Here is an 84,702-nt window from a genome sequence, read left to right on the forward strand (position 1 = left end):
ACCTCGAAGATGTGGTGGCCGCTGCGGCGAACCTACGGCCGCGGCCCGAGATCGCACTCACCACCAACGGCCTGGGACTGGCGCGGCGAGCCGGTGCTCTGGTGGCCGCCGGGCTCGACCGGATCAACGTATCTCTGGACACCGTCGACCGCGCCCACTTCGCCGAGATCACCCGGCGGGACCGGCTGCCCGACGTGCTCGACGGCCTCGACGCCGCCGCGCGCGCCGGCATGGCGCCGATCAAAGTCAACGCGGTGCTCGCGCCCAAGGTCACCGGCGAGGACATCGTCAACCTGCTGCGCTTCTGCCTGCAACACGGCTACCACCTGCGGGTCATCGAGATGATGCCGCTGGACGCCGACCACAACTGGAGCCGCGACGCCGGGCTCGGCGTCGACCAACTGCTGGAACTGGTGCAGGCACAGTTCACGTTGCGCGTCGATCCGAAACCGCGCGGCTCCGCACCGGCCGAGGTGTGGCTGGTCGAGGAGGGGCCGGACAGTCCGGCCGGCACGTTCGGCATCATCGCGTCGGTGTCGCGGCCGTTCTGCGGCGACTGTGACCGAACTCGGCTGACCGCCGACGGCCAGATCCGCAACTGCCTGTTCGCCGCCGAGGAGTCCGATCTGCGGGCCCTGCTGCGGGACGGCTCCGACGACGACGCCATCGAGCAGGCGTGGCGGGCTGCGATGTGGACCAAGAAGGCCGGCCACGGCATCAATGATCCGGACTTCATCCAGCCGGACCGCCCGATGAGCGCGATAGGAGGCTGACTCATGGCCCAGCAGGTGAGCGACACCACCGGAGTTGCGGTGACCGTCCGCTACTTCGCCGCGGCTCGCGCGGCGGCGGGAGCCGACTCGGAGACCGTCACCGTGCCCACCGGGGCCGGCGTGACCGAACTCACCGAGGCGCTCGCCGGTCGCAATGAGCGGCTGGCGACCGTGTTGAACCGATGCTCCTACCTGCGGGACGGGGTCGCGGTGCGCGATCACGCGGCGGCGCTTCAGCCCGGCGAGACCATCGACGTGCTGCCCCCGTTCGCCGGCGGATAGCATGATCTACGTCACATAACGAATTGATTACGGACTGACAACGGCTTGGTAGCGCCCTCTTTGACCTGCACAGATGCAGCCACTACCTGGTGTTTTTAGAAGAACCGGCAGTGAAAACACCCCGGAGCGCTAAGCGTGACGAGCCCGGTAAGACCGGTTACGGTACATCTCCGGGTGCATCGAAAATTTTCCGGTCGATCCACCTTTCCCCTCTCGTAGCGCCGAGCTCCATCCAACGGGGCGGGGAATCCGACGAATACCTGATGGATGGAGGCGGGGGACCCACCGGGTCCGCCGCGAGCGGACCTGGGGCCACAACCGGTTCCTTGGGGTGAAGCCATACGACGCACCACGGTGCGCCACGGCCGGGCAATCTCATCAGCCCGCACCCGACGCTGACCTCGCAGGCGTAGACAGAGAGGAATTCACCACCGTATGAGTGGACGGCATCGCAAGCCCACCCAGTCGAACGTCAACATCGCCAAGATCGCCTTCACCGGTGCCGTGATCGGTGGCGGCAGCCTTACCCTCGCCGGGCACGCGGCCGCAGCCACCGATGACGAATGGGACCACGTAGCCCGGTGCGAGTCCGGCAACAACTGGGGCATCAACACCGGCAACGGCTACCAGGGCGGCCTGCAGTTCTCGCCCAGCACCTGGAGCGGCCACGGCGGCAGCAAGTACGCCCCCTCGGCGCACCTGGCCAGCCGCGAGCAGCAGATCGCCATCGCCGAGCACGTGCTGGCGACCCAGGGACGCGGCGCCTGGCCGACCTGCGGCCGCGGCCTGTCCGGCGCGTCGCAGCGTGAGGTCCCGGCGGCCCCCGCCGACGCCCCCATCGACAACCCGGACGTCAACGGCCAGACCGTGGCCATGGACAACCCGATGGCCCCGCCGCCGGCCCCCGAGCCGGCACCGTGGTGGGCCCCGCCGGCCCCCGAGGCACCGGCACCAGCCGAGGACGCCGCCCCGGCGGCTCCGGCAGGCTGGCTGCCGCCCGCTCCGGAGGCTCCGGCTCCTGAGGCCCCGGCACCCGAGGCTCCCCCGATCGCCGAGGACCTGCCGCCGGCCCCTGAGGCTCCGGCCCCCGAGGCCCCGGCCCCGGAGGCACCCGCGCCCGAGGCACCGGCCCCGGCCGCCGAGGACGTCCCGCCGCCGGCCCCCGAGGCACCCTGGTGGATGCCCCCGGCTCCCGAGGCTCCTGCTCCCGAGGCGCCCGCGCCCGGCGACGAGGTAGCCCCGGCACCCGAGGGTGAGAAGGCGCAGGCCGTCTCGGTCGGCTTCCACCAGCAGCTGTGGCAAGCCATCCGGTCGGAGAACGTCAGCGGCAACGACGCGCTTGCCGCGTTCGCGCAGCAGCCCAGCCGGGTCGCATAGCTACGCAGAAGCAACGAAGAAGCGGGGGCCGGATATCCGGCCCCCGCTTTTTCGTATCTCGCCGCTGTCAGGCCGAGCCGACCCACTCCTCGGTGTCGTCGGCGAAGAACTGGTGCTTCCACACCGGCAGCCGTGCCTTGATGGTGTCGACCAGTAGCGCGCAGGCCGCGAACGCCTCCCCGCGGTGATCAGCCGCCACGGCGGCCACCAGCGCGGCATCACCGATGTGCAGGGCACCGATCCGGTGGCTGGCCGCCAGCGCGCGAATCCCGGGGGCCTGTTCGGCGATCTCGGCCAGCACGTCGGCCATCACCTGCTGCGCCGTGGGGTGCGCGGAATACTCCAGCCGGGTCACCGATCGCCCATGGTCGTGATCGCGGATCATGCCGACGAAGCCGACGATCGCCCCGGCGGCCCGGTGGCCCACCAGGTCCTCGTGTTCGCTCAGCACGATGGGCTGCTCGGTGACCGCCGCCCGCAGCACCAACGCACCGGTGCCCGTCATCGGTCGTGATCCCCGCCGGCCAGCTGATCCAGGGCATGCTCCAGCACCTCGGCGAGTACACCGAGCCCGTCGCGCACCCCACCGGACGAGCCCGGCAGGTTGACGATCAGGGTCCGCCCGGCCACTCCGCACACGCCACGGGACAGCACCGAGGTCGGCACCTTCGGCAGCCCCGAGCGGCGGATGGCATCGGCCAGTCCCGGTATCTCGTAGTCCAGCACGGCGACCGTCTGCGCCGGGGTGTCGTCGGTCGGCGAGATCCCGGTCCCCCCAGAGGTGATGACCAGGTCGACGGGCGCGGCCACCGCGGCCCGCAGCGCCGCGCCGACGGCCTCCCCGTCGGGAACAACCTCCGGTTGTGCCGGTGCGAAGCCGCGCTGCGCCAACCAGTCGGCGATGATCGGCCCGGTGCGGTCGGTGTACACCCCGGCCGAGGCGCGAGTGGAGGCGATGATGACGTGGGCGGTCCGGGCGCTCGGGACACTCATTGGCGCTCCCATGCCCCGGTACGTCCGCCGTCTTTGCTCAGCACCCGGATGTCGTCGATGACGGCAGCGCGGTCGACGGCCTTGATCATGTCGTAGAGGGTCAGAGCAGCGACGCTGACCGCGGTCAGCGCCTCCATCTCCACCCCGGTGCGATCGGTGGTGCGCACCGAGGCGGTGATGTCGATCTGCGCTTCGCCGATCGCAAAGTCGACGTCGACACCGGTGAGCGCCAGCTGGTGGCAGAGCGGGACCAGATCGCAGGTGCGCTTGGCGGCCATGATGCCCGCCACCCGCGCGGTGGCCAGCGCGTCACCCTTGGGCAGCCCGCCGGCCGAGATCAGCTGCACCACCTGCGCGGTGGTGCGCAGCACCCCGGCGGCGACGGCGGTGCGTTTGGTGGCTCCCTTGGCGCTGACGTCGACCATGTGGGCCGCGCCGCGTTCGTCGAGGTGTGAGAGCGGCCCGGTCATGGCGGTCACCGGCTACCGGTTGACGGCGGTGACCGGATGCAGGTACGGCAGAGCGTCGGACGGGAGCGGGAAGACCACGTCCCCGAACGGCGACAGGGCGCCGGCCCGGTCGGTGCGCAGCTCGCTCACTGCGGGTTCGCCGTCGGTCTCGGGCCACCCGTTGTCGACGTACCGGTTCTTGTTGTCCTGGTTTGCAGCCACGGCTTCCATTCTGACAGGTCGCGATCGGCGTCGTTCACCGGTTGGGCCTTACGCTGGTCGTCGATGACCGAACACGCCCGGGGTATCCCGCTGGGGTCGTGGCTGGCCGACCTGCCCGACGAGGGTCTGATCCGGCTACTGGAGCTGCGGCCCGACCTCGCCCAACCGCCGCCGGGCAGTATCGCCGCCCTGGCGGCGCGGGCGCAGGCCCGCCAGTCGGTGCGGGCGGCCACCGACGAGCTGGATTTTCTGCGGCTCGCGGTCATCGACGCCCTGCTGGTGCTGGAGGCTGACACCGCCGCGGTACCGGTGGCCGCGTTGCTGACGCTGATCGGTGCGCGCGCGCCCGCCGACGCGGTGCACGGGGCGTTGACCGACCTGATCCAGCGGGCGCTGTGTTGGGGTTCGCCCGGCCCGGGCGGTGCGCTGCGGGTGGCCGCCGAGGCGGGTGCCGGCCTGCCGTGGCATCCGGGCCAGGTCACCCGCGAGGACCCGGTGACAGATGAGCAGATGCCGGTGCTCATCGACGCCATCGCCGACCTCGACGCACCCCAGCGTGACCTGTTGGACAAGCTCCTGGCGGGCTCCCCGATCGGCCGCACCCGTGACGCCGCCCCCGGGGCGCCGCCGGAGCATCCGGTGCCGCGGCTGCTGGCGGCGGGACTGCTACGCCGTATCGACGACGACACGGTGATCCTGCCCCGGGTGGTCGGGCAGGTGCTGCGTGGTGAGCAGCCGGGTCCGATCGCCCTGCGACCACCCGACCCGGTGGTCTCGCAGACCACGGCGGCCGACGTCGACGCGGCCGCCGCCGGAGCGGTGCTCGACCTGTTGCGCGAGCTCGACCTGATCCTGGCCAGCCTGGGCGATGCGCCGGTACCTGAGCTGCGCAGCGGCGGGCTGGGCGTCCGCGAAGCCAAGCGACTGGCCAAGACGACCGGCGTCGATGAGACCCGGCTGGGCTTGCTGCTCGAGGTGGCGGCCACCGCCCGGTTGATCGCCTCGGACTATCCCGACCCTGCCACTGTCGACCAGCGGGAGTGGCCCGACGCAGACGGCCCGTACTGGGCGCCGACGGTGCTCGCCGACCGGTTCGCCGAGCGCCCCACCGCCGAGCGCTGGCAGCTGCTGGCCGCCACCTGGCTGGATCTGCCGGCCCGGCCGGGCCTGATCGGCAGCCGCGGCCCGGACGGCAAGCCGCGGGCGGCGCTGTCCACGCCGCTGTTCTCCACCGCCGCCCCGTTGGATCGACGACTGCTGCTGGGCATGCTCGCCGAACTGCCGGACGGCGCCGGGGCCGACGCCGTTTCCGCGTCGCAGGCATTGATCTGGCGCCGGCCGCGCTGGGCGAATCGACTCCAGCCCGGGCCGCTGGGCGAGCTGCTCGACGAGGCCCATGCGCTCGGGTTGCTGGGCCGCGGCGCGATCAGCTCCCCGGGGCGTGCGCTGCTGGACGGCGTCCCGAATGGCACCAATCCCGCAGCGGCCGCCACCGCAGCCATCGCGGCCATCTCGGCCATGACCAAAGCGCTGCCCGAGCCGGTCGACCATTTTCTGGTGCAGGCCGATCTGACCGTGGTGGTGCCCGGGCCGCTGAAACGTGAGCTCGCCGAGGAACTGGCCGTCGTCGCCACCGTCGAGTCGGCCGGTGCGGCAATGGTGTACCGGGTCTCCGAACAGACCATCCGGGCCGCCCTGGACGTCGGCCGGACCGGCGCGGGTCTGCACGCGTTCTTCGCAAAGCACTCGAAGACCCCGGTGCCGCAGGGGCTCGCCTATCTGATCGACGACGTAGCGCGCCGGCATGGACAGCTGCGGATCGGGATGGCGGCGTCCTTCGTGCGCTGCGAGGATCCGGTCCTGCTGGCCCAGGCGGTCGCGGTGCCAGCCGCCGAGGCGCTCGGCCTGCGGGTGTTGGCCCCGACGGTGGCGGTGGCGCAGGCCCCGATAGCCGACGTGCTGGCGGCATTGCGCGACGCCGGTTTCGCCCCGGCCGCCGAGGATGCCACCGGAACGATCGTCGACATCCGGGCGCGCGGGATGCGGGTGCCGACCCCCGCGGAGCGCCGCGGACATCGGCCGGTCACCGGGCCCAGCGGCGAAAGCCTGTCCTCGCTGGTCCGGGTACTGCGCACGGTGACCTCGGCGCCGTTCGACAACATCCGCCTGGAGCCCGTGACCGCGATGATCATGTTGAGGCGCGCCGCCTCGGAGGGGTCCACGGTGCTGATCGGCTACGTCGACCCCGCCGGGGTGGCCACCCAGCGGGAGGTCTCCCCCGTGCTGGTCCGCGGCGGCCAGTTGGTGGCGTTCGATTCGACCTCCGGGCAGATGCGGGACTTCACCATCCACCGCATCACGTCCATCTCGTCGACCGAACAGTGAGTTTGTCGGCATCTTCCGGATAATGGGCGCCATGCGCGCTGCCGACGATGCAGAGCGCCAGCGATGAGGAGGAGCAGCGCCATGAGCGGTGCCGATGGGCCGTTGATCGTCCAATCCGACAAAACCGTGCTCCTCGAGGTCGACCATGAGCAGGCCGGCGCGGCCCGCGCCGCGATCGCGCCGTTCGCCGAGTTGGAGCGCGCCCCCGAGCACGTGCACACCTACCGGATCACCCCGCTGGCGTTGTGGAACGCCCGCGCGGCCGGCCACGACGCCGAGCAGGTGGTCGACGCACTGGTCAGTCACTCCCGCTACGCGGTGCCGCAGCCGCTGCTGGTCGACATCGTCGACACCATGGCCCGCTACGGGCGTCTACAGCTGGTGAAGAGCCCGGTGCACGGCCTGACCCTGGTCAGCCTGGATCGCGCCGTGCTCGAGGAGGTGCTGCGCAACAAGAAGATCGCCCCGATGCTCGGCGCCCGCCTCGATGACGACACCGTCGTGGTGCATCCCAGCGAGCGGGGCCGGGTCAAGCAGATGCTGCTCAAAATCGGTTGGCCCGCAGAAGATCTGGCCGGCTACGTCGACGGCGAGGCACATCCGATCGAGCTGCGCCAGGACGGCTGGGAGCTGCGTGACTACCAGGAGATGGCTGTCGACTCGTTCTGGGCGGGCGGCTCGGGGGTGGTGGTGCTGCCGTGCGGCGCCGGCAAGACACTCGTCGGCGCTGCGGCGATGGCCAAAGCCGGTGCCACCACGCTGATCCTGGTCACCAACACCGTCGCCGGCCGGCAGTGGAAACGCGAGCTGATCGCGCGGACGTCGCTGACCGAAGAGGAGATCGGCGAGTACTCCGGGGAACGCAAGGAGGTCCGGCCGGTCACCATCGCCACCTATCAGGTGATCACCCGTCGCACCAAAGGCGAGTATCGGCATCTGGAGCTGTTCGACAGCCGAGACTGGGGGCTGATCATCTACGACGAGGTGCATCTGCTGCCCGCGCCGGTGTTCCGGATGACCGCCGACCTGCAGTCGCGGCGGCGCCTCGGGCTGACCGCCACCCTGATCCGGGAGGACGGCCGGGAAGGCGACGTGTTCAGCCTGATCGGGCCGAAGCGCTACGACGCGCCGTGGAAGGACATCGAGGCCCAGGGCTGGATTGCGCCGGCCGAGTGCATCGAGGTGCGGGTCACCATGACCGAGAGCGAGCGGATGACCTACGCCGTCGCCGAGCCGGAGGAGCGCTACAAGCTGTGCTCGACGGTGCACTCCAAGATCGCGGTGGTGCGCTCGATCCTCAAACAGCATCCCGGCGAGCAGACCCTGGTGATCGGCGCCTACCTCGACCAACTGGAGGAACTGGGCGAGCAGTTGGACGCCCCGGTGATCCAGGGCTCGACCCGCACCGCCGAACGCGAGCGGCTGTTCGACGCGTTCCGCAAGGGTGAGGTGTCCACCCTGGTGGTGTCCAAGGTCGCCAACTTCTCCATCGACCTACCCGAAGCGTCGGTGGCCGTGCAGGTCTCGGGCACCTTCGGATCCCGCCAGGAGGAGGCCCAGCGTCTGGGCCGGCTGCTGCGCCCCAAGGCCGACGGCGGTGGGGCGGTGTTCTACTCGGTGGTCGCCCGCGACAGTCTGGACGCCGAATATGCCGCGCACCGGCAGCGGTTCCTGGCCGAGCAGGGCTACGGCTACATCATCCGCGACGCCGATGACCTGCTGGGTCCCGCGATCTAGGCGACCCGCCAGCACGGCACACGCTCTGAGTGTGGAATTGCCGCTAGCCTCGAAACATGGCTCTATCCAAGGACGAACGCGAACGGTTTCTCGCCGAGCCGCGCATCGCGGCGCTGTCGGTGGATGCCGGCGCCGGCCGCGGCCCGTTGACGGTGCCGATCTGGTACCAGTACGTCCCGGGCGGCGAGCCCTGGATCCTGACCGGGGCCACGTCGCGCAAGGCGCGGCTCATCGAGGCGGCCGGATGCTTCTCGCTGATGGTGGAGCAGGCGGAACCGACACTGCGCTACGTCGCCGTCGACGGTCCCGTCAGCCGTATCGAACCGGGCACCGAAGATCATCACGTCGAGCTGGCCCACCGCTACCTGCCAGCCGAACGGGCCGAGCGGTTCCTCCAGTTCGCGCTGGCCCAACTGGGCGAGCAGGTCGTCATCTACCTGCGGCCGCAGCACTGGGTGTCGACCGATCTGGGGGCGATCTAGGCGCCATGACGGCCAGGCGGTTGGTGTTCCGGGGGATGTATCGGGCGGGTTTCACCCCGTGGGATAGCCACGCACTGGCCCGCGGACTGCGCAACCTGGTCGAGACCGACACGAGCGTGGCGTTGTCGCCGGGCACCGCGCTGGATCTGGGCTGCGGCACCGGAGACAACTCCATCTACCTGGCGCAGAACGGATGGCAGGTCACCGGCGTCGACTTCGCTCCCCGGGCGCTGCGCACCGCCCGGGCCAAGGCCCAAGCCGGCAAAGTGTCGGTGCGGTTCGTCTGCGCCGACATCGCCCAGCTCGCCTCGGCCGGTCTCGGTAATGACTTCGACCTGGTGACCGACAGCGGCTGCCTGCACGGGATGAACGACCACGACCGGGCGGTCTACGCCCAGCAGGTCAACGCGGTGACCGCGCTCGACTCGCGGCTGCTGATCGTCGCATTCACCCCCGGCGCGTTGTTCGGAGTCCGCGGTATCGACCAGGCCGAGATCGAACGGCTCTTCGGTCCGGAGTGGGAGCTGATCACCTCCGGCGACGAGCCGAACTATTTGCCGGCCAACAGCGGCCAGCCGGTGCGGCACTACTTGTTGGCCCGCCGGGCCTGAGCTTCAGGATCCGCAGGCACTGGGCAGCAGCATCATCAGCGGCCACAGCAGCACTCCGGCCACCGTCGCCACCTCATAGATGCTGTTGGGCGGTATGCCGAACTGCTGCTCGGCCCGGGTTTGCAGGAGTTCCACGCCGTCGGGGCGCAGAAACAGGCACACCACCCCGATGACCACGTAGAGCAGGCCCAGCCACAACGCCGTCTCCAGCAGCTTCCCGACGGTGATACTCACCCGGTAGTCCAGCAGACGCGAAATCCCCCGAAGCCACGAGGGTTCGGGGGATTCCACGTCTTTTCCGGTCTGTTCCCGCCTGGCTACAGCAGCGAGGCCGGCGGGTTGAACCGGTCGCCGTAGCGGGCGGCCAGTTCCTTGGCCCGTGCCACGAAGCCGGCCTTGCCGCCGGGGTAGCCGACGATGTACTGGTGGGTCCCACCGGTCCACGGCGGGAACCCGATGCCCATGATCGCGCCGATGTTGGCGTCGGCGGTCGAGGTCAGCACACCCTCGTCGAGGCACTTCTGCGTCTCCAGCGCCTCGGCGAACAGCATCCGGTCGATCATGTCCTGCAGCGGCGGAGTGGAGCTGCCGGACTTGAACGTCTCGCGCAGCCCCGGCCACAGGCCGGTGCGCTTGCCGTCGACGTACTCGTAGAAGCCCGCACCCTTCAGGCGTGACGGACGACCGAGCTCGATCATCTTCTCGACGACGATCTCGTTCATCTGCTTCTCGTAGCTGCCGCCGGCCGCCTCGACGCCCTCGCGGGTGGCGACGGCGATCTTGTGCATCAACTCCAGGTTGAGCTCGTCGGAGAGCTGCAGCGGTGCGGCCGGGTAGCCGGCTTGCAGACCGGCCTGCTCGATGCTGGCCGGCTCCACTCCCTCGCCCAGCATCGCCAGCGCCTCGTTGATGAAGGTGCCGATGACGCGGGAGGTGTAGAAGCCGCGGGAATCGTTGACCACGATCGGGGTCTTCTTGATCGCCAGCACGTAGTCGAACACCCGGGCCAGCGCCTCGTCGGAGGTCTTCTCGCCGCGGATGATCTCCACCAGCGGCATCTTGTCGACCGGCGAGAAGAAGTGGATCCCGATGAAGTCCTCCTGGCGCTTCACGCCGGTCGCCAGACCGGTGATCGGCAGCGTGGAGGTGTTCGACCCCAGCAGGGCGTTGGGCTCGACGATGTCCTCGATCTCCTGGAAGACCTTGTGCTTGAGGTCCTGGCTCTCGAAGACCGCCTCGATCACGAAGTCGACGCCCTTGAGGTCGTTCGGGTCGGCGGCCGGGGTGATCTTGTCCAGCAGTGCCTTTGACCGCTCCTCGGTGGTACGTCCGCGCTCCAGAGCCTTGGCTTCCAGCTTCTCCGAGTAGCCCTTGCCCTTCTGTGCGGCCTCCAGGCTGACGTCCTTGAGCACCACGTCGTAGCCGGCCTTGGCCGACACGTAGGCGATGCCCGCGCCCATCATCCCGGCGCCCAGCACACCGATCTTCTTGATCGGGGTCTGGCCGATGCCGTCGGGCCGACTGCCGCCGCCGTTGATCGTCTGCAGATCCAGGAAGAACGCCTGGATCATGTTCTTGGCGACATGGCCGGTGATCAGCGAGGTGAAGTACCGGCTCTCGATGCGGCTGGCGGTGTCGAAGTCCACGGCCGCGCCCTCGACTGCGGCCGACAGAATGGCCCGCGGCGCGGGCATCGGCGCACCCTTGAGCTGCTTGCGCAGCAGGGCCGGGAACGACGGCAGGATCGCCGCCAGTGACGGGGTCGACGGGGTGCCGCCGGGCATCTTGTAGCCCTTGACATCCCACGGCTGGGTGTGCGAATCCGGGTTGGCCTTGATCCAGGCCTTGGCGGCCGGCACCAGCTCCTCAACGGTCGGCAGCACCTCGTCGACCAGGCCGATCTCCTTGGCCTTGGCCGGCTTGAACCGGGTGCCCTGAGCCAGCACGTTCATGAACGCGTTCTGGATGCCCAGCATGCGCACCGTGCGGGTGACACCGCCGCCACCGGGCAGCAGGCCCAGGGTGACCTCGGGCAGACCGAGCTGGCTGCCCTTGGCGTCCGCGGCGATCCGGTGATGGCAGGCCAGCGCGATCTCCAAGCCCCCGCCGAGTGCCGCGCCGTTGATGGCGGCGACGACCGGCTTGCCCAGGGTCTCCAGGGCACGCAGATCCTTCTTGATGTTCTCCACCTGGTCGAACGCCTGCTGAGCGTTCTCCGGGCCGACGTTGATCATCGCCTTGAGGTCACCGCCGGCGAAGAATGTCTTCTTCGCGCTGGTGATGACCACGCCGGTGATCGAATCCTTCTCCGCCACAAGGCGTTCCACCGCGTTGTGCATGGACTCGCTGTAGTGCTCGTTCATCACGTTGGCCGACCCGGTCGGGTCGTCAAGGGTCAGCGTGACGATGCCGTCAGCGTCTTTATCCCACTGGATGGTGTTCTCTGCCATTTTCAAAAACCTCTCAGACGCGCTCAATGATGGTGGCGACGCCCATGCCACCGCCGATGCAGAGTGTGATCAGAGCGCGGCGGGCACCCCGACGCTCCAGTTCGTCGACCATGGTGCCGGTGATCATCGCGCCGGTCGCCCCGAGCGGGTGACCCATCGCGATGGCGCCACCGTTGACGTTGAGCTTCTCATCCGGGATGTTCAGGTCCTTCTGGAACTTCAGCACCACGGAGGCAAACGCCTCGTTGAGCTCGAACAGGTCGATGTCGTCGACGGTCAATCCGGCGCGGTCGAGCACCCGCTGGGTAGCCGGGGTGGGGCCGGTGAGCATGATGACCGGGTCGGCGCCACTGGTGGCAGCGGCCACGATCCGGGCCCGCGGGGTCAACCCCTGCTCCTTGCCCGCCTTTTCCGACCCGACCAGCAACAGCGCAGCGCCGTCGACGATGCCGGAGCTGTTCCCGCCGGTGTGCACGTGGTTGATCTTCTCGATGAAGTGGTACTTCTGCAGCGCCACGTCGTCGAAGCCGCCCATCGCGCCGACCCCGTCGAACGCGGTCTTGAGCTTGCCCAGGCTCTCCACCGTCGAGCCGGGACGCATGTGCTCGTCGTGGTCGAGGATCACCAGGCCGTTGCGGTCGCGGACCGGCACCACGGACTTGGCGAAGTAACCGCCGGACCAGGCCGCGGCCGCCAACTCCTGGGAACGCGCCGCGTAGGCGTCGACGTCCTCGCGGGAGAAGCCCTCGATGGTGGCGATCAGGTCGGCGCCGATGCCCTGCGGGACGAAGCCGATCTGGTAGTTCGTGTCGGGGTCGCTGGCCCAGGCGCCGCCGTCGGAGCCCATCGGCACCCGGCTCATCGACTCCACACCGCCGGCGAGCACCAGGTCGTCGAAGCCGGCCTTCACCTTGGCGGCGGCGGTGTTGATGGCTTCCAGGCCGGAGGCACAGAACCGGTTGAGCTGCACGCCGCCGGTGGTCTCGGGCATGCCGGCAGCCAGCATCGCGGTGCGGGCGATGTCGCCGCCCTGGTCACCGACCGGTGACACCACGCCGAACACGGCATCGCTGATCTGGTTCACGTCCAGGTCGGGGTTGCGGGTGCGCAGTTCGTTGACCAGGCCGACGGCCAGGTCGACCGGCTTGACCTCGTTCAGCGCCCCGTTGCGCTGCTTGCCGCGCGGGGTGCGAATGGCCTCGTAGATGAAGGCTTCTTCGGACATGGCTGGAGTTCCTCTTCAGTTCGATGCGGATTCTTCGATTGCGTCTGCTGGGAGCGTAGTCCCCTACTTTCCACCCTAACAGGACAGCCTATCAACCGGATGGTTGGGCACTATGGGGCCGACGTTCTGCGGGTTGACGCCGCCTGACTCCTAAGCTTGCCGGTTATGACGGTGTCGCGGTTAGCGCCCTATGCCACCACGATCTTCGCCGAGACGTCGGCGCTTGCCGCCCGGATAGGCGCGGTCAACCTCGGCCAGGGTTTCCCCGACGAAGACGGACCGCCGGCCATGCTCGAGGCCGCCCGATCCGCGATCGCCGATGGCGTCAACCAGTACCCGCCCGGTCTGGGAATTCCGCCCCTGCGGGAAGCCGTCGCCAGTCAACGCAAGCGGCACTTCGGCATCGACTACGACCCGGACACCGAAGTCCTGGTGACGGTCGGCGCCACCGAGGCCATCGCCGCCGCGGTGCTCGGCCTGGTCGAGCCGGGCTCAGAGGTGATCTTGCTCGAGCCGTTCTACGACTCCTACTCCCCGGTGGTGGCGATGGCCGGAGCACGGCGGGTCAGTGTGCCGCTGGTTCCCGACGGCCGCGGCTTCGCGTTGGATGTCGACGGGTTGCGCCGCGCCGTCGGTCCCGCCACCCGGGCGCTGATCGTCAACTCGCCGCACAACCCGACCGGGACGGTGTTCACCGAAGCCGAGCTCGCGGCAATCGCCCGCATCGCGGTAGAGGCCGATCTGCTGGTCATCGCCGACGAGGTCTACGAGCACCTCGTCTACCCGGGCCCCGAAGGACGCACCCACCTGCCGCTGGCCGGCTTCGAAGGGATGGCGCAGCGCACCGTCACGATCTCCAGTGCGGCGAAGATGTTCAACTGCACCGGCTGGAAGATCGGCTGGGCCTGCGGGCCGGCGGAGCTGCTGGTCGGGGTGCGGGCCGCCAAGCAGTACTTGAGTTACGTCGGCGGGGCGCCGTTCCAGCCGGCGGTGGCGTTGGCACTCAACACCGAGGACGCCTGGGTGGCGACGCTACGCGCGACCATGCAGGCCCGGCGGGACCGGCTCGCCGACGGTCTGGCACGAGTCGGCTTCGAGGTACACGACAGTTTCGGCACCTATTTTCTGTGCGCCGACCCGCGCCCGTTGGGCTACGACGACAGCACGACGTTCTGCGCCGACCTGCCGCATCGGGCCGGGGTGGCAGCGATCCCGCTGTCGGCGTTCTGCGTGCCCGCGGCGGACGCCGTGGCGCCCGAGGTCTGGAATCACTTGGTGCGATTCACCTTTGTCAAGCGGGAGGACACCCTCGATGAGGCGCTCCGGCGCCTGGAGATCCTGCGCGACGGGCGGGTCACGGCTCGGTAGCAGCCCGGTCGCCCATCACCTGCTGCCGCAAGCCTTCGGTGGCGGTGGCCAGGACCATGTTGCTGGCGCGGCGGACCAGAAACGCCGGGATCGGCCCGGAAGGCTCGACGGTGATATCGAAGCGCACCCGGGTGCTGTCCGGGCCTTCCCTGGTGAGGGTGTACTCGACGTGCTGGGCGCGCTGCTGCGTCGTCGCCTTGGCATCCCAGACCACCCAGTCCGGCCCCCAGTGGTATTCCAGGATCTCCTTGTCCACCAACCCCAGAACCTTGATGGTGGCGCGGACGTGGTGGGGACGTCCGTCGTCGTATTTGTCGAGGATCTCCACCCGCTTGTGCACCGGCGACCAGGACACCAGATCGGACACATTGGCGAGCGCGTCGAGGATTTTCTCCGGCGGCGCGTCAATCACAATTTCCCGCGATGCTCGAACAGCCACTACATCGAGCCTAGCCCGGCAGGCGGCCCCGGGCGGGCTTTGAACGAAACCGCAGTCAGCCGCCCTTTTTGACCTTCAACACCTGCGTCCGTAGGCCGTCGGTGGCGGTCTTCATGCCGCCCTTGAGGGTGCTCTTGAGCAGGAACCCCGGGATCGGGATCGACGGGTCGACGTTCATATCGAAGCGAACCTTGGTCTTGTCGCCCTGCGGGGTCAGCGTGTATTTAGCGTCCTGCGCCTTGAGTTGGCCGGCCGACACCAAGGTCCACGCGACGCTGTCGGCGGTCCAGGTGTATTCGATCACCTGCTCGTCGGTCATGCCGGCGGCCTTGATCCTGTTTCGCACCCGGCGCGGCCGACCGTCGTCGTGGGTGTCGAGCACCTCGGAGCTCTGGTATTGCGGCGACCAGGACGGCACGGCCTCTATGTCGGCGAGGACATCGAAGATCTCCTCCGGGCTCGCTTCGATGACCACTTCGCGGGAATCCTTGACTGCCATGGCTGGCACGATAGCCAGCCGCGCGGTGGCGCGCGGGGAATTGCGCCGGAGACGGATGCGTCTCGTCCACCGGGTTGCGGTGGCACGATGGAGGTCATGCACGTGACCGTGAGGATCGCCGCACCGCTGCTCGCCGTCGCGGCATTGGCCGCCGCACCCGCCGCCCATGCCGACGACGCCAGTTATCTGGCGAAGGTCAACGCATCGCCGGTGGCGATCCCGGTCGCCGATGACGTCAAGGTGACGTCAGGGCACTACATCTGCGCCCAGTTGCGGATGTACGGCCACACCGGCACCTATCGGTCCGGCATCTCACCGGGTGACCTGGTGCGCCAGCTGACCAACACCTTCTACTACAGCCCCGAAGCGGCCGAGGTGCAGATCCAGGCGGCGCAATCCGAACTCTGCCCGGAGACGTTGCGGCCCTGAGGATTTCAGGGCTAGCCGAGGCCGAACCCGGCGCCCGGGCCGCCCTTGGCGTTGACGTCGCCGAGGATCTCCTTGAACATCACGATTCCCGGCCCCGACTGGTCCAGCGGCGCGGCCGGGACGGATCCGTCACGGACCATGCCGATGAGCAGGTTGTCGATGGTGATCGGTGATCCGTCATCACCGGGTTGCCACCACTCCTCGCCGGCGGAGTCCAGTCCGGCAAGAACGACATCGAAGCAATTGAGTCCGGTGCCCCGGCCGAGTTTGCATGCCTGCTTCGCCGCGACGGGTTCCGGCGCGACAGGTTCAGGGCTGGCAGGTTCGGGGTTGGCAGGTTCTGGGCTGGCAGGTTCTGGGCTGGCAGGTTCTGGGCTGGCAGGTTCTGGGTTGGCCGGCTCTGGGCTGGCAGGTTCCGGGTCGGCGGGGCCGAGGCCGTAAATCCCGAAGCCTTCGTAGTCAGCGATCGGCTTCACCCTCGCCGGATCGAACTCGATCACCGCATAGGTGAGAGCGTCGTCGGCGGCTACCACCTTGCCCACGGCGCCGTGATCTTCGGCGCCCTCTGCGACGACCTGCGAGCCGGGTCCGCCGCAGTGGGCCGACGTGAAACCGATCAGTCGACCGGCGCTGTCGTGGCCGATGGCGGTCAGCGTGCACAGCGTGGCGTCGTTGAGGGTGATCCCGGCGCCGCCGCCGAGCAGAATTTTGTCATCAGGGGCGGCGCTGGCCGCCGCCAGGCCGGACGCGATCAAGGCGGCGGCGGCAGTGAGGACTGCAGCCGTCCGCTGAGGGGATGCACGGTGCACAGCGGCCCAGTCTAGGGGCCGCCCGCTGTCGAACCGCCGCCGAAACGCGGCAGGTGGCGTACGGTCAAACGCGAGCCGCTTCATTGTCAGCGGTGGCCACCCAGACTCGCCACGGTCGGCCCCCTCGGGCAATTGTGATTCCTCGGCCTACCCGTACCCACGGGCCAGTCGAATCCGACCGTCAGGGAACAGCCCGTGGATTGTGAGATGTGGTGCGAAACTTAGACATACGAAGACCGGTTTCCGTTCGTGACACGTGCGTCAGTGTGATCACCGGGCGCGCCCGGTGTCAGCGGGAGCAGCTGCGATGAGCCATCCGATCGGCGGGACACGCCGTGCCCGCCCTATCCGCCTCACGGTTGCGCGCGAGCTCGGTCGCGACATCGACGGCGCCTGGTGGCCGCGGGTTGATCGCATCACCAATGAATTGCCGAACCTCGTCGCGACCCTGACTCCCCTGCTCGGAGAGATCACCGCTATCGATGTGAATTGGTCACCACTGCAGCGACCACCTGACCTCAACTGGCCGGGCTGGGAACGCAAACGCCAGCACGTGATGACCCTCAGCGGCACGCAGGCTTGCGTCAACCTGCTGGTCATCTCGTATGCGACCCGCAGCGCACTCGCCTTGATGGTGATGCGCTGCGCCGCCAACCTGCCCATCGAAGCTGCGGACCGCGACAAGTCCGCATGCCTGACCGCGGGATCGGTTCTGCGGTCCGCTCGGCAACAACGGGACGCTGTTTCCGGTTAGCAGCCCTACCGGGATAAACCGCGAAGATCGGAAGTGGTGGCCAGGGCCGGGATCGAACCGGCGACCTTCCGCTTTTCAGAACGGCGGTCTAACGTCTGCCCAGGTCGGTGCTGAGTGCCACCGTCCAGTGACCTGGGCTTTCAGTCCACGGCGGGGGTGCGTGGTGGGCAGAATGGGTCACTCGTGGGTCATTCTCGCGGGTCACTGTGGGTCGCCTGGGTCACCTGGGTCACGCCGCCGTGCTCTGCTGGACGACGGTGAAAACCGCGCCGAGTGGGTGCGGGCCGGTTAGCTGAGGCGGTTTTACCGCGGCTTGGGCAGGGCGGTCACCCGGCCCAGCGCGGCCGAGCCGTCGCCCGGAACACCTCGGTGGCGTAAGGAGCTGGCGGATCGATCCGGCGGTGACTGTGCGATTCCTCGGCAACAAGGAAAGCCCAGTAGTCCGCGGCGTCACGGGGGCCGATCGGGGTGCTCGACACGGTTTCCTCGGCGAGCACCGTCGGCGGCATCAACAACGTCACCGGCGACACGTCAAGCGCGGCGCCCAGCTGGATCAGGTCATCGACATCTACTCGCCGGCGGCCGTTTTCAATTTCACTAACCCAGCTGCGGTGCACGGTGCGGCCGAGTTCGGCGAGCCGCTCAACGAGCTGCGCAGCGGTGATACGGAGTTCAGCGCGCCGGCGCTGAATGTTTCATTATCGTTTAACTCGATAGGAAGAGGGATCGGGGGCGTTACGTCGACGTAGACACAACCATGGCGGACGTGCCACCATGGTGTCATGACTGCCGCTGCCCAAGACTCCAACATCCGCACCGCAGGGCTGACTGTGCGCCTGCCCGTCGAACTTGCAGACGCGCTGAAGAACTACGCCTTCGTTACCGGGATTTCGGGCAACGAGGTCATCAAACGTGCGCTCGTCGAGTACCTCAAGATCCACGGCCGCGAGGACCTGATGCGTTCAGCTTTCGAACGCGTGGTTGAACAGCACCGCATTGCGCTGGACAAGCTAGAAGACATGTAAATGACCGTCTACCTCACCGCTGCTGACATCCTGCGCATCAACGAGCAGCATGTTGGTCCGGATCAGCTTCGTGACTTCGGGCTCGTGGACAGCTCAGCGATGCGCCCTCAGGTGAGTGCGTTCGGCGCAGATGCCTTCCCCTCCATCCACGAGAAGGCCGCGGCGCTGTTGCACGGTCTCGCGCGTAATCACCCGTTCGTCACCGGAAACAAGCGGACCGCGTGGACTGCGACGGCGATGTTCTACCTGGTAAACGGCTACAACCTGCCTATCGACGCCGCCGACGTCATCGGTCTGACCACTGACGTCGCGGAAGGACAGCTCGGCGTGCAGGACATCGCCGCCCTGCTGAAGACGTGGGCGCAGCCATTCCCGGTGAGCGACGACTGGATGGGAACCGAATAACCCCGGCGCACACTACTTATATGACCCCGCCCCGCGCCGTCTCCTGGGTCGTTGAGCACCAGGACGAGATCGCTGCGGAGTTCGAGGCCTACGAGCCGCGCCCGGAAGACGAGCGGGATCCCGCAGCTGCTGCGCGCCGTGGCCACCACCGCCGTGGCCGGCCGGTACAGCTGGACGCTGATCGGATCCTCGCATCACCGAGCCAGCCTCGCTCGACGCGGGCTGCGACGGCACGACACAGAAGGTGACTCGCAATGAAACTCGTACTCAGTCTGGTCTTTCCGCTAGTCACCGCTCTGGCATGCGGCGCGTCAAGCGATCGCGTTGAGGCCAAGCCTGACGCGCCACAAGACCCGGCGCTCATCGCTCGGTTCACGACCGTGATCTGGCCAACAATTTTGAATTACCGGCACTACGGGCAGGGCGATCCTCAGTCACCGCCGGGACCGGACTCCGAGATGGCTAAATTCAATTCAGTGGTTGACAGCGCCAACCAGGCGGGCGCTGTGAAGATCCAAGCCCAAGGCATAGGCGAACTTCTCAACACCCGCGGCGTTTCGACGGGCGAAACCGACCACATAGCCCTTGCGGCCGCCACGATCTCGTCACTGTCCGCGGGGGACGCCAGCGTGATCGCCTGCTACACATACAACTTCACCGCCCGCAGCGAATGGCCACACACAAACGACCACCCCGTTCCGGGGGTATCAGAAGTCACATTCGCCCTTCACAAAGGCGACGATTGGTTGGTGCGCAACATTTCCAACGATCACGCGGTGCCGGGCTGCGGGACCGCGGACTGAGCGCCTGAAGCCTGGGCCTGTCCGAGCCACCCCGAGCCGACGCTGAATTCCGCTGGCCGTGATCCTCTAATACAGTTCCCTCATGACCTCCCCCGCACCTTTGAAGGTCACCCCGGGCGGTCTGCACGAGCTGGCGCAGCGGTGTTCAGCGGTGGCCGGTGCGGTCTCCCCGACTCTGCCCGCGGTGAGCGCGTCGGGATGGCAGTCCACCGGTGCAGCCGCGAGCACGGTCAACGCGAGCATGAGCAGCACCGGCACCGCATGCAAATCCCGGATGACGGCCAACGCCGGCAAGCTCACCGCCGCGGCGGGCGCCCACCAGAACCAGGACGACCACGGCGCGCAGCGCCTCACCGCCGTGGCATCGCAGCTGCCCTCCGGGTCCGGCGGCGACGGCGGCGCCGGTGGACTCCCGCCCGGCCTCACTCCACTGGCCCCCCGCAGCGCGGGCGGTGACGGCGGGGCCGCCGGGCTCGGGACAGGCCGGTAAGCGGCGATGCCCGGATTGCCCACCCTGTCGCAGGTCCGCGCCGCGAGCTGGGAGCACCTGCGGACCAACGCCACCGCCTGGCGCAACCTCGCACGCACCTGGGAGTCGGCGTTCACCGAGGTGAACAACTCCTCGCTGCGCCCCGGCGGCACCGACTGGACCGGTGCGGGAGCTGAAGCCTTCCAGGACCGCGCCTACCGTGACCTGGTGAAAGTCCGCGGCCCCGCCGACATCGCGGAGAAGGCCGCCGGGATCGCCGAACGCGGCGCCGACGCCCAGGACGGCAACAAGCGATCAGTGCTCGACGCCGTCGACGAAGCCGAAAGAGACAACTTCCAGGTGGGCGAGGACTACACCGTCACCGACACCATTACCTGGTACAGCTCCGCCGCCGAGCTGGAGCAGCGCGACCTCGAAGCCGAGCGCCACTCCGATTTCATCAAATCCCAGGTCCACAAACTGGCCGGCGACGAGGACGACATCGCCCGCAACCTGTCCACCGCCACCGCGGGCCTGCACGAGTTCGGCTTCGGCGACGAAGGAGCCGACGGCGGGGCGGGTGGCGACACGGCGCCGGCGAATAACCGTTTCCCGCTGTCCCCACCTGATGCGCTCCCGCCACCGCGGCTGCCTGGAACTAATGACGACCCGTGGAAACACGGCGGGGATCAACGGTGGTCTTCGCAAACCTCGGCTCGGCCCAAGGAGATTGCGGTACTCGCTGCTGCCGAGGAAGAGATGACGAGAAATCAGCAGCCAGCAGCGAGAGGAATGCTGGAGCACTACCTGGGGAATACGGGAGCTCCCAAACAGTTGCCGCCGGAGCTTCTCGACTCTTGGCTATTGGACGGGAAAAACGGCTACGGCGACCGTTTCCTGTCGCCGCCGCAACAGATTACTGGCAACATCAACAACGTCACCCAGCAAGCGTATGAAGAAGCTCGACGAACCGGAACGGCTGTGACCCTGAGCGGAACTACGGACTGGCAGACAGTAGCGGGAAGCGACGGTGACCACGTGCGGACGCTGGGTCACTACTCGTTGTCAACCGCGTACAACCTAACCATGAACCCCGATGGCACATATGCGCTGAGTTATCGCAATGACGTCTACGACTGGTACAACTTTGCGACGCATCCCTACGCCAGCGGTACAACACAACAGATTTCCTCCTGGGCACATGACCTTCAAGCCGCCGGACTGGCACAGGACTTTCTCATAACCGGGTCCAGTAGCGTGCACACGGTTGAAGGCGCGGTGCGCTAGTGCCACGCATGCACTTGATCGCCATTACGATCGCGCTTCTCGTTGCCCAGGTCCCGACCGCTTGCGGTTTCGACAACGTCACGAAGGTATCGACTCAGGACATTCCCATCGACGACGCGGTGCAGAAGATCAACGGTGCCGCCAAATGGGCACACCTTCCAACATCTCTGGTTCCGTTGGAAACCACCGCACACCAGACCAACGCACCTATGGAGACCGACACCAGCATCACACTGGCGTTCAAGGCTCCGCGAGCTGACATCGACAGCTACCTGGCCGCCATGCACGCCCGCAAGGACTACACCCTGGTTCGACCCGCGAATGACTGTCCCCCGCCGCCGAGCGAACAGACCCTGGTACGGGAACCACCGCCGCCATCACCCGAGATGTGGTCTATCTCCGGAATCTTCGAACGCTGCGCCGCCCTCGAACAATGGCAGATGTACAGCGATGAATGGACCACACGAGGAACGACGGTCGGAACGTTGTACCGCCAGGCGGGCATTCACCCAAGCGGCACAGAATCCATCAACGTACTTTTAACGCTAAGCGGACACAACCTGTAACCCCGGAGGGCCGGCGCTGATCTCAGGTTGCTGCAGCGGACGCTCGGGCACGCATCCATCACTGTGACCGCACACACCTACGCCGATCTCTACGACTCAGAACTCGACGCTGTGGCGAATGCACTCGACGCACTGAGCAACACCGCTAATAAGGAACCGGATTACAACCCGCCCGAGGATGGCCCACCAGAGGCCCACCCGGGAAGTTAGCCGACAATCGACAACGAGCTGACACGACACGAAATCGCTGGACAATGCGCTAAAACTTAGGTGGCCAGGGCCGGGATCGAACCGGCGACCTTCCGCTTTTCAGGCGGACGCTCGTACCAACTGAGCTACCTGGCCGGAAGGCACGTGGTGCCTCGCCGCATAAAGCGACCCTGACGGGACTCGAACCCGCGACCTCCGCCGTGACAGGGCGGCGCGCTAACCAACTGCGCCACAGGGCCTTGCTGTTCGCTCCGCGTCGTCACCGCGGTGCGAGTACCCCCTACGGGATTCGAACCCGCGCTACCGCCTTGAAAGGGCGGCGTCCTAGGCCGCTAGACGAAGGGGGCCAGAACCGAATCTCTTCGGGGACTCGCAACGTGGCCACGTTGGGAGCTTCGCTAGCTTAGGGCACGGCAGGCCCAATCCTCAAACGCGGCCCCGCTCGGGACCGATCGGGAAGGCAGTATTCTGTTCCGGCACGGCCCCTATAGCTCAGTTGGTAGAGCTACGGACTTTTAATCCGCAGGTCGCAGGTTCGAGCCCTGCTGGGGGCACCTCACCGCGGTCCGGTGGTGGCGGCACTGCCGCCTCACCGGGCCACCCGCTGTGACGATTTTCATACGCCCGGCCCGGGCAGCGCGGCGCTCAGGTACGTCATGTCGTCGAATGCCACCGCCAGCTCGTCGTCCCCGTACTCCAGGCCGGCCTCGGCGTAGAGGTCGCGAACCTGGCGGCCCGACACCGTCCAGCCACCTTGGGTCAGATATTCGACGATGTGGTTGCGTTCGCCGTGATAGATCAGCTCGCCGATCTCCACCTGGCAGCCGACGGATTGCAGCTTCTCCCGGTGCTCACGCCAGGCCGGGCTGGCGAAGACCGTGGTGTCCTGAATGAACTCACAGGCCAGTCGGCTACCCGGTGCGCTCAGGCCGGTGATGGTGTCGAACAGGGCGTCCTGGGCGTCGGGCTGCAGGTAGACCAGCAGACCCTCGGCGCTCCACACGGTCGGAGCCTGCGGGTCGAATCCGGCGGCCTTGAGCGCGGCCGGCCAGTCGTCACGCAGGTCGATGGCGACGGTGCGACGCTCCGCGGTCGGCTCGGCGCCCAGGTCGGCAAGGGTAGTGGTTTTGAAGTCGATCACCGCGGGCAGGTCGACCTCGTAGACCACGGTGCCGGCCGGCCAGTCCAGCCGGTAGGCGCGGGAGTCCAGCCCGGCGGCGAGGATGACCGCCTGGCGGATGCCGCTCTGCGTCGCCGCCAGGAAGTGCTGGTCGAAGAACCGGGTCCGGATCCCCATGCCGTGGCCCATCCGGACCGGGTCGAAGTCGTCGCCTTCGGGCAGCTCCACGTCTCCATCGATCAGCCGGGTGAAGAAGTCGACGCCGACCGCACGCACCAGCGGCGCCGCGAACGGGTCGTCGATCAGTTTGTCCGGGCCCGTGGTGGCCAACGCGCGCTGCGCCGCCACCATGGTCGCGGTCGCCCCCACACTGCTGGCCAGGTCCCAGCTGTCACTGTCCGTACGCGTCATCGTCGTGCCTTCCGAATATGCCAACCAACCAAACTATTAGACAGGCTACAGAGCGCGGCTGTGCTGGTACACCACGTCACCGGCGATGATCGTCACGTCGACCAGTCCGGCATCCAGCGCGGCCGGGTCTCCGGCCAGCACGCACAGGTCACCGGGCTCCCCGCCGGCGATCGTGCGCGGCGTCGCGGGCCGCTCGGGCCGGCCGGTGAACAGCTGTAGCGCGGCGCCGGCAGATATCCGCTCGGCGGGGCCCAGCACGGCGCCACTGGGCGTGCTGCGGTTCACCGCGGCCCGCATGGCCGCCCAGGGCTCGCCGTCGCCGAAGGGCGTGTCGGTGGAGAGTGCCACCGGGATTCCGTTGTCCCGCAACGACGCCAGTCGCCATAGCTCGTGGTGCCGGTCGGGTTCGATCTCGGCGAGGTAGTCGTCGCCGCGTTCGGCGACGAAGTTGGGCTGGGTGACGACGGTGATCTGCAGCGCAGCGAGGTCGGTCAGCCGGTCCTCGGGCACCATCGCCGCGTGCTCGATGCGGTCGTCGCGGTGCGTCCCGGCGGACTGCCATGCCGCGACGGCGACGGTGAGCTGGGCGTCGGTGACGCAGTGCAGGGCCACACCGTGGTCGCGACTGTGGTTGTCGCACAGGGCTTTGGTCAGTGCATCGAGGTCCAGGCGGGCGTCGTCGAGGATGATCTTGGCCGGCCCGAGCGTGATCCCCGGCGCCGCCGCGGTCCCGGCGGGCGCCATGCAGTGCAGCCGCTGCCGCAGCTCGCCGCCACTGCGCGCCGCCGCGAACACGGCGATGTCGGCGTCGGTGTGGCCGGGGGTGGCTTCGGTGATCCCGGTGACCCCGAAGGCTGCCAGCTGCCGGCTCAGCCGCGTCAGCGACGGCTGCCGCTGCGGCAGCTGGGGTACTGGGTCTCCGTGCGCCCGCATCAGCCGGCCGTCCGGGTGGTCGGTCATGCCGATGCGGGCCAGCCCGGCGGAGTTGAGCACCCACATTGCGCCGCTGCGATGCGCTACCCGTACCGGCACCTCCGGTGAAAACCGATCCAGCAGTGCGGCGTTGAGTTCCCCCGCGACCGTTTCGTGATAGCCGTAGCAGCGCACCCAGCCGTCGCGGTCAGCCGTCGCAGCGCGCAGCGCGGCGGCCAGCTCGTCGAGCGTGTGCACCTGCGGCGGGCCCACCCGGACCGAGTCCAGCGCTGCAGCCGCCGACCGCACATGCAGGTGGTGATCGTGCAGCCCGGGAATCACCGTGGCGTTGCGCACGTCCAGGACCTCTTCGCCGCGGCGTGCGGTCAGCTCCGGCGCAACCTCCTCGATCGTGTCACCGAGCCGGATGTCGACCGCCGATCCGTCCAGCAGCACCGCCCGCTGGATCAGCACCGCGACGCCGCATCCAGAAGCTCGCCGACTCGTGCATTGTCGGCCCCCAGCTGCGGGCCGCTGCCCTCGATGCGCGGGCGGGCGGGCGGCAACACCTCATGCTCGACGGCGGGGTGCAACGGCAGCGCGGCATAGCGCGCGGCGACGGCGGCCAGGGCGAACGTGATCACCTCGCCGCCACCGCGAGCCAGCGAATCGAGCACCGCGGCGGCGGCCTCGATACCGGTGAGCGGATCGGCGATGGCGTCGCCGCAGAACACCGGGTCGCCGGCGGCATCGCAACCCACCAGCCCGCCCGCCACCGCCGCGTCATCGCCGAACCCCGGCGGTTCAGCGAGGCTCGACGAAGGAGAGGCGAAGCTGGGACCGCCGCATGAACCCGGCGGTTCAGCGAGGCTCGACGAAGGAGAGGCGAAGCTGGGACCGCCGCATGAACCCGGCGGTTCAGCGAGGCTCGACGAAGGAGAGACGAAGCGGGGACCGCCGTACGAACCGGGAGCCTCGGCGCCGTGTGCGGTGATCTGCAGCCACACCCGCCCCGGCCGGCCCGCCACGTCGAACGGCCCCAGCCCGCGGCGGGCCAGTGCCGCGGGACGCGAACCCTCCAGCACCACGTCGGCCGCCTCCAGCAACCGGACAAGAAAAGCAGCATCACGGTCGAAATCGACCGCGCAGGACAGCTTTCCGCCGTTCATCCAGTCGAAGAACGCGCTCGGCCCGCCGCGGGTGCCGTCCGGGCGGGACGGGCTTTCCACTTTGACGACGGTGGCGCCGGCCTGCGCCAGCAACTGCCCGCACAGCGGGCCTGCCCACAGCGACGTCAGGTCGACAACAAGGGCACCGCGCGGCCCGCGGTCTGCTCCCGGGAATCCGACTCGGCGGATCGACGGCGGCGCGGGGGCGGTCTCGCCCAGTGCGGCGGCGGGAAGATCGAGCAACCGCGCCCGCGCCACCACCTCTGCCGCCGGCCTCTCCCCCGCCCACGCCGCGATCGCCGCCCACGGCTCTGGGCAGTCGGATTCGATCAGGGCGGGCACGGCGTCGAGATCATCGGCGCGTGACAAGGTGATCGCCCACCAGCCGTCGGCGGCGGCCAGCAGCCGGGAGGCTCCCCCGGCCGAGACGCGACCGGCGCGGGTCCAGCCGAGGAGCCCGGCGCGCCCGGCGAGCAGCGTCGCGGCGTCGGCCCCGATGCCCGTCGCGGCGTTGACGCGGTCGAGCGTCCGCGCGGCCTGCTGCAGCACCGCGGCGCGGGAGAAATCCGGTCGGCCGTCGGGCTCACCGGTGAGCCAGGCCAGCCCCGACGCGCCCCAGGCAGCCCCGGTCATCAGGGTGTCCCGACCTCGTCGACCAGGCCCCACCGCAGCGCGGTCGGGGCGTCGATGGTGCGGCCCGACAGGACGAGATAGGCGGTGCGCCAACGTCCGATGCGGCGGGTGATGCTGACGGTGCCGCCGGCGCCCGGTATCAGCCCGAGGTTCAGCTCGGGCAGGCCCAGTACCGCCTCGGGGTGTGCCCGCACCCGGCCGCAGAAGGCCGCCATCTCCAGCCCGCTGCCCAGCACCTGGCCGTGGACTTCGGCGCGGCAGCGCGTGCCGAGCCGGACGGTCAGCGCGTCCAGCGCCAGCGCGGGGCTGTGGCGGGTGCGGGCCAGGTGAGCGCTGGGCACATCGGTGAAGCTGCCGAACTCGGCGAGGTCTCCGCCGCTGCAGAAGGACCGGCCGGACCCGGACAGCACCACCTCGTCGATCGAGGTGTCGGCGGCGGCGACGGCCAGCCCGTCGAGCAGGGCGGCCCGCATCGCGTTGTCGAAGGCGTTGTGGCGTTGCGGCCGGTTGAGCCGCAGTAGCAGGGTGTCCCCGTCCCGGTCGATCAGCACCGGGTCGATGCCGTCGGGCGTCGTCGCCGGCCCGCGCTCGGCCAGCCAGCCGGCGAACTCCGGGCCGGCCTGCAGCACCGAATAGGCCAGGGATTCGGTGATCACTCCGGAGACCGCCGGTGCCGCCGGATCCAGCGCGCGCAGCACGTCGTCGCAGATCGCCGCCGACTGCGGCCGGCGCCGGCACCGGTCGACGATGTCGGCCAGTGCCTCGCTCACCGATCCGACGGTGATCACCCGGCGATCGGCCGCCTCGGTCTCCGAGAGGGTGAAGGTGGCGCGCTGCAGCCAGTGTTCGGCGTGGGGGGCGTCGAATCGGGCGCCCGTCGCGATGAGGATCCCGGCGCCGGGCTCGGCGTCGGGTGGTTGCTCATCGAGGTCGACCACGCAGATCATGACGCACGTCAGCGTACCGATGGACGGTCCCGATCCGGCTCCCGCCGGTAGCGCAACTATCAAAAAATGATAATGTCGTTCTCATTCACGACGCATTACGGGGAGCCGAGCGGTGAGCATTTCATTGTTGCTGGAAATGGCGGTGTCGGGCGACCCGGATCGCGTCGCCGTCGTGTCGGAGACCACCCGCTACACCACCGCGGAGCTCAACGACCTCGCCGACGCCGGCGCCGGCGTGATCACGGAAACCGGCGCGGGCAGTGTGGCCTACATCGGGATGGGCGGCGACATGCTGCCGCTGCTGCTGTTCTCCGCGGCGCGGGCGGGGCTGCCCTTCGCGCCGCTGAACTACCGCCTCAGCGGCCAGGCGCTGCGCGAGCTGATCGGCCGGCTGCCGCAACCGCTGGTCGTCGTCGACAAGGAATACCTCGACCTGATCGGCGAGATGGGTGACATCGGTGTCGGCCAGATCGATTCCGACACTTTCTGTGCCCGCACCCGCACCACCAGCCCGGAAGTGCAGTGGCCGGATCCCGAAGACGTCGCTGTCGTGTTGTTCACCTCGGGCACCACATCCGCACCCAAAGCCGTTGAGCTGTCCCACAACAACCTGACCAGCTACGTGACCGGCACGGTCGAGTTCGGCTCCGCCGATCCCTCCGACGCCGCACTGATCTGCGTTCCGCCGTACCACATCGCCGGCGTCGGAGCGGCGCTGAGCAACCTGTACGCCGGGCGCAGGTCGGTCTATCTGCGCCGCTTCAGCGCCGCCGAGTGGATCCGGCTGGTCAAGACCGAAGCGGTGACCACCGCGACGGTGGTTCCGACGATGCTGGAGCGCATCGTCTCGGAACTGGAATCCCACCCCACCCCGCTGCCCGCCCTGCGCAACCTGGCCTACGGCGGTTCCAAAGTGGCCCTGCCACTGGTGCGCCGGGCACTGGACCTGCTGCCTGACGTCGGCTTCGTCAACGCATACGGCCTGACCGAGACCAGTTCGACGGTGGCGGTGCTGACCCCCGAAGACCACCGGACGGCATACGAGTCCACCGACGAAGCGGTCCGGAAACGGCTGGGGTCGGTCGGCCGCCCGGTCCCCGGCGTCGACGTCGTCATCCGCGACGACCAAGGCCGGGTGCTCGAAGCCGGGCAGCCCGGGGAGCTGTTCGTCCGGGGCGAGCAGGTCTCGGGCACCTACACCGGCATCGGGTCGGTGCTCGACGCCGAAGGCTGGTTCCCGACCCGCGACCTCGCGGTGCTGGACAGCGAGGGCTACCTGTTCATCGTCGGACGCTCCGACGACACCATCATCCGGGGCGGCGAGAACATCGCCCCCGCCGAGATCGAGGATGTGCTGGTCGAACACCCCGAGGTCCGCGAGGTCGCAGTGGTGGGCGCCCCGGATCCGGAGTGGGGCCAGATCATCGTCGCGTGCGTGGTGTCCGCGCCCGGTACGTCGCCGGAACCCGACGCACTGCGCGAGTATGTTCGGGAACAGCTGCGAGGATCCCGCACGCCGGATCGGGTCGTCTTCCGCCCGGAACTGCCGACCACCCCCACCGGCAAGGTGCTGCGCCGGGAACTCGTTGCGCAACTGGTCGAAGAACTGCAAGCCGTCAAAGTTGTCGAAGTCGAAGGGACGCCATGATCAAGTCCGGTACCCGTCTGAAGAGTCAGGTGTGCGACACCCAGATCATCGTGGTGAAGACCGCCGACAGCCTCGATGATCTGCGCGCCGGCGGCGCCCCGATGGTGCCGCTGGACGCTGATGGCCCCGGCGACGCGACGTTGGACCCCGAGTTCGGCGCCGGCGCGGTGATGGGCAAACGCTACGTCGACGACGCCGGTGCCGAGGTGCTGGTCACCAAGGCCGGTACCGGGACGTTGAGCATCGGCACGGTGCCCTTGGTCATCAAGGAAGCCAAGCCGCTACCGGCCAGCGACTGACGCGCCGTCATCGCGTCGGCTCTGCTTCTGGCAGGTCCGCTACGCGCATCAGATGCTGGAGCCGGCCGACGAAAACCGGCGGATAGATTCCGACGCCGGCCCTGGTGACCCAGTCGGAGGCGAATTCGGGTTGGTCGATCCACTGCCCGGCGACGGCTTCGTCGTCCGCCTCCTGCAGCATGAACACCTCTCGGGGATTGTCAAAGGCCTGGAATATCAAGATCTTCCGGATGCCTGCCGCGGTGAAGTCGGCCGCGGTGGCATGGACGTGGGCGATGAGCGCCTCGGCGTCGACGACTTCGGCCACCGCCGCCACGACGACGCCCGGCGGTTCGGCGAGGCTCGCCGGAGTCGGCCCCCGGGCCGGCGGAGGCGAGGCGAAGCCGGGACCGCCACATGAGCTCGGCGGTTCGGCGAGGCTCGCCGGGTCAGCCAGCTCGATGCGCTCCACGAGCGAACCGGCGAAGACGGCGGGGATGTCGTTGACACCGACCGCGTCGAACCACTGCATGAAAACCTCGTCGCGGAGCAGTTCTGCCACCGGCTCCGCGGCGCGGATCGACATCAGCGCCAGCACCCGGCCGGGATCGACCGACGAAGTGTAGACGAGCACATGACGGGCGCCCAGGTCAGCCAGGCTGTCGCGTTGTCGTTGCAACAGCGGCCAGACCCTGGTCGGATCCGGGACCCGATAGTCCGTCACCAACACCAGGGAGCGCGACAGCGGCACGTTCGCAGTCAACGCGCGGTTGCGCCGGTCAACTGGCCGGGCTCAGGTCCGCCGCCACGGACGCACACGCCGGCCCGCACCTGAACATCTCGGTGTGGGTTGATCCCGCTGGCCCGCCCGCCGGGTCGGCGCCGGCCGCGCGCAGCGCCTGGGCCTTGAACGCGCGGGCCGCTGCACTGAGCCGGTGCTGTCGGGCGTCGACGTCGCGGTGCAGCTCGGCCGGCACGTCTCCCCAGAGCGTCACCTCGGTGCTGCTGTGCTCCAGCGCGTCGATCACACCCTGGCGCACCCGAGCGTGGCCGTCGAACATCTCGGCGCAGACGGCGATGGTCTGCGGGTGCGGCCAGTGCTCCCATTGCATGAGCACCGACTCCAGGTCAAGCACCCGGGCGCCGAGGATCTGCAACGGGCGAATGTCGGTGTCCTCGAAGTCCGCGAAGGCGTCGAGGATCATCACGGTGACCTCCCAGCCCGCCGTCGCGCGGTCGTAGAGCCAGCCACCTGCGGCCGTGACGACGTCGAGGACGCTGCGGCCGACGATGTCGAACCGGTACCGCATGTCCGGGTCGGCGGTCACCGTTGGGCGTCCTTTGCCGGCGGAGCGAAGTCGCGGGCCAGTGTTTCGGTGTACGCCGTGAACACCTCGGTCAGGGGTATTGAAGGGTCCAGAAGCCATGACATCTCCATTCCAGTGATAAAGGCGAGAATCTCGGCGGCCTTGATGCCCGCGTCGAAATCGGTGCGGTAGCGGCCGGCGTCTTGGCCGCGCCGGATCAGGTCGGCGACGATGTCCAGCGCGGCGCGGTACCGCTGGAGCATCCGATGGTGCAGAGGCGCCTCCGGCAGCACGTTCTCCGCGAGCAGCACGGTGAACATTCCGACCAATTCGGGTGCCCGGACGAACCGCTCGGCAACCCGCCGGATCTCCTCGATGAGGTCACCGCCTCGGTCGGCGTGCGAGTCGTCGTCGGCGTCACGTGCGTCGAGAACCGCGTGCAGCAGCTGTTCCTTGGACGCGAAGTGGTGTAGCAGGCCGGCCGCGCTGACACCGGCATTGCGGGCGATCTGCGCCAGCGAGGTGTTGCGCCAGCCATTGCGCGCCAGCAGGTGTTCAGCCGCCAGCAGGATCCGTTGCCTGCGGTCCTCGCCTTTGGCCAGGAGGGTGGCGTACGGCCGTGGTGAGGTCACCGGGCTCCTTCGATCAACCAACCAAGTGAACACACAGTAGGTTGGTTAGGTCGGTTGTGACAAGGGTCTCACTGAAGAATCTTTGGTTACGGACTCACAAACCCAACGACTTGGCGACGATCATCTTCATCACCTCGCTGGTCCCGGCATAGATCCGGGCCACCCGCGCATCGGTGTAGAGCCGCGCGATCGGGTACTCCATCATGTAGCCGTAGCCGCCGAACAGCTGTAGGCAGCGGTCGATCACCCGGGCCTGCATCTCGGTGCAGAACAGTTTCACCCGCGCGGCGTCAGCGCCCGAGAGCGCGCCGTCGACATGTTCGATGACGGCTCGGTCGAGCATGCACTGGGCGGCCTCGATCTCAGTGGAGACCGCCGCCAATTCGAACTTGGTGTTCTGGAACGACGCGACCGGCGAGCCGAACACATTGCGGTTCTTCACGTAGTCGATGGTGGCGGCCAGCGCCGAGCGGGACTGGGCAACCGAGCCGACCGCGACGGTGAGCCGCTCCTGGGCGAGGTTGTGGCCCAGGTAGCTGAAGGCCTGGCCTTCCTCCCCCAGCCGGTTGGCCACCGGAACCCGGACATCAGCGAAGGACAACTCGGCGGTGTCCTGCACCTTGCAGCCCATCTTGTCCAGTTCGCGGCCCCGGGCGAAGCCGGCCATGCCGTCCTCGACCACCAGCAGCGTCAAGCCGGCCCGGCGGTTGTCGGGGTCGGTGGCGGTGCGGGCCACCACGATCACCAGGTCGGCCTGGATGCCGCCGGTGATGAATGTCTTGGCCCCGTTGAGGATGTAGTCGTCGCCGTCCCGCACCGCGGTGGTGCGCATCCCGGCCAGATCCGACCCGGTGCCCGGTTCGGTCATCGCGATCGCCGTCAGCAGCTTGCCGGCCGCCATCCCGGGGAACCACCGCGCCCGCTGCTCGTCGTTGGCGTAGTGCAGGAAGTAGGGCAGGATCACCTCGAGCTGGGTGCGCACCGTGGACAGCGTGACCAGAGCGCGCGCCGCCTCCTCCTGCAGCACCACGTTGTAGCGGTAGTCGTCGATTCCGGCGCCGCCGTACTCCTCGGGGATCGCCATGCCGAGCATCCCCAGCGAGCCCAGGTGCTCGAAGACCGGGCGCGGCATCCGGCCGGCCTTCTCCCACTGCGGGTATTCGGGCACCACGTGCTTCTCGACGAAGTCGCGGGCCAGAGCCCGAAACGCCTCGTGGTCTTCGGTGAACAGAACGCGCTGCATCGCTGCCTTCCTAACCGACCTGGCCGGCCTAACCGACCAGTTCGACGATCGTCGCGTTGGCGGTTCCGCCGCCTTCGCACATGGTCTGCAATCCGTAGCGAATCCCGTTGTCGCGCATGTGATGAATCATCCGGGTCATCAGCACCGCGCCTGATGCGCCGAGCGGATGGCCCAGCGCGATCGCCCCGCCCAACGGGTTGAGCAGCTTCTCGTCGGCGCCGGTCTCGGCCAGCCAGGCCATCGGCACCGGGGCGAACGCCTCGTTGACCTCGAACACGCCGATGTCGCCGATACCCAGGCCTGCGCGCTTGAGCACCTTCGCGGTGGCCGGGATGGGTCCGGTGAGCATCAGCACCGGGTCGGCCCCGGTCACCGCGCCGGCGGTGTAACGCACCAGCGGGGTCAGGCCGCGCCGGGCGGCCTCGTCCTCGGTCATCACCAAAAGCGCTGCGGCACCGTCGGAGATCTGCGAGGCGTTGCCGGCGTGAATCATGCCGTCCTCGCGGAAGGACGGCTTGAGCCCGGCCAGCTTCGCGGCGGTGGTGCCGCGGCGGATGCCCTCGTCGTCCTCCACAACCCCGCCGTCGGTCGCTATCGCGATGATCTGATCGCGGAACGCCCCGGCATCCTGCGCGGCGGCGGCCAGTTCATGTGAGCGCGCCGAATATTCGTCGACCCGGGTGCGGTCGAAACCCCATTTCTCGCAGATCATCTCGGCGCCGATGCCCTGATTGAACTGAAACCCGTCATAGCGCGCAAGGGCTTTCGGTCCGTAGGGCTCCCCGCTGGCCCGGGCGGCACCGAGCGGTACCCGACTCATCACCTCCACACCGCCGGCGACGACGACGTCCTGCTGCCCCGACATCACGGCCTGCACGGCGAAGTCCAGCGCCTGCTGGCTGGAGCCGCAGGCCCGGTTGACCGTGGTGCCCGGGATGGCCTCCGGCCAGCCCGCGGCCAGCACGGCATAACGCCCGATATTGGAGGACTGGTCGCCGACCTGCGACACGCAGCCCCACACCACGTCGTCGACGACCTCCGGGTCGACCCCGGTGCGCTGCATCAACTCGTTGAGCACGGTCGCGGACAGGTCCGCGGCGTGCGTGCCGGCCAGGCCGCCGTTGCGCTTGCCGACCGGGCTGCGCACCGCTCCGACGATCACCGTGGGTCGCATCTGTTCTACTCCGATCTCGTTGACTTCGCCGGCCATCCACCGGTGAAGCGCGGCGTGCGCTTCTCCGCGAACGCCGCATACGCTTCCGCGGCATCAGTTCCCGCGAAATTGACTATCTGGGCTCGTGATTCATTGACCAGCGCCTCGGGCAGTGTGCAGTCGGCACCCTGGTTGAGCAGTGTCTTGGTCTGGGCCAGTGCCCGCGGCGGGCCGGCCGCCAGCCGGTCGGCGAGTTCGTCGACGAACCCGTCGATCTCGCCGGCCCCCACCACCCAGGTGACCAGGTTCAGCACCTCGGCTTCAGCGGCATCGATGGTCTCGGCCAGCAGCGCCAGCCGCTTGGCCTGCTGCAGCCCGACGATCTTGGGCAGCAACCACGACCCACCCAAATCGATCGAGAGTCCCCGCTTCGAGAAGATCTGGCAGAACGTCGATTCCGGCGTCGCGACCACCAGATCGCAGCCGAGCGCCAGGTTCCAGCCCGCCCCGACAGCGACGCCGGCGACTTTGGCGACGGTCGGTATCGACAGTTCGTGCAGGGCCAGCGCGACGTCGGACAGCCGGCGCAGCTTCTCGACCGGGTGGACCTCCTCGGGGGTGCCGATATCCGCGCCCGAGCAGAACGCGCCGCCGGCGCCGGTGATGACCAGGGCGCGCAGGTCGCGGTCGTCGGCGGCGTCACGCAGCGCATCGCGCAGCCGGCGCCACAGCTCCGGGTTGATCGCGTTCTTGCGGGCGGGCCGGTTCAGGGTGAGTGTCCGCACGCCGTCGCGATCGGTCCTCAGCAGGACCGGCTCGTCCGCGCCGGGGTTCTGTGCCATCAGTCCCCAGCCTGCCCGATCGCCCCCTGACCGCGCAGCGCGGCGATCTCGGGGTCGGTGAAACCCAGCTCGCCCAGCACCGCATCGGTGTGCTCGCCCAGGCCCGGCACCGCCCCCATCGGCGGCTGGTAGCCGGCGATCACCGGCGGCGGCAGCAACGACGGGATCGGCCCGGCGGGGGTGTCGATCGAGCGCCACCGCTGCCGCTCGGCGAGCTGCGGATGGGCCAGCACGTCGCTGGGGGTGTTGTAGCGGGCGTTGCCGATTCCGGCGGCATCGGCGGCGTCCTGGATCTTCGCCAGGTCGTGGCGGGCGCACCACTCCCCGATCGCCTCGTCCAGGATCGCCCGGTGCGCGACCCGGTCGGCGTTTCCGGCGAAGCGCGGGTCGGCGGCCAGATCGTCACGGCCCAGCAGTTCGCCGGCCAGCCGCTGCCATTCTCGGTCGTTGGTGGTGCCCAGCACCACGGTCTGCCCATCGGCGGTCGGATAGGCGCCGTAGGGCGCGACGGCCGGTGAGCTCATTCCCAGCGGCTGCTGGTCGATCCCGGAGTGCCGCGCGTAGGTCAGGTGGTAGCCCATCATCTCGGCCATCGTGTCGAACAGGCTCACGGTGACCGATGGCGCCGGTGCGTCCCCGCCTGCCCCGTTACGGCCGACCAGCAGCGCCATGATCGACAGCGCCGCGTACAGACCGCTGGTCACGTCGGCCACCGGCGGGCCCGGCTTGGCCGGCGCGCCCGGGTTGCCGGTCACCGAGCACACCCCGGACTCCGCTTGGACCAGCAGGTCGTAGGCCCGCTTGTGCGACAGCGGGCCGCCGGTGCCGTAGCCGTCGATCTCGACGGCGATCACGTTCGGGTGCCGAGTCGCCATTTCCTCGACGGACAGGCCCAGCCGGGCGATGGCACCCGGCGCCAGGTTGGACACCAGGACGTCGGCGCGGTCCAGCAGCCGGTGCAGAACCTCGCGTCCCTCAGCACTTTTCAGGTCCAGGGTCACCGATTCCTTGCCACGGTTGACCCAGACGAAATGCGCGGCCTGCCCATTGACGACGTCGTCGTAGTAGCGGGCGAAGTCGCCGCCGTCGGGGTTCTCCACCTTGATCACGCGGGCACCGAAGTCGGCCAGGGCGCGGGTGCACATCGGTGCCGACACCGCCTGTTCCAGGGCCACCACCGTGATGCCCGCCAGCGGTGCAGCCATCAGTAGCTTCTCGGCAGTCCGAGCACGTGCGAACCCAGGAAGTTCAGGATCATCTCCTGGCTGACCGGCGCGATCTTCATCAGGCGGGACTCCCGGAAGAACCGCGAGATGTTGTATTCCTCCGAGTAGCCCATGCCGCCGTGGGTCTGCAGCGCCCGGTCGGCCGCCCCGAAACCGGCGTCGGCACAGAGGTATTTGGCCATGTTGGCCTCACGGCCACAGGACTTGCCGTTGTCGTAGAGCCAGGTGGCCTTGCGCAGGATCAACTCGGCGGCATCCAGGCGGGCCAGCGAGTCGGCGAGCGGGAACTGGATGCCCTGATTCATCCCGATCGGCCGGTCGAACACCACGCGCTCGTTGGCGTACTTGACCGCACGGTCGAGTGCAACCCGGCCAATGCCGAGGGCCTCGGCGGCAATCAGCATGCGCTCCGGGTTGAGCCCGTGCAGGATGTAGGAAAAGCCCTTGCCCTCTTCACCAATCCGGTGTTCAGCCGGAATTCGCAGGTCGTCGATGAACACCTCGTTGGAGGACACCGCATTTCGGCCCATCTTGGCGATCGGCCGGATCTCGACGTGATCGCGGTCGATATCGGTGAGAAACAGGGTGAGGCCGTCGGTGGGTTTGGCCCCTCGCTTTTGCACGTCCTCGCGGGACTCGGTGCGGGTCAGCAGCAGGATCTTCTCGGACTCAAGAGCTTTGGAGATCCACACCTTGCGGCCATTGACCACATAGTCGCTGCCGTCACGCTTGGCGAACGTGGTGATGCGTGAAGTATCGAGTCCCGCAGTCGGTTCGGTGACACCGAAGCACACGTGCAGGTCGCCGCTGACGATGCGAGGCAGGGTTTCGGCCTTCATCTCGTCCGAACCGAAGACCACGACCGGCTGCATTCCGAAGATCGACAGGTGGATCGCGCTGGCGGCGTTCATGCCACCGCCGGAGCGCGCCACTTCCTCGGCCAGAATGGTGGCCTCGGTGATGCCCAGCCCGTGGCCGCCGAACTCCTCGGGGATGGTCATGCCCAGCCAGCCGCCACCGGCGATGGCGTCGTAGAACTCCTGCGGGAATTCGTGCGCCAGGTCCTTGGTCATCCAGTAGTGGTCGTCGAACTTTGACGCCAGTTCGGCGACCGACCGCCGGATCAGCTGCTGGTCCTCGGTCAGCTCGAAGCTCATTCCCTCGGGCATGGTCTCCTCCAGCTCGTCAACGCGGATCCGAAAATCCGTTAGGCGAAAATGAGAATAACATTCTCGTCACTGGGTGCCTTCGGCGTACCAGGTGCGGAACTCGGCGTAGTTGGGCATCTCCTCCGAATTGGCCTTGGGATCGATGCACACATGGATCACCGCGGTACCGCCCGCAGCGTAGGCGCGCTTGATCGCCGGGCCGATCTCCGCCTCGTCATCGACGTACTCGCCGCGGCAGCCCATGCCCTCGGCGATCTTGTCGAACCGGACGTCCTTGCTCCAGTGCACCCCGGGCTGCGGCGACGGTTGTTCGAACGTCCGCTTGTACACCCCGACCTCCAGGCCCCACTGGTGGTCCACCCCGACCACGCAGACAAGGGGCAACCCCAGCCGGGCCGCGGTCTCGAGCTCGGCGATGTGGAACAGGAACGCCGAGTCGCTGGTCAGCAGCATCACCGGGCGCTTGCCGCCCTCGGCGACCGAGGCGCCCACCGCATACGGCAGGCCGGTGCCGAGATGCCCGAAGTTCTGGTTCCACATCACGTCGTGCGGCTTGGCCTGCGAATAGGTCCACTGGAAGATGACGGTGGCGCCGCCGTCGCGGACCATGATGCCGTCGGCGGGAAAAGCTTTGGTGGCCTCGACCACGTAGCGCGCCGGGTGCACCGGGGAACGCCCGGCCGGTGCGCTCTCGGCCAGTTCGGCCAACTGCTCGGCGTCCTGTTTGACCCAGCGATCCAGATCGGCGGCCGGCATGCGGGGACTGGCGCGCAGTGCTTCCACAAGCTGCGGGACGACGCCGCGCAGATCACCCACCAACGGCACGTCGATCGGCCGGTTCACCCCGATCGCCAGCGGGTCCTGCTCAACGTAGATCCATTTGCGCTCGGCGTTCTTGTCCGCCCAGTGCCGGGTGGTGCCGTAGTGCACCGGCTCGCCCAGTTCTGTGCCCAGCGCCACGCAGACATCGGAGTTCTGTACCGCTTCGACGGCCGCGGAGGAGAACCCGTAGGGGAAGGTGCGGTCCTCCAGACCGGGGATGAACGCGGTACCGCCGGAGGTCTGGATCACCGGGCAGGCCATCAGCTCGGCGAGCTCGGCGACCGCCGCCGCGCTGCGCGTCGTGTGCACCCCGTGGCCGACCAGCAGGATCGGGTTGGCCGCGCCGCGGATGATCTCGACGGCTTCGGCGACTTCGGGCGCCCCGGCCCGCTGGTTCACCAGCCGGTAGCGGTGCGGCTCGGGCGGAGCGGCGACGTCGAGCTCTTCGAGGATCACCTGCGACGGGTATTCGATGTAGGCCGGGCCGGGGGTGCCGGACAGGGCGCGCCGGATCGCCTCGTGCACGATCTCATCGGTCTGGTCGGCGTACTCGATCGACGCGCTGTATTTCACCGACGGCGTGAAAAGCTCTTCCTGGCGGACGAATTGGATGCGGCCGCGCCGCACCCGCCGCTCGGTGATGCGGGCCCGCTGCCCGCCCAGGAACACCACCGGGGAGTTCTCCACCTTGGCGCACATCATCGCCCCGGCGATATTGGCCACCCCCGGCCCCAGGGTGCCGATGCACAGTCCGGGCCGGCCGGTCATCCGCGACGCGGCCTCCGCCATGAATCCCGCGCTCTCCTCGTGGTGCGGGGCCACCACCGACCAGCCGCGCTGTTCGGCCTCGACGAACATATGCACGAAGTTGGGGTCGGGAATACCGAAGAGCGTGTTGACGCCCTCGGCCTCGAACAGTTCCAGAATCCGGCGATATACGGGCACACCCACAGTCGAAACTCCTTGCTTGACTTGTTAATACCGTTGAGCGAGACAATGACGATGCGCTGCCGGGGAGCCGAACAGCGACCGGTTGAAAGTGGCGCGCTTCAGATAGACGTGAATACCGCTCTCCCACGTGTAACCGATGCCGCCGTGTAGTTGCAGTGCCTTGCCGACGACGTCGACGGCGGCACCGCAGGTATAGGACTTCGCCATGGCGACGGCTGCGTCCACATCGGATGCGTCGATTTCTGCGCCGGCCACCGCCGCTATAGCTCCGATGGCCTCGCGCACCAGGGCACGCGCCACCGAGACCTTCACCAGCATGTCGGCGCACGCGTGCTTGACGGCCTGAAAAGAGCCGATGGGACGGCCGAACTGCTCCCGCGTCCGCACATAGGACACGGTTGCGGCGAGCATCGCTTCGGCCAGGCCCAGGCTGTCGCAGGCCACCGCGACGGCCGCGCGATTCAGGACAGGCCGCGCACTGCCGGCGAAGCGCAGCGGCTCGGCCGCCTCGATCCGGTCGGCGGTCACGGTGGCGACCCGGCGGGTTTCGTCGAGCACCGGCTGCGGGGTGACGGTCAGCCTGTCGGCGGCGACGGCGACGTCGGCGCCGGACGCATCGGTGGCCAGCACCAGCAACCGGTCGGCGCCCTCGGCGTCCGGAACGAAATCGGCGCGGCCGGTCAGTCGCCGGTCGGCGTCGACGGTGAAGTCTCCGACCGCAACCGCCACTCGGGCCGCCCCGGTGGCGACATCGGCCAGCAACTCATCACGAACGGCGCTGTCCTGCAGCGTGGTCAACACGCCCACAGCCAGCACCGCGCTGCCCAGGTAGGGCGTCGCCGCGGCGGCGCGGCCCAGTTCCTGGCAGATCACCGCGGTCTCGGCGAAGCTCGCCCCCGCGCCGCCGAGCGCATCGGGGGCCTCCAGCCCCACCCAGCCGGCGTCGACCAAGCTGGTCCAGTCGACGACGCGCCCGCGGGCCAGCACATCGGCGGCGACGGCCCGAAGGTCGTCGTGCAGCTCGGTGAAGTCCCCGAAATCACCAGTGATCACGGCATACTCGGTTCTCGCGGCAGGCCGAGTCCGCGTTCGCCGATGATGGTGCGCTGGATCTCGCTGGAGCCGCCGGGAATGGTCCACTCCCAGGACCCGATGAAGTCCAGCACCCACGATCCCGACTCCCAGCCGCTGGACAGCGGTTTGGCCAGTACGGTGTGCGCGGCCGGTCCGCCGATCTCGGCCCCGAAATCGGTGAGCCGCTGCAGCAATTCGCTGTAGAACAGCTTCACGATCGAGGCGTCGGCGGGCCCGGCCCTGCCCGCTTCGACATCGGCCACCAGCTGCCGGCACATGCTGCGCAAGCCGGTGATCTCGGTTTCCAGCTGCGCCAGCCGGTCGGCCACCACCGGGTCATCGGTCGGGGCGACGTCGACCAGCCGGCGAAACCCCGCGTAGCCCAGCCGCTCGGCCAGCTCGAGCATGGTCATGCCGCGCTCAGCCCCCAGCGTCGCCTGGGCCACCTGCCAACCGGCGTTCTCGGCCCCGATCAGGTTGGCCGCCGGGATCACCACATCGTCGAGGAAGATCTCGCAGAAATGCTGGTCGCCGACGGCGTTGCGAATCGGCCGCACCTGCACCCCGGGGGTGGCCATGTCCAGCAGGAAATAGGAGATGCCTTTGCGCTTGGGGGCGTTCGGGTCGGTGCGCGCCAGCAGCAGACACCACTGCGCGTAGCTTGCGCCGCTGGCCCACAACTTCTGGCCGTTAACCACCCAGCCCTCCGAGCCGTCCCCCACCCGGCGCGCGGTGGTGCGCAGCGACGCCAGATCCGAGCCGGCCTCCGGTTCGGAGAAGCCCTGCACCCAGATCTCGCCGTCCAGGATCGCCGGCAGATGGCGGCGGCGCTGCTCCTCGGTGCCCGCGGCCAGCAGGGTGGCCGCGGCGTGGTGGATGCCGACGAACGCCAGCACCAGCCGGGGCGCGTCATGGGCGGCCAGTTCCTGGTACAGCACGGCCTGATCGGCCACCGACATGCCACCGCCCCACTCGCGCGGCCAGTGCGGGACCGCGAAGCCGGCGCTGTGCAGGGTGGCGAACCAGCTGCGCTGGAAGTCGACGAAGTCCTGCTCGCCGACGCCGGTCTGGGTGCGGCGCCAGTCGGCGGGGATGTTGTCGGCACACCACTGGCGCACCTGGGAGCGGAAATCGCCGGGGCTCGTGGCGATCTCCTGCGACGGCTGGTGATTCATGCGTAGAGCCCCGTCAGTCCGGTGCGGCCGACGCGACGGACCAACAAATCGCGGGTGGCCGACAGCCCCCACGGCAGCCGGCGCAGCGGCTGGCTGTACCGCGACAGCCAGGACAGCGCCGTCTCGTCGCAGAACCCGACAGCGCCGTGCAACTGGTGACAGATCCGGAACACCACCTCGGCGGCTTCCAGGGCTGCCGATCGCAGCGCCAGGGCGTCATCGATGGCTTCCGCGCGCCCGGTCGCGATGCTCCACAGCGCATATTTGGCCAGCATGTCCAGCCCGGCGCGCTCCACCTCGGCGTCGGTCAACTGGAACTGCACGCCCTGGAACTTCGCCAGCGCCTGCCCGAACTGTTCACGCAGCCGCACATGAGCGGTCGTCAGATCCAGCGCCCGATCCAGCATCCCCAGCAGCGTCCAGCACCCCAGCACCAGACCCAGCGCGACGTCCCCGGCGCCGTCGGTGTCGATCTCGGTCAGCGTCAGCTCGGCCACCAGGGCCGCCCCGGTCGCCGGCTGCGCCACCGCCGTGCTGCGCACCCCGGCGAGTGTGACCGCGGCCCACCGCTTCGACAGCCCGGCCACCGCACCGGCGGGGGCGTGCTCGGCCACCACGATCAGCCCGTCAACATCGAGATCGGCCGGCGCCGAGAGACATTCGGCCACCGGGTAGGGGATCCCCCAGTAGCCGGCGCTGCGGCACAGTGCGGCGGACGCCTCGAGTTCGTCGGCGTCGGCACGGGGCTTGAGGTCGAAGGCCCCCAGCCCACGCAGGATCGGCCCGACCAGTTGTTCGCGCCCGGCCGGATCCGCGTCGGCGCGCACCACCAGGTCGTCGCCGCCGGCGGCTTCGAACGCCCGCCTTGCCGCCCGTCCGTATTCTTGCGCGTCCGCGCCGAGTTCGAGGATCATCGCGACCCCGCCAACAACGCCCGGGAGAGCAGAATGCGCTGCATCTCAATGCTTCCCGACGAGACAGTGGCAGCCTGCGAGTAACGCCAATGGTCTTCGACCTCGGCGCGGAACCGCCGCCCTTGCGGCTCGGCCGGCGCTTGGGCGGCGATCTCCATCAGGACCTCCGCGCTCTCCTGATCCAGCCGGGTGACCGCGATCCGGTAGGCGGCGGCGTCCCCGGGCGCAATCTGCCCGCCGGCCTGCAGGGACACCACCCGGTAGGCCATCAACCGGGCGCGCCGGCAGTGCGTGAGCATCCGCACCCAGCGGGCCGCCAACTCGGCGGGCAAACTCTCCCAACGCTCCCCGAGCGCATCGGGGGCGGCGACCAGCAGTCGTTCGCAGCGCGCATACCGGGCGATACCCACCCGCTCGTAGGACATCACGTCGGCCACGATCGACCAGCCGGCGTCGACGTCGCCGAGTACGTCGGCGTCGGTGACCCGCAGGTCGTCGAAGAACACCTCGTTGAGGTGGTGCGGGCCCATCATGGTGCGGATCGGCCGGACCTGGATCGCCGGGTTGTCCATCGGGACCAGGAAGACGGTCAAGCCCTGCTGCTTTTTGGTGACCGTTCCGTCCCCCACGCGGGTGGTGCGGGCCAGTAGGAAACACCACTGCGCCATCGTCGCGTAGGAGGTCCAGATCTTCTGGCCGTTGATCAGCCAGCCGTCTTCGTCGCGGCGCGCGTGGGTGCGCAGCGAGGCCAGGTCCGAACCCGCTTCGGGCTCGGAGAACCCCTGACACCAGATCACCTCGCCGGCCGCGATCGGGGGCAGATGCCGGCGCTGCTGTTCGGGCGTGCCGTGCCGCATGATGATGGGCCCGACCCAGTTCACCCCCATGTACTGCGCGCCGCGCGGTTCGTGGTGCGCCCACATCTCCTCGCGCACCACGGTCTGCTCCCACACCGAGGAGTCCGCCCCGCCGAATTCCTCCGGCCAGGACAGGCACAACAGGTCGCGCTCGGCGAGCACCCGGCAGAACCGTTGTGCCGCAGCCAGATCGGCGGGGTCGTCGGTGAACGCTCCCGGAAAATCCTCCGGCAGCTCGTGGTCGACCAGTTCGCGCAGCTGTCCCCGCAGCTGCCCGGCCCGCGGGCCCATGTCGAAGTCCATGCTCATGCGCCACTCCTCAGCATCGCTCCGCAAGCTCCGCTCTGCATCGTCGCCGGCGGGCTCATACCGGTCCCGCATCGAGTCCGAGTTCGGCGAGCACCGCCGCGGTGTGTGCACCCAGTTCCGGTGCCGGGCCGGCGACCCGGCCGGGGGTGCGTGACAGCCAGGTGGGCACGCCGGGGAAACGCACCGGGCCGGCCGGGGTGTCGACGGTCTCGAACAGGCCCACCGCGTTGAGGTGCGGGTCATCGAAGAGGTCGCCGGGGGTGTTCAGCGGGGCGGCCGGTATCTCCAGCTCGCGCAACAACTTCAGCCATTGCTCGGTGGTGCGTTCCTTCATCGTCCCGGCCAACAGTCCGTAGACGGTGTCGATCTGCTGGGCGCGCTGCGCCAGGGTGGCGTACTGCTCGGACGCCCAGGGCGGCTGCACCGTAGCGATGAAGGCGTTCCAGTGCTTGTCGTTGTAGATCAGCGCGGAGATCTGCCCGTCGCTGGTCTGATAGGGCCGCCGGTTCGGCGCCACCGTGCGCGGGTAGACCGCCGGGCCCAGCGGCGGATCGAACATCGCGCCGTTGGCGTGTTCGACGAGCATGAACGACGCCATGGTCTCGAACATCGCGACCTCGACCTCCTGGCCCTGCCCGGTCCGCTCCCGGTGGAACAGCGCCATCGTCGTGGCGTACAGGGCGGTCAGCCCGGCGATCTTGTCGGCCATGATGGTGCCCACGTAGTCGGCCCGCCCGGTGAGTTGTTGTTGCACCGCGGGCAGCCCGCACTCGGCCTGGATGGTGTCGTCGTAGGCCGGGCGGTCGCCGTCCGGGCCGCGACGCCCGTACCCGTAGCAGTTGGTGTAGACGATCGCGGGGTTGATGGCGGCGACCTCGTCGTAGCCCAGACCCAGCTTCGCGATCGCCTTGGCCCGCATCGAGTGGATGAAGACGTCGGCGGTGCCGATCAGCGCGGTCACCGCCGTCATGCCCTCCGCGGTGCGCAGGTCCAGCACGATCCCGCGTTTGCCACGGTTGACGTTGACGAACACCCCGCTCATGTCGGGCGCGGGGCCCGCCGAGATGTAGCGGGTGGCGTCGCCGTCGGGCGGCTCGACCTTGATGACGTCGGCGCCCATGTCGGCCATGATCTGCGTGCAGTACGGGCCCATCACCATCGTCGTCAGGTCGACCACACGCACACCGCGCAGCGGCCCGCCCACCGGAGCATCCCCAGCACCGTCAGTCATTATTTGTTCGGACAAAATACTCCGTTCTGCGTATTGCAGAACACTATTCCGCAGGGCTTATTTGCGCGTCAAGGCCGGGACACCGATCCGTGGCAGCTATTGTCTGGACTAACCGCGCTTGATAACGTCCGAAGTCATGAGTGACCCTGCGCCGCCCCTGGCCCGCGACGGACTGACCACGCCGGCAGTCGCGCCCGGCTGGCGGCTGGAGCGGATCACCCGGCCGAGCCGGCTGTTCGGCGCCAACGGCCTGCGCACCGGACCCGACGGCCGGGTCTACGTCGCCCAGGTGACCGGAAGTCAGATCAGCGCGCTGGACGTGTCCACCGGCGAGCTGGTGACCGTGAGCGCGCGGGGCGGGGACGTCGTCGCACCCGACGATGTGGCCTTCGACGCCGACGGCACCCTGTATGCCACCGAGGTGATGGACGCCCGGGTCAGTGCGCTCGACAACGGGCGGGCCCGCGTGCTGCGCGACGACCTGCCCTGCGCCAACGGGATCACCGTGTACCAGGATCGGCTGTTCGTCGGGGAGTGCCGCGACGGCGGGCGTCTGATGGAACTCGACCGGGCCACCGGCGCGCAGCGCATCCTCGCGGAAAACCTCCCGTCGCCCAACGCCATGGAGGTGGGACCCGACGGACTGCTGTACTTCCCGGTGATGACCGCCAACGAGATCTGGCGAATCGACCCGTATGCCACCGACGCCGCACCGCAACGCGTCGCAGGCGACCTGGGCGTGCCGGACTCGGTGAAGTTCGACGCCGACGGATTCATCGTCTCCACCCAGGCGGCCAGCGGTCAGGTGTTGCGCATCGATCCGCGCACGGGGAATCACACCGTGCTGGCACAGCTGAATCCCGGGCTGGACAACTGCACCTTCGTCGGTGAGCGCCTGTTCGCCTCCAACTTCAGCGGCGAGATCACCGAGATCGCCGGGGGCGGCGAGGTGACGACGGTACTGGCGGGCGGGCTGAACTGGCCGCTGGATCTCACCGTCGACGGCGCCGGCACCCTCTACGTCGCCGATGGCACCTACTTCTACGCGGTCGGCGCCGACGGTCGGCTGCAGACGCTGGGAATGCTGTTCAGCCCCGGCTACCCCGGGTTCGTGCGCGGCGTGGCCGCGGTCGGTCCCGGCGAGTTCGTCGTCACCACCTCCGGCGGGCAGGTCAGCCGATACCTGCCGGCCCAATCCCGCAACGAGGTGCTCGCCGACGGCTTCGACCAGCTCTACGGGGTGGCGGTGGGATCGGCCGGTGTGGTGGTCACCGAGTTCGGCACCGGCCGGGTGCTGGGTGTTCGCGCCGGGACGGTCGAGGTGCTCGCTGCGGGGCTGGCCGGCCCGGTCGGAATCGCTGTTGCCGACGGTCACGGGACGTACCTGGTGGCCGAATCCGGCGCCGGCCGGGTGGTACGGGTCAGTGCGTCCGGGACCGAGACGGTGGTCGACGGCTTGGGCAGGCCGCAGGGCATTCTGGTCTCCGGGAACCTGCTCTACATCGTGGATGCGGGCACCCGCGAGGTGCTGGCCGTGGACCTCGACACCGGAACGCGGCACACCATCGCCTCCGGTCTGCCGATCGGGCCGCCGCCGGGCGTGGTGCCCAAGCCACTGAAGGGCATGCCGCCGTTCTCCGGTCCGCAGGGCCCGTTCGCCGGCATCGCACGCGGTCGCGATGGCACCCTGTTCGTCTCGGCCGACGGGGACGGCAGCGTGCTGGCACTACACCCGGCCGGCCCGTGACCGACCACCGCTACCTCATGGTCGCGCGGGAGCTGCGCAAGGAGATCGCCGACGGGGTGTATCCGGTGGGTTCGCAGCTGCCCACCGAACATGAACTGTGCGAACGGTTCTCGGTCAGCCGCTACACGGTCCGCGAGGCGCTGCGGCGACTGCGGGAGGACAACCTGGTGACCTCCCGGCCCCGCGCGGGCACCGTGGTGATCCCCCGCACCGCGACGAACTGCTATGCGCAGGAAGTGGTGTCGATCGATGACCTCGTCGCGTTCGCGGCCGGCTCCTCATTCGAGATCGACTCCAACACCATGGTCACCGTCGACGACGACATCGCCGCGCGCACCGGTCTGCCGATCGGAACCGACTGGCTGGCGGTACGCGGCAACCGCCGGGCCGAGGGCGAGAGCGCACCGATCTGCCGGACCGAGTACTACATCAACCGGTCCTTCGCCCGCGTCGGCCGATTGCTGCAGCGGCACTCGGGCCCGATCTTCCCGCTGATCGAGGACGTGTTCGGGGTCAGCGTCGTCGAGGTGCGCCAGCACATCCGCGCGGTGATCATCACCCCGGAACTCGCCGATGAGCTGGCCGTCGACCCCGGCACCGCCGCACTGCAGATGCAGCGCAGCTACACCACCTCCGAGGGCGAGGTCGCCCAGGTGACGGTCAACACCCATGCCGGCGACGACTACCGGTACTCGATGACCCTGCACCGGGTGATGGGACAGTCCGGCCCGTGATGCTGAACACGCTGGCCGACGCCCTGGCGCAGGCAACCGATCGGACCCCCGACCGAGTGCTGCTCGTCGACGGCGACACCCGATTGACCTGCCGGGACCTGCACACCCGGGCGACGGCGCTGGCCGATGCGATGTCGGAGAAGATTCCGACCGGCAGTGTGGTGTCGTTCATGCTGCCGAACTGGCACGAGGCCGCCGTCGTCTATTTGGCCGCCACCCTGGCCGGGATGGTGGTCAACCCGATCCTGCCGTCGTTGCGTGACGCCGAGGTGACGTTCATCCTCGCCGACTCGCGTTCCCGAATGCTGTTCGCGCCGGCGCAGTTCCGCGGCCACGACTACGCGGCGATGCTGACCCGGGTGACCGCCGCCGTCCCCGATCCCCCCGAGATCGTGCTGGTGCGCGGCACGTCAGCCGGCCATACCGATTACCACACGCTGTTCGACGGTTCCGGTGAAAATTCCCTTCCCACCCTGGATCCCGCTGCGATCCGGCTGCTGCTGTACACCTCGGGCACCACCGGCCGACCGAAAGGCGTGCTGCACAGTCATAATTCGATCCATGCCCTGATCGCTCAGCTGGGGCGGCACTGGCTGATCGAGCCGGGTGACCGATTCCTGGTGCCGTCCCCGATCGCCCACATCGGCGGATCGATCTATGCGTTCGAGGCCCCGCTGCTGCTGGACACCACCGCGGTGCTGATGGACAGCTGGGATGCGGACGCGGCCGTGCAGCTCATGCTCGCCGAACACTGCACCCACATGGCGGGGGCCACACCGTTTCTCGCCCAGCTGCTGGCCGCTGCCCGTCGCGCCGGCACCCGGCTTCCCGACCTGAAACTGTTCGTCTGCGGCGGCGCGTCGGTCCCGGCGTCGCTGATCCGCGAGGCAGCCGGCTACTTCGACGCTGCCGCCGTCACCCGGGTGTACGGGTCCAGCGAGGTTCCGGTCACCACGGTCGGCGCGGTGGGAGCCCACGAACTGTCCTACGCCGCGGACACCGACGGCCGAGCCGGGATCGCCGACATCAAGTTGGTCCCCCACCCCGGCGGTTCAGCGAGGCTCGACGAAGGAGAGGCGAAGCTGGGACCGCCGCATCGACCCGGCGCCCCGCCGGGCGAGGGTGAGATCTACGTCCGCGGGCCGCAGATGCTGGTCGGTTATCAGCACCCCGAGGACGACTGTCTCGATGCCGAGGGCTACTTCGCGACCGGCGATCTCGGCCGTTGGGTCGACGAGGACTACCTGCTCGTCACCGGCCGCATCAAGGACGTCATCGTCCGCAACGGCGAGAACATCTCCGCGCGCGAGGTGGAGGACATCCTGGTCGGTCATCCCGGAATCGTCGAGATCGCCGTCGTCGGGTTGCCCGACGCGCGCACCGGGGAGCGCGCCTGCGCCGTGATCGTTCCGGCAGGCGCCGGTAGTCCCGATATCGCGGAGTTGCGCACCATGCTGACCGCGCACGGCGTCGCGGTGTTCAAGGCTCCCGAGCAGGTGGAGATCTGGGCTGAACTGCCGAAGAACGATGCCGGCAAGGTTGTCAAACATCAGATCCGGGCGGTGCTGTCCCGGCCTAAGGTAGGTGACTGAGAATGCAGGTGGCGATCGTGACCGGCGCCAGCAGCGGAATCGGATTCGGCTGCGCCACAAAGCTTGCCGCGGACGGCCTGGCGGTGCTGGGAACCGGCCGCGATGAGGGTCGACTGGCCGGACTGACGGCCGAGATCGACGACCCGGACCGCATCGCCACCCTGGCCGTCGACCTGACGGCTGCCGATGCGCCGCAACGGATCATCGACGCCGCACTGGCCCGGTGGGGCCGGGTGGACTACCTGATCAACAATGCCGGCGTCGGCGGTCCGAAACCGCTGCACGACACCGACGACGAAACCCTGGACCACTTCCTGAATCTGATGCTGCGGGCGCCGTTCCGGCTGGCGCGAGACGTGCTGCCGCACCTGCGCCCCGGGTCGGCGATCATCAACATCACCTCCACCTTCGCCGTGGTCGGCGGGTTGCGCGGCGGGGCGTACTCCGCCGCCAAGGGCGGTCTGACCGCGCTGACCACCCACATCGCCTGCCAGTACGGCGCGCAGGGCATCCGGTGCAACGCGGTGGCGCCCGGGGTCACCGTGACCCCGATGGTCGAAAAACGCCTCGACGACCCGCGCTTCCGCAAGATCAACACCGAGATGACGCCGTACCCGCGACTGGGCCGGGTGGACGACATCGCCAATACCGTTGCCTTCCTGTGCTCGGAGGCGGGTGCGTTCATCAACGGCCAGACCATCGTCGTCGACGGCGGCTGGAGCTCGACCAAATATCTCTCGGACTTCGGGCTCGACTCCCACTGGGTCCAGCCGTGAACCTGTTCACCTTGCTGGATCAGGCCGCGGCCCGGTTCGGTGATCGGGGGGCGGTGTATCACGGTGAGCGCCAACTGCATACCTGGCGTGAGCTGGCCGGTCGGGCAGTGCGCTTGGCGTCATCGCTGCGCCGAGCGGCCGGACCAGGCGCACGGATCGTGATCGCCAGCGAGAACCGGCCCGAGATCATCGAGCTGATGTTCGCCACCTGGGCGGCCGACTGTGTCGTCGTCCCGCTGAACTACAAGCTGCACCCCCGCGAGATGGCCCAGATCATCGACGACGCCGGTGCGGCCCTGGCCTTCGCGTCCCCGAAGCTGGCCCCCGGGCTGCGCACCGCCGTCGACGTGAACGTCGAAACCATCGGCGAGGCCGCGTATCTGGAGCGGTTCCACAGCGAGCCATCGGCACCGCCCGACCCGGATCCGTCCCGGCTGGCGTGGCTGTTCTACACCAGCGGCACCACCGGGCGCTCGAAGGGTGCGATGCTGACCCACCGCAACCTGACGGCGATGGCGATGGCGCACCTCGCCGATCTCGACGACCCCGATGCCGACTGCAGCCTGATCCACGGCGCGCCGATGTCGCACGGCTCCGGCCTCTACATCGCGCCCTACGTACTGCGCGGCGCCCGGCAGGTGGTGCCGGCATCGAGCGCGTTCGACGCCGACGAGTTCCTCGACCTGTGCGGGCACCACCCGGGCGCCACCGCATTTCTGGCGCCGACAATGGTGGCGCGCCTGGTGGGCACCGGCCGCGAGCGCCCGGCCAACCTGCGCTCGATCATCTACGGCGGCGGCCCGATGTACCTCGGAGACCTCAAGCGTGCGATGGCCGCGTTCGGGCCGGTGTTCGCCCAGCTCTACGGCCAGGGCGAGGCGCCGATGACGATCACCGGCCTGCGCCGCGCCGACCACCTCGGCGACGACACGATCCTGGGCTCGGTCGGCTATCCCCGCTCGGGTGTGCAGGTCGCGGTGCTGCGCGACGACGGCACACCCGCGCCTGTCGGCGAGGTCGGCGAGATCGTCTGCCGCGGAGACGTGGTGATGGCCGGCTACTGGAACAACCCGGACGGCACCGCTGAGGCCATCCGGGACGGCTGGCTGTTCACCGGCGACCAGGGCTCGTTCGACGAACGCGGGTATCTGACGTTGCGGGACCGCTCCAAAGACGTCGTGATCAGCGGTGGCAGCAACATCTATCCGCGTGAAGTCGAGGAGGCGTTGTTGGAGCACCCCGGCGTCGCCGAAGCGGGCGTGGTGGGCATGCCCGATGCCGAGTGGGGCGAGATCGTGGTCGCCTTCGTCGTCGGCGATGCCTCCGCCGCCGAACTGGACAGCCATCTGCTGGAACGCATTGCCCGGTTCAAGCGCCCGAAACGCTACGAGTTCGTCGACGCGTTGCCCAAGAACAGCTACGGCAAGGTGCTGAAGCGGGAGCTGCGCAGCCTGCTGGCCTGAGCTCGTGGTTCGGGTCTGACGATGTCATCGTTCCAGCTATTGGGCACGCGTCATCAGTTGGTGGTTGGTGGTGCTTGTGGTTGGAAGGGTTGGTACCACCACCAGTCGGCGCGTTCACCGGTGGGTCCAGGACAGGGTGCGACCGCGGGCGGCGGCCTACTGGGTGGGCGGGCCAGCGATCCGGGATGCAGTTCCTTCCCGCCTGCGTCGGTCACGACGAGGTGGCCGGCTGGTCCGGTGATGGTGATGACGCCGCGATGATGCAGCCGGTGGTGATAGGGACACACCAGCACCAGGTTGCTCAGCTCGGTGGGGCCGCCGTCTTCCCAATGCCGGATGTGATGCGCATGCAGGCCGCGGGTGGCGCCGCAACCCGGGACGGCGCAGCTGGGGTGCCGGTGCTCGAGTGCCCGGCGCAGCCGGCGGCTGATCGTGCGAGTCGAGCGGCCACAGCCGATCACTTGCCCCTCGCGTTCGAACCACACTTCACAGGTGGCATCGCAGGTCAGGTACTGCCGCTCGGCATCACAGAGCACGGGGCCCAGATGCAGGGAGCTGATCTGTTGTTCGACGTCGAGGTGCACCACCACCGTGGTGCGCTGCCCATGCGGGCGACGTTGCACCTCGCCGTCCCAACCGGTCTCGACCAGCCGCAGGAACGCATCAATATTCGTCGGCATCGGGGGATGGTGATCGGGCTTGCCGCCGGCGCTCTCGCGGTCGTGTTTCCACTCCGCGATCAGCGCATCACCATGCGACTGCAGTGCAGCCTCGAACTTCGCGGAGTCGGCATGCGGCAAGGTGATGCGCCAGAAGTCGAAATCAGCGTCGGTGGTCTTGGTGATCGCGGGCTGCGGCCCGGGCCGAGGACCGGGTTCGGGCCGCGATTCCAACTTGATCGCGGTGCGCAGCTGGGTGACGGTGGCAACACCGGCCAGCTGCGCATAGTGCTCGTCGGACCCCTCGGCTGCACGGCCGGCGATGACGCCCACCTGATCCAGCGACAGTTGGCCATCCCGCATGCCTTGGGCGCAGCGGGGGAACTCTGCAAGCCGGTGCGCGACGGTGCTGATGGTGTGGGCGTTTCCCGGTGACACACCGGTCTTCCAGGCCACCAACGCCGGGATTGACCGCGCCCCGGTAGCACCCCACAACTCGTCGCGCTCGACCTCGGCAACAATCTCCACGATGCGCCCATCGATCGCATTGCGCTGACCGGTCAACTCCGACAGCTCCTCGAACAACACCTCAAGACGTGCACCAGGACCCGCTTCGGCGCCGGCTGAGGTCGCGATCGAGGACATAACAACAGCATTGCAGGGGGGTACGACAATTCTCCGTACACCGGGCAGCTGACCGGAACAGCCGCGCACGGTTGGTGTTGCCGCCAGAACGCTACTGCACCTGTGACTTCATCTCGTCGAGGTTGACCAGAATCGGCCAGCCGCATACCGACAGCGCGTTGCCGTGCCCGGTTTCGTGGATGTCGAACGCGGACTGGATCGCCGAATGGAAACCCTGCACGTCCAGGGTCTGGTTGACCGCGCGTTTGGCCTGCCGCAGCGCGAATGACGGCATGGTGGCGATGTGCTCGGCGAGCCGGCGGGTCTCGGTGTCGAGGTCTTCCCGCGGAACCACCCGGTTGACCATGCCGGTCTGCTCGACTTCCTGCGCGGTCATCGCGCGGCCGGTGAACAGGATCTCCTTGGCTTTGCGCGGGCCCAGTTCCCAGGTGTGGCCGTGGTATTCGACGCCGCCGATACCCATCAGCACCACCGGGTCGGAGAACTGCGCGTCATCGGCGGCGATGATCAGATCGCACGGCCAGCACAGCATCAGCCCACCGGAGATACACCGGCCCTGCACCGCGGCGATCGACGGCTTGGGCACGTTGCGCCACCGCAGCGTGTACTCCAGGTAGCGCTTGCATTCGTGTTTGTAGATGAACTCCAGGGTGATCTTGTCCGGGACCGGTCCACCGCCCTTGAGATCGTGCCCGGCCGAGAAGTGTTTGCCGTTGGCCCGCAGCACGATCACGGCGACATCGTCGTCATCGGCGGCGCGTGTCCAGGCCGCGTCGAGTTCGTCGAGCAAGTCGGGGTTCTGGGCATTGGCCGCCTCGGGCCGGTTCAGCGTGATCGTCGCGATCCGGTCGGCGACCTCGTAATCGATGTACATGGGCGTCCTCAATTAGTTCCCCGGCCGCGCCGATTCCCGGTCGCGCCGACAATGGATGAGAAGATGCTTCTCATTCCAGGAAAGTTACCATCTTCTCTGCCGCGACGGCAGCGCCGAAATCGCCGACGTCCCCACCGAGTCATTCTCCGGTAGGGTGCATTCGTGTTCTCCCAAAAAGGCAACGGCGGAGCCGCTGGTGAGTAACCCCGAAGAGGAGCCCGTCTGGAAGCAGCGGGCGGTCGAGCGGTCGATCAAGACCGCGCGACTGCGGGCCGCCCAGCGCGTTCAGCGATTCCTGGACGCCGCCCAGGCCATCATCATCGAAAAGGGCAGCACAGACTTCACCGTCCAGGAGGTCGTCGAGCGTTCACGGCAGTCGCTGCGCAGCTTCTACCTGCAATTCAACGGCAAGCATGAGCTGTTGCTGGCGCTGTTCGAGGACGCCCTGAGCCGGACCGCCGACCAGATCCGGGCCGCCACCGAAGGCCAGGCCAAACCGCTGGAACGACTGAAGGTGGCCGTCGAGCTGCTTTTCGAACTCTCCCGGCCTGACCCGTCCGCCAAGCGCCCACTGTTCACCGACTTCGCGCCGCGACTGCTGGTTTCACACCCCACCGAAGTCCGAGTCGCCTTCACGCCGCTGCTGGGCCTGCTCGTCGAGTTGATGGAGGCCGCCGACGAGGCCGGTGAGCTGCGCCCGGGAGTCAACGCCCGGCGAATGGCGGCGATGACCATGCAGACCGTCATGTTCGTCGCGCAGTCCAGCGCCGACTCCGACGACCCGGGCGCGCGTCCCATCAGTGCAGATGAGGTCTGGGACTTCTGCGCCCACGGCCTGGCCGACTGAATCGGTAGCTCTCCGGCAAGCCGGATCACCCCACCCCGCCAGCGTGCATGTTGGCCCTCGACACGCCGGGTGAATTTGCACATCTGCGCACGCTCGCGCGCCCAGGGACAAACTGCCTTACGAAGGGCCGGCCCGACCCAGGCTTCCCATGCCGTAGTCCCATATGTTGTAATTGAGAACGTGATTTCCGCAAGTCGTGTACGCATCCCGAGCGCAGGTAACGCCGATGCGTAAAGTGCTCGCTCCCGACGTCACCAACTGGCCCGACGAGAACCCGGCCCTGATCGGCAGTCAATGCGACGACTGCGACGCGACGGTGTGGCCCCGGCAGGATCACTGCCCACGGTGCAGCGGCCCGCGGATGCAGGATCTGCTGCTGCCCCGGCAGGGGACCCTGGAAGCCTGGACGACCCAGGGCTTCGTGCCGAAGCTGCCCTACGCCGGCGGTGAGACGGCCGAAAGCTTCACCCCGTTCGGGGTCGGGCTGATCCGGCTCGGCGATGTCATCCAGGTGGAGGCCCGCCTGACCGAATCCGATCCGGCCAAGCTGAAGTTCGGCATGGACGTCGAATTGACCATGGTGCCGTTCTACGTCGACGACGACGGAACCGAGATTCTCACCTGGGCGTTCCAGCCCGTCTAAGGAGACCTGGAAAATGACGGTAGCGAACAACGATGTGGCGATCATCGGCGTCGGCCTGCACCCGTTCGGCCGGTTCGACAAATCAGCGATGCAGATGGGCGCCGAAGCGATCCACGCCGCGCTGGATGATGCCGGCATCGAGTGGAAAGACATCCAGTTCGGGGTCGGCGGCAGCTACGAGATCTCCAACCCGGACGCGGTGACGCGACTGGTCGGGCTCACCGGCATCCCGTTCACCAACGTGTTCAACGCCTGCGCGACGGCCGCGACTGCCACCCAGGTCTGCGCCGACAACATCCGCTCCGGCAAGTACGACATCGGTATCGCGATCGGCATGGACAAGCACCCCCGCGGGGCGTTCACCGACGATCCGGCCAAGCTGGCGCTGCCGGCCTGGTACGCCGAGAACGGACAGTTCGTCACCACCAAGTTCTTCGGCATGAAGGCCAACCGCTACCTGCACGATCACGGCATCTCTGCGCAGACGCTGGCCAAGGTCGCCGCCAAGAACTTCCGCAACGGTGCATTGAACCCGAATGCCTTCCGGCGCAAGCCGATGTCCGAGGACGCCATCCTCAATTCAACCGTGCTGAACTACCCGCTGACGCAGTTCATGTTCTGCGCTCCGGACGAGGGTGCGGCCGCGGTGGTGATGTGCCGCGGCGACATCGCCCACCGCCACAGCAACAAGCCGGTGTATCTGCAGGCCACCGAGATCCGGACCCGGACCTACGGCGCCTATGAGGTGCACGGGACGTCGGCTCCGATCACCGAAGACGTCTCCCCCACCGTCTACGCGGCCCGCGCCGCGTTCGAAAAGGCCGGTGTGGCACCCGAAGACGTCGACGTGGTCCAGTTGCAGGACACCGACGCCGGCGCCGAGGTCATCCACATGGCCGAATGCGGCTTCTGCGCCGACGGCGACCAGGAGAAGCTGCTCGCCGACGGCGCGACCGAGATCTCCGGATCGCTGCCGGTCAACACCGACGGCGGCCTGATCGCCAACGGTGAGCCGATCGGCGCCTCCGGACTGCGCCAGATCCACGAGCTGGTGCGCCAACTGCGCGGTGAAGCCGGTGACCGCCAGGTACCGGGTGAGCCCAAGGTCGGGTTCGCCCAGGTCTACGGCGCACCCGGCACAGCGTCGGCGTCCATCGTCACGGTCTGAGCCCGCGCGCTAGTCGTCCAGTGCCGGCGGCGGCCGGTAAACGGGTTCGTATCCGGCGACGCGAATCGGGCTGCCCACCAACCGGAAATCCCCGGCCGTGACGATCGCGTGGGTGTACTCCTTCAGCGCTTCGGGCATCGTGCGCACGGCGGCCGCCGGGATGCCCAGTGGCCGCAGGCGGCGCTCCCAACCGGCCGCGGTGTCGGCGGCCAGCGCGGCGGTGACCACGGCGAGCACTTCGGAGCGGCGGGCCGCGCGCTCCTCCATCGTCGCGAAGCCGTCGACACCGGCTTCGGTCGCGAAGGCCTTCCAGAAACCGTCGTGGGTGACGAACAGTGCCAGATAACCCTCTGCTGTCGGAAACAGCTGAGCTGGAACGTAATACGAGTGGGCCCCGTTCGGATGGCGCTGCGGTTCGATGCCGTCGTTGAGGTAGGCCGACGCACGGTAGTTCAGCTGGGACAGCATCACGTCGAGCAGCGACACCTCGACCTGACCGCCGCGGCCGCTGACGATCTGGGCCAGCAGGCCCAGTGCGGCCGCCAGTCCGGTGGAGTTGTCGGCCGACGAGTAGCCCGGCAGCGTCGGCGGGCCGTCCGGGTCGCCGGTCATCGCGGCGATCCCGGTGGCGGCTTGGATCACGTAGTCGAAGGCCGGTTCGTCACCGCCGTCCAGCCCGAACCCGGTCAGCGCCACGCAGACGATGCGCTCATTGTGGCGCTTCAATGATTCGTAGGTGAGTCCGAGCTTACGGATCACCGAGGGCTTCATATTCACCAGCAGCGCATGCGATTCGGCGACGAGCTCGCCCAGCCGTGCCTGCCCGGCTTCGGTGGTCAGGTCCAGGGTGATGCTGCGCTTGTTGCGATTGAGACTGGCGAAGTAGCTCGCACCGACCTGACGGGAGATCTCTCCGGCCGGCGGTTCGATCTTGATGACCTCGGCTCCGAGATCGGCCAGCAGCATGGTCGCGTACGGGCCGGCCAGCATCACCCCGACTTCGAGGATGCGAATCCCCGACAGCGGTCCGCTCACCGAATCTCCTTGGCCAGCTCCGCGATCACCTCGCGGGTGCGGTACTTGGAGGCAACCAGCTCGTCACGGGTCTCGCCGATCGGCAGCAGCCGCACGGACAGGTCCGTCACCCCCGCGTCGGCGTAGCGCCGGAACTGGGCCAGGATCGCCTCTTCGTCGCCCGCCGCGCAGAGGTCTCCGACGTCGCGGGCGTCGCCGCGCTCGAGCAGCCGCTGGTAGTTCGGCGAGACCTCGGCCTCGCCGAGGATGAGGTTGGCGCGCTCGCGTGCCGCTTCGACTTCGGAAGCCGCGCAAAGGCAGACCGGGATGCCGGCGACGATGCGGGGGGCGGGCCGGCCGGCGTTCTGCGCCGCCTTGGTGATCCGCGGCGCGATGTGATCGCCGATCGCCCGCTGGTCGGCCATCCACAGCACCGTGCCGTCGGTGAACTCGCCGGCCAGCTCCAGCATCACCGGCCCGAGCGCTGCCACCAACACCGGCATCGGCGAATCCGCGCCCAGCACAGTCGGATTGTGCACGGCGAAGTTCTTGTTGACGACCTCGACGGGGCCGGGTCCGGCCACCGCCGTGTTCAGCACCTCGAGATAGTCGCGGGTGTAGGCGGCCGGTCGCTCGTAGGGCAGCCCCAGCATGTCGGTGATGATCCAATGGTGCGACGGCCCGACGCCGAGCGCGAGACGGCCGCCGATGGCGGCGTGCACCGACAGCGCCTGGCGGGCCAGCGCGATCGGATGCTGAGCCTGCAGCGGAACGACGGCGGTGCCGAGTTCGATCCGGGTGCTCCGCGCCCCCATCAGCGCCACGGCGGTCAACGCGTCGAAGTCGTTGGGCACCTGCGGGATCCAGGCGGTGTCCAGCCCGGCCTCCTCGGCCCACTCGATGTCGGCGATCAGCTTGGTGACCTTGCGCGCCATGTCGCCGCGCTCGGCCCCGATCATCACTCCAAGTCGCATGTCAGGGTGCCTCCGTCTGCCCGATGACCTGCCGGACCCCGGTCAACAGGTCATCCAATGAGGTTCCGGTGGGAAAGACCGCCGCAGCGCCCAGCGACAACAGCTTGGGCACATCGGATTGCGGAATGGTTCCACCGACCACCACCGCGATGTCGCCGCCGTCCGCGGCCCGCAGCGCCTCGACGATGCGTGCGGTCAGCGCGACGTGGGCGCCGGACAGGATGCTCAGTCCGACCACCGCCACGTCCTCCTGCAGGGCGGTGGCGACGATGTCCTCGACACGCTGGCGGATGCCGGTGTAGATGACCTCGAAGCCGGCGTCACGCAGCGTCCGCGCGACGATCTTGGCGCCGCGGTCGTGGCCGTCCAGGCCGGGCTTGGCGACCAGGACCCGTGCCGGGCCGGACACGGAAGAGGCGAGCGGAGAAGTCATCAGTACACCACCGGTTGCTGGAATTCGCCCCAGACCGCCTTGAGCGCCGAGACCATCTCACCCACCGTGCAGTAGGCGTTGGCGCAGTCGATCAGGGAATGCATCAGGTTGTCGTCGCCCTCCGCGGCGCGCGACAGCGCGGCCAGCTTGGCGGCGACGTCGCCGTCGTCCCGCTCGGCCTTGACCCGGGCCAGCCGCTTGAGCTGGACGTCGCGGCCCTCGGCATCGAGCTCGTAGGTGGCGATCTCCGGTGGCGGCTCGTCGGACGTGAACTTGTTGACCCCGACGACCGGCCGGGAACCGCCCTCGATCTCGTGGTGGATCTTGAACGCCTCGTCGGCGATCAGCCCCTGCAGATAACCGTCCTCGATGGCGCGGACCATGCCGCCGTGGCGCTCCAGGTCGTCCATGATCTCGATGATGCGCTCCTCGGTGGCGTCGGTGAGCGCCTCGACGAAGTAGGACCCGCCGAGCGGATCGGCCACCCGGGTCACCCCGGTCTCGTAGGCCAGGATCTGCTGGGTGCGCAGGGCCAGCGTCGCCGACTCCTCGCTGGGCAGGGCGAACGGCTCGTCCCAGGCGGCGGTGAACATCGACTGGACCCCGCCCAGCACCGCGGCCATCGACTCGTAGGCGACCCGCACCAGGTTGTTCTGGGCCTGGGGCGCGAACAGCGAGGCCCCGCCGGCCACACAGCCGAACCGGAACATCGACGCCTTGTCGACATCGGAGCCGTAGCGCTCGCGCACGATGGTGGCCCAGCGGCGCCGTCCCGCCCGGTACTTGGCGACCTCCTCGAAGAAGTCGCCGTGGGTGTAGAAGAAGAACGAGACCTGCGGGGCGAACTGGTCGATGGTCATCCGCCCGCGCTCCACCACGGTGTCGCAGTAGGTGACGCCGTCGGCCAGGGTGAACGCCATCTCCTGCACCGCGTTGGCGCCGGCGTCACGGAAGTGCGCCCCGGCCACCGAGATCGCGTTGAATCGCGGCACCTCGGCAGCACAGAACTCGATGGTGTCGGCGATCAGGCGCAGCGACGGCTCGGGCGGCCAGATCCACGTCCCGCGGGACGCGTACTCCTTGAGGATGTCGTTCTGGATGGTGCCGGTGAGTTTGGCTCGCGGCACGCCCTTGCGCTCGGCCGCGGCCACGTAGAACGCGAGCAGGATCGCTGCGGTGCCGTTGATGGTGAAGCTGGTGCTGATCTTGTCCAGCGGGATCGAGTCGAACAGGATCTCGGCGTCGGCGAGGGTGTCCACCGCCACCCCGACGCGGCCGACCTCCTCGCCCACCTCGGGGTCATCCGAGTCGTACCCGCACTGGGTGGGCAGGTCCAGCGCGACCGACAGGCCGGTGCCGCCCTGGCTCAGCAGATATTGGTAGCGGCGGTTGGACTCCTCGGCGGTGCCGAAACCGGAGTACTGCCGAAATGTCCAGAGCCGGCCGCGGTACCCGGACTCGAAGTTGCCCCGGGTGAACGGGTAGGTCCCCGGCGCTGCCGGTTCGACACGTCGGTCTTCCGGCCCGTACACCGGTTTCAGCGGGATTCCCGAAGAGGTCTGCACTGGGTCGTTCATCGATGGATACGGTACTTGCAAAAAATGAGAATGCCAATACCATGCCCGCCGACTGGCCGATCGTCGGCCGATCGGGACGGCTATCCGGCCAGGTTGAAGTTCCCGCTGGCGCCGTAGACCGACAGCGAGACCAGCAGCGTCACCGACACGACGACGACCAGCGACGTCCGTACCGCATTGCCCACCGCGACACCGACCCCGGCGGGGCCGCCCGCCGCGAAATAGCCGAAGTAGGTGTGGATCAGCAGGATGGTGATCGCCATCAGGAAGGCCTGCAGGAACGACCACAGCAGGTCGATGGGGTTCAGGAAGGTCCGGAAATAGTGGTCATACAAGCCGGCCGACTGCCCGAACAGGAACACCGTGGTGAATCGACTGGCGACGAACGACAGGATCACCGCAATGGAGTACAGCGGGGTGATCGCGACCAATCCGGCAACGATGCGGGTGCTGACCAGGTAGGCGATCGGGCGAATCGCCATCGCCTCCAGCGCGTCGATCTCCTCGTTGATGCGCATCGCGCCCAGCTGCGCCGTCACCCCGGCGCCGAAGGTGGCCGCCAGCCCGATGCCGGCGACCACCGGGGCCGAGATGCGGACGTTGATGAACGCCGCCAGGAATCCGGTCAGCGCCTCGATGCCGATGTTGCCCAGCGAGCTGTAGCCCTGCACCGCAAGGGTGCCGCCGGCCGCCAGGGTCAAGAAGCCGACGATCACCACGGTGCCGCCGATCATCGCCAGTGTCCCGGTGCCCATGCTGATCTCGGCGATCAGCCGGATGACCTCGCGGCGGTAATGGGTGAATGCGAACGGCGCCGTGGCGATCGCCCTGCCGTAGAACAGGGTGTGATCACCGAGCCGGCCCAGCGCCGCCATCGGTCGCCGGAACTGCCGGGTCACACCCGGATAGACCGCCTGTAAGGCGCGCAGCGCCACGCTCAGCGCGCCGTCATCTTGATGCCGATCGCGGTGACGACCACGTTGACGACGAACAGCGACATGAAGGCGTACACGACGGTCTCATTCACCGCGTTGCCGACGGCCTTGGCGCCGCCGCCGGAGATCGTCAGGCCGCGGTAGCAGGCGACCATGCCGGCGATCAGGCCGAACAGCGCCGCCTTGATGCAGGAGATGATCAGTTCGGGAACGCCGGTCAGCAAGGTGATACCCGCGGCGAACGCGCCGGGGTTGACGTCCTGCACAAAGACCGAGAACACGTAGCCGCCCAGGATGCCGATGATGACCACCAGGCTGTTGAGCAGCAGTGCCACCAGCCCGGCGGCCAGCATGCGCGGTGTCACCAGCCGCTGCACCGGGTTGATGCCCAAGACCTCCATGGCGTCGATCTCTTCGCGGATCGTGCGCGAGCCCAGGTCGGCGCACATCGCGGTGGCGCCGGCGCCGGCGACGATCAACACCGTCACCATCGGCCCGACCTGGGTGACCGCCCCGAAGGCCGCTCCGGCGCCGGACAGGTCGGCGGCACCGAGCTCCCGCAGCAGGATGTTCAGGATGAAGCTGACCAGGACGGTGAAGGGAATCGCCACCAGCAAGGTGGGCGCCAGTGAGACCCGGGCGACGAACCAGGACTGCTCCAGGAATTCGCGGGCCTGAAACGGGCGCTGGAACATGAACTTCACCGCGTCGACCGTCATGCTGAAAAGCCCGCCGACGGCCTGCATCGGCTGCGCCAACCGCCCGATCGCAAGCTGCGGGGACCATGAAGTCAGGTCCTTGATCCCCATAGCGGCAGGCTCCTTTGGAACGCTAGCGGGCACGATGCGTGTGGATACTATCCGATTCGAGGTTTCTGCGATAGCTGCTTCTAATTTTTTTGCACACGCATTCTCATTTAGAGCAAACGGCTCATCTATAGTCGGCCGTCGACCCGCAGCGCGGGGTGCACCCACGCCGGTGACCTGCGCTCTTTGAACGCCCGGAAGCCCTCGATGGCCTCCGGCGCACCCAGGCTGGTGCTCATCCCGATCCGATCGAACATGCCGAGGTAGGAGTCCAGGCTCGACTTGACCACCGCGCGCGCGGCCGGCGCCGTCCGGCAACATTGCGCCAGCACGTCGCGCGCGGCGCCGGGTAGATCGTCGTGCGGGACCACACGTGCCACCATCCCCCAATCCAGGGCTTCCTGCGCCCCGAACGTGCGACCGGTGAACATCAGGTCACGGGTTCGGACCGGCCCGACCACGCGCGCCAGCATCTGGCTGTAGTAGGTGTCGGCGATGCCGCGAAACAGCTCGGGCACCCGAAACGTCGCCCGGTCACTGACCACGGCGACATCGCTGCACAGCGCGATCTGCAGTCCGCCGCCCTGACACAGTCCGTTGACCGCGGAGACGACCGGTTTGACCGAGGTGCGCAAGGCGTCGAACGGGGTGACGTCCATGCCCAGCGCGGAGCCGAACGTGATCCAGTCGTCCGCGCCGCCGCCGCCCATGTCGCCACCCGGGGCGAACACGTCGCCGGTGCCGGTGATCAACAACCCGGCCAGGTCCGGATCCTGATTGACGCGGCCCACCGCGTAGCGGATACCGAAGTACATCGCCGGCGTCATGGCATTGCGGGCCTCGGGGCGGTCCAGGGTGCACACCGCGATCGGCCCCTCGCGCCGAAACGACAGGTAGGGCGTTCCGAGCCAGTCGCCCTCCGGCGGCCGCGGCAGGGATTCAGCAGCCATCAGTGCAGACCTCTCCTTCGCTACTTCTTTTGCGGTGAGCGAGCGCGATCACCCGGTCAGCTGCCGCACCAGCTCAAGGGTGCCCAGATCGCGTATCGCCTGGCAGGCGCGGCGCAGCATGGTGACGAACATGTCGTCGCCGCGGTCGGTGCCGGCGGCGAACACCAGTCCGAGCGCGCAGATCAGCGGGGCCTGCAGTACACCGAACCGGTAGTCCTGCCAACAGGTTTCCCAGTCGTAATCGGTCACCCCGTGGCCCAGCAGCGCGGCGTGATACGCCGCGACCAGATCCGCTTCGATCGCCGACCGCAGCTCGGGTTGCAGGCTGGTGGCGGTGAAGAACGCCAGGTCCCGCGCCGGCAGGCCGACACCCAGCGTCTGCCAGTCGACGATCCAGACCTGGTCGCCCTCGGGGCTGAACAGCATGTTGTCCAGCCGATAATCGCCGTGGATCAGCGCGAACCGGCCGAGCGGCGCCGACACCCACGGCGTGATCACGTCCAGAGCCGCCGTCAACGTCTCGCAGTCGGCGTCGCCGAGTTGCGCGCCGAGTCGCTCCACGGTGGTTGCCGAACACATCCTGGCGATGTCGCCCATGCCCTTGGCGCCGGCCTCATCCAACTGGGTCATCGCCAGGCCGGGAAACGTCAGCCACTTCTCGTCGCACCAGGTGGGCGCGTGCAGCCCGGCCAGCGCAGTCACCGCCAGGCGCGCCTGCCGTTCATCGCAACCCGCGATCTGATCACCCTGAACCGCGGGCGCCCGGTCGGCGAGCAACAACGCGTACTCGGTTGCGTCAGCATTGATTTCGCAGTGAAAGCACTCCGGTATCGGTATCCGGACGAGATCGGCGACGTCGTGATAAAAGGCGCACTCGCTGCGATAGCCCAGTACCACCCGGTCACGGACTGCATCGTCACCGGCGGGGAGTTTGATCACGAAGGTGCCGGGCAGGCCGGCCGGATTGTCGGCGTAGGTCGCCGACACGCGGTAGGTGGCTCCGGTCTGGCCGGTGCCGACCGGCACGACGTCGACCGAGACCACGTCGACCGGTGCGCCCCGGGCGCTCAGGACACCGGAGAGCCACTGGCTCGTCACGTCGTGCGGATGCCGCGGTATCAGAGCAGCGGAAGTCACCGGGCGCACTCCGGCGCAAGGGAACTCATACCCGAAGTCCATCCGGACAGCCGCTTGCAGCCATGCCGCGAGACGTTACAGTAAGAATTTCAGTATGGTCAACGAACGGGGACTCCGCAGATGACGAACGCCCAGGACTGGCAGGAGACGCTGGAGGATCTGGACCGGCGACGTCAGCACACGCGAGCCATGGGCGGCACTGAGCGGGTGGCCAAGCACCGCGGGAAGGGCAAGCTCGACGCGCGGGCCCGCATCGGGCACCTGCTCGACCCCGGAACCTTCCGCGAATTGGGCACGATGGTCGGGGCGGAGATCGCGGCCGACGGGATCGTGGTCGGCTCCGGTCTGGTCAACGGCTCGCCCGTCATGGTGGGCGCGGAGGATTTCACCACGCTGGCCGGCAGCATCGGACCCGGCGGCAACGCCAAGCGCTACCGCATCGCCGAACTGGCGCTGCGCGACAAGATTCCGTTGGTGATGCTGCTGGAGGGCGCCGGATTCCGGCCCACCGGTGAGCATTACGGGCGCACCCCGACCGACCTGCTGGCCCAGGCGCAGTGTTCGGGCAAGGTTCCGACCGTCGCCGCGGTGCTCGGCCCCTCGGCCGGGCACGGCGCCCTGGTCGGCCCGGTCTGCGACTTCCGGATCATGAGCCCGCACGGCGCGATCTTCACCGCCGGGCCTCCCGTGGTCAAAGAGTCGACGGGCGAAGAGATCTCGAAGGAAGACCTGGGCGGACCCGAGGTGGCTTTGAACAGCGGCGTCATCCACAACTTCGCCGCCGATGACGCGGCGGTGCTCGACGACATCCGCCGGTATCTGTCCTACTTCCCGCCGAGCGCCTGGTCGTATCCGCCGGCGTCGACCCCGGATCCGGCCGGCGAGTCCCGGCCCACTCCGGAGCTGCTCGACATCGTCTCGCGCGACAACCGTCGCGTCTACGACATGCGCTCGGTGCTCGACGTCATCTTCGACCGGCCGGACTGGTTCGAGGTGCAGCCACGGTTCGGACGCGCCATCATCTGCGCGCTGGCCCACCTCGGTGGCCATCCGGTCGCGGTGGTGGCCAACCAGCCGCAGGTGCTGGCCGGCTCGATCGACACCGACGCCGCCGACAAGGCCGCCCACTTCATCACGGTGGCCGATTCGTTCCATCTGCCGATCGTGTTCCTGGCCGACAATCCCGGCATGCTGCCCGGCAGCCGTTCGGAGCGCAGCGGCGTGCTGCGGGCCGGCGCCCGGATGTTCGCCGCCCAGACCGCGGCCACCACCCTGAAGCTGCATCTGACCCTGCGCAAAGCCTACGGCTTCGGTTCCATGGTGATGTCGCTGCTCGGATTCGACTCGCAGGTCGCGACATTCGCCTACCCCGGGGCGACGATGGGGGCGATGAGTGCCGCCGCTTTGAGCGCGGCCTCGCATGCCGGCGAGGATCTGGCCGCCAAGCTGCGCGACACCGAGTTGCAGGCGTCCTATCACTCCGCCAAGCAGCTCGGCTTCGACGAGCTCATCGACCCGCGCGAGACCCGCGATGCGCTGCTGTGCGCCCTGCGACGCGGTCTTTCCAGCCGGCAGGCGGCTGCCGAGCCGGTCAGCCGAACCGTCATCATGCCCTGATGAGCACACTGCGCAACGCGATCCTCGGCGGCTGGGAATTGTCGTCTTTTGAGTCCCGCGACACCGCCACCGGCGCGGTCACCCATCCGTTGGGCACGGCACCGCGCGGCTTGATCCTCTACACCGGCGATGGCTACATGTCCGCGCAACTGACCGATGCGGGTTTCGGCACGTACTTCGCCTACGGCGGCCGCTTCCACGTGGACGAGAACACCGCAACGGTGCATCACGAGGTGAGCGTGTCGATGCTGCCGGAGCTGTTGGCCCAGCCGCAGTTGCGGCAGGCCGTGGTGAACGGCGATCGGCTCACCCTGTCGGCGACGACCACCAACGACGGTGTGACGAGCCACAACACGTTGGTCTGGGTCAGACGTCGATGATGACCTTGCCCACCGCTTTGCGGTCGGCCACGTAGCGCAGCGCCGCCGCGGTGTCGGCGAGGCCGAAGCGGGCACCGATGTAGGGGCTGACCCGGCCGCCGGCGAACAGCTCGGCGAGCTCGGCCAGGTCGCGTTCATTTTCTTCGGGGTGATCGTCGGCGAAGGTCCGGATCTCCATGCCCTGCACGGTGATGCCCTTGAGCATCACCAGGTTCAGTGGGATCGCCGGGATCGATCCGGCGGCGTAGCCGAGAGTGACGAAGCGTCCACCGCGGGCCAGGCTGCGCAGCGCCGGTTCGGCGTAAGGCCCGCCGACCGGGTCGAGCACCGCCTGGGCGCCGTCCCCGGTGATCTCGCGGATCCGGGACTTGAGGTCTTCGCGGTCATAGTCGATGACGGCTTCCGCGCCGCGCTGCGTGCACACCTTCAGCTTCTCCGGGCTGGATGCGGCAGCCAGCACCCGCGCCCCCAGCGCCACTCCCAGATCGACCGCCGCCAGCCCGACACCGCCGGCGGCGCCGAGGACCACCACCCAATCACCTTGCGCCACTTGGGCTACCGAGCGCAGCGCGTGATACGCGGTGCGGTAGGTGACGCCGAATCCGGCCGCGGCCGCGTAGTCGATGCCGTCGGGTATCGCACTCACCGACGCGGCGGGCAGCAGCGCCTGCTCGGCGAATGCGCCCACGAACGAGGTACCGACCACCCGATCACCGGGGCTGAACGGCACGCCGTCGCCGGCCGCGATCACATCGCCGGCCAGTTCGCTGCCGGGCGTGAACGGGGCCGGGATCTTCAGCTGATACTTGCCGCCGATCATCAGCACGTCGGGAAAGTTGACCGCCGCGGCCCGCACCCGGACCACCATCGTTCCGGGCCCGGCGGTGGGGTCCGGAAGTTCTTGGAGCACCAGGTCTTCCGGCGGTCCGTACTGTTGGCAGACGATCGCGCGCATCAGGCTCCCAGTCCACGTAGGCAGAACGCCACCAGATGGTCGACATCGGCCCGCTTGGGCTGGGCGGCACCGCCCAGGTAGCGGCGCATGGTGGCCAGCGTGCAGGTGAAGACCGTGTCGGCGTCCCGGCGCGGGTCGCGCCCCCCGAGTGCTGCCACCGGTTCGGTGAGCAACTCACGCAGCGGCGCCAAGATCTCGTCATCGGGGACCCCGGCGGCGGTCAGCTGGGTGCTGGCCGCGCGGCTCATGCTCAGCAGATGGGGATCGGACACCTGCGCCACCGTACCGCGTATCCATCGGGCCACCTGGCCGGCCGGCGTGGCTTCCTTGGCCAACTGGTGTGAAAGATAGGAGACGACGATCGCGACCCCGCGCTCCATCACCGCCTGGAAAAGTTCGTCCTTGCCGGTGAAGTAGCGGTAGAACGCCTTGTTCGACGATCCGGCCTCGGCGACGATGTCCGACACCCGGGGCTCTTCCGGCGCGACCCGCTCCAGCACCGTCACCGCTGCCGCGAGGATGCGCTCGACTTCGGCGGTGGCCTGCTGCTGGCGGTCGTCGAGCGCGCGGTGGACCGCGGCATCGACTCTGCTCACGGCACCGCGGGGATCCGGTCGACCAGGTCGCCGTACTTGGCGCGGGCGGCCTCGATGCGGTTGTCCAGGAATTCGCTGGGCCACTCCGGGTCCTCGGCCTCGTAGCCTTTGAGCAGTAGCCGAGCCAGGTTCACCTTGTGCGCTTCGGTGGGCCCGTCCGCGAGCCCGAGTGCCACCCCGCCGAGTAACACGTTCACCAGCGGCAGCTGCTCGGTCAGCCCCATCGCGCCGTGAACCTGGATGGCACGCAGCCCGATCGACTTGAGGATCTGCGACGCCAGGATCTTGCAGACGCCGATCTCGGCGCGGGCCGCCTTCTCGTCGCCGGAGTCGATCAGCCATGCCGCGTGCAGCACCGTCAATCGGAACGGGATCAGCTCGGCATAGGAGTCGGCGATGAACTCCTGCACCAGCTGCTTGTCGGCCAGCGAACTACCTTGGGTGAAGCGGCTTTTGGCGCGACGGGCCATCATGTCGAGGGCGCGCTGCGCCACCCCGATCGAGCGCATGGCGTGATGCAGCCGGCCACCGGTCAGCCGGCTCTGCAGGATCAGGAAGCCTTGGCCCGGCTCCCCCAGGATGGCGTCGGCGGGCACCCGGACGTTGTCGTAGCGCACCAGCGAATGCCCGGCCTCATGGTGATGCGAGCCGACCAGGTGGTGGGTGGCCTCGACGACCAGGCCCGGGGTGCCGGCCGGGATCAGGAACGTCGACGCGCCTCGGTGCACCGGCACGTCCGGGTCGGTGATGGCCACCACGATGAAGAACGACGCCACCGAGGCGTTGGAGGAGAAGTACTTTCGTCCGGTGATCACCCACTCGTCTCCATCACGGACGGCCCGAGTGGTGAACACCCGCGGGTCGGCGCCGCCTTGGGGTTCGGTCATCGAGAAGCAGGAGAAGATCTCCCCGGACAGCAGCCCGGCCAGATACTCGTCCTTTTGGGCGGGGGTGCCGAAGCGGGCCAGGATCTCGGCGTTGCCGGTGTCGGGGGCCTGGGTGCCGAACACGATCGGCGCCCAGCTGGACCGCCCCAGGATCTCGTTGATCAGGGTCAGCTTGACCGCACCGAATCCCTGTCCGCCGAGTTCGGGACCCAGATGCGGGGCCCACAGCCCTTGCTCGCGTACCCGGGCCTTGAGCGGATCGACGATGCGGCGCCGTTCGTCGTTCAGCGGCAGGTATTCGCAGCCGGGGAACACCACCTCCAATGGTTCCACCTCGTCGTGCACGAACGCCCGGACCCAGTCGAGCTTGGCCTCGAACTCCGGTTCGGTGGAGAAATCCCACGTCATCTCCTCGCTCCTCTCGCGGTGGATCAGGGAAGATCAGGCACTGCCGCCGTCGGCCCGTAGGATCGAGCCGGTGGTAAAGCTGGAGGCGTCCGACATCAAAAACAGTGCGGCGCCGACGATCTCCGACGGATTTCCGGCGCGCTGCAATGCCGCGGTGCCGAACGGATTGTCGGATTCGGTGAAGTTCCACGCCTTGGAGATGTCGGTCAGAAACGGCCCGGGCATCAAGGTGTTGACCCGCACCGTCGGACCGAAGGCGTGCGCCAGCGCCTCGGTCATGACGTTGAGACCGGCCTTGGACGCCGCGTACGGGATGAACGACGGGTGTGGGCGCAGCGAGCCGTGGGTGCTGACGTTGATGATCGATCCCCGGCCGGCGGCCACCATCCGTTCACCGATCAGGGCCGAGAGCCGGAACGGGCCTTTGAGGTTGAGGTTGACCACCGCGTCGAACATCTTCTCGGTGACGTCGGACTGCTTGTCGTAGACCGGTGACATGCCGGCATTGTTCACCAGCACGTCGACCCGGCCGAACCGCTGATAGGCCGCGTCAACGAGTCCGTCGAGTTGATCCCAGCGCCCGACGTGCACGGCGTAGGGCAGGGCGGTGCGCCCGGTTTCGGCCTCGATCTCCGCGGCGGTGGCCTGGCAGGCGTCGAGTTTGCGGCTGGCGATCACCACGTCGGCACCGCAGCGGGCGGCGGCCAGCGCCATCTCGCGGCCCAGGCCGCGACTGCCGCCGGTTACCAGCACCACCCGGTCGGTCAGGTCGAACAGCGTGTCGGCGTATCCCACGTCAAGCCCCCGCCGACGAACGGGCCAGCTCGGCCGCCGTGGCGATCAGCTGCGGGATCATCGGGCCCATGGCAGCGGCGATCTTCGGGTCGACCCGGTCACCGATGACCGAAGCGGCGTAGGTCTTCTCCAGCACGATCCCCAGCTTCCAGTTGGCCAGCACCAGGTAGTAGTCGATGTTCTCCGTGGACAGTCCGCTGACCTGCTCGTAGCGTTCCAGCAATTCGGTGCGGGTCGGCATTCCTTCGAGGTCGGCGTAATAGCCTTGCGTGCGGGGGTTTTCGCCGTCGTAGCCGAGCAGCGCCCAGGCCAGGTCCAGCAGCGGATCGCCGATGGTGGTCATCTCCCAGTCGATGATCGCGACCAGTTTCGCCGGGGCGCCGTGTGCGTACATCACGTTGGCGAACTGGTAGTCGCCGTGCATGATGCCCGGGGTGTAGTGCTCGGGGCGGTTGCGCCGCAGCCACTCCGACGCGTCGTCCAGACCCGGCAGGTCGCGCACCCGGTAGCTGTTCAGGAATGCCAGCCAGCGGTCGACCTGCCGTTCGTGGAACCCGTCGGGACGCCCGAACCCTTCGAGTCCACGGGCGCGCCAGTCGACCCGGCCGAGGCGGGCCGCACCCTCGACCAATTCGAAGGCGAGGCCGCGACGTGCGGTCAGGTCCGTGTCGAACGGGGCCGGCCAGGCGTTGCCGGTCGAGTTCCAGCCATCCACTTCGGCCATCACGTAGAACGGTATGCCGACCAGGCCGCCGTCCTCGTCGGCGGCGATCAGCTCGGCGTGCGGGACATCGGTTCCCGACAGCGCCCGCACCAGTCGGATCTCGCGCCGCAACCCGTCGATACGGGCGGCGTCGGCCCGGGCGCCCGGCATCCGAAGCACCATCGTGACGCCGCCCCTGCGTAGCCGGTAGAGGGTGTTCTGCGAGCCGCCGGTAAGCGGCTCCAACGTGGGTTGCTCACCGTCCCCCGGTGCGCCGTTGGCGTCGAGCCAACGCCCCAGGGCGGCTGCGTCGAGCCGGGGCCGTTGCGCACCGTCCATTGCCTGCACCTCTCAATCTCTATCAAGAGAATAGCGTTCTCCCTGGAGATGGCAAGGCCTTCGGGCGTCACTATGGTCGCGAGCGTGCGCGTTCCCGGACGCCGACACGGAGTGTCGGCCGGGAACGCGCACGCTCGCGCTGAGTAGAGATGACCCGCGTTAGGGGGTGAGCACCTCGGAGATCGGGGCACCGTCGGCGATCTTGGCCCGCACCCCCATCACCTTGCCGGGCCGGCCGGCGCCGACGACGCCGACCAGCGCGCCGTCGCGCTCGTAGTAGGCCAGGAACTTGTGGCCGTCGTCCTCCACCAGGTGCACGGTGTCGGTCGCCTTGGGCTCGCCGAGGCACTGGATCTTGACGTCGTACTGGTCGCTCCAGAAGTACGGGGGCACCGCCACGTCGTGCAGTGACTCCCGGCCCAGCATCGTCGGCACCATCACCCGCACCTGGGTGATCACGTTGCTCCAGTGCTCCACCCGCACCTCGTGGCCGCCGGGGCCGCGCCAGAACGCCACGTCGCCGACGGCCCACACATTCGGCACGCTGGTGCGCCCGGTCAGGTCGCAGAGCACTCCGTTATCGACATCGATGCCGCAGCCGTCCAACCAACCGGTCGCGGGCCGGGAGCCGACGCCGAGCACCACCAGGTCGGCTGCCAGTTCGGCGCCGTCGGCGAGCACCACGGTCTCGACGCGACCGTCACCGCGGACCTCGGCGACCCCGACACCGGCGCGCACGTCGACACCATTGGCCCGGTGCAGCCGCGCCACCAGTTCACCGATCTGCTCACCGAGCACCGCGGCCAGCGGGGCGGGTTGCGGTTCGACCAGCACCACTGCCACTCCCAGCTTGCGCAGGCTGGCCGCCGCCTCACAGCCGATGAAACCGGCGCCGATCACCACCGCGCGCCGTGCCGCGGCCGCATCGCCGCGCAGCACCAGGCTGTCCTCGAAGGACCGGACCACCCGGATACCGTCCAGGTCACCGAAGCTCGGGATGCGCCGCGGCACCAGCCCGGTGGCGATGACGAGCTGGTCATAGCGCAGTACAGTGCCGTCGGCCAGCGTCACGGTCTGCGCCGCGACGTCGACACCGCGCGCGCCGCAGTCCAGCCGCAGGTCGATGTCGTGGCCGGCGTAGAACTCGGGCGGTTCCAGAGTGGTGTCGTCGCGTTCGCCGCGCAGCACATCTTTGGTCAGCGGCGGCCGGTCATACGGCGGGCGGGCCTCCTCGGAGACGATGGTGATCGGCCCGGAGTACTCCTCACGCCGCAGTTCCTCGGCGGTACGCACGGCTGCAAGGCCGCCGCCGACGATGACGACACCATGTTTGGGCCCGTGTTCGGGCACGTCGCTCCCCCTCGTTGTGATCCCAGCAGAGCGCTCAGTATTTCAAAGCGCCCTTGTCGACCGGGATCTGCACGCCCGTCAAGACTCCTGAGCCGCTGCCGGCGAGCCATACGACCACCTCGGCGACATCTTCGGAGCTCATGAAACCGTTGGGGTGCAACGGCATCGGCGGGAAAGCGTGCAGGTAAGCGGGGTGCTCACCGAAGATCTTGGCCATCACCTGCGGCTCGATCATCGGGGTGTCCACGGAGTAGGGGTGGATGGAGTTGACCCGAATTCCGTACTCGCCGACCTCCAACGCCAGGGTGTTGGTCAAGGCCACCAGGCCGTACTTGGACGCCGCGTAGTGGCCGTTGCCGGGGGTGGCCTTCACCCCGGCCGACGAACTGACGATCACGATCGAGCCGCCGTTGCCCGCCTCGATCATCGCCGGAACCGCGGCGCGGATGGTGCGCCAGGTGCCGGTCAGGTTGACGTCGATGACGGTGTTCCACTGCTCGTCGGTGAGCTCCCAGAGCCGCCCCCAGCTCAGCACACCGGCGTTGGCCACCACGACGTCGAGCCGGCCGAACTGCTCCACCCCGTCGGAGACCAGGGCGCGCAGAGCGGCGTCGTCGCGGACGTCGAGCGAACGGGCCAGCACCTTGCGGCCGTGCGCCTCGACCCCGCGGACCATCTCGGCGAGGTCGTCAGGCGTGGCGGCCGGATAGGTGATGCACTCCGATGCCGGTGCGCAGATGTCGGCGGCGATGATGTCGGCGCCCTCGGCCGCCAACCGGATCGCGTGCGCCCGGCCCTGGCCGCGCGCCGCACCGGTGACCAAGGCCACCTTGCCCTGCAGGTTCTGGTTCTGGTTCTCACTCACGCGACGAGGCTAGCAGCTGAAAATGGAACGTGTTCTAGGCGGCCCACCCCGGACCGCCGAGTGTGCGGTTTCGTCGGTGATCGGCGCGATCAGCGAACCGAACCGCACACTCGCCGACGAGAAGCCAACGAAAAGCGGCGCCCACCCGAAGGTGAGCGCCGCCGTTCGAGCCAGAACTACTTGATGATCTTGACGACCCGGCCGGCGCCGACGGTACGACCACCCTCACGGATGGCGAACCGCAGACCCTCGTCCATGGCGACGGGCTGGATCAGCTTGACGGTCATCTCGGTGTTGTCACCGGGCATCACCATCTCGGTGCCCTCCGGCAGGCTCACCACACCGGTCACGTCGGTGGTGCGGAAGTAGAACTGCGGACGGTAGTTGGTGAAGAACGGCGTGTGTCGGCCGCCCTCGTCCTTGGACAGGATGTAGGCCTGGCCCTCGAACTCGGTGTGCGGGGTGGTGGTGCCGGGCTTGACCACAACCTGGCCGCGCTCGACGTCCTCGCGCTTGATACCGCGGATCAGCAGACCGACGTTGTCGCCGGCCTGGCCCTGGTCCAGCAGCTTGCGGAACATCTCCACACCGGTGACGGTGGTCTTGGTGACGGTGGTCTTGATACCGACGATCTCCACGTCCTCGTTGACGTTGATCACGCCACGCTCGACGCGGCCGGTGACCACGGTGCCACGACCGGTGATGGTGAAGACATCCTCAACCGGCATCAGGAACGGCTTCTCGGTGTCGCGGACCGGGTCCGGGATGGACTCGTCGACAGCCTCCATCAGGTCCTGGACGGACTTGACCCACTTCTCGTCGCCCTCGAGCGCCTTGAGTGCCGACACCCGGACCACCGGGGCGTCCTCGTCGAACTCCTGGGCGGCCAGCAGCTCGCGGACCTCCAGCTCGACGAGCTCCAGGAGCTCCTCGTCGTCGACCATGTCGGACTTGTTCAGCGCCACCAGGATGTAGGGCACACCGACCTGACGGGCCAGCAGCACGTGCTCACGGGTCTGCGGCATCGGGCCGTCGGTGGCCGCGACCACCAGGATGGCGCCGTCCATCTGGGCGGCACCGGTGATCATGTTCTTGATGTAGTCGGCGTGGCCCGGCGCGTCGACGTGGGCGTAGTGCCGCTTCTCGGTCTGGTACTCCACGTGGGAGATGTTGATCGTGATACCGCGCTGACGCTCCTCGGGAGCGTTGTCGATCTGGTCGAATGCACGCGACTCATTCAGGTCCGGGTACTTGTCGTGCAGAACCTTGGTGATAGCCGCGGTCAGCGTCGTCTTGCCGTGGTCAACGTGACCGATGGTCCCGATGTTGACGTGCGGCTTCGTCCGCTCGAACTTCGCCTTCGCCACTTCTTGTCCTCCTGGACTTGTTGGTGCTGGATTACAGCAGGTTTGATCTTTTTAGTTTGTGCCACCGTAGCGGCACGGGCGGGCGGTGCCTATTCGCCCGTTGCCTTGGCGATAATTTCCTTCGCCACCTGCGCCGGCACTTCGGCGTAGGAGTCGAACACCATGGAGTAGTTCGCCCGGCCCTGGGTCTTCGACCGCAAGTCTCCGACATAGCCGAACATCTCCGACAGTGGCACCTGCGCCTTGACGACGCGCGCACCGCTGCGCTCCTCCATGGCCTGGATCTGACCACGGCGGGAGTTCAGGTCGCCGATCACATCGCCCATGTAGTCCTCGGGCGTGGTGACCTCGACGGCCATGATCGGTTCCAGGATCACCGGCTGCGCTTGCGCGGCAGCCTTTTTCAGCGCCTGCGAGCCGGCCACCTTGAAGGCCATCTCGGAGGAGTCGACATCGTGGTATTGACCGTCGAGCAGGGTGACCTTGATGTTGACCAGCGGGTAGCCGGCCAGCACGCCGTACTGCATGGCGTCCTGGGCGCCGGCGTCGACCGCCGGGATGTACTCGCGGGGCACCCGGCCGCCGGTGACCTTGTTCTCGAACTCGTAGGTCGCACCGTCCTCGCCGGTGAACGGCGCGAGGCTGATGAGCACCTTGGCGAACTGACCGGAGCCACCGGTCTGCTTCTTGTGGGTGTACTCGACCTTCTCCACCGTGCGCTTGATGGTCTCCTTGTAGGCCACCTGCGGCTTACCGACGTTGGCCTCGACCTTGAACTCGCGGCGCATCCGGTCCACCAGGATGTCCAGGTGCAGCTCGCCCATCCCGCCGATCACGGTCTGGCCGGTCTCCTGGTCCAGGTGCACCTTGAAGGTCGGGTCCTCTTCGGCCAGCTTCTGGATCGCCAGGCTCAGCTTCTCCTGGTCGCTCTTGGTCTTCGGCTCGATGGCCACCTCGATGACCGGGGCCGGGAACGTCATCGACTCCAGCACGATCTGGTTCGCCGGGTCGCACAGCGTGTCGCCGGTGGTGGTGTCCTTGAGGCCGATCATCGCGTAGATGTGCCCCGCCGACGCCGAGTCGACCGGGTTCTCCTTGTTGGAGTGCATCTGGAACAGCTTGCCCAGCCGCTCCTTCTTGCCCTTGGTCGAGTTGATCACCTGCGTGCCGGACTCAACCTTGCCGGAGTACACCCGCACGTAGGTGAGCTTGCCGAAGAACGGGTGCACCGCGATCTTGAACGCCAGCGCCGAGAACGGCTCGCTGATGCTGGGCTTGCGGCTGATGATCTCGTCTTCTTTGCCGGGCACGTGACCCTGCACGGACTCGACGTCCAGCGGCGACGGCAGGTAGTCGATCACCGCGTCCAGCATCGGCTGGACACCCTTGTTCTTGAACGCGCTGCCGCACAGCACCGGGTACAGCTCCGAGGCGACCGTCAGCTTGCGAATACCGGCCTTGATCTCCTCGACGGAGAGCTCCTCGCCGCCGAAGTACTTCTCCAGCAGCGCCTCGTCGGTCTCGGCGACGGCCTCCAGCAGCGCGGTCCGGTACTCGGCCGCTTTGTCGGCCAGCTCGGCCGGGATGTCGACGGTCTCGTAGGTCTCACCGAGCTTGGTCTCGCCGCGCCACACCTTGGCGTTCATCTCGACCAGGTCGACGATGCCCTCGAAGTCGTTCTCCGCGCCGATCGGCAGCTGGATCACCAGCGGACGCGCGCCGAGGCGCTCTTCGATGGTGCGCACGGTGAAGTAGAAGTCCGCGCCCAGCTTGTCCATCTTGTTGACGAAGCAGATCCGCGGCACGTCGTACTTGTCGGCCTGGCGCCACACCTGCTCGGACTGCGGCTCCACGCCTTCCTTGCCGTCGAACACCGCGACGGCACCATCAAGGACACGCAGGGACCGCTCCACCTCGACGGTGAAGTCGACGTGGCCCGGGGTGTCAATGATGTTGATCTGGTTGTTGTTCCAGAAACAGGTCACCGCGGCGGAGGTGATGGTGATGCCGCGCTCCTGCTCCTGCTCCATCCAGTCGGTGGTCGAGGCACCGTCGTGCGTCTCACCGATCTTGTAGTTGACACCGGTGTAGTACAGGATCCGCTCGGTCGTCGTCGTCTTACCGGCATCGATGTGCGCCATGATGCCGATATTGCGGACCTTGTTCAGGTCGGTGAGCACGTCCTGTGCCACAGCAGTCTTCCCAACTCTTTCGATAACTGGATTGCTTTGTCGTCGTCGGGGCCGGCCCCATCAATCGGGGCGCGGGCCCGCCTTACCAGCGGTAGTGCGCGAAGGCCCGGTTCGCCTCGGCCATCTTGTGGGTGTCTTCCCGGCGCTTGACCGCGGCACCCAGCCCGTTGCTGGCGTCGAGGATCTCGTTGGCCAGCCGCTCGACCATGGTCTTCTCCCGACGCGCCCGCGAGAAGCTCACCAGCCAGCGCAGCGCCAGCGTGGTGGAGCGCTCGGCCCGGACCTCGACCGGCACCTGGTAGGTGGCGCCACCGACACGGCGGCTACGCACCTCAAGGGCCGGCTTGACGTTGTCCAGCGCACGCTTGAGCGTCACGACCGGGTCGGTGCCGGTCTTGTCCCGCGCCTGCTCCAACGCGCCGTAGACGATGCGCTCGGCCAGCGACTTCTTGCCGGCCAGCAGCACCTTGTTGACCAGCTGGGTGACCAGCTGCGACCCGTAGACCGGGTCGGAAACCAGTGGCCGCTTGGGAGCGGGACCTTTGCGCGGCATCAGCCCTTCTCCTTCTTGGCGCCGTACTTGCTCCTGGCCTGCTTACGGCCCTTGACTCCCTGGGTGTCCAGCGAGCCGCGGATGATCTTGTAGCGCACACCCGGCAGGTCCTTCACCCGGCCGCCGCGCACCAGCACCATCGAGTGCTCCTGCAGGTTGTGACCCTCGCCCGGGATGTAGGCGGTGACCTCCACCTGGCTGGTCAGCTTGACGCGGGCCACCTTGCGAAGCGCCGAGTTCGGCTTCTTCGGGGTGGTGGTGTACACGCGGGTGCACACGCCACGGCGCTGCGGGCTGCCCTTGAGGGCCGCGGTCTTGACCTTGGCGACCTTGTCGCGGCGGCCCTTGCGGACCAGCTGCTGAATGGTTGGCATCTACCGGCTTCCTGTATCGCTGTTCAAACTCTTGTAAATCCTGCAGTCTGTGCCCCACCGCTAACCCGCGGTCGGGCGTGTCGCATGGGCCGCCGCGGATTACTCCGCTGCATAATGGACATGCGAATTGGGCCAGGCGCGCGCGTTATGTCACTAAACGCGCCTCTGTGGCCAGGCACGAGCTACTACGATACCCGGCGGCACTCCGGCAGGTCAAAGCGCGTCCCCAACATCCCCTGTGACCCCTCTGGGCCCGGTCCCCGGTCTCCTCGCGGTTATCCGGTGCGGCTGTCCATCGCCGAGGCCAGCCGGCGCACCATGTCGGCGAAAACCGCGTCGGTGTCGACGTCATCCATCACCCCGGTCATCTCCAACAGCACGAAACCGTGCATCGCTGCCCAGAACTCCAGGGACGCGTGAAATGCCCGCTCACCGGCGAGCCCGTAGGACATCAACACCTCGATCACCGGGGCGGCCGCGCGGGTGGCCGCGGCGGTGTATTCCGGGTCCTCGCCGCCCAGCGGCATCCGGGTGAACGCCGAATAGCGACCCGGGTGGTGGTGGGCGTAGCTGCGGTAGGCGCCGGCCATCACCAGCACCGCGTCATCGCGGGCGCGGCCCTGGCCGACCTGGGTCAGCATCTCGAGGATGTCGTCGATGACGCGCATCCGCATCGCGCGGCGCAGATCACCGAGGCTGTGCACGTGGTTGTAGAGCGACGGGCCCTTGGTGCCCAGCTGAGTGGCCAGCGCATTGATGGTCAGGGCGTCCCAGCCCTCGCGGTCCAGGAAGTTCAGTGCGGCGTTGACGATGACTTCCCGGCTCAGCTTGACCGGGCGCGCCCCGGATTTGCCGTTGGCGCGCGAGCGACCGCCCGCCGCGGGCGGGTCTGGTCGAGCTGACATGGCGTTCGCCCTTCGTAGGACTTGGAGATCAGCTAAGAACTCTAATCGACGGATAAGTGGGGGAAGCCGCGTACGGCCGAGCCGGCGCGACGTAAGCTTTGCCGAGATCGCGACCGGCGAGAGGGGCACGGGAGATGAAGCAGACCGCGCTGGGTGCTGCGCTGCTGTGTTTCGCGGCCGGTATGACGGGAGGCGTCCCGAGCGCGCAGGCCGTGCCCGGCGACATCCACGTCTACGGGGTGCACGAGACCCGCACGCTGGACTGCAACGGCGGCACCCTGTTCATCAACGGCGTCAACAACACCGTTCACGCGATGGGCAACTGCTGGGCGGTGACCATGCAGGGCTCGCAGAACACCGTCATCGCGGAGAACATCATCAACGACGTCACCGTCTACGGCTACGACCAGACCGTCTACTACCACAACGGCGACCCTCTCCTGTTCGACCGCGGACGTGAGCTGGGGATGACCAACCGGCTCCAACGCGTACCGGCGTGACTCGCAGATCGCCGCTGGGCATCTGCGTCACGATCACGACACTGTTTCTCGGCCTGGCCGGCTGCGACGGTTCGGCGGACGCGTCCCACCCGAAGCGCCCGTCGATGAGCCCGAACGTCAACACCATCGATTACGGCTCGTTCGGGACGACCTCGGCGGTGGACTGTGCCGACGGCAAGTCGCTCAACGTGGCCGGATCGAATAACAGATTGACGGTCCGGGGGCGCTGCGAAGCGGTGAACGTCGCGGGCGCCGACAACCGGATCACCGTCGAGCGGGTCGACCAATCGCTGACGATCACCGGGCTCAACAACTCCGTCACCTACCGCGGCGGCGAGCCGCGGGTGGATGATCGCGGTTCGGGCAACACTGTCGCCGACGAACGCTGATCCGGCGTCGGCTCAGGCTTTGGCGCCGTGCCGACCGGCGCCGCCGGCGAACCGGCCCGCTCCCTGCACCGCCTCCTCGGCGACCCGCGCGATGCTGCCGAATTCCTGATCCATCGCATGGGTTTCGGTCATACCCCACTGATGCAGAGCCGAGAGCCGATCCGAACGCAGGCACCCCTGCGGCAGCTCGGCGAGTTCGCCGGCCAGCTGCTCGGCTGCAGCACGGGCCTGCCCTTTGGGCACCACCCGGTTGGCCAGTCCGATCGCATGCGCCTCCTCGGCATCCACGGCCCGACCGGTGAGGATCATGTCCATGGCGCGGCTGTGGCCGATCAGCCGGGGCAAGCGCACCGTGCCGCCGTCGATGAGCGGCACCCCCCAGCGCCGGCAGAACACCCCGAAAACCGCGTCGGCCTCGGCGACCCGCAGGTCACACCAGAGCGCCAACTCCAGGCCGCCGGCGACCGCGTAGCCGCTCACCGCGGCGATCACCGGCTTGGACAGCACCATCCGGGTCGGCCCCATCGGACCCGGCCCGGCGCGGTGGGTCTGATTGGCGTTGGCAGTGCCGAACGCTTTGAGATCGGCTCCCGCACAGAAGGTTCCGTGGTCTCCCCAGAGCACTGCCACCGACGCGGTGTGGTCGCGGTCGAAGTCGGCGAAGGCCTGATACAGCGCGGCGGCGGTCGGCCCGTCGACGGCGTTGCGCGCCTGTGGCCGGTCCAGGATCACGGTGGTCACCGCGCCGCTGCGCTCCACCCGTACGCTCATGACACCTCCACCGGTCGGCCCGCATCTCGGCGTGCCGCCACTTCGTCGACGAATTCCGCGTAGCGAGTGCGGATTCGCTCCCCCGGCCAGTCCGGCGGAAGCAGCTCGGTCGGCAGCACCGGATCGCGGCGCAGATGGCGGACCATGGCCGCGGCGACCATGAAGCGACCGGGCACATCGGGGGCAGCGTCCATCTCGGTGAGCAGTCCGTCACCGGTCGCCGCCCACCCGGCCAGATCCCACAGCTTGCCGGCAAGTTCGGCCGGTTGGTCGTCGCGCGCCGTGAACAGCCGGGTGTGGACGTCCAGGTCCGCACCCAGATCGACATCAATGTTGTCCGGGCGCATCCAAATCCCTTCGCGCAGTTCGGCGAATCGCCGCTCACAGAGCCCGGACCGCAAGGCGGCCCGGGTTCGCGCGTCGCAGCCGATGCTGGTGATCACCACCGCAAGCCAGTCACCGCCCCATTGCCGGGCCCGGGGATTGAGCGCCTCGTCCTGCCGGCGCTGGCGTTCCAGCAGGCGGTCGGACAGCCCGTAGCCCGCGGCGGAGCGGACCAGGTCCCCGGCGGCGACCAGCCGGGTGAGCGCCACCCGCATAGCGGTTTCCTTGATACCGAAACCCGCTGTAAGGATGAGCAATTCAGCCGACGTGGCCGAGGCCGGGTGCGCCCCCAGCAGCACCGACAACACCACCGAGCGGGCCGTCATGCGAACTGGTGACTCGGCCATGGTCGCTAGACCCCGGAGGTCTGTCGGCCATGGTCCCCGAACGGCTCGTCGCGGTGCCGCACCGCGTCGCGAAAACCGTGCGCCACCGCGTCGGCGACGAATGCGTGCCCCTCGGGGGTGTGCCGCGCGACTCCGTCGAAGACGGTGCTGACCATCTGACTGGTGGCCACCCCTTGCTGCAGCAGCGCGGTGTTGAGCGCCAGTTTGGCCATGATCAGCTGGTTGACCGGCATCGCGGCGATGCGGGCCACCAGGCGCTCGGTGCGCTCGTCGAGCTCCGCCGGATCGGGGGCCTCGATAGCCAGGCCCCATTCGGCGGCTTGAGCGCCGGTGATGCAATCCCCGGTCAGCAGCAGGCGTTTGGCGCGCTGGTCACCGAGCCGGTGCGCCCACAGGCCAGCTGCCGGCACCCCCCAGACCCGGGTCGGCGGGTAGCCGATCTTGGCGTCGGACGCCGTGATCACCTGGTCGGCATGCAGTGCGATGTCGGTGCCGCCGGCCACGCAGTAGCCGTGGATCTTGACCACGGTCGGCTTGTCGGCGTGCATCAGCGAGGCGAACCCGCGGACGAACCGGCTCATCATCTGGTAGTCGATCATCGGATCCCACGGCTGATCGGGGCGGTGGTTGACCGCCTGAATCTTGCCGTCGAGCACACTGCCGCGGTAGTTCTCACCGCCCGCCGACGCCGAACCCTCGGCATAGGCGCCCAGGTCGAAGCCCGCGCAGAACCCCTCGCCGCGGCCGGACACCAGGATCACGTGCACGTTCGGATCCAGGTCGGCCCGCTCCACCAGGGCCGACAGCTCCAGCGGGGTGTCGGCGGTGATCGCGTTGCCCTTCTCCGGGCGGTTGAAGGTGATCCGGGCGATGCGGTCGGTGACCTCGTAGGTCATCGTCCGCAGATTGTCGAACTCAACCGGGGCGATATGGTGTCGCATGAAATCGCCTGTCCCCTAACCCTTTACCATGGCTCGTTCGAGGATCGGCCCCAGATCCAGGCCCGGCGGCAGCGTGCCGAACGCGCCACCCCACTGTCCGCCGAGCCGGGACGCCAAGAACGCCTCGGCGACGGCCGGGTGGCCATGTCGCACCAGCAGCGCGCCCTGCAGCGCCAGGCAGATGTCCTCGGCGATCTTGCGGGCCCGGTACTGAGCTCCGTCAGCGTCGCCGAGGTCGCCCAACTGCGCCTTGAGCGCGTCGATGTGGGTGTCCAGCCGGCGATCCTGCCCGGCGGTTCCGGCCAGCTCGTCGAAGAGCACCGCCACCGAGTCGGGTTGGGTGGCCAACGCCCGCAACGTGTCCAGGGCGCTGACATTGCCCGAACCCTCCCAGATGCCCATCAGCGGCGCCTCCCGATACAGCCGCGGCATCAACGAGTCCTCGATGTAGCCGTTGCCGCCCAAGCACTCCATCGCCTCGACGGCGTGCGGCGTGGCGCGCTTGCATACCCAGTACTTGGTGGCCGCCAGGCCGATCCGGCGCAGCAGCCCCTCCCGGTCGTCCCCCTGGATCGCCTTGTCGGTGGCGCCGGCCATCCGCATGGTCACCACGGTGGCCGCTTCGGCCTCCACCGCGAGGTCGGCCAGCACGTTGCGCATCAGCGGTTGGTCGATCAGGTAGTCGCCGAACGCTTTTCGGTGCTGTGTGTGGTAACTGGCGCGGGCCAGCCCCATCCGCATACTGGTGGCGCTGCCCAGCGCGCAGTCCAGCCGGGTCAGGTTGACCATCTCGATGATGACCGAGACGCCGCGACCCTCCTCGCCGACAAGCCACGCGGTGGCGCCGTCGTACTCGACCTCACTGGAGGCGTTGGCATGATTGCCGAGCTTGTCCTTGAGCCGTTGCAGCCGCATCCGGTTGCGGGTCCCGTCGGGCAGCACCCGCGGCAGGAAGAAACAACTCAGGCCGCCGGGCGCCTGGGCCAGCACCAGGAACACGTCGCACATCGGCGCGGAAGTGAACCACTTGTGCCCGGTCAGGGTGTAGCTGCCATCGGCGTTCGGCACCGCCTGGGTGGTGCCGGCGCGCACATCGGAGCCGCCCTGCTTCTCGGTCATCGACATCCCCGCGGTGAGACCGGCCTTGGCGGTGGGGACCTTGAGCACCGGGTCGTAGACCCGACTGGTCAGCAGCGGCTCGTAGGTTTTCGACAGTTCCTGGTTGTAGCGCAGCGCGGGGATGATCGCGTATGTCATCGAGATCGGACACATGTGGCCGGGCTCGGCAGTCCACACCCCGGTTTGGGCGGCACGCACCACGTGGGCGCCCGGTCGCGGGTCAGCCCACGGCGCGGCGTGCAGTCCGTGGGCGATCGCGGTGCGCATCAGCTCGTGATAGGCCGGGTCGTATTCCACTTCGTCGATGCGGTTGCCGACGACGTCGTGGGTGTGCAGGACCGGTCGGTTGCGGTCGGCCAGCTCACCCCAGCGCTGAGTCTGATTAGATCCGGAGATGGCCCCGAGGTCGGTGACTTCGTCGACGCCCCACTGCCCACCCTCGCGGATCAGCGCCTCGATGAGGACCGGCGACGACGCCGGGTTGTAGCCCTCCAGTGGAGGGACCTGGTTGGTGACGAGATGCGTGTCGGCCATAGTCGAGTATTACTGTTTTTCGACGTTTGCACAATATACGTAACCTAAGTTATGTCCGGCAAACAAAACGGCGGCCACGGCCCGAGGTCGGGAGGTTCCGGGCCGTGACCGCCGCGTCTATGGGGTGTCGCGCTAGGGGCTGCTCATCCCCACCGCGCCGCAGCTGCACCACTCAGTCATCGGGAATCCCTCCGCTGGAATGAACGTGCGAGCTGCCCTTTCTGGCGAAGCCTAGCTAATTAATAGCACATCCCCAACCAGCTGTCATTATTTTCATGGAATATCAGTCCATATGGCTGTTTAGGCGGTCAGTTTCCGACGGCGGGTCTCCGACTACGGGTGCCACAGCGCGACAGCGAAGGCGTTAGTCGTCGATACGGAACGAATTCGCCGGAATCCCGGAAGGCAGACCACCGGGGTGTGGCGGGATCTGGCCGGGTCGATCAGCCGACGCGTTCCTTGAGGAACGCGATGTCGGCCTTGCGGCCCTCTTCGGCGGTCTCACAGATGACCGGGGCGCCGGCGGCCTTGACGACGGCTACCAGCAGGTCCGGATCGATCTGGCCGGTGCCGAAATTGGCGTGCCGGTCCCGGCCGGAGCCGGCGGCATCCTTGGAGTCGTTGCAGTGCACCAGGTCGATGCGCCCGGTGATGGCCTTGATCCGCTCCACCGCGTCGGGAAGGGATTCACCGGCCGCCCAGGTGTGGCAGGTGTCCAGGCAGAACCCGACCCCGGTGTCACCGATGTGGTCCCAGAGCTTGGCGATGGTGTCGAAGCGCCGGGCCATCGCGTGCTCACCACCGGCAGTGTTCTCCAGATACACCGGGACGGTCGTCTCCAGCCGGTCCAGTGCCTTGCGCCAGCGGGCGAATCCGGCCAGCGGGTCGGATTCGTCGGCAGTGACGTGCCCGCCGTGCACGATCACCGCGGCAGCGCCGATGTCGGCGGCGGCGTCGCAGGTCTGCTGCAGGATCGTGCGCGAGGGGATGCGCACCCGGTTGTTCGCCGATGCGACGTTGATCAGGTACGGCGCGTGCACGTAGATCGGCAGCGCGGCCGCCCGCAACTGCGCTGCGTCCTCGCGCGGTTTGGGGGCCTTCCAGCTCTGCGGGTTGCCGAGGAATATCTGCACCGTGTCGGCGCCGTCCGCCTCCGCGGCGGCCAACGGATCAGCCGGGCGCACATGGGAACCGATCAACACAGGGGTCAGCCTAGTTCGGTGACGATGCCGGCGAGGAACGAGCCGGTTGAGGAGCCGGACAATCAGGTTAGTTCGGTGACGATGCCGGCGAGGAACGAGCCGGTTGAGGAACCGGACAATCAGGTTAGTTCGGTGACGATGCCGGCGAGGAACGAGCCGGCGGAGGAGCCGGACAATCAGGTTAGTTCGGTGACGATGCCGGCGAGGAACGAGCCGGTTCTGGGGGTACCCCCAGCACCGGCGAGGAACGAGCCGGTTCTGGGGGTACCCCCAGCCGCGCAGCGGCGAGGGGGCGAGCCGGACAGTCAGGCTGGTTCCCAGGTGTGCACCGGCTGGTTGGTGTGCATGTGCACGCAGTAGCGACGCAACATCTCCGCCAGGGCGTCGGGCCGACTCATCCCCTGCGCCTGCAACGCCTGGACCGTCGACACCTGCCAGGTGGCGCCGTTACGTCCCGAGGCGATCCGTCCCTCGATGATGCCTAGGAACCGGTCGGACACCTCGGCCGCCACCCCCCACTCGTCGAGGCCCCGACGGGCCATCGGAAGCAGTTCACGCCGGGTCAGCTCCGCTACGCTCACCTCGCCCAGGCCCGGCCAGTACAGCCGGGCAGCCATGCCGTGGCGGGCGGCCGCCAGAAAGTTGTCGTGGGCGGCGGCAAAGCTCATCTGGGACCACAGCGGCCGTCGCTCGCGGGCCAGACTGCGCAGCAGGCCGTAGTAAAAGACCGCGTTCGCCAGCATGTCGGCCACCGTCGGCCCGGACGGCAGCACCCGGTTCTCCACGCGCAGGTGCGGCCGTCCCTCGACGACGTCGTAGACCGGCCGATTCCACCGGTACACCGTCCCGTTGTGCAGGCGCAGCTCGGATAGCTGCGGTGTACGACCCTGCGCCAGCTCGGCGGCCGGATCCTCGTCGGAGACCTCCGGCAGCAACGGCGGGAAGTAGCGCACGTTCTCCTCGAACAGGTCGAAGATGGAGGTTATCCACCGCTCGCCGAACCACACCCGGGGCCGCACCCCCTGGTTCTTCAGCTCGTCGGGGCGGGTGTCGGTGGATTGGGCGAACAGCTCGACCCGGGTCTCCGCCCACAGTCGATGGCCGAAGAATGTCAATGGACAGCTGAAACTGCCCGTGGGCGGACAGGAGAACTGCCCGTTGGTGGCCAATAAGAACTGCCCAG

At 68.2% G+C, this 84,702-nt stretch carries 86 protein-coding genes, 4 tRNA genes, 3 pseudogenes and 1 riboswitch (1 of these 94 running past the window's edge); of the genes and pseudogenes, 32 read left to right on the forward strand and 61 right to left on the reverse strand.

Going from position 1 to position 84,702, the window contains the following annotated elements:
• The 3 genes from moaA to ACZYY4_RS15865 all read left to right on the forward strand — a co-directional run.
• A protein-coding gene (moaA, locus tag ACZYY4_RS15855; RefSeq protein ID WP_463810946.1) for a GTP 3',8-cyclase MoaA crosses the window boundary here: on the forward strand, nt 1-773 show its 3' portion. The gene continues 364 nt to the left of window position 1, outside the view; 773 of the gene's 1,137 nt are visible here — the last part of the coding sequence; its start codon lies beyond the left edge, outside the window; it ends in the stop codon at nt 771-773.
• A gap of 3 nt (nt 774-776) precedes the next feature.
• Nucleotides 777-1,055, forward strand: coding sequence for a MoaD/ThiS family protein (locus ACZYY4_RS15860; RefSeq protein WP_463810947.1), 279 nt, complete (start codon nt 777-779; stop codon nt 1,053-1,055).
• 240 nt (nt 1,056-1,295) lie between these two features.
• Nucleotides 1,296-1,481, forward strand: a riboswitch (cyclic di-AMP (ydaO/yuaA leader).
• Nucleotides 1,482-1,490: 9 nt separating this feature from the next.
• Nucleotides 1,491-2,432 carry a transglycosylase family protein gene (locus tag ACZYY4_RS15865; RefSeq protein ID WP_463810948.1) on the forward strand — a complete coding sequence of 314 codons (942 nt, stop codon included), beginning with the start codon at nt 1,491-1,493 and terminating at the stop codon, nt 2,430-2,432.
• Nucleotides 2,433-2,499: 67 nt separating this feature from the next.
• Here the strand turns inward: ACZYY4_RS15865 and ACZYY4_RS15870 are convergent, their stop codons facing one another.
• From ACZYY4_RS15870 to ACZYY4_RS15885, 4 genes are read right to left on the reverse strand one after another with little or no spacing between them, the layout of a single operon-like run.
• On the reverse strand, nt 2,500-2,937 hold the full coding sequence (locus ACZYY4_RS15870; RefSeq protein WP_463810949.1) for a molybdenum cofactor biosynthesis protein MoaE: 438 nt from the start codon (nt 2,935-2,937) through the stop codon (nt 2,500-2,502).
• Entirely contained in the window at nt 2,934-3,425 is a 492-nt protein-coding gene (locus ACZYY4_RS15875; RefSeq protein ID WP_463810950.1) for a MogA/MoaB family molybdenum cofactor biosynthesis protein, read from the reverse strand. Before ACZYY4_RS15875 ends, ACZYY4_RS15870 begins: the two co-directional genes overlap by 4 nt.
• On the reverse strand, nt 3,422-3,895 hold the full coding sequence (gene moaC, locus ACZYY4_RS15880) for a cyclic pyranopterin monophosphate synthase MoaC (RefSeq protein WP_463810951.1): 474 nt from the start codon (nt 3,893-3,895) through the stop codon (nt 3,422-3,424). Before moaC ends, ACZYY4_RS15875 begins: the two co-directional genes overlap by 4 nt.
• Nucleotides 3,896-3,907: 12 nt before the next feature.
• Entirely contained in the window at nt 3,908-4,105 is a 198-nt protein-coding gene (locus tag ACZYY4_RS15885; RefSeq protein ID WP_463810952.1) for a hypothetical protein, read from the reverse strand.
• Nucleotides 4,106-4,159: 54 nt separating this feature from the next.
• On the opposite strand from ACZYY4_RS15885, the gene ACZYY4_RS15890 reads away from it, so the two are divergent.
• The 4 genes from ACZYY4_RS15890 to ACZYY4_RS15905 all read left to right on the forward strand — a co-directional run bounded on the left by ACZYY4_RS15890 (nt 4,160) and on the right by ACZYY4_RS15905 (nt 9,311).
• Complete coding sequence (locus ACZYY4_RS15890) at nt 4,160-6,481, forward strand: helicase-associated domain-containing protein (RefSeq protein WP_463810953.1); 2,322 nt, start codon at nt 4,160-4,162, stop codon at nt 6,479-6,481.
• 81 nt (nt 6,482-6,562) lie between these two features.
• The gene (locus ACZYY4_RS15895; protein ID WP_463810954.1) at nt 6,563-8,218 is read left to right on the forward strand and encodes a DNA repair helicase XPB; all 1,656 of its coding nucleotides are present in this window, start codon (nt 6,563-6,565) and stop codon (nt 8,216-8,218) included.
• Nucleotides 8,219-8,274: 56 nt separating this feature from the next.
• Nucleotides 8,275-8,700 carry a pyridoxamine 5'-phosphate oxidase family protein gene (locus ACZYY4_RS15900; protein WP_463810955.1) on the forward strand — a complete coding sequence of 142 codons (426 nt, stop codon included), beginning with the start codon at nt 8,275-8,277 and terminating at the stop codon, nt 8,698-8,700.
• 5 nt (nt 8,701-8,705) lie between these two features.
• Nucleotides 8,706-9,311, forward strand: coding sequence for a class I SAM-dependent methyltransferase (locus ACZYY4_RS15905; protein ID WP_463810956.1), 606 nt, complete (start codon nt 8,706-8,708; stop codon nt 9,309-9,311).
• A 3-nt stretch (nt 9,312-9,314) separates the two neighbouring features.
• Here the strand turns inward: ACZYY4_RS15905 and ACZYY4_RS15910 are convergent, their stop codons facing one another.
• The 3 genes from ACZYY4_RS15910 to ACZYY4_RS15920 form a co-directional block, all read right to left on the reverse strand.
• The gene (locus ACZYY4_RS15910; RefSeq protein ID WP_463810957.1) at nt 9,315-9,545 is read right to left on the reverse strand and encodes a hypothetical protein; all 231 of its coding nucleotides are present in this window, start codon (nt 9,543-9,545) and stop codon (nt 9,315-9,317) included.
• 83 nt (nt 9,546-9,628) lie between these two features.
• Nucleotides 9,629-11,761: a 3-hydroxyacyl-CoA dehydrogenase NAD-binding domain-containing protein gene (locus ACZYY4_RS15915; RefSeq protein ID WP_463810958.1), complete on the reverse strand. Its 2,133-nt coding sequence runs from the start codon at nt 11,759-11,761 to the stop codon at nt 9,629-9,631.
• 13 nt (nt 11,762-11,774) lie between these two features.
• Complete coding sequence (locus tag ACZYY4_RS15920; RefSeq protein ID WP_463810959.1) at nt 11,775-12,986, reverse strand: acetyl-CoA C-acetyltransferase; 1,212 nt, start codon at nt 12,984-12,986, stop codon at nt 11,775-11,777.
• A 165-nt stretch (nt 12,987-13,151) separates the two neighbouring features.
• Between ACZYY4_RS15920 and ACZYY4_RS15925 the strand changes: the two genes are divergently transcribed.
• Nucleotides 13,152-14,354, forward strand: coding sequence for a pyridoxal phosphate-dependent aminotransferase (locus ACZYY4_RS15925; RefSeq protein WP_463810960.1), 1,203 nt, complete (start codon nt 13,152-13,154; stop codon nt 14,352-14,354).
• Here the strand turns inward: ACZYY4_RS15925 and ACZYY4_RS15930 are convergent.
• Together ACZYY4_RS15930 and ACZYY4_RS15935 are read right to left on the reverse strand one after the other, a co-directional pair.
• Nucleotides 14,341-14,793 (reverse strand): SRPBCC family protein, encoded by a 453-nt coding sequence (locus ACZYY4_RS15930; RefSeq protein ID WP_463810961.1) that lies wholly within the window; start codon nt 14,791-14,793, stop codon nt 14,341-14,343. The two genes, ACZYY4_RS15925 and ACZYY4_RS15930, sit on opposite strands and share 14 nt — an antisense overlap.
• A 55-nt stretch (nt 14,794-14,848) precedes the next feature.
• Nucleotides 14,849-15,292: an SRPBCC family protein gene (locus ACZYY4_RS15935; protein ID WP_463810962.1), complete on the reverse strand. Its 444-nt coding sequence runs from the start codon at nt 15,290-15,292 to the stop codon at nt 14,849-14,851.
• Between the two features lie 96 nt (nt 15,293-15,388).
• Between ACZYY4_RS15935 and ACZYY4_RS15940 the strand changes: the two genes are divergently transcribed.
• A complete protein-coding gene (locus ACZYY4_RS15940) occupies nt 15,389-15,721 on the forward strand; it encodes a DUF732 domain-containing protein (protein WP_463810963.1) in 333 nt (110 codons plus the stop codon).
• An 11-nt stretch (nt 15,722-15,732) separates the two neighbouring features.
• Here ACZYY4_RS15940 and ACZYY4_RS15945 read toward each other — a convergent pair whose 3' ends face one another.
• Nucleotides 15,733-16,530, reverse strand: coding sequence for a chymotrypsin family serine protease (locus ACZYY4_RS15945; RefSeq protein ID WP_463810964.1), 798 nt, complete (start codon nt 16,528-16,530; stop codon nt 15,733-15,735).
• A 307-nt stretch (nt 16,531-16,837) separates the two neighbouring features.
• Between ACZYY4_RS15945 and ACZYY4_RS15950 the strand changes: the two genes are divergently transcribed.
• Nucleotides 16,838-17,284 (forward strand): DUF5994 family protein, encoded by a 447-nt coding sequence (locus ACZYY4_RS15950; protein ID WP_463810965.1) that lies wholly within the window; start codon nt 16,838-16,840, stop codon nt 17,282-17,284.
• A gap of 326 nt (nt 17,285-17,610) precedes the next feature.
• Here the strand turns inward: ACZYY4_RS15950 and ACZYY4_RS15955 are convergent, their stop codons facing one another.
• Nucleotides 17,611-17,805: a hypothetical protein gene (locus ACZYY4_RS15955; protein WP_463810966.1), complete on the reverse strand. Its 195-nt coding sequence runs from the start codon at nt 17,803-17,805 to the stop codon at nt 17,611-17,613.
• Nucleotides 17,806-17,814: 9 nt separating this feature from the next.
• A pseudogene (locus ACZYY4_RS15960) lies at nt 17,815-17,976 on the reverse strand (helix-turn-helix domain-containing protein); the annotation flags it as partial.
• A gap of 90 nt (nt 17,977-18,066) precedes the next feature.
• Between ACZYY4_RS15960 and ACZYY4_RS15965 the strand changes: the two are divergent.
• From ACZYY4_RS15965 to ACZYY4_RS15995, 7 genes and pseudogenes are all read left to right on the forward strand, one after another.
• The gene (locus ACZYY4_RS15965; protein ID WP_463810967.1) at nt 18,067-18,309 is read left to right on the forward strand and encodes a DNA-binding protein; all 243 of its coding nucleotides are present in this window, start codon (nt 18,067-18,069) and stop codon (nt 18,307-18,309) included.
• On the forward strand, nt 18,310-18,714 hold the full coding sequence (locus ACZYY4_RS15970) for a type II toxin-antitoxin system death-on-curing family toxin (protein WP_463810968.1): 405 nt from the start codon (nt 18,310-18,312) through the stop codon (nt 18,712-18,714).
• A gap of 254 nt (nt 18,715-18,968) precedes the next feature.
• Nucleotides 18,969-19,517 carry a hypothetical protein gene (locus ACZYY4_RS15975; RefSeq protein WP_463810969.1) on the forward strand — a complete coding sequence of 183 codons (549 nt, stop codon included), beginning with the start codon at nt 18,969-18,971 and terminating at the stop codon, nt 19,515-19,517.
• A gap of 82 nt (nt 19,518-19,599) precedes the next feature.
• Nucleotides 19,600-20,007 (forward strand): hypothetical protein, encoded by a 408-nt coding sequence (locus ACZYY4_RS15980; protein WP_463810970.1) that lies wholly within the window; start codon nt 19,600-19,602, stop codon nt 20,005-20,007.
• A 120-nt stretch (nt 20,008-20,127) separates the two neighbouring features.
• Nucleotides 20,128-21,273: a hypothetical protein gene (locus ACZYY4_RS15985; protein WP_463810971.1), complete on the forward strand. Its 1,146-nt coding sequence runs from the start codon at nt 20,128-20,130 to the stop codon at nt 21,271-21,273.
• A gap of 8 nt (nt 21,274-21,281) precedes the next feature.
• Nucleotides 21,282-21,839, forward strand: a complete 558-nt coding sequence (locus ACZYY4_RS15990) for a hypothetical protein (RefSeq protein ID WP_463810972.1) — start codon at nt 21,282-21,284, stop codon at nt 21,837-21,839.
• A 3-nt stretch (nt 21,840-21,842) separates the two neighbouring features.
• Nucleotides 21,843-22,049: pseudogene (locus ACZYY4_RS15995) on the forward strand (tyrosine-type recombinase/integrase); the annotation flags it as partial.
• 61 nt (nt 22,050-22,110) lie between these two features.
• Here the strand turns inward: ACZYY4_RS15995 and ACZYY4_RS16000 are convergent.
• The 3 genes from ACZYY4_RS16000 to ACZYY4_RS16010 all read right to left on the reverse strand — a co-directional run bounded on the left by ACZYY4_RS16000 (nt 22,111) and on the right by ACZYY4_RS16010 (nt 22,396).
• A tRNA-Phe gene (locus tag ACZYY4_RS16000) sits at nt 22,111-22,184 on the reverse strand.
• 30 nt (nt 22,185-22,214) lie between these two features.
• Nucleotides 22,215-22,288: transfer RNA gene (locus tag ACZYY4_RS16005), tRNA-Asp, on the reverse strand.
• 35 nt (nt 22,289-22,323) lie between these two features.
• A tRNA-Glu gene (locus tag ACZYY4_RS16010) sits at nt 22,324-22,396 on the reverse strand.
• 134 nt (nt 22,397-22,530) lie between these two features.
• Between ACZYY4_RS16010 and ACZYY4_RS16015 the strand changes: the two genes are divergently transcribed.
• Nucleotides 22,531-22,603: transfer RNA gene (locus ACZYY4_RS16015), tRNA-Lys, on the forward strand.
• Between the two features lie 62 nt (nt 22,604-22,665).
• On the opposite strand, the gene ACZYY4_RS16020 is transcribed toward ACZYY4_RS16015, so the two are convergent.
• From ACZYY4_RS16020 to ACZYY4_RS16035, 4 genes are read right to left on the reverse strand one after another with little or no spacing between them, the layout of a single operon-like run.
• A complete protein-coding gene (locus tag ACZYY4_RS16020; protein ID WP_463810973.1) occupies nt 22,666-23,580 on the reverse strand; it encodes a class I SAM-dependent methyltransferase in 915 nt (304 codons plus the stop codon).
• Nucleotides 23,581-23,625: 45 nt separating this feature from the next.
• Complete coding sequence (locus ACZYY4_RS16025; protein ID WP_463810974.1) at nt 23,626-24,966, reverse strand: amidohydrolase family protein; 1,341 nt, start codon at nt 24,964-24,966, stop codon at nt 23,626-23,628.
• Nucleotides 24,960-26,294 (reverse strand): CoA transferase, encoded by a 1,335-nt coding sequence (locus ACZYY4_RS16030; protein ID WP_463810975.1) that lies wholly within the window; start codon nt 26,292-26,294, stop codon nt 24,960-24,962. Before ACZYY4_RS16030 ends, ACZYY4_RS16025 begins: the two co-directional genes overlap by 7 nt.
• On the reverse strand, nt 26,294-27,241 hold the full coding sequence (locus tag ACZYY4_RS16035) for an enoyl-CoA hydratase/isomerase family protein (RefSeq protein WP_463810976.1): 948 nt from the start codon (nt 27,239-27,241) through the stop codon (nt 26,294-26,296). The genes ACZYY4_RS16030 and ACZYY4_RS16035 overlap by 1 nt, the downstream gene beginning before the upstream one ends.
• A 112-nt stretch (nt 27,242-27,353) precedes the next feature.
• Between ACZYY4_RS16035 and ACZYY4_RS16040 the strand changes: the two genes are divergently transcribed.
• On the forward strand, nt 27,354-28,889 hold the full coding sequence (locus ACZYY4_RS16040; RefSeq protein ID WP_463810977.1) for a class I adenylate-forming enzyme family protein: 1,536 nt from the start codon (nt 27,354-27,356) through the stop codon (nt 28,887-28,889).
• Nucleotides 28,886-29,188, forward strand: a complete 303-nt coding sequence (locus ACZYY4_RS16045) for a hypothetical protein (protein ID WP_463810978.1) — start codon at nt 28,886-28,888, stop codon at nt 29,186-29,188. Before ACZYY4_RS16040 ends, ACZYY4_RS16045 begins: the two co-directional genes overlap by 4 nt.
• Before the next feature lie 7 nt (nt 29,189-29,195).
• On the opposite strand, the gene ACZYY4_RS16050 is transcribed toward ACZYY4_RS16045, so the two are convergent.
• From ACZYY4_RS16050 to ACZYY4_RS16115, 14 genes are all read right to left on the reverse strand, one after another.
• Complete coding sequence (locus ACZYY4_RS16050; protein ID WP_463810979.1) at nt 29,196-29,918, reverse strand: fatty-acid--CoA ligase; 723 nt, start codon at nt 29,916-29,918, stop codon at nt 29,196-29,198.
• 28 nt (nt 29,919-29,946) lie between these two features.
• Complete coding sequence (locus ACZYY4_RS16055; protein WP_463811037.1) at nt 29,947-30,477, reverse strand: hypothetical protein; 531 nt, start codon at nt 30,475-30,477, stop codon at nt 29,947-29,949.
• Between the two features lie 14 nt (nt 30,478-30,491).
• Nucleotides 30,492-31,106, reverse strand: a complete 615-nt coding sequence (locus tag ACZYY4_RS16060) for a TetR/AcrR family transcriptional regulator (RefSeq protein ID WP_463810980.1) — start codon at nt 31,104-31,106, stop codon at nt 30,492-30,494.
• Nucleotides 31,107-31,200: 94 nt separating this feature from the next.
• Complete coding sequence (locus tag ACZYY4_RS16065; protein ID WP_463810981.1) at nt 31,201-32,349, reverse strand: acyl-CoA dehydrogenase family protein; 1,149 nt, start codon at nt 32,347-32,349, stop codon at nt 31,201-31,203.
• A 28-nt stretch (nt 32,350-32,377) separates the two neighbouring features.
• Complete coding sequence (locus ACZYY4_RS16070) at nt 32,378-33,523, reverse strand: thiolase family protein (protein ID WP_463810982.1); 1,146 nt, start codon at nt 33,521-33,523, stop codon at nt 32,378-32,380.
• Between the two features lie 5 nt (nt 33,524-33,528).
• Nucleotides 33,529-34,344 (reverse strand): enoyl-CoA hydratase/isomerase family protein, encoded by an 816-nt coding sequence (locus ACZYY4_RS16075; RefSeq protein WP_463810983.1) that lies wholly within the window; start codon nt 34,342-34,344, stop codon nt 33,529-33,531.
• Entirely contained in the window at nt 34,344-35,549 is a 1,206-nt protein-coding gene (locus ACZYY4_RS16080) for a CaiB/BaiF CoA transferase family protein (protein ID WP_463810984.1), read from the reverse strand. Before ACZYY4_RS16080 ends, ACZYY4_RS16075 begins: the two co-directional genes overlap by 1 nt.
• On the reverse strand, nt 35,549-36,739 hold the full coding sequence (locus ACZYY4_RS16085) for an acyl-CoA dehydrogenase family protein (RefSeq protein WP_463810985.1): 1,191 nt from the start codon (nt 36,737-36,739) through the stop codon (nt 35,549-35,551). The genes ACZYY4_RS16080 and ACZYY4_RS16085 overlap by 1 nt, the downstream gene beginning before the upstream one ends.
• Before the next feature lie 66 nt (nt 36,740-36,805).
• Nucleotides 36,806-38,512 carry a thiamine pyrophosphate-binding protein gene (locus ACZYY4_RS16090; protein ID WP_463810986.1) on the reverse strand — a complete coding sequence of 569 codons (1,707 nt, stop codon included), beginning with the start codon at nt 38,510-38,512 and terminating at the stop codon, nt 36,806-36,808.
• Nucleotides 38,513-38,536: 24 nt separating this feature from the next.
• Nucleotides 38,537-39,565, reverse strand: a complete 1,029-nt coding sequence (locus ACZYY4_RS16095; protein WP_463810987.1) for an acyl-CoA dehydrogenase family protein — start codon at nt 39,563-39,565, stop codon at nt 38,537-38,539.
• Entirely contained in the window at nt 39,562-40,761 is a 1,200-nt protein-coding gene (locus tag ACZYY4_RS16100) for an acyl-CoA dehydrogenase family protein (protein ID WP_463810988.1), read from the reverse strand. Before ACZYY4_RS16100 ends, ACZYY4_RS16095 begins: the two co-directional genes overlap by 4 nt.
• Nucleotides 40,758-41,675: an acyl-CoA dehydrogenase family protein gene (locus ACZYY4_RS16105; RefSeq protein ID WP_463810989.1), complete on the reverse strand. Its 918-nt coding sequence runs from the start codon at nt 41,673-41,675 to the stop codon at nt 40,758-40,760. Before ACZYY4_RS16105 ends, ACZYY4_RS16100 begins: the two co-directional genes overlap by 4 nt.
• Nucleotides 41,672-42,841 (reverse strand): acyl-CoA dehydrogenase family protein, encoded by a 1,170-nt coding sequence (locus ACZYY4_RS16110; protein WP_463810990.1) that lies wholly within the window; start codon nt 42,839-42,841, stop codon nt 41,672-41,674. Before ACZYY4_RS16110 ends, ACZYY4_RS16105 begins: the two co-directional genes overlap by 4 nt.
• A 55-nt stretch (nt 42,842-42,896) precedes the next feature.
• A complete protein-coding gene (locus ACZYY4_RS16115) occupies nt 42,897-44,033 on the reverse strand; it encodes a CaiB/BaiF CoA transferase family protein (RefSeq protein WP_463811038.1) in 1,137 nt (378 codons plus the stop codon).
• Nucleotides 44,034-44,208: 175 nt separating this feature from the next.
• Between ACZYY4_RS16115 and ACZYY4_RS16120 the strand changes: the two genes are divergently transcribed.
• From ACZYY4_RS16120 to ACZYY4_RS16140, 5 genes are read left to right on the forward strand one after another with little or no spacing between them, the layout of a single operon-like run.
• A complete protein-coding gene (locus tag ACZYY4_RS16120; RefSeq protein WP_463810991.1) occupies nt 44,209-45,819 on the forward strand; it encodes an SMP-30/gluconolactonase/LRE family protein in 1,611 nt (536 codons plus the stop codon).
• A gap of 17 nt (nt 45,820-45,836) precedes the next feature.
• A complete protein-coding gene (locus ACZYY4_RS16125; RefSeq protein WP_463811039.1) occupies nt 45,837-46,553 on the forward strand; it encodes a GntR family transcriptional regulator in 717 nt (238 codons plus the stop codon).
• Nucleotides 46,553-48,145, forward strand: a complete 1,593-nt coding sequence (locus tag ACZYY4_RS16130; protein ID WP_463811040.1) for an AMP-binding protein — start codon at nt 46,553-46,555, stop codon at nt 48,143-48,145. Before ACZYY4_RS16125 ends, ACZYY4_RS16130 begins: the two co-directional genes overlap by 1 nt.
• Before the next feature lie 2 nt (nt 48,146-48,147).
• Nucleotides 48,148-48,921: an SDR family NAD(P)-dependent oxidoreductase gene (locus tag ACZYY4_RS16135; RefSeq protein ID WP_463810992.1), complete on the forward strand. Its 774-nt coding sequence runs from the start codon at nt 48,148-48,150 to the stop codon at nt 48,919-48,921.
• The gene (locus ACZYY4_RS16140; protein ID WP_463810993.1) at nt 48,918-50,384 is read left to right on the forward strand and encodes an AMP-binding protein; all 1,467 of its coding nucleotides are present in this window, start codon (nt 48,918-48,920) and stop codon (nt 50,382-50,384) included. The genes ACZYY4_RS16135 and ACZYY4_RS16140 overlap by 4 nt, the downstream gene beginning before the upstream one ends.
• Before the next feature lie 53 nt (nt 50,385-50,437).
• On the opposite strand, the gene ACZYY4_RS16145 is transcribed toward ACZYY4_RS16140, so the two are convergent.
• Both ACZYY4_RS16145 and ACZYY4_RS16150 read right to left on the reverse strand, forming a co-directional pair.
• Nucleotides 50,438-51,688, reverse strand: coding sequence for an HNH endonuclease signature motif containing protein (locus ACZYY4_RS16145; RefSeq protein WP_463810994.1), 1,251 nt, complete (start codon nt 51,686-51,688; stop codon nt 50,438-50,440).
• 91 nt (nt 51,689-51,779) lie between these two features.
• The gene (locus tag ACZYY4_RS16150; protein WP_463810995.1) at nt 51,780-52,562 is read right to left on the reverse strand and encodes an enoyl-CoA hydratase; all 783 of its coding nucleotides are present in this window, start codon (nt 52,560-52,562) and stop codon (nt 51,780-51,782) included.
• Nucleotides 52,563-52,758: 196 nt separating this feature from the next.
• Between ACZYY4_RS16150 and ACZYY4_RS16155 the strand changes: the two genes are divergently transcribed.
• From ACZYY4_RS16155 to ACZYY4_RS16165, 3 genes are all read left to right on the forward strand, one after another.
• On the forward strand, nt 52,759-53,409 hold the full coding sequence (locus ACZYY4_RS16155) for a TetR/AcrR family transcriptional regulator (RefSeq protein ID WP_463810996.1): 651 nt from the start codon (nt 52,759-52,761) through the stop codon (nt 53,407-53,409).
• Between the two features lie 226 nt (nt 53,410-53,635).
• Entirely contained in the window at nt 53,636-54,052 is a 417-nt protein-coding gene (locus tag ACZYY4_RS16160) for a Zn-ribbon domain-containing OB-fold protein (RefSeq protein ID WP_463810997.1), read from the forward strand.
• A 13-nt stretch (nt 54,053-54,065) separates the two neighbouring features.
• Nucleotides 54,066-55,220, forward strand: coding sequence for a thiolase family protein (locus ACZYY4_RS16165; protein ID WP_463810998.1), 1,155 nt, complete (start codon nt 54,066-54,068; stop codon nt 55,218-55,220).
• 9 nt (nt 55,221-55,229) lie between these two features.
• On the opposite strand, the gene ACZYY4_RS16170 is transcribed toward ACZYY4_RS16165, so the two are convergent.
• From ACZYY4_RS16170 to ACZYY4_RS16205, 8 genes are all read right to left on the reverse strand, one after another.
• Complete coding sequence (locus ACZYY4_RS16170; RefSeq protein WP_463810999.1) at nt 55,230-56,255, reverse strand: CaiB/BaiF CoA transferase family protein; 1,026 nt, start codon at nt 56,253-56,255, stop codon at nt 55,230-55,232.
• Nucleotides 56,252-57,208 carry an LLM class F420-dependent oxidoreductase gene (locus tag ACZYY4_RS16175; RefSeq protein ID WP_463811000.1) on the reverse strand — a complete coding sequence of 319 codons (957 nt, stop codon included), beginning with the start codon at nt 57,206-57,208 and terminating at the stop codon, nt 56,252-56,254. Before ACZYY4_RS16175 ends, ACZYY4_RS16170 begins: the two co-directional genes overlap by 4 nt.
• Nucleotide 57,209: 1 nt before the next feature.
• Nucleotides 57,210-57,641 carry a cobalamin B12-binding domain-containing protein gene (locus ACZYY4_RS16180; RefSeq protein ID WP_463811001.1) on the reverse strand — a complete coding sequence of 144 codons (432 nt, stop codon included), beginning with the start codon at nt 57,639-57,641 and terminating at the stop codon, nt 57,210-57,212.
• Entirely contained in the window at nt 57,641-59,218 is a 1,578-nt protein-coding gene (locus ACZYY4_RS16185; protein ID WP_463811002.1) for a methylmalonyl-CoA mutase family protein, read from the reverse strand. Before ACZYY4_RS16185 ends, ACZYY4_RS16180 begins: the two co-directional genes overlap by 1 nt.
• Before the next feature lie 80 nt (nt 59,219-59,298).
• Complete coding sequence (locus ACZYY4_RS16190; RefSeq protein ID WP_463811041.1) at nt 59,299-60,093, reverse strand: MlaE family ABC transporter permease; 795 nt, start codon at nt 60,091-60,093, stop codon at nt 59,299-59,301.
• Between the two features lie 62 nt (nt 60,094-60,155).
• Entirely contained in the window at nt 60,156-60,962 is an 807-nt protein-coding gene (locus ACZYY4_RS16195) for an MlaE family ABC transporter permease (protein ID WP_463811003.1), read from the reverse strand.
• A gap of 125 nt (nt 60,963-61,087) precedes the next feature.
• Nucleotides 61,088-61,909 carry an enoyl-CoA hydratase/isomerase family protein gene (locus ACZYY4_RS16200; RefSeq protein WP_463811004.1) on the reverse strand — a complete coding sequence of 274 codons (822 nt, stop codon included), beginning with the start codon at nt 61,907-61,909 and terminating at the stop codon, nt 61,088-61,090.
• 48 nt (nt 61,910-61,957) lie between these two features.
• Nucleotides 61,958-63,046 (reverse strand): phosphotransferase family protein, encoded by a 1,089-nt coding sequence (locus ACZYY4_RS16205; RefSeq protein WP_463811005.1) that lies wholly within the window; start codon nt 63,044-63,046, stop codon nt 61,958-61,960.
• 120 nt (nt 63,047-63,166) lie between these two features.
• On the opposite strand from ACZYY4_RS16205, the gene ACZYY4_RS16210 reads away from it, so the two are divergent.
• Nucleotides 63,167-64,663, forward strand: a complete 1,497-nt coding sequence (locus ACZYY4_RS16210; protein WP_463811006.1) for an acyl-CoA carboxylase subunit beta — start codon at nt 63,167-63,169, stop codon at nt 64,661-64,663.
• Nucleotides 64,663-65,043: a lipocalin-like domain-containing protein gene (locus tag ACZYY4_RS16215; protein WP_463811007.1), complete on the forward strand. Its 381-nt coding sequence runs from the start codon at nt 64,663-64,665 to the stop codon at nt 65,041-65,043. The genes ACZYY4_RS16210 and ACZYY4_RS16215 overlap by 1 nt, the downstream gene beginning before the upstream one ends.
• On the opposite strand, the gene ACZYY4_RS16220 is transcribed toward ACZYY4_RS16215, so the two are convergent.
• From ACZYY4_RS16220 to ACZYY4_RS16275, 12 genes are all read right to left on the reverse strand, one after another.
• Nucleotides 65,030-65,998 carry an NADPH:quinone oxidoreductase family protein gene (locus ACZYY4_RS16220; protein WP_463811008.1) on the reverse strand — a complete coding sequence of 323 codons (969 nt, stop codon included), beginning with the start codon at nt 65,996-65,998 and terminating at the stop codon, nt 65,030-65,032. The two genes, ACZYY4_RS16215 and ACZYY4_RS16220, sit on opposite strands and share 14 nt — an antisense overlap.
• On the reverse strand, nt 65,998-66,594 hold the full coding sequence (locus ACZYY4_RS16225; protein WP_463811009.1) for a TetR/AcrR family transcriptional regulator: 597 nt from the start codon (nt 66,592-66,594) through the stop codon (nt 65,998-66,000). The genes ACZYY4_RS16220 and ACZYY4_RS16225 overlap by 1 nt, the downstream gene beginning before the upstream one ends.
• Nucleotides 66,591-67,889: an acyl-CoA dehydrogenase family protein gene (locus tag ACZYY4_RS16230; protein WP_463811010.1), complete on the reverse strand. Its 1,299-nt coding sequence runs from the start codon at nt 67,887-67,889 to the stop codon at nt 66,591-66,593. The genes ACZYY4_RS16225 and ACZYY4_RS16230 overlap by 4 nt, the downstream gene beginning before the upstream one ends.
• 33 nt (nt 67,890-67,922) lie before the next feature.
• Nucleotides 67,923-68,684, reverse strand: coding sequence for an SDR family NAD(P)-dependent oxidoreductase (locus tag ACZYY4_RS16235; RefSeq protein ID WP_463811011.1), 762 nt, complete (start codon nt 68,682-68,684; stop codon nt 67,923-67,925).
• Between the two features lies 1 nt (nt 68,685).
• On the reverse strand, nt 68,686-69,726 hold the full coding sequence (locus tag ACZYY4_RS16240; RefSeq protein WP_463811012.1) for a phosphotransferase family protein: 1,041 nt from the start codon (nt 69,724-69,726) through the stop codon (nt 68,686-68,688).
• 159 nt (nt 69,727-69,885) lie between these two features.
• Nucleotides 69,886-71,076, reverse strand: a complete 1,191-nt coding sequence (locus ACZYY4_RS16245) for an NAD(P)/FAD-dependent oxidoreductase (protein WP_463811013.1) — start codon at nt 71,074-71,076, stop codon at nt 69,886-69,888.
• Between the two features lie 34 nt (nt 71,077-71,110).
• Nucleotides 71,111-71,941, reverse strand: coding sequence for a mycofactocin-coupled SDR family oxidoreductase (locus ACZYY4_RS16250; protein ID WP_463811014.1), 831 nt, complete (start codon nt 71,939-71,941; stop codon nt 71,111-71,113).
• A 176-nt stretch (nt 71,942-72,117) separates the two neighbouring features.
• On the reverse strand, nt 72,118-73,308 hold the full coding sequence (tuf, locus tag ACZYY4_RS16255; protein ID WP_463811015.1) for an elongation factor Tu: 1,191 nt from the start codon (nt 73,306-73,308) through the stop codon (nt 72,118-72,120).
• 89 nt (nt 73,309-73,397) lie between these two features.
• Complete coding sequence (fusA, locus tag ACZYY4_RS16260) at nt 73,398-75,500, reverse strand: elongation factor G (protein ID WP_463811016.1); 2,103 nt, start codon at nt 75,498-75,500, stop codon at nt 73,398-73,400.
• Between the two features lie 82 nt (nt 75,501-75,582).
• Nucleotides 75,583-76,053, reverse strand: a complete 471-nt coding sequence (gene rpsG / locus ACZYY4_RS16265) for a 30S ribosomal protein S7 (protein ID WP_463811017.1) — start codon at nt 76,051-76,053, stop codon at nt 75,583-75,585.
• A complete protein-coding gene (rpsL, locus tag ACZYY4_RS16270) occupies nt 76,053-76,427 on the reverse strand; it encodes a 30S ribosomal protein S12 (protein WP_463811018.1) in 375 nt (124 codons plus the stop codon). The genes rpsG and rpsL overlap by 1 nt, the downstream gene beginning before the upstream one ends.
• A 275-nt stretch (nt 76,428-76,702) precedes the next feature.
• Nucleotides 76,703-77,332: a TetR/AcrR family transcriptional regulator gene (locus tag ACZYY4_RS16275; protein ID WP_463811019.1), complete on the reverse strand. Its 630-nt coding sequence runs from the start codon at nt 77,330-77,332 to the stop codon at nt 76,703-76,705.
• Between the two features lie 182 nt (nt 77,333-77,514).
• Here ACZYY4_RS16275 and ACZYY4_RS16280 point away from each other — a divergent pair, with 182 nt between their 5' ends.
• Both ACZYY4_RS16280 and ACZYY4_RS16285 read left to right on the forward strand, forming a co-directional pair.
• Nucleotides 77,515-77,832 carry a DUF3060 domain-containing protein gene (locus ACZYY4_RS16280; RefSeq protein ID WP_463811042.1) on the forward strand — a complete coding sequence of 106 codons (318 nt, stop codon included), beginning with the start codon at nt 77,515-77,517 and terminating at the stop codon, nt 77,830-77,832.
• Nucleotides 77,829-78,221, forward strand: coding sequence for a DUF3060 domain-containing protein (locus ACZYY4_RS16285; protein WP_463811020.1), 393 nt, complete (start codon nt 77,829-77,831; stop codon nt 78,219-78,221). Before ACZYY4_RS16280 ends, ACZYY4_RS16285 begins: the two co-directional genes overlap by 4 nt.
• A 12-nt stretch (nt 78,222-78,233) precedes the next feature.
• Here the strand turns inward: ACZYY4_RS16285 and ACZYY4_RS16290 are convergent, their stop codons facing one another.
• The 6 genes and pseudogenes from ACZYY4_RS16290 to ACZYY4_RS16315 all read right to left on the reverse strand — a co-directional run.
• Entirely contained in the window at nt 78,234-78,992 is a 759-nt protein-coding gene (locus ACZYY4_RS16290) for a crotonase/enoyl-CoA hydratase family protein (protein ID WP_463811021.1), read from the reverse strand.
• Nucleotides 78,989-79,702, reverse strand: a complete 714-nt coding sequence (locus ACZYY4_RS16295; protein ID WP_463811022.1) for a PaaX family transcriptional regulator C-terminal domain-containing protein — start codon at nt 79,700-79,702, stop codon at nt 78,989-78,991. The genes ACZYY4_RS16290 and ACZYY4_RS16295 overlap by 4 nt, the downstream gene beginning before the upstream one ends.
• 26 nt (nt 79,703-79,728) lie before the next feature.
• The gene (locus tag ACZYY4_RS16300; RefSeq protein ID WP_463811023.1) at nt 79,729-80,664 is read right to left on the reverse strand and encodes a crotonase/enoyl-CoA hydratase family protein; all 936 of its coding nucleotides are present in this window, start codon (nt 80,662-80,664) and stop codon (nt 79,729-79,731) included.
• Between the two features lie 15 nt (nt 80,665-80,679).
• Entirely contained in the window at nt 80,680-82,317 is a 1,638-nt protein-coding gene (locus ACZYY4_RS16305; RefSeq protein ID WP_463811024.1) for an acyl-CoA dehydrogenase family protein, read from the reverse strand.
• A 443-nt stretch (nt 82,318-82,760) separates the two neighbouring features.
• Nucleotides 82,761-83,519, reverse strand: coding sequence for a deoxyribonuclease IV (locus ACZYY4_RS16310; protein WP_463811025.1), 759 nt, complete (start codon nt 83,517-83,519; stop codon nt 82,761-82,763).
• 305 nt (nt 83,520-83,824) lie between these two features.
• Nucleotides 83,825-84,702 (reverse strand): annotated as a pseudogene (locus tag ACZYY4_RS16315) (glutamate--cysteine ligase); the annotation flags it as partial.

Source organism: Mycobacterium sp. IDUB_21 (assembly GCF_055419425.1).

Excerpts from the sequence above, each read along its gene's own strand:
- ACZYY4_RS15860 (WP_463810947.1), top strand. The coding sequence starts at position 777 with ATGGCCCAGCAGGTGAGCGACACCACCGGAGTTGCGGTGACCGTCCGC.
- ACZYY4_RS15865 (WP_463810948.1), top strand. The coding sequence starts at position 1,491 with ATGAGTGGACGGCATCGCAAGCCCACCCAGTCGAACGTCAACATCGCC.
- ACZYY4_RS15870 (WP_463810949.1), bottom strand. The coding sequence starts at position 2,937 with ATGACGGGCACCGGTGCGTTGGTGCTGCGGGCGGCGGTCACCGAGCAG.
- ACZYY4_RS15875 (WP_463810950.1), bottom strand. The coding sequence starts at position 3,425 with ATGAGTGTCCCGAGCGCCCGGACCGCCCACGTCATCATCGCCTCCACT.
- moaC (WP_463810951.1), bottom strand. The coding sequence starts at position 3,895 with ATGACCGGGCCGCTCTCACACCTCGACGAACGCGGCGCGGCCCACATG.
- ACZYY4_RS15885 (WP_463810952.1), bottom strand. The coding sequence starts at position 4,105 with ATGGAAGCCGTGGCTGCAAACCAGGACAACAAGAACCGGTACGTCGAC.
- ACZYY4_RS15890 (WP_463810953.1), top strand. The coding sequence starts at position 4,160 with ATGACCGAACACGCCCGGGGTATCCCGCTGGGGTCGTGGCTGGCCGAC.
- ACZYY4_RS15895 (WP_463810954.1), top strand. The coding sequence starts at position 6,563 with ATGAGCGGTGCCGATGGGCCGTTGATCGTCCAATCCGACAAAACCGTG.
- ACZYY4_RS15900 (WP_463810955.1), top strand. The coding sequence starts at position 8,275 with ATGGCTCTATCCAAGGACGAACGCGAACGGTTTCTCGCCGAGCCGCGC.
- ACZYY4_RS15905 (WP_463810956.1), top strand. The coding sequence starts at position 8,706 with ATGACGGCCAGGCGGTTGGTGTTCCGGGGGATGTATCGGGCGGGTTTC.
- ACZYY4_RS15915 (WP_463810958.1), bottom strand. The coding sequence starts at position 11,761 with ATGGCAGAGAACACCATCCAGTGGGATAAAGACGCTGACGGCATCGTC.
- ACZYY4_RS15920 (WP_463810959.1), bottom strand. The coding sequence starts at position 12,986 with ATGTCCGAAGAAGCCTTCATCTACGAGGCCATTCGCACCCCGCGCGGC.
- ACZYY4_RS15925 (WP_463810960.1), top strand. The coding sequence starts at position 13,152 with ATGACGGTGTCGCGGTTAGCGCCCTATGCCACCACGATCTTCGCCGAG.
- ACZYY4_RS15935 (WP_463810962.1), bottom strand. The coding sequence starts at position 15,292 with ATGGCAGTCAAGGATTCCCGCGAAGTGGTCATCGAAGCGAGCCCGGAG.
- ACZYY4_RS15940 (WP_463810963.1), top strand. The coding sequence starts at position 15,389 with ATGCACGTGACCGTGAGGATCGCCGCACCGCTGCTCGCCGTCGCGGCA.
- ACZYY4_RS15950 (WP_463810965.1), top strand. The coding sequence starts at position 16,838 with ATGAGCCATCCGATCGGCGGGACACGCCGTGCCCGCCCTATCCGCCTC.
- ACZYY4_RS15965 (WP_463810967.1), top strand. The coding sequence starts at position 18,067 with ATGACTGCCGCTGCCCAAGACTCCAACATCCGCACCGCAGGGCTGACT.
- ACZYY4_RS15970 (WP_463810968.1), top strand. The coding sequence starts at position 18,310 with ATGACCGTCTACCTCACCGCTGCTGACATCCTGCGCATCAACGAGCAG.
- ACZYY4_RS15975 (WP_463810969.1), top strand. The coding sequence starts at position 18,969 with ATGAAACTCGTACTCAGTCTGGTCTTTCCGCTAGTCACCGCTCTGGCA.
- ACZYY4_RS15980 (WP_463810970.1), top strand. The coding sequence starts at position 19,600 with ATGACCTCCCCCGCACCTTTGAAGGTCACCCCGGGCGGTCTGCACGAG.
- ACZYY4_RS15990 (WP_463810972.1), top strand. The coding sequence starts at position 21,282 with ATGCACTTGATCGCCATTACGATCGCGCTTCTCGTTGCCCAGGTCCCG.
- ACZYY4_RS16020 (WP_463810973.1), bottom strand. The coding sequence starts at position 23,580 with ATGACGCGTACGGACAGTGACAGCTGGGACCTGGCCAGCAGTGTGGGG.
- ACZYY4_RS16030 (WP_463810975.1), bottom strand. The coding sequence starts at position 26,294 with ATGACCGGGGCTGCCTGGGGCGCGTCGGGGCTGGCCTGGCTCACCGGT.
- ACZYY4_RS16035 (WP_463810976.1), bottom strand. The coding sequence starts at position 27,241 with ATGATCTGCGTGGTCGACCTCGATGAGCAACCACCCGACGCCGAGCCC.
- ACZYY4_RS16045 (WP_463810978.1), top strand. The coding sequence starts at position 28,886 with ATGATCAAGTCCGGTACCCGTCTGAAGAGTCAGGTGTGCGACACCCAG.
- ACZYY4_RS16055 (WP_463811037.1), bottom strand. The coding sequence starts at position 30,477 with ATGCGGTACCGGTTCGACATCGTCGGCCGCAGCGTCCTCGACGTCGTC.
- ACZYY4_RS16065 (WP_463810981.1), bottom strand. The coding sequence starts at position 32,349 with ATGCAGCGCGTTCTGTTCACCGAAGACCACGAGGCGTTTCGGGCTCTG.
- ACZYY4_RS16070 (WP_463810982.1), bottom strand. The coding sequence starts at position 33,523 with ATGCGACCCACGGTGATCGTCGGAGCGGTGCGCAGCCCGGTCGGCAAG.
- ACZYY4_RS16075 (WP_463810983.1), bottom strand. The coding sequence starts at position 34,344 with ATGGCACAGAACCCCGGCGCGGACGAGCCGGTCCTGCTGAGGACCGAT.
- ACZYY4_RS16080 (WP_463810984.1), bottom strand. The coding sequence starts at position 35,549 with ATGGCTGCACCGCTGGCGGGCATCACGGTGGTGGCCCTGGAACAGGCG.
- ACZYY4_RS16085 (WP_463810985.1), bottom strand. The coding sequence starts at position 36,739 with ATGCCCGAGGGAATGAGCTTCGAGCTGACCGAGGACCAGCAGCTGATC.
- ACZYY4_RS16100 (WP_463810988.1), bottom strand. The coding sequence starts at position 40,761 with ATGAATCACCAGCCGTCGCAGGAGATCGCCACGAGCCCCGGCGATTTC.
- ACZYY4_RS16105 (WP_463810989.1), bottom strand. The coding sequence starts at position 41,675 with ATGATCCTCGAACTCGGCGCGGACGCGCAAGAATACGGACGGGCGGCA.
- ACZYY4_RS16110 (WP_463810990.1), bottom strand. The coding sequence starts at position 42,841 with ATGAGCATGGACTTCGACATGGGCCCGCGGGCCGGGCAGCTGCGGGGA.
- ACZYY4_RS16120 (WP_463810991.1), top strand. The coding sequence starts at position 44,209 with ATGAGTGACCCTGCGCCGCCCCTGGCCCGCGACGGACTGACCACGCCG.
- ACZYY4_RS16125 (WP_463811039.1), top strand. The coding sequence starts at position 45,837 with ATGGTCGCGCGGGAGCTGCGCAAGGAGATCGCCGACGGGGTGTATCCG.
- ACZYY4_RS16130 (WP_463811040.1), top strand. The coding sequence starts at position 46,553 with ATGCTGAACACGCTGGCCGACGCCCTGGCGCAGGCAACCGATCGGACC.
- ACZYY4_RS16135 (WP_463810992.1), top strand. The coding sequence starts at position 48,148 with ATGCAGGTGGCGATCGTGACCGGCGCCAGCAGCGGAATCGGATTCGGC.
- ACZYY4_RS16145 (WP_463810994.1), bottom strand. The coding sequence starts at position 51,688 with ATGTCCTCGATCGCGACCTCAGCCGGCGCCGAAGCGGGTCCTGGTGCA.
- ACZYY4_RS16150 (WP_463810995.1), bottom strand. The coding sequence starts at position 52,562 with ATGTACATCGATTACGAGGTCGCCGACCGGATCGCGACGATCACGCTG.
- ACZYY4_RS16160 (WP_463810997.1), top strand. The coding sequence starts at position 53,636 with ATGCGTAAAGTGCTCGCTCCCGACGTCACCAACTGGCCCGACGAGAAC.
- ACZYY4_RS16165 (WP_463810998.1), top strand. The coding sequence starts at position 54,066 with ATGACGGTAGCGAACAACGATGTGGCGATCATCGGCGTCGGCCTGCAC.
- ACZYY4_RS16175 (WP_463811000.1), bottom strand. The coding sequence starts at position 57,208 with ATGCGACTTGGAGTGATGATCGGGGCCGAGCGCGGCGACATGGCGCGC.
- ACZYY4_RS16180 (WP_463811001.1), bottom strand. The coding sequence starts at position 57,641 with ATGACTTCTCCGCTCGCCTCTTCCGTGTCCGGCCCGGCACGGGTCCTG.
- ACZYY4_RS16185 (WP_463811002.1), bottom strand. The coding sequence starts at position 59,218 with ATGAACGACCCAGTGCAGACCTCTTCGGGAATCCCGCTGAAACCGGTG.
- ACZYY4_RS16190 (WP_463811041.1), bottom strand. The coding sequence starts at position 60,093 with ATGGCGGCGCTGGGCCGGCTCGGTGATCACACCCTGTTCTACGGCAGG.
- ACZYY4_RS16195 (WP_463811003.1), bottom strand. The coding sequence starts at position 60,962 with ATGGGGATCAAGGACCTGACTTCATGGTCCCCGCAGCTTGCGATCGGG.
- ACZYY4_RS16200 (WP_463811004.1), bottom strand. The coding sequence starts at position 61,909 with ATGGCTGCTGAATCCCTGCCGCGGCCGCCGGAGGGCGACTGGCTCGGA.
- ACZYY4_RS16210 (WP_463811006.1), top strand. The coding sequence starts at position 63,167 with ATGACGAACGCCCAGGACTGGCAGGAGACGCTGGAGGATCTGGACCGG.
- ACZYY4_RS16215 (WP_463811007.1), top strand. The coding sequence starts at position 64,663 with ATGAGCACACTGCGCAACGCGATCCTCGGCGGCTGGGAATTGTCGTCT.
- ACZYY4_RS16220 (WP_463811008.1), bottom strand. The coding sequence starts at position 65,998 with ATGCGCGCGATCGTCTGCCAACAGTACGGACCGCCGGAAGACCTGGTG.
- ACZYY4_RS16230 (WP_463811010.1), bottom strand. The coding sequence starts at position 67,889 with ATGACGTGGGATTTCTCCACCGAACCGGAGTTCGAGGCCAAGCTCGAC.
- ACZYY4_RS16240 (WP_463811012.1), bottom strand. The coding sequence starts at position 69,726 with ATGGACGGTGCGCAACGGCCCCGGCTCGACGCAGCCGCCCTGGGGCGT.
- rpsG (WP_463811017.1), bottom strand. The coding sequence starts at position 76,053 with ATGCCGCGCAAAGGTCCCGCTCCCAAGCGGCCACTGGTTTCCGACCCG.
- rpsL (WP_463811018.1), bottom strand. The coding sequence starts at position 76,427 with ATGCCAACCATTCAGCAGCTGGTCCGCAAGGGCCGCCGCGACAAGGTC.
- ACZYY4_RS16275 (WP_463811019.1), bottom strand. The coding sequence starts at position 77,332 with ATGTCAGCTCGACCAGACCCGCCCGCGGCGGGCGGTCGCTCGCGCGCC.
- ACZYY4_RS16280 (WP_463811042.1), top strand. The coding sequence starts at position 77,515 with ATGACGGGAGGCGTCCCGAGCGCGCAGGCCGTGCCCGGCGACATCCAC.
- ACZYY4_RS16290 (WP_463811021.1), bottom strand. The coding sequence starts at position 78,992 with ATGAGCGTACGGGTGGAGCGCAGCGGCGCGGTGACCACCGTGATCCTG.
- ACZYY4_RS16295 (WP_463811022.1), bottom strand. The coding sequence starts at position 79,702 with ATGACGGCCCGCTCGGTGGTGTTGTCGGTGCTGCTGGGGGCGCACCCG.
- ACZYY4_RS16300 (WP_463811023.1), bottom strand. The coding sequence starts at position 80,664 with ATGCGACACCATATCGCCCCGGTTGAGTTCGACAATCTGCGGACGATG.
- ACZYY4_RS16305 (WP_463811024.1), bottom strand. The coding sequence starts at position 82,317 with ATGGCCGACACGCATCTCGTCACCAACCAGGTCCCTCCACTGGAGGGC.